The sequence below is a fragment of the Thermofilum sp. genome, assembly GCA_038741495.1.
In the GTDB taxonomy this organism is placed as follows: Archaea; Thermoproteota; Thermoprotei; order Thermofilales; family Thermofilaceae; genus Thermofilum.
Map to the genome: position 1 here is coordinate 1 of JAVYKX010000003.1, position 113784 is coordinate 113784.

Sequence of the window (113784 nt, forward strand, 5' to 3'; positions counted from 1 at the left end):
TCCGGGTGGTTGAGAGCGCTGCGCAGGGGCTGAGGGAACGCGGCAAGAGGTCTCCCGAGCTCAGCACAAGGGTCGAGAAGCTGGAGAAGGAGCTCAAGGAATTAGTGGAGGTGATAAAGGAGTGGAGGAGGTAGAGGTCCTAGTCGAAAATCCCGAGGAGGCGCGGAGAGCGGTCGAGGAAGCAGCCCGGAGTAGGGTTAAGCGACTTGTGCTTCGGGTGAAAGCGCTCGACGCTGCAAGCGCGGCGGAAATCGTGCGGGAAGCTCTGAGAGATACGCTTCCGTTCACGGTCATCGCGGAGGTGGCAGGATGAGCTTCGACGTCCTAATCACCTCTGACAGGACGATGATGACGAACCACCACGGGAAGGAGTTCATCGGTTTCTTCACCACCAGCCCGCCCGTAGGCCTCCCCGAGTGGGTGTGGATGTGGCTCAGCGCCCCCAAGCCCAAGGTGGATAAGCTGGGGCGCCCAGTGGAGGCTCCCTACGGCTTAAGGAAGGTTGAAGCGAAGCTGCTGGACGCCGGCATCAGCGCCGCCGTAGTGGATCCTGATCACCTCGGTAGGTACTTGAAGAGCGCGAAAGTGCTGATGGTAGGTCACCACGACTACTTCGCGATGAACTCTCCCAGCGTGGTTTGGTGGGCGGTGACAGGCAAGGAGCCTGTGAACAGGCGCAGCTTCCTGAGGATGATGCGCCGGCCGGAGATCAGGGAGGCTAAGCGCCGTGGGCTGAGGATTATCGCTGGAGGGCCGGCGGCGTGGCAGTGGCTCTGGAACACTGACCTGTGGAGAGAGCTCGGGGTGGATACCGTCGTGGACGGCGAAGCGGAGCGGGTGATCGTGGACCTGGTTTCGAAAGCTCTCAGGGGGGAGAGCCTCCCCGCCTACGTGTACATCGGCCCCGAGGACGCGCCGTCGGTCGAGGAGATACCCGCGATAAGGGGTGCGAGCGTGAACGGCTTCGTGGAGGTTATGAGGGGCTGCCCGAGGCGCTGCCGCTTCTGCCCTGTGACTCTCAGACCTGTTCGCTACTACCCGCTCGAGAAGATAGAGGCGGAGATGAGGGTCAACGCGGCGGCTGGTTTAAGGCACGGGGTCCTGCACTCCGAGGATATCTTGCTCTACGGCGCTAGAGGGCTGGAGCCGAACCCTGACGCGCTCCTCAAGCTCCACCAGCTCGCAAAAAGGTACTACAGGACTATCGCCTGGAGCCACGTGACTCTCGCGGGCGTCAAGTACGCTCAGGAGAAGTACAGGCTCATCACCCGGCTCACGGAGGTAGTTTACGACGACTACCAGGATTGGCTCGGTGTCCAGGTCGGCTTGGAGACAGGGTCGGTCAGGCTGGCTAGAGTGATGATGCCTGGGAAGGTCGCCCCCTACCCGATAACCATGTGGCATGAAGTTGTAGAAGACGCTCTAGCGGTTATGCACGAGCACAGGATCGTGCCGGCTCTCACTCTGATCCTAGGCTCTCCCGGCGAGAGGGAGGAGGACTTACAGCAGACGCTCGAGCTCCTCGACAGGATCAAAGACTACCGGAGCTTGATCGTCCCCATGTTCTTCGTGCCGCTAGGCTACTTGAAGAACAGGGAAGCCTTCCTCAGAGAGAGGCTCACCCCCGCTCACGCGGAAGTTATGAGAAGGTGCATGTGGCACTCCCTCCGGTGGGGAGAGGATATAGCGTTTAAGATGTACCTGCGAGGCCCCAAAGCCGCTCCAATGCGCCTGGTATTCAAAGCGTTCCTAGCTTACGCTAAGAGGAAAGCGGAGGAGATCGAGAGGGAGATCCAGAAGCACGGGATCGACTCGCTGCTCCACGGCTCCAGCGAGCAAGGTAGAGCCCCGAGCGAGATTTCGCCGGTAGCTCCGGCTTGCCGAGCCTAGACGCCGTTCCGCGCCGGTGCTCATCTCCCTTCATTGGCTTAGGCCTTGGGGCCCGCCCTGCGGCCTCCTCGCGGGAGACCGGGGCGGGTCATGGGCCCTCACCCTCAGCCACGTCCTCCGCTCCCTCCTACCCTGCTCGCGAGCCGCTCCACGCCACTCACCCCGTGGCGAAAGCCGTGTAGAGGGTGAGCCAGCCTCCCCTCAAACGCCGGCACCACTCTCCCGGGGGCAACGCCCCCGCGTCCCTTGCGGCCATAAATAGGGTTTGGGCAAGTGAAGCTGGGGAGCGGATGGGGGCCAGCACGGCGAGGGGAGCCCCCGAGAAGAGCGAGGCCCCTGGGGAGGGCTTCAGGGTCTTCAGGGTGGAGTTGAACAGGAGAGTGAGGGGAGAGCTCGCGAAGCTCCACCAGCGCCTCGTACAGAGGGATCCTTCGCTGCCGAAGAGCGCGTTCCGCTACCACAAGAGCTGGGAGGAGGAGAGAGCGGTGGTGCTGGAGATGCGGGAGCAGGCGGGGAAAAGGACCCCGCCGAAGCGCGATCCACCGTACCACCTGCTGGTCAAAATCACCAAGGACGGGAAGAGAATCCACGGCAGCGACAGCGTGCCCGTGGTCGTCGACCTGGACCGGGGCGAGCTGCGGATCCCCTGCGCGGGGATCCGGGTCCACCTGCAGCCATCACTGCTCAAAGCGCTGGAGGGGGAGCTCCGGCTCGACCCTAAGCCTGAGCTCGTTGTCCAGCTGACGTGCCGAGGACGGCTCCGCATCGTCGCTTTCAGGAGCCCGCCGAAGTGGTGGCTCTACAGGGAGGAGTGCGCGGACTTCGCCGCGGTCCGGCTCGAGCCGCCCGTCAGGGTGGTAGCGATGGACGTGAACAGCGTGTACGGCATTGCCGCCGTGGTCTTCGACCTCACCGACGGGAACCGCGTGAGAGTGCCGAAGTCGCCGATGCGGTGGCAGCCGCCCAACGACACCCTATTCCTAACGATGGCGGCGATCCTGCGGAAGATCGCTCAGGGCCTGCCGCCGACACCGCCAGAGGACGCCAGCGAGGAGGAGCTCCAGCTCTGGCAGTGGGCGCTCGAGAGGGTGAGGAGGCTGGAGGAGAGAACGGGTACCTTGACAACGGAGCGTGCCGACAGGCTCCGCTGCCAGCTGGAGCGGGCGGCGAGGCTGGCGAGGAGGCGGTGGGCCCGGAAGGTGGTGCACGAGCTCAGGCAGCTCGTCCGCGAGGCGGGCGGCAGGGCTGTAATCGCTATCGACGTCCCAGACCCGGAGAGCTTGAGGAACAGCAAGCTGCAGAAGACCTACCTGCACGTGACAAAACTCGTCAAGAACCTCTGCCGCTACGAGGGGGCGCTCTACCGGAGGGTGAGGGCTTCCGGCAGGGCGTGCCCCCTCTGCAGCAGGTGGTGCGAGGAGGTGGAGCACCGCTACTACCAGTGCCCGAAGTGCGAGCTAGTGTTCGACCGCGACTACGGCGCCAGCTTCACAGCAGCCCTCAGAGTCCTACCACCGACGCTCGCAGATGAGCTGAGGAAGTGGCTCAAAGCCCACCCCAAAGCACTCGCGCCGAACTACGGCAACAAGCCCAGCCGCAGCGAGGCAACCGCAGAGCTCAACCGCCGCGCCCTAGAGGGCCCCGCTTCCCGGGACACCTGCCGGGCGGGCTCAACGTCCGGGGGCGCTCCTGGGGGGCCGCGTGCGCGAAGAGGGGGAGAGCAGCCGGGAGGCGCTCCGGCGACGGGGCGCTGAAAGGCGCGAGCAGGCCGCCCTTTAAGCGGCCGCCCCCATGACCCGCCCCGGTCTCCCGCGAGGAGGCCGCAGGGCGGGCCCCAAGGCCTAAGCCAATGAAGGGAGATGAGCACCGGCGCGGAACGGCGTCTAGGCTCGGCAAGCCGGAGCTACCGGCGAAATCTCGCTCGGGGCTCTACCTTGCTCGCTAGACGCCGTAGCGCTCGAAAGCGAGCTTCACCTGCTCCTCCTTGAACTTCTCCACTTCTCTCCTCGTCAAGTTCTCTCCCTCGACTACACCCTCCTTTACGAGCACCCTCCCTTTGACGGCGACGAGCTTCGGCTCTGCGCGGCCGGCGATAACCTTCCCTAATGGCTCGTCGAAGCACACGAAGTCTCCCTTGCCTCCGATTCCGTAAACCTCGTAGCCGCCGGCAGTAGCCTTCTCGAGCAAGCTGGCTGAAGGCCCGTGCACCTTAACAGCGTCGAGGTAAGTTCTCCTCACGGTGCCCGTCACCAGGGGCCAGTCGCTCCCCAGAGCGTCGAGGAAGCTGAGCTCGCTTATCGTGTACCCGTAAAGGTACAGGTTCGAAGTGGGGCAGTGCACGATCTTGAAGCCGTAGCTCCTGCACTTCTCGGGGGAAGTTATGCAGTGCACAGCTACTATTCTCCACTCTACCCCCTCGAGGAGCTTTACGAGCTCGTCGGCTTCGTCCACCCCCTCCGAGAGGTGGAGGGCGAAAGGCAGCTTCAGCTTGGCGGCGATCTTGTAGGAAGCTCGCAGAGAAGAAGGCGATGTGAGGCGTATAGAGTGCGCGAAGAAACCCATGCTGTAGTAGCCGTCCCACATAGCGAGGTTCGAAGCGTAAGCAGCGTACACGCTCTCGGGGCGGGTCCACCCCTCAGCCTCCATCACAGTAGGCATGAGGATCACTCGGGGCGAAGCTCTGAGGCTCTGCAGCGCTCTAAGGTTGCCCACAAGGCTGCCGTTCAAGGCAGCGAGGGTCACGCCGTCGAGAAGGGATAAGAGCAACGTCGCTTTAGCTAGCGCTGCGGAGAGCTCGGAATCCCTCCTGATAGCTCCCTCGTCCACCTTGAGCTTTCTCCTGCTGATCCACTCGTAGGAGCTTGACCACTTTCCGCGGTCGCCGACATCCACCACTTGAGGGTGGGCGTGCGCGTCGCTGAAGCCAGGCATTACCGCGGTCTCGAAGTAGAAGTCCTCGCTGCCCTCGTACTCTATTCTCACGTTCCTTCTCACAACTCCCCAGTCCAGCAGCGTGCCGACCTCGATGACCCCCATCAGTACCTCACCTGGAAGAGGCCCCGAGGACCGCTCTCAGCCACGCCGGCGGGCGTAAGCCGCACAAAGACAGCCTTGCTCCTCAGCTCCTCCAGGTTCCTGGCACCCACGTAGCCCATCCCCTGCTTCAGCCCGTTAACCAGCCACTCGACCACTGCCGCGGCAGAACCCCTCAGCTCGACGAGCCCCTCGACACCTTCAGGAGTGCGCTTGAACTCACCGTACCTCGCTGAGCCGCTGGCGAGAGCCCCCCTACTCCCCATCCCCCTGTAAACTTTGAAGGTTTTCCCCTCCACCTCGACTAACGCTCCCGGAGCCTCCTCGGTTCCTGCCAGGAGGTAGCCCAGCATCACAGCGTCTGCGCCAGCAGCCAGCGCCTTCACGACGTCTGCAGGCTTCTCGACCCCGCCGTCCGCCACTACCGAGACCCCGTGTCTCCGGGCCGCGTCAGCCACTTTAGCGATCGCCGAGAGCTGAGGGTACCCGACCCCAGCCACCTCCCTGGTTGTGCAAGCGTGCCCGGGGCCAACCCCCACGCGGAGGGACACCGCTCCAGCTGAAACTAATGCCTCAGCTGCCTCGCCCGTGACGATGTTTCCAGCCATAACTCGCGCCCCGTAGCTCGAGTACCTCCTAGTCGCTTCTACCACGTTTCTACTGTGCCCGTGAGCGGTATCGATGACGATCATGGAGACTTCAGCGTCCAGCAGCCTTTTCACGCGCTCGTCGTCGAAAGGTCCCACGGCGGCCGCGGCGGGCAGCCCCTCGCTCGCAGCCTCCCTAACTGCTTTCACCGCCTCCTCCAGCGGGTAGTTCCGCGGCAGGACGCCCAGCCCGCCCAGCCTGCCCATACAGAGGAGCATCTCGCGCCCCGTGACGGTGTCCATAGGGCTGCTGATGAGAGGTATCCTGAGCTTCAGCCCCGGAGCTAGCTGGGTGGAGACATCAACTTCCTCTAGCCGGACGTCAGAGTACTGCGGGACAAGTAGGACATCGTCGAAGCTGAGCCCGACTTCAGAGTTTTTAATCTTCTCCTCGAAGTACCCCATGTTTAAGGAAAGCGCTGCTTAGCATATAAGGCTGATGTATATACAATACGAATATATTCGAGCGTGCACAAATATTCGCGTGGCTACTGCCCGAAGGCTCATCAAGCTGGGGAAGTCGAGCCTGGCTATAACCCTACCCAAGAAGTGGGTCGGCGAGCAGGGGCTCAGGGAGGGCGACCTCGTGATCGTCGACGAGCAGAACGGCTCTCTAGTAATCTCGGTAGCTAGGCAGGCGGAGCCCGAGCCCAGCAGGATTGCCCATGTCTCGGCTAAGCCCCAGGAGGAGGAGTCGCTGGAGAGGATAATCATCGCCCTGTACCAGGCCGGGTACGATGTGATCCGCGTCACCGTTTCCGGCGGTAGAACGACGCAAGCTCTGCGAGATGCTCTTCGCAGGACTCTCACCAGGCTGATAGGCTTGGAGGTCGTTGAAGAGGGGTCCGACTACGTGCTGCTGCAGATGGTTGCTGATGCTGCTGTGATGAGTCTCGACCGGGTGCTGGGGAGAATGGAGCTTCTCGTCTTGAACAGCTTGAGAGAGCTCGAGATATACGCGGCAGAGAAGGATCTTGAGATACTTCGCGGTATCGTGGAGCGCGACGAGGAGGTGGACAAGTTTTACTTCCTTCTCAGCAGGCAAGTTTCTCTCGCTTTGAGGAACCCTGCTTACCTCAAGCAGATTGGAGTCGAGGATAGGCCTCTCCTCCTTCCCATGTTCAACTACGGGAAAACTATCGAGAGGGTCGGCGACGTCGCGGTAGCTATAGCGAGGGTTGCCCCCCGCATCGAGGTGGCAGGCAGCGCCATCGAGGTGGCGAGAAGAGCTATCGAGGCCGGTGTAAGGGTTTTCCGAACTGGCGACGATGAAGGTAAAAGGTTCCTCGCAGGCCTCTACGCTGACTACTTCTCGCGGATAAAGCCTGACAGCCTGCTCGACCACCTTATCGGCAACATCATCTCGCTATCCCTGGACATGGTGGAGAGCAGAATAGAGTACGAAGTCTTAAGGGAGCGCCGCTGAGCACTCAAACAGGCTCGCCGAACCCGCTCCAGAATCGTGGGCGTGGTAGGCCGGCTACCGCTGCATGCCTTTAAGGTTCATCCGGAACTCGTAGCCGTAGAGCTCGAAGCCAAGCTTCTCGTACCACTTGTGCACTTCTTTCCGCTCAAACCTGCTGGTGGCGATAATCTTGTAGCACCCCAGCTCTCTCGCCAGCTCGACAGCTTTCTTCACGAGAATAGTCCCCACCCCCCTACCCCTGCTGGACTCCTCCACGTACACGTCCTCCAGGAGAGCGTAGGGCTCCGCGTGAAGGTCATTCCTAATCAGGTAGATATAGCAGTGCCCGATCTCCCTCCCATCCTCTACCGCGGAGATCTTGATCCCGCTGGAGCTCACAGTGGTAGTCCTAAGCTCCACGATCCTGGCTGGGAAGCACCGGGATAAATCCCTGACTGCCCCGAGCGGGAGCTTGTTCGCGGGAAGCACAACACTTAATTACAGCGCTGGCTGGCTGCGCCTCGAGGCTCTTGGTCCGGGTAGACCTCGAGGGCAGCCTCTACGAGAAGAGGAAGATAGGGAGGAGAGTGTACAGAGCTTTCTTCGTTCTCTTTGCTGATGGGGTTATGCTCAAGGATGTTAGGGAGAGCGGGGAGGAGATGCGCGTGGCAAGCGTGAGTTTCGAGCGCTCGCTGATAATCTTTGGGAAGTCTGGCCCCTCAGGCCTCGAAGGCTGTGTTCCGGAAGGCGGGTCCTGGCTCCTAGTGCGCTTGGCTCCATCCTCGGAGGAGAGGGCGGTCACCCTGAACCTGGTTCTCCCGGGTGAAAAAGTCTCCCTGACAGTGAAGGGAGGCATAGACATCTCGTTCGTCAAGTTCTGCCCCTCCTGCGACTACCGTTCTCTCCTAAAGCTCCAGACCCGAAAGCTAAAAACGTGATGGCTGTGAGAGGAGGCTGCCCCACCGCTTAAGAGCAGGGCTGCTGCGCGGCAGCTCTTCTGTGCGGAAGACTGCGTACTCGAAAAGCGCGCGGAGCTCTATGTTCACTTCGGGTATTGCTTCAGAGACGTGGATGAAGCCTGCCTTGGTCACGAGTAGGTGCCTCGTCGTTTTAGGAGGGAAAGGAACCCCTCGGGCAGCTCTCTCCAGGACGAGTTTCTTGTCTATGACTCCCCGCCCATCCCACCTCGCGGCAACTATTCTCTGATCCATGTAGTTGACCAGCGCGACCGGCACCACGGTGAGGCCTATCCTCTTGAAGGACTCGAGCCTGTGGTGCCCGTCGATGACGGTGAGGGTAATTGCATCCGCTAGGATCGCCCGGTGCAGTACTCTCTCCTCCAGAAGCGACCTCATCACCTCCTCTACTCTCGCTTCTTCAACGCGCTCGTGGGGCTTCAACGCACGCACGTCGATCAGCGATACCTTGTACTCTATCATGCTCAAAAAGGTGCAATGTCAGCGGAATATAAGTATTTCCGTTCTAATGTAGGCAGTGCGCAGAGGCGGGGTTTGCGGTGAAGGCTTCCGCCCCTAGTTCTCACAACCTCCCGAGTGCTCCCCCCATCAGTGCTCTCGCTGAACGTTCCGCGCCGGTGCTCATCTCCCTTCACTGGCTTAGGCCTTCGGGCCCGCCTTGCGGCCTCCGCGAGAGTAGGAAAGAGCTGAGGGCGAGGCTGGAGGAGTGGGTTGAGAGGCGTGGAGCCGAGCTATAGGAGCTCTTCGGCAAGCGCGGCTTGGAGGTTGGCGCTCGGGGGCTACTGCGCGCTGCGGTGAGGGACGCGGTGTTCTTCAGCTTGCGCCGCGGCCCGCCGAGCTGGTACGGCTCGCTAATCGCTGAGGTGCGCGACGGCTTGGAGGGAGCTGGGGGCGAGGTTTGGGAGGAGCTGATGCTCCACTACAGCACCGCTATCGTGGTGAGGGGCTCTACAGCTTGGGTGAAGGTGGGCTACCCTCCCTCGAAGCTCTACACCGCCAAGTTCGCGAGAAACGTGTAGCGCGGGTAGCCACTCTAGACTGCTTCAGCGTGGCCTGGGGGCGGCCTGAGAGAGTTGAGCTGCAGCGCCGTTCAAGCTCTCTCGGTTAGGTCGATTGTCGCCTCAAGTATGTCTGAGCTGTACTCGACAACTCTGCGGTAGCTACCCAGAATAACGCGAACGTTCGAGACCATTTCAGGATCCTGCGCTACTAGTACCCGCTTCGAAAGCTCCTTGTCTGCCTCGCGGAGCTCGATAGCTTCCTTGTCGAGAAGCCGGTGGGCAGAGTCCCTGTCTCTGGCCAGGAAGGCATCGACGCTGCGGCGGAAGAACTTGGCAACCTCCGAGGCTAGAGAAGCTATCTCATCCCTGTTAGGCAGCTCGGGAGTCTGGAGCAGAGTCGCAGCGATCGCTGCCGCGTGGTCGGAGACTCGCTCGATGTTCTTCATGACCATTGCGTGCGAGAGCACTTCCTCCAGCCTGCTGAGGCCCAGCTCCTTCAAGTTCGTGAAGCCTCTCATAGCGCTGTACAGCTGCCTCAACCCGTAGAGGTACAGCTTATCCACGATATCGTCTCTCGCAATCACCTCCTCGAGGTTGACTACCGCTTCACCACCGCGCAGCACGGTTATCGGATCCTCGAGCATGCTCTGAGCAGTGTCCCGCATTCTTCCCACGACTTCCGGCACGGGGATATCTTCTACGTTTACGAGCACCTGGATCACTACCTCCCGCGCACTTTCCTGCATCACTTCCGCACCTATCAGCTTAGAGACGAGGACATCCCTGATAGTCTTCTTCAGCGCTGGACTATCTTCATCGAACTTAGCCCGTATAACCTTGTAGCCGAGCAGGTACTTGGAAAACAGCTCTCGAATGATCGCCCCCTCCGTAGTCTTCTTCCCGACCCTAACCTCTGTTTCGAGAGCAGCTCTAGGCCTCTTCACGCTCGGGATAAGCCTGATCGTCCCATCCTGTTCGAGAACGAGGGAGACGATGCTCCCCTTCCCTATACCCACTGCGGAAGCCCACTCCTTCGGAATAGAAACAATATAGGTTGAACCTCCCGTTAGCTGAACTCTGCGGACTATCCCTGCCTCAGGCGCAACGCTCATATTTTTCGGAAAACCCTGGTGAAATAAATATTTTATGTAGAAGAAGGGCTGGGAGGCTATATATAAAAATCTTTATATATCAATCACTGATGGAGCATAAACCGGGGTGGGGTTTGAGGTGCTCTTTCCGAGGGGTTGCGCAGCCCCTCTGGACTTTAACTTTGTAAGCATCATAATTCGATATATTACGCTCAGCTAAAGAGCTGCCGGGAGTAAGAATATCTAGGGGATTTCATTGATACCGAGGTTAGGGTACCGCCGCAGGAGCATCTGGCTGTACCACTTTAACTCGGGGGGATGCAACGGTTGCGACATCGAGTTTGTCGCGGCGCTGACGCCACGCTATGATCCCGAGCGTTTAGGAGTGCAGCTCGTCCCCTCCCCCAGGCATGCCGACGTCCTCGTAGTCACGGGGCCTGTGACGAGCGTTGTGAAGGACGCGCTTGAAGAGATCTACGACCAAATTCCGGAGCCGAAGCTGGTGATAGCTTTCGGCACTTGTGCTTGCAGCGGCGGGATCTTCTCGGAGTGCTACAACACGATCGGGGGTGCCGACCACGTGATCCCTGTTGATGTCAAGATCCCCGGGTGCCCCGCGAGGCCGAGCTCGCTTCTAAGGGTTCTGGCTGAAGTTTACGGGGTGAAGGTTCGTGGGAAAGCTTAGCAAGAGGGTTACTACTCTTGAGGAGCTGGCGCGCGAGCTGGAGGCGGCTATTGAGAGCGGCTTTAACCACCTCATGGCGATCACCTGCGTGGACCTCGGCGGAGAGCTTGAGCTCATCTACAGCTTGTCGAGCCTGGACGGGCGCCCTCTCCACCTTTCTCTCAGGGTTCCTCAGGGCAGCGCTAAAGTGTCTTCTATCGCTGCGCTCATGCCTGCTGCTAGCTTCTACGAGAGAGAAGTTCACGATCTCTTCGGCGTGCACTTTGAAGGTAACGAAGGTATGGGGTCCAGATTCCTGCTTCCGCAGTGCTACCCCGAGGAAGCCCCTCCTCCTCTGCTCAAGAGCGTGGACTCCGCCCAAGTGAGAGAGCTTCTATCCACGCTCAGGTGCGCATCCCCGCTCCCGATCCACCTGGAGGCCCCGCTCTCACCGGAGAGCGTGGTGGTCCCCTTCGGCCCCTACCACCCAGCCCTCAAGGAGCCGGAGCACATCAGCCTGGTCGTGGAGGGTGAAAGAATAAGGAAGGCCTTCATCAAAATCGGGTACGTCCACAGAGGCATCGAGAAAGCTGCTGAGGCGAGGTCGTTCCTCCGGGACATCTACCTTTTCGAGAGGGTCTGCGGGATCTGCAGCACTCACCACGCCTGGACTTTCGTGGAGGCGGTGGAGAGCCTTCTCGGCCTTCAGCCCCCGCCCCGGGCGGTTTTCCTCAGAGCGATCGTAGCGGAGCTGGAGCGGATCCACTCTCACGCGCTCTGGCTAGGGCTCGTGGGGTACTGGATGGGCTTCGAGTCCATGTTCATGTGGGTGTGGGGCTTAAGGGAGCTCGTCATGGACATCCTCGAGGAGGCTACGGGCAATAGGGTCCACAAGTCCTTCGTCACGATAGGAGGGGTTAGGAGGGATATCCCCGACGAGAAGCTGCGAGGCTACGTCGAGAAGCTTTCCCAGCTGAGGAGCAGCATCGCTTCGCTGATGGAAGATATTCTCTCCAGCGAGCAGTTTGCCTCGAGAACCAAGGGGGTTGGCAGGTACACGCTCGAGCAGGCGCGCCGCTTCTCCACGGTGGGGCCCGTGAGGAGAGCTGCCGGAGACCCCTACGACATCAGGAAGATCGAGCCTTACGGTGCTTACGACCGCGTCGACTTCCACGTGCCGGTAGCGAGCGAGGGAGATGTCTACAACCTCGTGAAGATAAGGCTCGAGGAGCTCCTCTCCTCAGTCGATATCATCGCGCAGCTGGTGGAGAAGATCCCCTCCGGGAACCCTGTGCCTCCGCGGCACTTCATGGGCACGGTACCCGAAGGAGAGGCTTACGCCAGGACGGAGGCCCCGCGCGGCGAGCTGTTCTACTACGTGAAGGCTGACAACAAGCACAACCCCTACAGGGTGAAGATCCGGACTCCCACGCTCGCGAACATACAGCTTGCGGCTTCGCTGCTGGAGGAGGCGCTCGTGTCGGATCTCCCGCTCATCGTCACCAGCATAGATCCGTGCTTCAGCTGCATGGATAGGGTTACCGTCCTTAAGGACGGGGAGTTTTTCGTCCTCAAGCTCGAGGATCTGGTTAAGCTCGCTCGGGGTGATTCGAAGTGAGTGCGTACATTAAGGCGCTGGTTTTAGGGGTGAGGGAAGCCTTCAGGGGCAGGATAACGGAGCACCTCTCCTCCGCGGTGAGCAACGGCTTCGCCCGCGGCGTACCTATCCTCGAAAGCAGCAAGTGCCTCGGCTGCGGCTTATGCTCCCGCGTCTGCCCTCCGCGCGCTATAAAGATGCGGCCGGCGGGGAGGAAGGTGGTCGGCGGAAGGGAGGTTCCGAGGGAGGAGCCGAGCTTCGACTACTTCCGGTGTATCTACTGCGGGCAGTGCGCCGACGTGTGTCCGGCTAAAGCGATAACCATGGATAGGAGGAGCCCCGTAGACGTTGTCAACATCACGGCCCCCCAGGTCCTCATCCTGGGAGCGGCACCGCAGGTCACTTCGTTCCTGGTGATTGCGGCTGTAGTAGCGCTGGTTTACTGGCTGAGCGGTAAGCTCGCCCCGCGGGGAAGGCACGGCTCCTCGGCCAGGAAGCCTTTCAGCGGCGGAGTTCCCCTGTCCTCCTCCAGGTACAGGTACTACGCGGTCAGCCTGATGGCGTTCGTCCTCTTCCTCCTGCTAGCCGAGGCTCTCTGCTTCCTCTACCTCCTCGCGAGCCCTAACGCGCAGGCTTTCGCGGTCCTGCTGCTAGCGGCCCTCGTGATCTACCTTCAGGGTTTGTGGGTCTCCAGGAGGTGGGCCGGATGATGGAGATGCTCTACTCTCTGGTGTTTCCCGGAGTACTGTTCACCGCGGCGATGGCTTTCTGGTTCGAGTACATTGACCGCAAGGTAACAGCGCTCGTCCAGCGCCGCGTGGGGCCGCAGGCGACGGGCCCGGGCGGGCTGCTCCAGCCGCTCTACGACTTCCTCAAGCTGCTCGGGAAAGAAGAGCTCGTGAGCGAGAAAGCGGACAGGGTAGCTCTGAGAGTGGGCCCGGTCCTGGCTGTAACGCTCCCGATATACGGCATGCTCTACATCCCGATAGTCTCGACCGATCCCCCGCTGGGCTTCAGCGGGGACCTGCTCCTGATCTTCCTCCTCCTAGCGTTCTCGGCCCTTTCAGTCGCGCTCGTGGGCTACGCGGCCCTCAGCCCCTACACTGTGCTCGGCGTAGGCAGGTTCATCGCACAGTACGCGATGTACGAGGCCGTATTCATGCTCTGCTTAGTGTCAGCTGCCCTGCAAGCCTCCACGCTGAGCGTGAGCGGCCTCGTCACCTACCAGGCAGCTAGAGGTTGGCTCGCCCTCTACCAGCCTATCGGGTTCGTAGCCGCCCTCCTCTCCCTCCTCGCGAAGCTCGAGAAAAAGCCCTTCGACCTACCCCACGCGAAGCAGGAGATTGTCGCAGGCTGGGCTACCGAGCTCAGCGGTCGAAGCCTCGCGTTCATGCGGCTGTACGAGGACTTGAGCATGACGTGGGGTATAGCGCTTCTAGCTACTGTATACCTCGGCGGGCCCCTGGGCCCCGGCTTCCCGGAGCTTGGTCCGCTCGCGGGGTTCGCGTGGTTCGGGCTGAAGACTTTTACATTGAGCGTGCTCGTGGCCCTCATAAGCGCGTCGATGGCTAGGGTGCGGGTTTACGGGCTTGTGAAGACTTTTTGGGAGAGGACCCTCCTCCTTGTTCTTCTCCAGATAGGGTTAGCCTGGCTGTTGAGGTGAGCATCATGATTTGGATAGCTGTTGTCGTCGGCGTAGCGCTCGTGCTGGCCGCCCTCTTCGCGCAACGCGCGACGGCCTCGCTCCTGCTAATGTCCGCCGGAAGCGCCGTGCTCAGCTTAGTTATCGCCGCCTTTGCGGGGCCTCTCAGCGGAGTCCTGGTCGCGACCCTGTACGCTGGCGCCCTCATCGCGATGATGGCGATATGGCTGATCCTCGCGGAAGCCGAAGAAGCTAAGCGCGACGCGCTGTACTGGGTAGCGGTCGCGTTTCTCCTCCTCGCCCTCCCAGCTGGTCTGCTGGCCGCGTGGAGGCCGGTTCTGCAGCTGCAAGCACCCCCCGCGAGGGCTGTGAGCCTGGAGGATATCCTGATCCTTTCCCTGATCCTGGTTGTAGCTGCAGGCGGCGTACCCTACGTTTTAGGAGGTGAGAGAAGGTGATTGAGGAGAGCGTCTTCGTTCTGGGTGGTTCCGTGGTGCTCGTGCTCGCAGGGGTAGCGTCCATCGCGGCGACCCGGAACTTGCTGAAGGTAGTTATGGGCATCCAGGCGGTGCTGCTCGGGGCCCTGCTACCGTTATCGCTCGCGGCTCGAGGTCAGGCGAGCGCGGTGATCCTGATCCCCGCTGTAGCTGCAGCAGCGGCGGAAGCCGTGGGTATGGCTGTGCTCGCGCTAGTTTGGGAGAAGTACAGGACGACTGATCCTCACCAGGTTTCAGAGCTGAGGTGGTAGCTTATGTACATGGGCTTGGTGCCGCTCTGGCTTTTCGGGAGCAGCCTTCTCGTGCTAGTGCTCGGAAGGTTCTCGAGAAAGTTCTGCGAGCTGTTCTCGGTAGCTTCCACGGGAGTCGCCGCAGCCTTGTCCCTCTACCTGCTGGCGGGCGGCGAGCCCTCGAGCGCAGGGCTCCTGCCAGTCCTCTCAGACTCGCTGTCGAGGTTCATGCTTGCAGTCGTGAACGTGCTAGGCTTCCTCATAGTCTTCTACAGCGTGGGCTACATGGCGACGGAGGAGGGCTACGTCCGCTACTACTTCCTGATCCTCCTCTTCATCGGCGCGATGTCGAGCTTAGTGCTCGCCGCGAACGTGATCCACCTCTACCTATTCTGGGAGCTCGTGGGAGTCTGCAGCGCGATGCTCATCAGCTTCTGGTGGGAAAAGCCGGAAGCGCGCAGAGCGGGCCTCAAGGCCTTCGCGGTAACACGCGTCGGAGACATCGGCTTCTTGATCGCGATCGCACTCCTCTTCCACAACCTAGGGACGCTGAACGTCCAGGAAGTTCTGCAGGGCCTCCAGCGGGACTACGGGCTAGCTGCTACTGTCGGAACGCTGCTAGTTATCGCCGCGGCAGGTAAGTCGGCCCAGTTCCCGCTACTCGTATGGCTGCCAGACGCGATGGAGGGCCCCACTTCCGTCAGCGCGCTGATCCACGCTGCGACGATGGTGAAAGCCGGCGTCTACCTCATATCGAGGTTCTTCCCCTCGCTCACACCTGAAGTGCTGTCAACGCTCTTCTGGATCGCACTCGTAACAGCGCTCATCTCCGCCGTTTCCGCACTCGCTTCTCGAGACCTGAAGAGAGTTCTCGCCTTCAGCACGATCAACCACCTCTCTCTGATGTTCCTCGCGCTGGGCTCGGGAGCCTGGGCCGCGGCGCAGCTCCACCTGCTCTCCCACTCCCTGTTCAAAGCCCTCCTCTTCCTCTGCGCAGGGCTTATCGTTCACGAAGTGGGCACCCGCAACCTAGACGAGATCGGGGGCTTGTGGAAGGGAGGGATGCGCCTAACGGGAGCCGCTTTCCTCATAGGGGCGCTCGCCCTCGCGGGAGTTCCTCCAACGCCCGGCTTCTTCAGCAAGGAAGCTGTGCTGGCTTCGGTGGAGGAAGCCTTGGGCACCCCTGGGAAGATAGTGGCGTTCACTCTGAGCTTCCTGTCCGCTGCGTACATCTTCAGACTGTTCTTCAGGGTGTTCGCTGGAGCCCCCAGGGAGGAGTACGAAGAGCACGAGTGGTGGATGATGATCCCGATCCTCACGCTGGCAGCGCTGACGGCTCTAGGCTTCTTCCTCCTGCGGCTAGCTGAGGGATTCCTGGAGGTTGACCACCTAGAGCACCACGTGGATATCGCGGCAGTGCTAGGCTTAGCGGGCGGCCTAGCCCTGGCGGCCGCTGTCTGGTGGAAGGGTGGGCTGCAGAGCGCTAGGAGGGTGCTCGCAGGCTTCGCGAGAGTTGCGGATAGAGTGTTCCTCCTAGACGACCTCTACACCTGGGCCGCGGAGCAGGTAGCCCGCAACGTCTCCCGCCTAGCGGTCAAGATCCAGCAGGGCAACCCCGCGCTGTACTCTCTCTGGCTTTTCGGCTTCGTCCTGTTCCTCATCATCGTCTTTCTAGGGGTGGTTTAGGATGTGGAGTAACGTCGAGAACCTTTACCTCTTGGTCGCCTTCTCGGGGGTAGCGCTAACCATAGCCCTAAGGCTCGCGCCGGAGAAGCTCAACCGTCCTCTCTCCACAGCGGCATCCGCTCTCTTCATGCTAGCGCTCCTAGCTCTCTCCATCTCAGCTGGAGAGCTTCCCGGGTACGTCGGCTTCGTCTCCTTCGCTATAGGGCTAGCTGCTGTGCTGGCAGGCTACGACCTCGTCCACGAGGACAAGCCGCTGCACGACGCGCTAACTCTAGCGCTAGCTAGCTCTCTCCCGATCCTAGCCGGGACAGAGGACCTGATCAAAGCCTTCGCCGCGTGGGAGCTTATGAGCGTCAGCGTCCTTCTCCTAGTGGCGTTCCACCGGGAGAAGGAGAGCGCTGAAGCCGCGCTGAAGTACCTCATGCTGTGCGGCGCCGGCACCGCAGTCGCGCTAGCAGGCATAGCCCTAGTAGTTCTCGAAACGGGCTCCACGCGCGTCGACAGCGTCTTCCAGGCCAGCCTCCTCGCCCGCATGCTCCTAGCAGCGGGTTTCGCCACAGAAGCCGCGGTATTCCCGCTCCACTTCTGGCTTCCCGACGCCCACATGGTCGCGCCCAGCACGGCTAGCGCGATGCTCTCGGGAGTTGTCATCGAGGCTGCAGCCATCCTCGTGTACCGGCTGGCAGGCTGGGATCCCGTAGTCTCGCGCATCTTCCTCTACCTCTCAGTAGCTGGTGCTTTCGTCGGCAACCTCTCCGCGCTCGCGCAGGACGACATCAAGAGAATGCTCGCGTACAGCAGCGTAGCCAACGTGAGCTACATCGTGATGGGCCTCTGCTCGGGAGACGGCCTCGCTAGGACTTACGCCTTACTGCATGTCGCCGCTCACGGCTACCTGAAGGCTTCGCTCTTCATCGTCTCGGGAATCCTGCTGGCGCAGCACGGGACGAGAAGCCTATCCCGCCTCACCGGGGCTCTCTCTGGAGACAACCTCCTGAAGCTGACCGTCATCGCGTCAGCGCTAGGTTTAACGGGCGCTCCGCCGCTCCTACCGTTCTGGAGCGAGCTCTTCATAGCTGTCGGCGTGCTGTCGGTAAGCCCGGCGCTGCCAGTGCTCTTCGCGCTCGCGGTGATCCTCTCCTTCGGGTACTACTTCAGGCTGCTGCAGAGCCTCTCCCAAGGCAGCTCGCTCAGCGCGACCCACTCGAAGCGGTACCTGCTGGCAAGCACCTCAGCTCTCCTTCTCGTAGCTCTCAACGCTCTCCTATTCACTGCTCCATCTCTACTAGTGGACGCGTTTGCTCTCTCAGTGCCCTAAGAACCATCCGGGCACCGGATCACTCTTTATTAAGATATATTCAGATTAATCTTTTACAGAAAATACTCCGCTGCAGCTACACTCCTGCGTTGAGCTTGGTACTTTTACAGGGAGCATTCCTCCTCTTTGTGAAAGCCTCTCACCTTTCCCGGAGAGTAGAGCAGGAGGTTTCAACCTTTCCCGAATGCTTGTCGTAGTTATACTTTATTTGTACAAATATTGCGAGGCAAAGTATATCTACAGCTAGAGCGGTGAGGCTTAGGTGATCTTTCACGAGCCCCGCCTCCACGATCTTCATCACGCTGGTCCTCGGGCTCCTAGCGGGGAGCCTCGTTCTCTTGCTTGCACGCATCCTCGAGCGCGGCCCGGGGGGCAGGTTCAAGAGAGCGAGGTACGAGGCTGGAAACCCCCCCTCCGGCGAAGCGAAGGCACGGCTACCCTTCCAGTACTACGGGTACGTGCTACTATACTTGAGCGTAGAGCCCCTGATGGTTCTCTTCTTCCTCACCACCTACTACGACAAGCCGGCGCTCTCCGCCGCTCTGGCTGCCCTGGCCCTCCTTCCGGCTGTCGTGTGGGGAGCGCTGGCTGCTGACGAGCTTGAGAGGTGGAGGCTGTGAGCTGCTCTCTGGGCTTCGTCCTGATCGGGAACCTCGAGGAGGCTGCTCACCGCGCTACGAAGTGGCTCGTGGAGAGAACCCCGATCCGCTCACTTAGGGATTGGGCGATCACGTTCAGCCTGTGGCCAGTCCACTTCACAACATCCTGCTGCGGAGCTGAGTTCGCAGCGGCTAGCGCTCCACGCTTCGACGCGGAGCGCTTCGGCTTTCTCCCCTTCAACTCCCCCCGGCAGACGAACCTGATGGTTATCGAGGGGACGCTGACGAGGAAGATGGGGGAGGCCGCGAAGATCGTTTACGACCAGATGCCCTGGCCGAAGTTCGTCATCGCGATGGGGGCTTGCGCGATCGACGGCGGCCTCTTCTACAACAGCTACAACATCGTGAGGCCTAAGGACATCCTCCCGGTCACGCACTTCATCCCAGGGTGCCCGCCGAGGCCGGAGGCGGTGGCCCGCGCGATCATCATGCTTCAGAGGAGGGTGAGGAGCGGTGAGTGGGCCGAGTACGCGCGAAGAGGTTAAGCAAGCGCTCGAGAGGCTGGGCTTCGCGGTAGAGGAGGCTAGGGACGTGCTTAGGGTCAGGCTGGAGCCCGCCGACTTGAGGAAAGCTGCGGAGGAGCTGCTGCGGCTTGGCTTCGACCACCTGGCTTCTGTCGGGGGCGTGGACTGGCCGGCGGAGGGGAAGATAGAGGTTGTGTACCACGCCGAGAGCTACGAGCCGGGGAAGAGGAGCTTTCTCGTCGAGCTCCGGGTGAAGGTTCCCCGCGACGACCCTCACCTTCCCTCGCTGATCGACGTGTGGCCGAACGCGCTGCTCATGGAGCGGGAGGTGTGGGAGATGCTGGGAGTCACCTTCGAGGGTAACCCCGACCTCCGCAGGCTCCTGCTTCCTCCGGACTGGTCCGGCCCACCACCCTTGAGGAAGGATTTCAGGGTCGAGGAGGAGGGTATCTATGTTGAGTACGAGTGAGGTAGTTCGGTCCAGGCTGCTAGCTCGCGAGGGAGGGGAGGAGGTCTACGAGCTCTTCATCGGCCCGCAGCACCCCTCTTCAGGTCACATGCGCTTCATCGTGCGGCTGGACGGCGACGTTATAGTGAGCGTTGACCCAGACATCGGGTACGTGCACAGGACGATGGAGAAGCTCGCGGAGGGCAGGGAGGCGGTAAAGGCGATCCCGCTGCTCGAGCGGATGACAATCATCGATTCTCACAATGTGACGATCGGGCTGGTGAGAGCTATGGAGAAGCTCCTAGACGTGGAGCCGCCGCCTAGGGCGAGGTACCTCAGAACGCTCCTCTCGGAGATCAACAGGATCGCTAGCCACCTCTACGGGATCGGGATCGCGGGCATCATGCTGAACCACTCGACGATGTTCATGTGGGCGTTCGGCGACAGAGAAGTGTGGCTCCAGCTCGCCGAAGAGCTCTCGGGGGCCCGCCTCACGCACACGTACAGCATTCCGGGAGGCGTTAGGAGGGATTTGCCGCAGGGTTTCGCCGACAGGGCTGAGAAAGCGGTGAGGTACATGACGAGGAGGCTGGAGGAGTACGCGAAGATCTTCCTCGAGAACCCGCAGGTGAGGTCGAGGTACGAGGGGGTAGGGGTTCTGAAGAAGGGGGAGGCGTCGAGGCTCGGCATCGTCGGCCCGAACCTCAGAGCGAGCGGCGTCAAGTACGATGCGCGGCTAGCCGAGGACTACGCCGCGTACAGCGAGGTGAGCTTCGAGGTCCCCACGCTAGAGGAGGGTGATGCTTACGCGAGGATGAGGCTGAGGATCGAGGAGATTAAGCAGAGCATGTCCATCATCCTCCAGGTGCTCAGGAAGGTGCCGGAGGGGCCTATCTTCGCGGAAAAGTACCTGAAGCTGCTGCCCCCGAAGCTCCGCGAGCAAGTACTCAGCACGGGCAGGGTGAAGCTCCCTGCGCTCTTCGCCTCTATGAAGCTGCCCGCTGGTGAGGCGGTAGCTAGAGCTGAGATGGGTCACGGCGAGATCTTCTACCACCTCATCAGCGACGGCTCCGCGAAGCCCTACAGGCTCAGGGTCGTGACACCGTCCTTCAGGAACGTGATCCTCTTCCGGTACCTCATGCCGGGGCACCGGTTCATGGACTTCCCCGCGATTTACGGGAGCCTCGACTACTTCCCCCCTGAGGCGGATAGGTGATGGGTATGGGTCTGCTGGAGTGGGTTCTGGAGCTGCTGCTAAGCCCCCAGGTCTTCGCACCGGTAGTTTTCCCCGGTCTGGTCACAGCCCTCGTAGTCCTCCTGACGATCATCTGGGCCGAGCGGAAGATCGCTGCTAGAGTGCAGATGCGTGTCGGCCCCCTGTACGTTACCAGGCGCTTTGGAGGAGTGCTGCAGATGCTAGCGGACGGCACGAGGTACATGTTCCAGGAGTTCATCATCCCGGAGACTAGCGATAAGGGGTTCTTCGTGTTCGCCCCCGTACTGGCCCTGGCGGCGGCGATTCTACCCTTCGCGTTCATCCCTGCTGCGCCCGGCTTCGCCCCCGTGAAGCACCCATTGGCGGCGCTCGGCGTGCTAGCCTCTCTCTCAGCCGCTCCGCTCGCTGTGCTCCTGATGGGCTGGAGCTCTGGGAACAAGTTCGCGATACAAGGGGCGGTCCGCGAGGCGTTCATGACCCTAGCTTACGAGGCTGTAGTCTTCTTATCTGTGCTGGCGATGGGCATGCTCTACGGCACCTTAGACCTCGAGGAGGCCGTCTACAGGCAGGTTATCCCGGGCTTGCTGCTCAACCCGATCTCAGCGTTCACCTTCTTCGTCGGGATGGTGATGAGCGCTGGTAGGCTGCCCTTCGACATCGTGGAGGGTGAGCAGGAGATAGTTGCTGGCCCCTACGTCGAGTACAGTGGTATTGTGTTCGGTATCGGGATGGGTCTCGCTTACCTCAAGCTCTACGCCTTCTCCCTGCTCTTTTCCATTCTCTACCTCTCCGGGTGGGAGCCCCTCCTGCCAATTTACAGCGTCTACCCGCCGCTCGGGGGGCTCATGCTGTTTGTCAAAGCGTACGCGGTCATGCTCTTCGTCGCTTTCCTAAGGTCGGTTTATGGAAGGTACCGCTTAGACCAGGCGCTGAGGGCGGGGTGGAGGATTTTTCTCCCGCTGGCTCTAGCTTCCGTAATGTTCTCCGCTTTTGTCAAGGTGGTCGTGTATGGGTAACCTCGTTCGATCCTTTGTGGGGCACGTGAGGGCTGTGGCGACGGGTCTCCGCTACCTACTCCTCCCCAACAGGATGACGGTCTACTACCCGGAGAAGCTCATCGAGCTCCCAGAGGGCTACAGGGGTTTGATCCGTTACTACCCCGAGCTGTGCGTGCAGTGCGGGCTTTGTGCGATGGTCTGTCCCGCTGGAGCGATGAAGATGTACGTGAAGAAAGGCGAGAAGAGGGGGAGGCCCGGCGTGAACTACCAGAGGTGCATATTCTGTGGCTTCTGCGCCGACATATGCCCTCAAAACGCGCTCGAGATGACTAAGGTTCACGATGTCGCTTACGAGAAGCTGGAGGACATGATCCTCTCCCCGGAGGAGTTTGCCCGGGAGGTGAGGTCCCCAGCTCTCGAGGAGGGGGCGGTTAAAGTGAAGGTGATTTTTAGCGAGGAGAGGGGGTTGGTGCATGAGCCCGCTTAGCATGTTTGAAGTCTATGTATTGTTGGCAGCCCTGGTATCCCTAGTCTCCGCAGCCCTGGCCGTTAAAGTAAAGGAAGACTTCTACTCCGCCATCCTGCTGGGCCTCACGGGGCTGGGAGTCGCAGCGCTCATAGGGCTTCTCGGCTACACTTTCCTCGCTGTGTTCCACGTGATGGTCTACGTGGGAGCTACGGTGACGTTCGTTGTTTTCGGAGTACTCCTGGTGGGCAGGGGCGCGGGCTTCGAGAAGCGCATGGGCGTGCCGGCTCTCGCGGTGTCAGCTCTCCTGGCGGCAGCTCTCTTCTCGCTCCTGAGCACCTCGAAGCCCACGCGCGTGAATATCGACCTTTCGAGCGCCGCCAGCGCTATTCTCGGCGAGAACGCGGTAGCTCTGACCCTGCTCGCTCTCTCGCTCGCATCTCTTGTAATCGCAGGCATCGCGGTAGCTTCTGAGGAGAGGTGATAGATATGATGGCGGAGATCTACTTCTTAACTTCAGCGCTTCTCGCAGCCGTAGGGGCTTACGGAGCCCTGGTGAGCAGGAGCGCTATTAAGGCTTTAATCTCCCTGGAGATCTTGTTCAACGGCGTGGTGCTCGGCGCTCTCGCGCTCACCTCTTCTTCAGCTTCCCTCGGGGGCTTCATCCTGGTTGTTTTCTCGGTTGTTCTCGGAAGTGTGGAGGTGGGGGTTCTGGTGTCGATTCTCGTCCTCCTCTACAGGAGGTTCAGGAGTGTTGACGTTTACCAGGTTCCCGGTCTAGAGGTGGTGGAGTGATGGGTGAAGTACCGTACCTCTGGTTGAGCGTGCTGTTTCCTCTTGCAGCGGCGCTGCTGACTCTGCTGCTACGCCTCGGTAGGCGCGGGGCAGCGATCCTTAACTCTTCCGCTCTGGGAGCTTCAGCGCTGCTGATCGCCGTATCCTATGCCCTCCACGGAGTGAAGGGCGTCTGGCTCGACCCTCTCCGCTTCACGGTGGACGGGCTCGGCACCTTCGCGCTCGCTATGGACCCGATGGTGTTCCTCGTTGCCTTCTCCGTAGCCGCGACGACCGCGGTTGTGGCGCTCTACAGCGAGCCCTACATGCGCCACAGGTTTGAGGAGCTCAAGCATGAAGGTGTCGAGGCGCCGGGCTGGAGAAGCTACTACTTCCTCTACACGCTCTTCGCGCTAGCGATGCTCGGGACGGTGATGTCCACGAACATTATCGAGTTCTACATCTTCCTCGAGCTCACGCTGATCCCGAGCTTCCTCCTCATCGCGTTCTACGGCTACGGCGACAGGATACGCATAGCCATAATGTACCTGCTCTGGACCCACGTGGGGGCCTTACTCTTCCTTATCGGAGCGCTCGCCGTAGGCTTCCAGAAAGGGTTCGACTTCATCTCCGCGAGCGGGAGCTTCCTGAAAGGGCTCGGCGAAGGGGTGGGAGACTACGCTTTCGCGCTGATGCTGCTCGGTCTCTCGGTGAAGCTCGCCGCCCTAGGAGTCCACATGTGGCTTCCCTACGCTCACGCCGAGGCCCCCACACCCGTCTCGGCGCTGCTTAGCCCCAACCTCATCGGGCTTGGAGCGGCGATGATGTTCAGGATCGTCTACGTCCTCTTCCCCTCGACCTTCCAGGCCTACAGCCCGCTGCTGATGACGTGGGCGCTGGCGACGATAATCTACGGCGGCTTTATGGCGCTGAGCCAGACGGACTTCAAGAGGCTCCTAGCCTACAGCAGTATCTCCCAGATGGGCTACCTGCTCCTCGGCCTCGCTTCAACTTCCGCCTACGGTGTCGCGGGGACGTTCCTGCACTACCTCGTGCACGCGTTCGGGAAGGCTATCCTCTTCGGCGTCGCAGGCATCCTCATCGCGACCTACCACGGGCTCAGGGACATCGCGAAGATGGGCGGCCTCGCGCAGAAGATGCCTTACTCTGCCTCGCTCGCGCTGTTAGGCTTCATGCACATCACCGGCATACCGCCCACAGCGGGGCTCTGGAGCGAGTACCTCATCCTGAGGGGTGCTGTTGAGAAAGCTCTCTCGCTCGGCCAAACGTGGTACGTAGCCGTAGCCGCAGCCCTGGTGGTCGGCGTCGGACTATCCACGGCTTACGCTTTCCTCACCATGAGGAGGGTCTTCTACGGCCCGCTGCGCGTCGAGAACGCGCGCGAGGCTGCAAGGGGCCTCTGGGCGCCGCTAGCAGTGCTGGCCGCTCTGGGGATTCTCTCCTTCATCGCGGCTTCCCCGCTCGTTGACCCGACGGTGAGAGTCATCGCGGCAGTTCTGGGTGGTTAGCTTGGAGGAGCTGCTCATCCTGGCCTGGCTTGCGCCCTACGTGGGAGCGGCGCTGGTGCTGGCGCTCAGCCGGGCGAGCTGGGGTGCGAAGTCCCTGGTGGCCATACTCTCCATTCTCGTCTCCGCTCTAGCGTCCAGCGCCGGCGCTGCCATGGTGGCCTCCGGGCACGAGGTTCACGTGAGCGCTACCTGGATCGAGTCCCTCTCGGTGCGGTTCGGCGTGTTCTTCGACGGGCTCTCCAGCTTAATGGCGCTAGTAGTCTCGTGGTTGAGCTTCCTCATCGCGGTGTACAGCTACGAGTACATGCGCGGCGAGGGCGGCGAAACCAGGTATTGGTTCTTTTTCACCTTCTTCGTGGGCAGTATGATGCTGCTCGTCCTCTCCGACAACCTCCTCGCGATGCTCGTAGGATGGGAGGGGACTGGCTTAGCGAGCTACGCGCTCATCGGGCACTGGTTCTCCGACGAGGAGGAGAGGTGGGTCGGCGACCCGGAGCGCAGGGCCCTTAAGGTGCCCATGTGGTCTGAGCCGAGCCACTCCGGCCTACGAGCTCTTGTTTTCACGCGCGTCGGGGACGTGGGGATGATAGTCGGCATCGCCACTCTGCACACCGTGCTCGGGACCACTCTCCTGCAGCAGCTCGCGGACGGAGCGTGGGCTTCAAAGCTGCTCGCGGCGGGTGTGCTGCCGGCTTTCCTCTGGCTCCTGTTCCTCGGCGCGATGGCTAAGAGCGCTCAGTTCCCGTTCCACGAGTGGCTTGTCACCGCGATGACTGGCCCCACTTCCGTCAGCGCGCTGATCCACGCTGCGACGATGGTGAAAGCCGGTGTCTACTTCCTCCTCCGCTTCACCCCCTTCCTGGTCGCTGCGGCAGGCATCGCCGGAGCTGCGGGCGTGATCCACGGATTCCTGGAGGCGCTCGCCCTGCTAGGCTCCTTCACAGCGTTCATGATGGCCACCATGGCCCTCGTCAGCCGAGAGCTGAAGCTAGTACTCGCGTTCTCCACCGCTAGCCAGCTGGGCTACATGTTCCTCGGAGCCGCCGCGGGCGCGCTCGCCGCGGGCGCGGTCGGCGGCCTGGCAGCCGGCTTCTCTCACCTGCTCAGCCACGCTGTGTTCAAAGCATCACTGTTCCTCGCCGCGGGCGCGGTAATACATGCCGTTCACAGCCGCTTTATCGACGACATGGGGGGCTTAGCCGGCCCCATGCGCCTGACAGCCGCCTCATTCCTGCTTGCCGGGCTGAGCCTCGCTGGCATCCCGCCCTTCATGGGCTTCTGGACGAAGGACGAGGTTATCCACTACGCTAGCGAAGCAGGGCTCTTAGCGCCAACGCTCCTCGCTGTGGTGACTGCTGCCCTGACCGCCTGCTACACTGCTAGGGTATTCTCGAGGGTGTTCCTGGGCGCTGCTCACGCGCACGGGCACGAGCCCGGCCTCGCCATGCTCGCTCCCTACTTTTCTCTAGGCTTCGCCAGCGCTGCGCTCGGCTTAGCGTGGCCCCTCGTATCGCCCCGCCTCGAGGAGGTGCTCCACCACAGCGTCGGCGTCAAGCCAGCGAAGGAGGCGCACACGCTGGCGGCGATCCCGGGAGCTGTCGAGGCGGCTTTAGTACTAGCGCTCGCCGCCTTCTCCGTAACCCTGTACGCCTACGGCTGGGCCGGCATCCACCCCTACCAGCGGGTGAGCAGGAGCAGGATTCTCTCGGGCTTGCACTCCTTCCTCTACGACCGCTGGCTGGTGAACGGCATCTACTACCGGGTAATAGTCGGCGGCTTTAGGCAGCTATCAACAATCCTCTACCGCTTCTTCGACACAGCCTTCATCGATAGGCTCTACCACTCAGCGATCCCGCGCTTCTTCCAGGGAGCGGCCGGCTTCGCTTCGAGAGTCTTAGAGTCAGGCTACGACAGCCTCCTGCACAGGCACCTCGTCAACGCCTTCACAGGCCTCTGGAGAGCTTTCAGGAGCCTCCAGACAGGGAAGGCGCCGCACTACATCGCTCTCATGTGGATTGGAGCCTCCCTTCTCCTCTTAGCTCTAGTCCTGGGGTGGTTTAAGTGAGCTGGTTCCCCGCCCTCGCTATCTCCCTTGCCGCTCCCGCCCTGCTAGCACCTCTGCTCTCCGGCAAGCCCAGGCTCGTGAAAGCTCTCACGCTCCTCGGCGCAGCCTCCGCGCTCGCAATTCACGCTCTTTCACCAGCTTCCTCGTCGGGAGAGCTGAGCCTGGATAGCTTCTCCTACGCTGTCCTGCTGATCGCCCTCCTCGACGCTCTGGTAGCTCTCGCAGGCTTCACCGGTCCCGCATCGGAGTACGCGCAGGCAGCCCCCTTCTACAGCATCGCTCTGCTATCAGCGCTGGGCGTGGCGGGCTTAGCTTACGCTGGAACGCTGCCCGTGCTCCTGGCCTCGTGGGCGCTCTTCTCCGTAGCTTCTTTCGCGCTCTTCGCGTTGGCGAAGGATAAGTTCTCGGCAGCGGGCGCGGTTAAGTACGGGCTGATGAGTGTCGCTTCCTCATCGTTCCTGCTCCTCGCCCTGTCTGCCGCAACCGCGGCTACAGGTAGCCTCGCAATCGAGCCGTCCCGGGCTGGCGGGTATCTCCTCCTCGCCTCTCTAGGGCTGCTGCTAGCCGCTGTGGGCTTCAAGGTGGGAGTCTTCCCGTTCCACGCGTGGCTTCCCGACGCGTACGGGGTCTCGGACCCGCTCCCAGTATCGCTAGTCTCAGCCCTCTCAAAGAGCGCTGCAGTACTCGTGTTCTACAAGCTCTCGCTAGTGGCGGCGGACACGCTAGGGGACTCTTGGCTGCGCCTTGTGGGGCTCGCCGCGCTGCTCACAATGACTTACGGCAACATCGCAGCCCTGCTTCAGAGGAGCCTGCAGGGCCTTCTAGCGTACAGCAGCATCGCCCACGCTGGGTACATTCTCGTGGGGGTAGCCGCTCTCTCCCTCCACGGGCAGGCGAAGAGCCTCGCCGTCGCCGGCCTGCTGCTCCAGCTCCTAGCTTACTCTTTCGGGAAGACAGGGTTATTCCTCGCAGCAAGGCTGCTACGCAGGAGCGGTGCAGCTCCTGTGAGCCTCGAGGAGGTGAAGGGGCTGGGCGCGGCGGATCCCGGGGCCGCTGCTAGCTCCCTTATCCTGCTGCTGAGCCTCATGGGGATGCCGCCCCTGGCGGGCTTCTGGGGTAAGCTCTACCTTTTCCTCTCTGTCGTTGAGAGCGCTCCCTGGCTCACTGCAATCGCTTTAATAAACACAGGGATCGGGGCCGCCTACTACGCGCGCCTAGTTAAGAGCATGTATTTCGAGAGCGGGAAGCCGGCAACCTTGCCCTATAGGAGCACTCGCGCGGCTTTACTCGCGTGTAGTGCTGTTAGCGTCGCGGCAGGCTTCCTGCTGCCCTTCGTGCTGCTGTAAGCTCTCTAGAAAAGGTTTTTCTGCAGTCCCCAAGGGTGTTGGATTTCTTTCAAGCTACTGCGGGAAAAGCTCTTATCACCTCTCCCTCAAAATGAGTCATGCCGCCACGTGCTGAAGAAGAGGAGCCGGAATATCTTACAAGAACTCTCGGGAAGCTTCAAGTAAAGTTTATCGAAGTTGCTTTCCAGAGCCTAGACGGGGAGACGAGATCCAGGTTCTTCAAGGCTGACAGACTGCCAGACCTTCTGGAGGGTTTCCGCGTGGACGGCTACTCCGTAGGCTTCAAGCCTGTCGAGGACTCTGACCTGGTGGTGGTGCCCGATCCCCGCTCGCTGAAAGTTTACTGCCTTGACGGCAGGTGCTTCGGCTTCCTCTCAGGAGACCTCCTCTACGGGGACAAGCCCTTCGCTCACTGCCCCCGCACGCTGCTCCGAGACCTAGCCGCGAAGTTCCCGGGAGAGGTACTGGTGGGGCTCGAGCTTGAGCTCTACCTGCTAGAGGGAGGGAAGCCTGCTGACAGCCGCGGGTACTGGGCCCCAGACGGCCGAGGGATCAGCCTACTGCTCGAAGCCGCCGAGTCCGTGAAGAGCGGTGTTGAAATTCGCTCGCTTCACCACGAAGTAGGGCCCGGCCAGTACGAGGTGCTCACACCTCCCTCTGACCCGCTCACAGCAGCGGATAACGCTGTCTTCCTGAAGCGCCTCATCAAGACAGTTGCCCTCGCGAGAGGCTTCACAGCGACTTTCATGGCTAAACCCTTCAGCGACCTACCGGGAAGCGGCATGCACGTCCACTTGAGCGCCGCGCCTTGGGGCCGCTCTTTCTTCGAGGACGGCGAGCTGAGGGAAGAAGGCGTGCACTTCATCGGCGGCTTGCTTCTCCACGCGAGAACCCTCTCGGCGTTCACTAACCAGACCGTGAACTCGTTCAAGCGGCTTGTGCCGGGGATGGAGGCGCCCGTGTTCCTCACCTGGGGCTTCGGGAACAGGTCCACGCTCGTCAGAATCCCGAGATCGCGCGGGCGGGCTGCCGGCACGGTAGAGTACAGGCTACCGGACGCTTCGGGGAACATATACCTGGCCGTCGCCGCGACCTTGCTCGCCGGCCTGCGCGGCTTGGAGGAGCGCGCTGACCCTGGCCCGCCGCTACCGGTTAACGCGTACACTTCTGGAGAGCTGGCGCGCGTACCCTCGAGCTTGGGTGAGGCTCTGGAGGAGCTGGGCGCTGCCCGCTCTCTAGGCGTGCTGCCTGAGAGCTTTCTCGAAGCTTACACTGCGGTAAAGAGAAGAGAGTGGGGCGACTACTTGAAGCTCTGCGGGGGGTCGTGCAGCGGAGTGACACACTGGGAGCTAGAGAAATACGTGAGCCGCTGAGCCTGAGCCCCGCAGAGCTACAGGTACTTCACAGCGTCGAAGTACTTTTCCATGTAGCGCCGGTTTGTTTCGTCACCCCCAGGTACGTTAGAGCTCATCCAGACTTCCGGCTTCACCCCCCTGCTGAGAAGTATCTCGGCTGCTCTGGCAACCAGCGCTTGCAGGATAAACGCGTTGACGATCGTGGAGACGGGAGCTATCTTCTGCTCCAGCCCCTCGAGCTTCAAGACTGCATCACCAGCCGGAACCTTGTTATCTATGACGACGTCCGCCAGCTCGTAGAGCCGCTTCCCGAGCGGGTTAGCCGGCGGGACGCTGCGGCTATACTCCACCGACGTGACCGCGATAACTTTCATCCCCCTTTCTCTCGCTTCCTTAGCCATCTCCACAGGGACCGCGTTTTTCCCCGAGTTCGACACCACGATCAGAGCCGAGTTCGGGTAGATCCTTAGGGAGTCCAGCAGGACTTTCGCGTAGCCTGGCGTCCTCTCGAGAAGCGTGCTCTTGACTGCTCCGTTCATCCCGGAGACGCTGAGGTCGAGTATCGGGTAGACGCGGACAAGCCCCCCAGCCCGGTAGAACATCTCCATCGCCATCGTCATCGAGTGCCCTGTCCCGAAAACGTAGACGAAGCCGCCTTTCGCGAGGCACTCCGCTACGACCTCTGCAGCTTTCTCAATGTTCTTCTCCTCTGTGAAAGTTACTCGCTCAAGAAGCCTAGCCACCTCTATGTAGAACCGGCCGATAGCATTATCCTTCATACGCTCCTCTTAGCGGTTGAGAGTAATAAAGAGTTAGCGTTGCGCGGAAGACTGCGGGCTAAACCTTATTCTTGAGTGTTGTGCCACTACCTTTTTAGGAGAGAGAAGGGGGTGCTGGGTACGTGAAGTCTCTTCGACTAAAGGTTGCTAACCGCAGCGGCCTTCACGCGAGGCCTGCAGCGATGTTCGTCCAGACGGCGAGGAAGTTTTCCTCAAAGATCCTCGTGAAGAAAGGCGGGAAAGCCGCCGACTCGAAGAACATTCTCCAGGTTCTCTCTCTAGGGGTGGACATGGGTGACGAGATAGAGCTCGTCGTTGAGGGGTCTGACGAGGACCAGGCGCTCGAAGAGCTGAGAAAGCTTATCGAGGAGGTTCTCCCAAGCGTCGACAAGTAGCTATTCGAGAACTCTCGCGCCAACGCTCTCCAGGTACTTTCTGCTCCACGCTCTCACTTCACTTGAGGTAGCTGCGCGCTCCACAAGTTCTCGAACCTGCTCTGAGACTTCCGACATCTTTACGCGCCTGATAACGTACTTCACTCTGCCGACGAACGCTGGAGCAACGCTGAGCACTTCAACCCCCAAGCCTAGAAGTACAGGCACAGCTAAACCCCTGCTAGCCATTTCTCCGCAAACCTCCACCTCCGCTTTACCCTTCACCCGCTCCGCCGCGTAGCGGATGAGGCGGAGGACCGCGGGGTTCATCTCGTCGTAGATACTGCTGACTCGAGGGTTCCCCCTATCCGCCGCCAGAACGTACTGGGTCAAATCGTTGGTTCCGAAGCTGATGAAGCTCAGCCCCCCCTTCTCGACGATCTCCCTCGCCAGCAGAGCCGCAGAGGGGACCTCAACCATCACGCCGAGCTTCGGGAGCCTGTAGGCTGCTCCAAGGCTCTCCAGGCTCTCAGCCTCCTCGGCCACCGCGCTGGTGAGCTCCTCCACCTCCTCTACGGAAGTAATCATCGGAAACATCAAGCGAATGTCGCCGTGCACTGCCGCGCGCAGCACAGCGCGGATCAGCGGCTTCAGGAGCCTATCGCGGTGCGCGAGCAGGAGCCTAGCCCCGCGGACGCCGAGCTGAGGGTTAGGCTCGCCCGGAAGCTCGAGGAACCTAACCGGCTTATCACCCCCGATGTCCGGTGCTCTGACTGTGAGCGGCCCCCCACCTAGGAGCTCGAGGCCGCGCCGGAATAGCTCGTAGAGCTCGTCCTCGCTGGGCGCTTCCAGCTTAGCCATGTACGCGAACTCGACTCTAAAGAGGCCTACGCCGCCACAGCCGTACGAAGCTGCAGCGCGCAGGTCTTCCACGCTTCCAGCGTTGCACGCAACCCAGACTCTCACGCCGTCCGCGGTGACCGGCTCGAGTAGAGCTTCAGCCGAGTATGCTTTCGCGAGCTCGCGCAGCTCGGCAGCTACCGCCTCGTAGCGGCTCTTCTCCTCTAGCGGCGGCTCCACGATAAGGTACCCGTTGACCGCGTCCAGTACAGCATCGGCACCGTCTTTGAGGAGCGCGGGATCTACGCTGCTCGCGATCACGTAGGGTACTCCGCGGAGCCTGGCTAGGATCGAGACGTGCGACGTAGGCCCCCCTGACCGCGTGACTAGCCCGGCGATACCTGCTTCGCTCGCTTCAAGGAACTCGATAGGGTCCATCTCCTCGGCCACCAGTACGCGCCCGCGGAAGCTTAGCTGAATTGTAGAGCAGCCGCTCAGCACAGCGACGAGCCTGCGTGCGAGGTCCCTCAAGTCCTGCGCTCTGAGCGCGAAGAGCTCGCCCCCGCTGGCGAGGAGAGAGGAGTACTTTTCGTAAACCTGCTTTACTGCCCACTCCGCGCAGGTGAGCTCGGAGCGAACCTTCTCCTGAGCCTCCTGGACGAGCGAGTCTAGCATCAGGATCTGGGCTTCAACTATCTCTCGCTCTTCTCTCGGAAGCATCGAGGAGATCTCCTCCAGCTTTCTCCTGAGCTGAGAGCCAGCTTCAGACAGGCGGAGAACCTCCTGCTCAGCATCCTCTACGCTCCGCCTCTCCACGGCTTCTAAAGCGCTTTCCCGCCTAAGCACCAGCAGAGGGCCTGACGCGACACCCGGCGAGACCACTACGCCTTTGAATTTCAGCATGGGCAAGTGCCCCCAAGGGCTTAGCGCGCGCCGAATATCACTTTTTCCGAATACGTATTCGGAATGCGAAACCGATATCTCGAGCTTAGCAGAGGTAAGGACTGGGTGACCAGCTATTAGAGTAGTCTACAGAAACTGCAGGCTGCTGACACCCGCCGAGGACCTTGGGGTCAGGGACATCGCGGTCGAGAACGGCCTCGTGGTGGCCGTCGGGAAAGGTCTCCGCGGAGATAAGGTTGTGGACTGCGAGGGCTTAACCGCTTCGCCGGGCTTCATCGACACGCACATCCACGGCTACAAGGGAGTGGACTTCACCGAGGCGGACGCTGACGGTATCCTTAGAGTCGCCGGCGAGCTGGTGAAGCACGGTGTGACTTCCTTCCTGGCTTCCACGGTCGCCGCCCCCCGGGAAGCTCTCCTGCGAGCTTGCTCAGCCGTCAAGGAGGCTGCTTCTCGCTGGAGGCCGGAGCTGGGCGCGAGAATCCTCGGGATCCACCTAGAGGGGCCTTTCCTCAACCCTAAGTGGAGGGGGGCGATGAACGAGGCCTTCTTCCGGAAGCCTTCTCTCGAGGAGCTCAGCGAGTACGTTAGAGCGTCGGGCGGGCTGGTCCGCCAGGTGACAGTCGCGCCCGAGCTCGAGGGAGCGCTCGACTTCATCAGGGAGGTTGCAGGCTGGGGTATCGCGGTGAGCCTCGGGCACAGCGATGCAACTTACGAGCAGGCAGTGGCAGCCGTGGAGGCTGGAGCCAGGAAGGCGAACCACATCTTTAATGGGATGCGGGGCTTCCACCACCGGGAGCCCGGTCTGGCCTTCGCCCTGCTGGAGAGGCCGGAGGTGTTTGTCGAGGCGATAGTGGATTTCGTGCACTTGCACCCGGCCACCGTGAGGCTAGTTGTCGACCGTGCCGGTTCAGGAAGAGTAGTGCTCGTGACCGATGCCGTGCAGGCTGCGGGGCTCCCGGACGGCGAGTACACGCTGGGAGGGCTCAGGATCGTCGTTAAAGGAGGTGTGTCGAAGCTTGCCGATAGGGACACTATCGCTGGGAGCACTCTGACGATGGACACAGCAGTGCGTAACTTGGTTAAGCTCGGGTACGGCTTGAGGGATGTGCTGACCATGGCTAGTCTAACGCCCGCTAGGAGCGTGCTAGCGGTCGGGAGGGACAGGGTCGGCGCTCTCGAGCCCGGCTTCAGAGCGGATTTCGTGCTTCTCGACGAGGAGCTGAGAGTCGAAAAAACTATCGTGAACGGCGAGGTTGTGTACGGAGCGTAGGTGAGCCCGGTGGGCGGGATATTCGCGGCGGTTTCGAGAACTGGAGGCAACGCGTTCCCCCCCGTTATCCGCGGCCTCGCGAGGCTGAGGCACCGAGGCTACGACAGCGCGGGTTTCGCCGCGCTCAGAGGCGGCTTCCTCGAAGTGTACAAGGATGTGGGAAGCCTCGAAGAAGTTGCGGAGAAGTTCAACCTGGAGTCTATCACGAGCCCTGTAGTGCTCGGCCACACCAGGTACGCTACTCACGGCAGACCCACCAGGGAGAATGCGCACCCGCACCTGGACTGCAGGTCCTCGGTAGCGGTGGTCGGCGACGGCTCGATCGGGGGCTACGAGAAGCTGAAGGACAGCCTGCTCATGAGGGGGCACAGGCTAGTTTCCCGCTGCGACTTCGAGCTGCCTGCTCACCTGCTGGAGGAGGAGCTCGAGAAAGGGGTCGCTGCCGCCGAAGCGCTATCTCGAGTGGCGGAGCAGCTTGAGGGGTTCTACGCGGTAGCAGCTCTCTTCAGGGACGAGGGTTGCATTGCAGCTACGAGCACGCACACGCCTCTCTACCTGGGCTTGTCGCGAGACTACTACCTGCTATCCTCTACGGAGGCTGCCCTGCTAGATCTCGCAGAGGAGGTAGTTGAGGTTCTTCCAGGAGAGGTTGTGAGAGTAGCGGCTGAAGGCTTCTCCATCTACACCCGCCAGCGCAGCCCAGTGAACAGGGAGGCGAGAACCCTCTCGGTCGACCCGAGGCTCGCGGATAGGGAGGGGTTCCCGCACCACATGCTGCGAGAGATATACGAGGTGCCCTACGCGCTTCTCAGGACCCTTTACACCATCCAGGCGAAGTACCTCCAGCTGTCCTCTCGCCTCATCACGGGTGCAGATAGGATCTACATTATCGCGAACGGGACCAGCCTCCACGCGGGGCTCGTTGCGGGCTACTACCTCTCCGAGCTCGCAGGCATAAGCCCTGTAGTAGTCAGCGCAGCCGAGTTCCCGCTCTACTACGTCGAGAACGTGGGCCCAGGTAGCCTCGTGATCGCGATATCCCAGTCTGGGGAGACGGGCGACGTGCTCAGCTCACTTTACGAGGCGAAGCTACGGGGAGCTACCATCCTCGGAGTAACGAACTACGTTGGTTCGAGGCTAGCCCGCCTCTCCAACGTTTACCTGCCTATAGGCGCGGGCCCCGAAATCGCGGTGCCAGCGACGAAAACTTTCACCTCCACGCTCCTCCTCCTCTACCTATCCTCCCTGCAGGCTGGCAGAGACTTGGGTAAAGTTTCCCAGGACGAGCACTCCCGGGCTGTAGCGGCAGTGAAAACCCTCGCGCAGAGTCTTGCGGCGGGGCTCCCCCAGCTCGACCGCCAGGCGACGCGGGCGGCTGCCCAGGTGGCGGCTTGCAGAGGCGGGTATGTGGTTTCGCGAGGAATCACCTACCCGCTCGCCCTTGAAGGAGCTCTAAAGCTCAAGGAGGCGGCGTACTTCCACGCTGAAGGGGTTGAGGCGGGCGAGTTCAAGCACGGCCCCTTCGTACTCGTCGAGAAAGGTTTCTTCGCTGGCTTCATCGTCCCCGTGGAGAAAGTAGCCGCCGAGGCAACCTACCCGCTCATCACCGCAGCAGCAGAGTCAGGAGCCACAGTGGTCACAGCAGGCTTTGAGGGAGACGAGAAGCTCGCCGAAGCAGGTGAAGCGGGCGCGGCAGTGCTCACCACGGTGAGGACCGAGCGGCACCTTGCACCGATCTCGCTCGCAGTCCCCCTGCAGCTCTTCGCGTACAGGCTCGGAGAAAAGCTGGGAAGACCCATCGACGCGCCAAGGTACTTGACGAAAGCGGTACTGAGGTGACTCCGCGCTGGAAACTACCAGGGAAGCTGCTCCTAAGCCTGCCCAGCTACCTGAAGCTCTTCAACCTGCCTAGTTATCTTTTCAATCACACTTCTCTGGAGGTGGTACATCTCGGCGAATATGGCAGCTGGGCCACGCATCGGCGCGTAGCCAGTCAGCGGATCTATTAGCTGAGCATTGGAAAGATCCCGTAAATTCTCCAGAAAGCTTTCCTTAACTATCCTAGAGGAGAAGACGCTTCCCACGCCCCCGATAATCATTCTCCTCTCCCGCTGCCCTATTTTCCTGTGCACAGCCTTAGCCATGAGCGCAAGCTCTCGTCCTCCCTCTTCAAGAATCGTGCGGGCTACAGGATCTCCTTGTTCAGCAGCTTCGCTGACAAGCTTCGCTATTTTCCCCAGCTCTCCCACATCTCGGGCAGCTATCGCGTATATCGCGTCAATAAGCAGGCGCGGCTCTTCTACACTGAAAAACCTGAGCACTTTCTCAGCTATGAGGGTGCGCTCTCCCCTCCCGTCTAGAGATTTGTAGCAGACGCTTAAAGCTCGCATAGCAATCCAGACTGAGCTACCTTCATCTCCCCCGAACCAGCCCCACCCTCCTGCTCTTGCCTCCTCTCCTGTAGAGTTCCTGCCAAAAGCTATCGAGCCTGTTCCCGCGATCACAGCTATTCCAGGATCCCCCAGCGTGACAGCGTAATAGGCAGTAACGAAGTCGGGAACGAGCACTAAGCGGCTCCTGAAAAGCCTATCCTCTCTAAGCCTTCGGGCGAAGTACTCCTTATCTCTCTCAGTATCGAGGTCGGGTAAGCCGAGGATGGCCCCCTCAAGGTCTTCTAGGCTAATACGGCTATTTCTCACAGCTCGCTGTAGTGAGGCGACAAGGTTCTCGTAAGCTTTCTCAAACCCTACTGTCGACCACCCCGTCGAACCACCGACGTGGTATCCGTGAATGTTCCCCTGCTCGTCCACAACCACACTCAGAGTCTTGGTTTTACCCCCTTCAACTAACAGCACGTACACTTCTTCTCCACCAGCATGTATTTAGCTGTTAAAGAGCCTTTTAAGAATACCAGGGTGAGGACATGGTTAAAGTATATGTGAAAAATGTCTCAAAGCTTTACGGCAAGAATTACGCGCTTAGAAGCGTGAATCTCCACGCTGATGACGGTGCGCTAGTTTGCGTTTTAGGCCCCAGCGGCTCCGGGAAGTCTACATTGCTGAAAATAGTCGCGGGGCTCCTGTACCCGGATGAAGGGGAAGTATACTTTGACGATGATAATGTTACTAACGTGCCTGTTTGGAAGAGAAATGTAGGTCTTGTATTCCAGAACATCGCTCTGTTTCCACACCTCTCTGTTTATGAGAACATAGCGTTTGGAGCTAAGCTCAGGAAGATGCCGAAAGCCGAGATAGATGCTAAAGTGAAGGAGTTACTTAAGCTCGTAAAGCTTGAAGGGTACGAGAGGAGAAAGCCTAGTGAGCTGAGCGGGGGTGAGGCTCAGCGCGTGGCAATTGCTAGAACTTTGATGACAAACCCGCGCGTGCTCTTATTCGACGAGCCTCTCGGCCATCTGGATGCTAAGCTTAGAGAAGAACTCAAGTTTGAAATACGGAGAATCGTCAAGGAGACCGGTAAAACTTCGCTATATGTGACCCATGATCAAAGTGAAGCCTTCGCGATAGCTGACTACATATACGTGATCAACAGAGGCGTGATAGAGCAGGGTGGGACGCCGCTTGAGTTATACGAGAAACCGGTCTCCCCCTTCATAGCGGAGTTTATAGGCAGTATGAACTTCCTTCGAGGAGAAGTTTACGAAATCGATCCTGTAAGCCGTACGGCAAAAGTTTCCGCTGGCGGCTTAACTCTCTTCTCACCTGCTCGAGAAGATTTAAAGCCGGGTGACAGAGTGCTTCTCGGAGTTCGCCCGGACGATATAAAGATCGTTACGAGTGCTGAAGAGGATAAGCTTAAAGCGGAAGAACCTGCTGCAAATACTATCCCCGGCATGCTCTATAGGAAGATTTTCGTCGGTCAGTACCTCAGGCTCGAAGTTGACATTGGAGGTGAGCTAATGAAAGTGGATGCTTATGGAGATGCAAAGTATAATTACTCAAAGATAAACCCTGGAAGTAAAGTTTATCTAGTCTTCACGAAATCTATTCTTTTTAAGCTTTAGAAAATATGATTTCAAGGTCAAATGGGCTGAGGATAGCTTTTGGAACATCAATCTGGTAGCACCTATACCCTGGTGGAGCGTAGATACAGGTACTGAAAGCGAGTTCTTCACCGGCAGCTGAGGCTGAGACAACAGAGAGTTTCTCGGGTACAATCACGTAGATGTGCGGCTTATCGAGAAAACCAAGCGTTAGCTTCAGGATTTTTCTTCCTTCGAGAGTCTCCTTTATGCTAGCAGTCCCTGATATCGCGATGCTGCTCCCCTTAGCTGAGAGAGGGATTTCCGTCACATTAACGATGATGTAATCATCAGCTGGCTTCACAAGAATGACATCCTCAAGTTCTTTCTGGAAGTTCTGCGGGCCAAGCCCTCTGAGAGGCCACCAAACTCCTTGTCTGAGCGTTACGCTGCTCACGTAGAGTTGAAGATTAAGATAGTCCTGCAGAAGCATAAAACCCTCAAGCTTAGGAGCGAAGAAGGGTCTAGATGACAGCTTGTAGGGTATACCTACTTCCCAGATCCACACTCTGAGGCTGCCGTTCTCGCCCCTTACCTCTAGTATAGCACCGTTGCTGTATATGGTTGGTTGGCTTAATCCAATAACGGCGTAAAAAGGTACTTCGAGAAGCAACGTTTCTCCTCTGGAAACTAGCACCCTGCCGCTTGCCAGTCCTTGTACCTTTGTCTCTTTAACCGATACAATGAATTCCACTGCTTTCTCCGTGGAGCGCCTCTCTACAACTGTGAATAGCGAAGAGGGCTCTATGCGTACGCTGAACCCGCTTTCGCCCATTCCGATAATTTTCACAGTAAAGACGTCGCCGAGGTTAAGGTAGCTGGTGTTAGATAGGACCATAGCAGCTAGGATGCTTCCCGAAGAGTAACTCGAAGGAGGGTGGACTCTGTGGAGCGAGTAGAAGAGGATAGCCACTATTCCAAGTGCGAGAAACGCTGAAATCGCTATTGCAGTACGTATCTGCCTGTTCAAATAGCGAAACCCCCGCGGTACCTAGCCCCTATTGTCTTAAGATAGAGGAGCACGACGATGAAAGTAGTCAGCTGTAGTACGCTAGCTTCTGCGGCGACTCTTCCGAGTAAGCCCCACCACCGAATATCAGAGTAGAGCTTAACGGCTAGCAAGTCTATAGCACCTCCTGTGAGAAACAGAGGCAGGAGATAGTTGTTAATGCACCAGACAAAGGTGAGAACGAACCCGCTAAATATGCCCGGGCCTATAAGAGGGAGTGTCACTCTCAGTGTAGCCTGCAGTGGAGTGGCACCCAGGCTTTTAGCAACGTCTTCGTACACAGGATCAAGCGTTTTAAGTGAAGCAAAGAGCGGTAAGAGCATCATCGGGTAGCTTGTCGACGCGAGACCCAGAACCGTGCCTAGGTATGTGCCGAAAAGGCCATAATACTTAATGTAGACGCTAGAGAGACCTACACCAGCTACAACGTCCGGTGTAAACATTGGGGCAACTATCAGAGCTGCAACCAGCTTCTTGAACTTAAACTCGTACCTTGAGAGCACGTACGCTGCGGGAAATGCTATCAGGAAATCGAAGACCGATACTAGGAGCCCGACGGCGATGCTGTTTAACAGCGCTCTCCAGTAAGCTGGTGTTATCTCGTTGTAGAACTTTAACCCAACGAAGTATGTTCCCTCATATGTTCTGTAAGTAATTGACCTATAGAAGATGAAGATGAATGGCGCTAATATAGCAAAAAACACTATTATTACAAGATATATGTATTTGAGACTTGTAGTTAGCGCAGATGGCATATACATCACCCTGCCACTTTTGTGATTTCGAAAGTCGCGTATGTGCAAATGACCGTTATAATGGTGAGAATAACTGCCAACGTAGCGGCTACCCCATAGTTATGAACCTGAAGAGTAAGGTAAACAATGTTTACTGTGATAACGTTACTGGCCTCTACACCTCCAAGCAGAAGTGGAATTAGAAAGCCTCCCATGTTCCACCCAAAGCAAGCTAAAAAGCCAGCTATCGCACCGGGAGCTGACAAGGGAAGTACAACCTTCAGAAATGTCTTTAGAGGTGTAGCTCCTAGCGCGTATGCCGCCTCTTCTAACGCAGGGTCAACTTCGCTGAGCGCCGAAGAAACATAGAGAACCATGAAGGGCAGAGTGAATATCGAGAACCCAGCTATAACGGCGTAAGGAGTGTAGAGTATCTGCTTGTAGGAGATGCCGAAGAATGAGTAGAAGAAATCGAAGAGGCCGCCCGGGAGAAACATGTTCCACAACCCGTAAGAGACGTAGATGTCCCCAAAATAGGGAAATATCAAGGATGCTCTGAGAAGATTTTGAAACTTCACTTTACCGCGAACAAGGAAATATGCTAGGGGGTAACCTAGCGCGAGGTCAATAACAGCAGCTGCAAAAGGGTACAGCAAGGTATTCGTTACCGTGCTGGAGTAGCTTTCAAGAACCTTAACGTAGTTCTGTAGTCCTACGTAAACGGGTTTTCCAAGTATGAATGAATCCCCGCTGGTAAGGCTCATTATAGCTATGTTGATCAAGGGGATGAACCAGAAGAGAATTAGGTAAATCACGGTGGGTATCAGCAAAGCTGCGTAGATGGCTCCACGGCTTCTATCGCCGTTGTGCATGAGAAAAACCCTCCTTTTTACGTAATTAAAACTTGCGAGGTTTATCTAACCTCTTACGCCCGTGAGCTGCCGGTAGAGGCTAGACCACTCTTCAGTATGCTGTTCAATGTAGTCGTAGTCTGGAATAACGTACCACTGGAACATTTTGTCCAGAGGGTACGGGTACACGTTCGCATACATGGGTTTGATCCAGTCAGGCAGAAGATTGAAGTTGGTATCATTAAGTAGGTTTTGATGAAGCATTAGGAAGTCCTCCTTAGATTCCCTGTAGTGGGGGAAGTCTAAAGCGAACCAGAACTCAGGGCTCATCAGGAAGTTAATGAAGATTTGAGCGAGGACGGGGTGTTCGACTTTCCTTGGTATCCAGGCTATACCCGGCACAAAGACGCTCCCTTGCGGTTGTGCCACTCTAGCTACAGGATAGCCCTTAGCGGCTTCGACCGGCGCGAGGTACCACCACCAGGCTACTGCCCATGCTTCTCCTCTCTCTAAGAGCTCCATAATTTCAGCTTCAGAAACAGTGTATCTAAGGACGTTGGGGTGTATCTTCGCAGCCGCGAATTCGATTACTTCTTTCATTTCGCCTGGATTCTTGTAATCTTTACCTAAAGCTAGCGCAAGATTCACTAAAAAGTTGGCAAAGTGCACTGTACCGGGGGTTGGTAGAAGAACATGGCCCTTTAGCCTGGGATCGGCCAGATCTCTATAATCCTTTATCCATCCTGCTTTCTCAGTGTTAATAAGCATTCCAGCCGTATCTATTGCTTGGAAAATTACTCCATGAGGCTGGTACTGCATAAAGAATGGATTCACGTACCTGAGATTATTCATTAGCGGGTTACCGATGTATATTACCGGCTCAACAGCATTAGCTTTCAAAGCTCTAAAGAAGTACGGTGCCTCTATCGCTACTACATCGTATGGGGGAGCCTTGCCGGCCCCCAAAGCCATGAGGACAGAGGAAATTATCGCTTCAGGTTCCTGTGTTCCAACCCATGTAACTTCTATATCTACGCCGTATTGCTTCTTTACATACTGCTTAAAGGCAGGGACGTGGAAAGTCTCTACAAGACCGCCATACGTCCAATCGGCTATGACTACTTTTCCCTCTTTTCTTATCTCAGCGACTATTTCGCTGTGCGTCATCCACTTATCTAGGATAGGCACATAGTACACTCTCTCAGCAACAGGTGCTGTGGGCGCTGTCGGAGTAACTGGTGCAGGTGTTCTCAACCAGCCGTAAGTAGCTATAACGGCTAAAACTACCAGTAGGATAATCAATACAGTCTCTAGCCTTGTTATGGCTCTCATGCTATCCACAGGTTTAACAAAAACATATATTTTAACTTTGTTCCTGTTCTATTTATTTGACTATCGGATGAAGTTCTTATACCCAGTTCTGAGGGGCATGCTAATATACGCGAGGGTAAAAACAGGATTATGATGAGCTTCGCCATTACTAGAGATCCTGTGCTTAGCACTTCTCACTCGGGTGAGGTAGCCGAGAAGCGACCATGCCTCCTGGGGGTTTCACCTATATCTGTATATGTAGTCCACGCTGCTCTGAGGGCGGCAAAGGATAATAGCGCTCCCATCCTTTTTGTTGCTTCCCTGAATCAGGTCGATGTAGACGGCGGGTACACGGGCTGGACACCCGAATTATTTGTGAGCTACGTTTCTGAGGAGGCAGATAAGCTGGGTTTTCAAAAGGAGTGCGGCGTGGTTTTCGAGCTTGATCATGGTGGTCCTTGGCTGAAGGATGAGCATATTGTGAAGAACTACTCCTATATGGAAGCAGTAGATAGCTTTCTGAAATCATTAGAGGCTTTTATTCGTTCAGGCTTTACTCTCGTGCACATCGATGCAACGCTTGATCTCGAGAGACCTGGTGGTGTAGCTGAGCTGAGCACTGCAGCGGTGCGAACTGCTGAACTTATAGCTTACTCAGAGGAAATTGCTAGGGAGTGCGATGCTAAGCTAAGCTACGAGATAGGGAGTGATCGATGGGGGTACAAGTCGCCAGAGCAGCTTAGCGATTTCATTACTCGCGTATTTCTTGAATTGAAGAAAAGGGGTCTCAACCCAGGGAAGGTTGTTTTCGGAGTAGCCGATGTTGGGACGAAGGTCGAGCCCGGGAATAGGGTTGATCCATTTGTTGTAAAGGCTTTCTCGGAGGTTGTGCAGAGCCACGGTCTTCGTTTAAAAATTCACTCGGGTGATTTTCTCGAAAACCCTGAAGTGCTACCGCAGACTTCTGCGGGAGGTGTGAACATAGGCCCTATGTTTGCTCACACAATGTATTCTACAGTTAAGGAGGTGCTGCAGCGTCACCACGATGCAGTGGCTGCTGAGAGGCTGCTAAGGGAGCTTAACACTCTTATAGTTTCTGGAGATAAGTTAAAGAAGTATACAGCTGGAGAGGCTGAGGAGTATAAGCTTGGCATCGCCTCAAGGTATATCTGGTCTACAAGGAATGCTGAGACTCTTCTAAGTAGAGTATCTGATGAAACCGGAGTCGATGTGAGAAAACTTATCGTCGATAGGATATACGGGGAAATCTCTTCATATATTCAGAAGCTGGGTTTGCAGGGTCTGTTGACGCATATGGTAAATTTGAAGTGATAAAACTGTGGAGGGTGAAGAGGCTGGTAGAGGCATCTGTACTGCCTAGGCTAGACTCAAAGAGACCTTAAACAGTTTTCACGACTCTATCTATATGGCGAGGCTCGTCGGGGTTATAACCCAAGAGGAGCGCCCTTTCCACAGCGAAGTAGTACATCGCAATGGCATGCAGAAGGTATGCGAACTGGGAGTTCATCCATAGGGGTATCTCCAGGTCTGAGCCTTTTTCATCGGAGATGTAAAGAACATCAAAGCCGCGGTGACGTAGTTCGTCGACTAGCCTATGCAGGTAATCGACAGAAGGTGAGCTGGAAGCCGAAAGTACCACTAGCTGTAGGTCCTCGGCGTGCTCCCGCAATGCTAAGGGTCCGTGCCTGAACTCTAAGGCGTGGAGCGCTGTGGAGAAAGTGTAGGATACTTCGACCAGCTTAAGGCTTGCTTCAAGAGCTACAGCGTAGAGGCTCTCCGGAGCGAGAACCACGAAGTTTCTCTTACTGAGAGAGGTTTTAACTAGCTCTTGAATGTTCTCACGCTTGCTGGAGATCCTCTCAACCCCTTCTGAGAGCTTCATCAGCTCAGCTTTAACGTCCACAACGTGCGCTTTCTTCTCAGCGAGAAGAAGCGAGAAAATCAACCCTAGCAGCGAAAGCCCAATGAACGACTTTGTCATATAATGGCTTTTCTCAGCACAGACACTGAGCGCAACTGAGGCATCAGATTCTCTGTGTAGAGTGCTCCCCTCGGAGCACGTCAGCCCAATTGTGCTTAACCCCAAGCTGCGTGCCTGCCGCAGCGCTAGAACTACTTCTCTTGTCTCACCAGAGCGCGAGTAGAAAACTGCCGCTGGTGCTTGACCTAAGTCTTCACGAGTAGCTCTCGAGAGCAGGTAGATGAGCTCAGAGGCAGGTAGAGAGTAGCCTGAAACTCTGCTGAAGTGAAGAGGGTAGGCACCGAAGGATGCTGCGTAGTAGCTGCTCCCGCACCCTGTGTGCACTACTTTAGCTGGCTTAACGCTGTTTAGCGTACTCTGAAGTACTGCACTGATATCGCTGTACTTTTCCGCAAGAGTTCTAGCAACTAGGGCAGATTCCTGTATTTCAGCTAAGATTAGGAGCTTTTCCGGAGATTTACCTTTAAACATAAAAACACCTATTCAAACCAAAACTAGAGAGGTTTAATTATGTTTAAGTATTTCTCTACATGCTTTCTGTTTTTCTCGATACCTCCTGGAACATTTGCACTTATCCATATCTCCGGAGTCACTCCTCTATCGATGAGCTTCTCAATTGTTCTAATGTTAAGAAGCTGCAGGATGAACGAGTTAACGATTGTTGAAACCGGTGCAACCTTAATGTTGAGAGCGCTAACCTCGTAGATAGCATCACCCTCAGGAACCTTGTTATCAATGACCACGTCCGCTATCTCGTAGAGCTTCTTTCCGAGGGGGTTCTCGGGGGGTACTCGCCTCGAAAATTCGAGAGATGTGATCCCGATAACGTTTAAGCCTCTTTTCTTAGCACCTGCTGCCATCTCAACGGGCACTGCGTTCTTACCGGAGTTCGAGACTATAATTAGAGTGGAACCCGGCTTGGGAGCTACCGAGTTTAAGATCGTTTCAGCGTACCCAGAAACTCTCTCCAAAAACGTGCTTTTTATCGCTCCGTTAAGCGCCGATATGGAAATATCTAGGAGAGGATACACCCTGACTAATCCTCCTGCTCTGTAGAACATCTCTACAGCCATCATCATCGAGTGGCCTGTCCCAAAAATGTGGATAAAACAGTCTTTAGCAATACTATCAGCCATTAACTCTGCAGCTCTCTCGATATTTTCCTTTTCTTCAGCTGTAATCTTTTTAATAATTGTAATTACACTGTTTGCGTATCGCTCGTAGGCAGGTGGTAACGCTTCCATCACTATATGTGTTAGTTTAGGGAATATAAGCCTGCTGGGGGTCTTTGAGAAGGCCGGTACACTAGCAACTTCGACAGCCCAGTCGAATCATGTTGTCGTATATCCCATTTCTTTCAAGACCGGTAGTAGCTTAGATTTGAGCTCTTCCTTATCTATGAGGTTTCTCAAGAAGACTTTGCGGATAGGTTTATCTTTAAGAACTTTCTCAAAGTCCATGCTAGCAACTATTAAATCCGTGTCTGCACCGAGGCTCAAGCTGGAAATATTACTCGCGATAACTTCAGCCGGTATGCCCAGCTCCTTGAATATCTTCTCCAAGTTCATCTTTATAAGGAATACTGTACCCATACCCATTCCGCAGACAGCTACTACTTTAAGAGGCTTCATACCAGACCTTTCTCTGCTACAAGAACACTAAAACTTTACTCCTGCCGAGCACTCTAATACCGTGTTAAATAAAGCTCGACGAAAAGCATTTATAGTTAGAAAACGTAAGAAGAGCCGGCTATGATAGAAGCTTTAGCTAAAGCGTTACTGGATATTCTATCAACGCCCGCATTCACAATATCCCTTGTTGCACTAGTAGGTTTAATCGCCCTTCGAAAGAAGGCCTACGAAGTTATTACAGGCTTCCTTAGAACCTTCATTGCTTTGTTGATTGTAGTTGCCGGCGCGATTACGATTGTAAACGCTCTCTCCCCTCTCAACGGCCTCTTTGTAAGAGCTTTCGGCTTTCGAGGAGTTTACACTCTAGAGGAGGTAACCACAGCCTCCGCTATGGCTGCTGGCCTAGGCTTTGAGATCGGAGCGATTTTCGGCTTAGGCTTTATCCTGCACTTAATTCTGGTTCGCTTGCTAGCAGCCAGAACTCCCTTCAAGCACATCTACCTCACGGGGCACGTGATGTGGACCATGGCAGGTGCTATAGCGCTCGTTCTCTTCAACTACGGGTTAAGGGGGATGAGCGCGGCCACTCTCGGTGCAGTTCTCCTCGCAATATACCTGACCGTGGCACCAGCAATGGTTTGGCCCTTCGTCAGGAAGATTACTGACGGGCAGTGGAACATAGGTCACACCCAGGACTTCGGCCTTATGGTATTCGGCGGCTTGATCCCGCGCTTAATTAACAAGGTTACAGGAGGGAAGGCGGCGAAGATGGAGGCTGAAGGACTGAAGTTCCCCGAGGAGCTTGCCTTCCTGAAGCAGCCAGGCATAATTTCAGGCCTGATAATGCTATTCGTATTCCTTATTCCTACTCTCTACCTGGGTCCCGGAGTTATCGAGAAGGAGTTCAGCGGCGGTACAAACTACATTGTCTGGGCTATAATTCAGGCTTTAACCTTTGCCGCAGGTATCGAGGTGCTGCTCTTCGGTGTAAGGACGTTCCTGGGCGAGATAATCCCCGCATTCAAGGGAATAAGCGAGAGAGTGATTCCCGGAGCTATACCTGCGCTCGACGTGCCGACGGTGTACCCGCTCAGACCCATTGCGTTGATGCTAGGTGTAATTGTGCACGTAATTGTCGTGCCTTTCAGCACGATCCTACAGGCAGGCATGGGGCTGCCCATGGTGATTTTACCTAACGCGATCTACATGTTCTTCGTGGGAGCAACAACAGGAATTCTCGCTGACAAGGAAGGAGGAATTCCAGGAGTTATCGTAGGCAGTATCCTCTCCGCATTCTGGTATATGTTCCTTCCAATCTGGGCATACCCGTTCCTAGGTCTCGAGAAACTCGGCCTCACAGGCCTTAGCATGAGCGCGGACTGCGGAATCTGGGCTATAATCTACGGGCTAATACTCCGACCATTCTTCGGCAGGTAAAACCTTATTCTTTACCTATTCTTTTCCTATCCTTGCGCTATGCTAGAATTCTCTGCCTATAGACTTAATATTATCCTGTCTTCCTTACAAGGGTTATGGATAAAATAGGTTTTCCTAAAGCTTAGCTATTTTTGAGTGGTTATACTTCTAGCGAGCCTGCTGGCGTTCAGCTGTTTTCGGTCGATGTGACACGCGTAAGTATTAATGCCTAGCGACTAGAGTTCAGCATTGTTAGAGCCTGAAGCGCATAGGCCAGCTGAAGGTCCGGGGTATGCTAGCCGCTTGCCTTAGCGCTCAACGGCTTACTTCAGCAGGGCTCTCTTCAGCTCAGCGATGTCCCGCTGCACATCTACGAGAGTCTTACCCATCTCCACCATCATCTTCTGCACGTCTCCCAGCACCTGGTATACACCATCAATCCTCCTGTGCACGTCTCCCAGCACCTGGTATACACCATCAATTCTCTTGTTTAGTCTCTCATCCAGCTCGACAATCCTCATGTTCAACTTTTTATCCAATTCGTTGATTTGAGCATTTAGGGAGTCTGCAAGCATGTCGATCCGCTTGTTTGTGTCATCGATCCTCCTGTTTAGCCTCTCGTCCAGTTCTGCAATTCTCGCGTTCAGCCTTTCATCCAGCGCGGAGATTCTCGCGTTAAGAGAGTCCGTAAGTGTGTCAATTCTCTTATTTGTCTCATCAATTCTCTTGTTTGTTTCATCAATCCTTCTGCTGAGTTTCTCGTCAAGCTCAGCGATTCGAGCATTAAGGGAATCGGTGAGAATGTCGATTCTCTTGTTTACATCCCTGACGACGGCGATCGTGAGGATAGCCAGGTCTTCAGTCTTCAGCCTCTCTCCTCTCTCCACCTTCTCCAAAACAAGATCTAGAGCCTTATCAACCGCCACGGAAAGCAGCTCCTCAGCCACAAGCAGAAGACGAGCACGCATGTATAAAGCTTGCCGACTCCCGCGCCCCTCGTCCGGGAAAACGCTGCTCAAGCATCGTCTTCTCCAGTAAAACCTATCAGAGTTCTCCGCTCTGCGGAGGCTACAATCTAAGCTGATACCCGATTTTTTCGAGGACAATGCCTCGCACCCCTAGCAAGCGTTGGGATTCTGCTCTCGACCAGCCTGCGGGTCAATGTTTATCTCTTCTTTTTCGTGGAGGAGCGTGTGGACAGGGCGGAGGCCCTTAGGCTCGGTTACTCTCAAGTAGTCATCACTCCTAGCGAGCCTGCCGGGCACGTGCTCGCTGGCTACGTTCGGCGAAAAAGTAGATCGACAGGAGTTCACGACGATATAAAAGCAGGTGTTCTTACCCTTGAGGGCGGCGAAGCAGCAGCTCTAGTGACTCTAGACCTTCTGGGGGTTGACGAGAAGCTTTACAGCGAGCTTTACCGGCTCGCTGAGCGGATTCTCGGGAGAGCGCTCCTGATGGTTGCGGGATCACACACCCACTCTGCGCCGGCCTCAGCCTTCACCTCACCGCTCCTGACGTTCGGGGAGGAAGCTTTTAGAGAGGAATATTTCAGCGAGCTACTGGCGGCTGTGGAGCAGGGGCTGCTCCAGGCTACTGAGGCTAGCTCTCCCGCAAGCCTAGCAGTAGCTGAAGCGCCGGTGAAGGGGGTGGCTACGGACCGCGTCAATCCTAGCGGAAAGATCGACGATACCGCCACTTTGATCATCTTCAGGAAGCCTTCAGGAGAGCGCTGCGCCTTGCTGCACTTCGCTGTACACCCGACAGTGCTCGGCCCCGACAACCTCCTCATAAGCAGGGACCTGGTCGGGTATGCGGTGGACGAGATAGCCAGGCAGCTGGGTCTCGACACTTGCTTCTTTGCGAACGGGGCAGCCGCGAATGTTTCAACTCGCTTCACCAGGAGGGCTCAGAGCTTCGAGGAGGCGGAGAGGTTGGGGAAGCTGCTCGCAAGGCAGGTGGTTTCTGCCGCTGGGACTCTCTCCTGGGTGAGCTGCAGTAGCCTTCACGCCCGCTCTGCCGCGTGCGAGGTAAGGCTCGTCAACCCTCGGGAGAAGCTCGAAGAAGCTTTAAGCTCCAGAAGCATGGAGGGTGCTCACGGGAGGGTGTGGGAGTCCGTAGTTGAGGGGTTCGAGCTCCTCGAAAAACTGGCAGGTGCAGGCAATCTTCCTAGAGCTGGTGAAGCGAGGGTGGTTGGTCTCCGCCTGGGGGACAACCTGGATCTGGTGTTTCTGCCTTTCGAGATCCCCTCCGACTTCGCGCTGGAGCTGAAGCGCTCGCGAGGTCGCCGCAGGCTCGTCGTGTCGTACGCTAATGGATACTACGGCTACCTCGCCCCGAGAGGGGCCCAAGGCTATGAGTCGCTCTTCGAGCTTACCCGCCCGGAGGATAAGGAGAGGATTTTCGAGACTGTAAGAAAGCTTCTTGGATCAGACGCTGACCCAGGCGTCTGTAGCGCTTGACTTGTAAACAGCGTCGAGGAGCTGCTGGCTTCTCAGCCCTTCGCGGAGCGTTGGGTGGTAGTCCGGAGCGTGGCCGCTCAGGAACTCGAAGAATCTTTTCAGCAAGAGCATGTACGAGTAAACCCATCCCTCGAAGCTCTTCGGGAGGGGCCAGAGGAGGTCGGGGTACGCCTCCTCATACCCTCTCGATATTTTCTCCACCCTCCTCGTGCTCCGCTTGAACAGGTAAACTGCGTGCGGCTCAACCAAGGTGAACCTGACGCCGCCCGCATCCCCGTGAATCTCGACACGCATCTGCTCCTCGAAGCCAGGGGAGACTTTAGATGCTTCGATAAACCCTTTCGCCCTCCCAGCGTACTCGAAGACCGCGTAGCCTAAGTCCTCCACGTCAACCCTCCTGGTGGAGCCCGTCTGGGGGTCGAACCTTTCCTCGACCAGGGTGAAGACTTTCGCTAGCAGTCTGGCGATCTTCAAGCTTGTGAGGTGCTCCGCCAGGTCGAGCAGGTGGACTCCAAGGTCTGCGAAGACTCCACCTCCCGCGATCTCCCTGCTCATCCTCCACTCGAAAGGCGTGTCTCTGTACGCGTGCTTAGCGTGAGCTATCACGCCCCGGAACTCAAGCACCTCGCCAATCTCCCCGCTGCTTACCAGCTCCCGCACCGTAACCGCGGCAGGAGTGTAGCGAGAGACAAGGCATACAGTGCCGTGCCTGCCAGCCTTCTCCGCGGCGCGGAGTATACGCTCAGCACCTTCGAGGCTGACCGCGACAGGTTTCTCGAGGACGATGTCTGCGCCCTCCTCTAAAGCGCGCAGAGCGTAGTGCTCATGCGTGTTGTTAGGCGAAGCTATCAGCACGACATCGAGGTTTTTGAAGAATTCCTCCTCTCTGGTCGTCCACTCCTTGAAGCCGAACCTTCGGGCAAACTCCTCGGCTTTCGAGGGGGTTCTGCCCAGCACTTTGAGGAGCTCCAGCTCGGGGAGCGCTCTAGAGCTCGTCGAGAACTTCAGAGCGTTTACAGCCCATGCTTGCGCGGCAGCAGACCAGCCTGCGCCGACTAGTCCAACTTTCAAGCGCATTCCTTCCCGCCTAGAAGGTGAGCTTCCTCAGCTTTTCCTCCATGTCGACAGGCTTCGGAGGGAAGTCGGGGAGCTGCTGGTAGTACAGCTTGACTCCCATATCCAGAAGTTTGAGAAGGGCTTTATGCTCCTCCGCGTTTATGTCGAACGTTTTCTCGATCTTCACGCGCCCGGGCTTGAACCCCATCTGCCCCAGCAGCACAAAGCTCGGCTTAAGCCCCGAGCTCTCAACGAACTTCAGGACGTCGATGGGGTTCTCGAAGAGAGCTAGAATCCTATGCTGGTTTAAAGCATTCTTCACCTTGGCGGCTGCCTCCTCGATCTTAAGCACCTCGACGTGGATGCCGGGTGGGGCGAGCACAAGCTGCAGCTGCTTTAGAGCCGGGTTGCTGGCGATCTTATCGTTCACAACCCAGATGGAAGTAGCGTTGAACTTCTTCGTCCAAGCCGCAGTCACCTGACCGTGAATAAACCTGTCATCGATCCTTATGAAGAGGTTATCAGTAGCTCCCATGCATGCTACCCTCTCTAAACTGTTTTCTGTTCTACCCTCTATCTTCTTAAAAACCTTTGCAGGATGCCTTTCTCAGCCTTCTGAACACTCCTGTCGGGAAGCTCCGCGAGATCACTGCCCGCAAAAACCCTCACCCCCTCCCTCGCAGCTTGGCGCACTCTCTGGAGAAACTCTGGGAGGTTGTTTACTCCCTCATCGTTCATCAGCATCTCTAATAGCATAGGCATGTTAAGGCCCGTCACCACAGCTTTCACACGTGCTTCTTGAAGCAGCATGAGGGCTGCTCTCGAAGGCGTGCCGCCGAATAAGTCGGTAACGATTACCGTGTCGCCGTCAACAATCGAAGAAAGCTTGTCGTAGAAATTCTCGAGGCTCTCCCCCTCCTGGAGGTCGACGCAAGCTGCTTTCTGGTACACTGAAATGCCGAGTATCATCGCCGTAGCTTCCAGCATCGCGCACCCAAGCCTCCCGTGAGCTGCTAGCACGTACTTCAGGTGCCTCACCTCGCGTGCGAAGAAGCCATCCTCCTGTATGTATGTCTTACCCCTCTCACAGCTATCGAAAGCTCCAGAATGTTCTCCGGTAAAGCGACGCCCATCCGGTAACCGGAGTCGCCAATGTGGTGAACATCGCAGCCGCAAGCCTTAGAGGACAGGGCTATCTTCCTCACCGTGCTGGGCCTAGCCCCTTCCTGCGAGGTACCGATCGTACACATCACCACGCTATCGTACCTCTGAGCCAGCTTCACGACGCTTCTCACGGCTTCTGGAGTCGACCCGGGAACCGTGTAGGGAGCCGGGATCACCACGCCGTCAGCCCCCGAAGCAAGCACACGCTCAACGAGAGCCAGGTCGTACATCTCCTCACTCTTCAAACCACCCGAGTGCATCTTCCCACCGAAAACCAATGCCTTGTTCCCGACAACCCTTACCGCAAGCTCCACTCCAGCCGCTATCCGCTCCCACGTGACTCCCAGGCCAGGGTTTCCCGTAACTACGACAAGCCTTGAGCCCAGCTCGGTGACCGCTCGCAAAGCCTCGGGGGACAGCGTTCTACCCGGGGGGATGAGGCCCGGCTCCACGGGCTCCAAGTTGTTTCCGATAAACCTGCTCACGAACCTGGCGAGGTCTGAGATGCTCTTCACTTCTTCTGGCACCCCCTCGAACCTCGGGTTAAAAGCGTCGAGCATGTTGAGCAGCACTATGTCTGCGCCGAACGCCGCTGCAATCTCCACGTTAGATACCCCATCCACTAGTGGTGGCGCGGTCGCGACGACTTCAGCTGCGACGACTCTACCCTCTGAGCTCTGAATAGCTTTTTTGAAATCTGCCGCGGGGATGGTTGAAAGCTCTCTTCCCGTGAGGTCGAGCACTCTTTTCACCATGGCTTTCTGCAAAAATTTCACGAGGTTGCATTTTAACATGCTTAAGTAGTCTGAATGTATAAGCTATCACGAAAGGTTTTTATTTGAGTACCATGCGTAGAGGTTATGCCAGCAGCAATAGGACCCGTCGAAGTAGGGCTTCTGGGACTGCTGGCTTTCATCTTCGGCTTGGACTACATCTGGGTAACACCGCTGGGCATTTGGAGGCCTGTCGTCGCCGGAACCATCACGGGAATAATCTTAGGAGATCCCATCACCGGCCTAGTCGTCGGCTCCCTTCTCGAGTTCGTCTTCGCCGGGCTCTTTACGATCGGCGGCGGAACAGTGCCCGAAGCTGCTAGCGGAACTATAGCTGCGACAGTCCTAGCTATAACCATGGGCCTTAGGCCCGAAGCAGCCGTACCTCTAGCGATACCGATCGCAGTTCTCACTATGAACATAGAGATAATGGTCAGGTCTTTCGACGCTGTTTTCACCCACTGGGCTGACAGGGAGATCGAGAGAGGAAACTTCGGCGCAATACCCATGATCAACATACTGGGCGCTGTCCCCTGGGGTCTCAGCAGGGCCATACCGATATGGGGTTTCGTCGGTCTTCTGGCTGTCAACCCCGAGGCGGTTAAGGCTGCAATTGAAGCGATACAAGTGATTCACATCGGTCCCTTAGCGATAAGGTTCTGGGACGCTATGGCTGTAGCTGGAGCTGTCCTACCAGCGCTCGGTGCTGCGATCATGATGAAGATGATGCTATCTAGGAGAAACGTCATGTTCTTCGTCCTGGGCTTCGCGCTGGCAGCATACCTGAAGCTAAGCCTCGTGGCAATAGCCCTGATCGTCGGAGCCATCGTCGCTGCCATCTACTACTACGTGTTCAGGGATGTCCTCGAGGCTACGCCCGCGTCCTCTGGAGCTCCCCTCACCGGAAAAGCAACTACTAGGGACTTCCTGAGGTGGTTCGCTGTCTCGTGGTTCATCCAGTCCTCGTGGAACTACGAGAGGATGATGGGCACGGGCTTCGCTCACGGCATGCTCGAAATCGAGAAGAAGCTGAGGAAAGATCCCGAGGAGCTGAAGTCCTGGCTTAGGCTACACAACGAGTTCTACAACACGGAGCCTCACCTGCACAACGCGATTTACGGCATGGCGATCTCGCTAGAGGAGCAGGGCGCAGACCAGGACACTATAAGGGGCATTAAGACCGCTCTCATGGGACCGTTCGCGGGCCTCGGAGACTCGGTAATGTGGTTTACACTACTCCCGATTGCTTTCTTGCTCGGAGCCTCGCTAGGCGTGCAACGCAACCTCCTGGGCCCTGTCGTCGCGCTAGCGATATGGATTCCTGTCTCGTGGGCAGTAAAGTACTATACGCTCGTCTACGGGTACAAGTACGGGCTTTCCCTGGCTGAGATCCTCAGGGGTGAGTTCCTTAAGGTGGCTAGGGACGCCATCATGGCTTTCGCTATGGCGATTATAGGCGGCATAGCGGCTACTTACGTCCGCGCTACTACCCCAATTGTTCTCGCCGCCTACGCAGGCCAGCAGATCAAGCTTCAGCCCATCCTCGACCAGTTCATGCCCTCGCTGCTACCGCTGCTCTTCACCCTCTACGCTTACTGGCTCATCAAGAATAAGGGCTACAGCTACGGCAAGGCTGTCATCATACTATTCCTCACAGCCTTCATCCTGGCCCTGATAGGCGTGCTCGGATAGAGATTTTCCCTAAAGAGGCCTTTTTCTTTTAAATCTAGAGTTGGTCGGGCCTCTCCTCCCGAGAATCTGCTGCGTTTTTCTCTATCACGTAGCTTATAGCTTCGAGAACTCCTGCGGCCATGCTGCCGCTCGCCACGAAGTCGGCTATGCGCTTGAGGCTGGGGTGCGCGTTCCCGACAGCTACCCTCAAATCCGATACTTCGAAGAGGGGGATATCGGAGAGGCTATCCCCGATAGCGACCTTTAGAGAGGGCTCCCAGCCGCTCACCCTCAGTAGTCTCTCAACGCCTAGCTTCTTGCTGAGGCCGGGAGGTGCTGCGACGTACGTTCTTGAACCAACTTTCACGACATCTGCAGGGTAAGTCTTAGCGCTTTCAAGCAGCCGCCTCGCCTGTTCCAGCACAGTTTCGTCGAAGTAGTAGAGCACGCTGCCCACGTTGGCAGGAGGCAGCGCGCGCTTAAGCACCTCTACGAGGCTATCCCAGTAGTCTGGCTTGAACAGCACTAGCTCCCTAGAGAGCGGGAAGTAGATAGCCGATCCTAGCTCCAGAAGGAAAGCGTCGAAAACTCTCGGCCTGGGGATAAACTTCCTCATATCTCCGAGAGGCCTAGCTGTCGCTACAACCAGCCTAGCGCCACTACTCTCCTTAATGCTCCGCAGCTTCTCGAGAACCTCCGCATCGATACTCTCGTTCTCGGGCGCGAGAGTACCGTCATAGTCGATGAGAAACAAGACCCCAGGCACGCTCCCAGTGTTGCCAAAGAGCTATATATTTCTGGGCCTCGACCCCGCGTCAGCAGCCGTGACCCCCTCACGGGCCTGCTTCTCCTTCTCCACCAACCCCGATAGAGCCCTACCAGCCAGGCTTAAGCCGCACTTTCCGCTTCCCGCTGGGAGGGTCTTCAAGGAGCCCGCCGATCCCCGGAGCATCGCTGTGCGATGCTCTACTTGCATCTAGGGGAGGCTAGCGCTTCCCAAGGTACACGACTTCTACGCCGTAACGGGACAAGTGCTGCCTAGCTCCCTCGTGATCTCTATCGAACGTTAGGAGGAGCGTGTCCGGGCCAGCCGAGGTTGCGATCAGGAGATCAAGGTCGGGGATTTGCAAGCCCCTCAGCATGGCTTCAGCCTTCACGCGGGCGGCAACTTCAGCCGAAGAGCGAGACAAGGGGTAGACGCTAACCCAGCTTAAGAAACTCTCGAGCCACGCAAGCTCGGCAGTGCTCCCCGTCTTCAGGAAGTACAGGGAGGCTCCCAGGTACAGCTCGTAGACGGAGAGAACCGATACCCCGACGTCTGAAGCGCTGTCGGCAAGCTCTCTAAGCTTACTCTCCGCCGCCCCGCTCCCCCTCCTCAGCTCGAGGATGAATGACGTGTCAAGGAGCAGTTTCAACGAACCTCGCCTTGAAGCCTTCTCTAACCAGCTTAACTGCCTCCTCGAGCTCCGGGGGTGCGCTCCTGCGCGAGAGAGAAATAATCATCTCGACCCTGCTCTTGACGCTGGACCTTATTAGCTCGTCTATCACTTCAGTGAAGCTTCTATCTCCTTTCAGCGCGACAAGCTTGTAGTAGACCTCGTCGCTAATAGTGATCGTTTTCACGTACAGTGCATGATGCATGAGATTATTTAAAGCTTCGCGCCGCGCGATTCTCGGCAGAGTAACCGCGCGGAGCCTCTCCCGCAGAGGCTCGAGAGCCTGTTTTAAGCGAGGTGTTAATATTTGGCCAGGCGTAGGTACCCCGTGATTCTCGTAGCATTCGAGGGGATCGACGGCGCGGGGCTCACGACGCACGCCAGGCTGACCGAGAAGTTCCTTGAGAGCAGGGGCTTAAGGGTCGTCCTCACGAAGGAGCCGACCGACGGCCTCATCGGCGGCCTGATACGGGCCTGCCTGAGGGGCGAGTGGAAGGCAGACCCTATGACGCTCCAGCTGCTCTTTGCAGCTGACCGCTGCCACCACGTGAATACAGTGATCCTCCCGGCGCTGAGAGCCGGGAGGGCTGTGGTCACCGACCGCTACATTTTCTCCAGCCTTGCTTACGGCTCTCTCAACTTGGACTACGAGTGGTTGAAAACCGTGAACTCGAAGTTCCCGCTCCCCGACGTCACTTTCATTCTCGACATCGAGCCTGAGGTTGCAGTTGCGAGGATAAGGGAGGATAGATTCGCGGTCGAGCTGTTCGAGGAGATCGAGAAGCTAGAGCGCGTGCGCACAGCCTACTTCCGGATCTCGGAAGAGTTCCCCAACATTCACGTCATCAGGACTGACGACGAGCCGGAAGTGGTTCAGAGGAAGATTGAAGGTGTTCTCGAGAGCGTCCTCGAGGAGGCCACGAAGAGGGACCTCGAGGCTCGGAGCCTGTGAGGGAAAGGCGAGCAGCCGGCGCAGAGCCCTACCTCGAGGCTTCTACGCACCTCTTTTATCGCTGTTAACCTTGTAGAGAACGACGGTCTTGACTCCTTCGGGAACCGCCATCCTCCACCCCTCGCCGGCAGCCAGAATCGAGAGTACTCCGACCAGGTGAGCATTAGCGCTAGCCGCTATCTTCGCTAATGCTCTCAGAGTCCTGCCGCTGCGGAGGAGATCATCCACGATGAGAACCCTCTCCCCTCTTTTCAGCTGCTCGGCGGGAAGGTACAAGTGCGAAACGCTGGGAGGATCGCTGAGGATCACCTCAGCTTCAAAGTACTTTGCCGACGCGCTCTCCCTCTCCCTCCTCGCGACAGCGAGCTGAGCGGATAGCGCCCACGAGACAATAGTCGCGAGCGGGATCCCGTTCACCGCGGCTGTGAGCACGGTGTCCACCATGCCGGAGAACTCGAGGTACGCGGCCGAAGCTGCCAGCAAGAGGATATCCACGTCGTAGGCTAGCTGCCTCACGTTGACGACGCCCATCTCGTCCACCGAAACTCTCTGCTTCACAGCTTCGCTGGCCAGCCCCGACCTGTGAATAGCCTCCAGGATCTCCAATGCCCTGCCGGGGCTGGGTAGGTGCGACCCCGACGTGTAGCGGCTCAGGTCTACAGGGCTCACCGCGACGCCAGCCCTGGCTAAGCTCTCGGCAAGGGCCCCTCTCCTCAACCCCTTCCTGACGGCGCGGAGCGCCCCCTGGCAGAGCAGCTGCAAAACGAGGCTTTCCTGCCTTCTCAACGCCACATATCATGTAAAAGATACTATATTTTAAACTTTTCTTTTCAAAAAAGAGAAAGACTTATAAATTCTTGATACGGGAGCGGCACGTGACAAGGGCAATAAGTCCCAGGAAGAGAATCACCTGGGCGCACATAGTGACGTTCGTGCTGGCAACCGCTGTCTCCTACGTGCTAGCTGTTGTCTCCTCGATGATATTCCCCGTGCTAGGCGCGCCCGGCGTCTCCGCACTCTACGTTGCTGCAGCTATCTACGTCCCCCTGGGAGTCTGGATGGGCATGTGGGGTGCTCTAGCCGGCTACCTGAGCTGCTTCTTCCTTGGACTCTACCCCAGCGGCTACACTCTCATCCAGTCCTTCATCTGGTCCTGGGCAGACTTCATCGAAGCCCTAGTCCCAGCCGCCGCCTTCAGGCTCTTCAAAGTAGACCCTGACTTCACTGTGCGCAGGGGGTGGGCCGCCAAGCTGTTCCCGCCGCTTGTCGCGCTGGGGTCCGCGCTCCTGCTCCTCGGCGTAGTGGTGCAGGTTCTGTGGGGCGCGACCCTCGGCGAGCCCTTCGTCACGATCTACGTGTACTCGGTCTACCTAGGCCTCGCGCTCGCAGTGCTCGGCATCGTAATCGGCCTGCTGGTCGGCGACAGGAAGACTTGGGCGCTCCACATACTCTTCGGAGTGATCGGCGCTTCACTGTTCTCCGGCATATGGGGGGCTGGGACGCTCACGCTCTGGAACCTCCCGCCACCTCTTCCCGCGGAGCTCTTCTGGCCCGTCTTCACCGGGTGGGTGATCGGAGACCTCATCGTGCTCTCAGTGCTCTCGACAGCTCTTCTCGTAGCTTTGACTCCGGTCTTCAAGCGGACAGGCCTCTACGTTGAGCGGTGGTGGTCTTAGGAGAATGCCCACGCTGCTAGAGGAGCTGTCGGGGGTGAGGCTGGGGGCTAGCCCCTACATGAGCCTCCACAGCGTTACGAGGGTAACGGTTCCTTTTTTGCTCTCGTTATCGATCCTCTTCGTTAGGGATGTTCCCTCAGTCCTCCTCGTGCTGCTGGCATCTGCGCTCCTTCTCGCTGCTGCGCGGATCCCGCTAGGTGTCGTGCGTGTGTACCTGCTGCTCTTAACGAGCGTCACGATCTTCATCGCGATGGCTTTCATGCTCTTCACGAGGATCCCTGGGCAAGTCCTCTGGAAGGTCGAGATCCTCAAGGTGCAGGCGGAGAGAGGAGTGTGGGAGTGGGCCATCGTGGTTACTGACGCGTCGCTGGAGCGAACCGCGTTCTACGCTTTGAGGATAGTCTCCATGATCCTCACAGCAACGCTCTTCATCTCGACTGTGAGTGACGCTGACATACTCTGGGGCTTGAGGAGGCTGGGCTTGCCGGCCGGCTTCACAGTCGCCGCAGCGCTCTTCTTCCGGGGTGTAGGCTTCTTCTTCATGGACTTCGCGGTCGTGAAAGAAGCGATGGAGGCCAGGGGGGTCGACTTCAAGAGGACGAGCTTAGCCAAGAGGTTTATCCTCTACGTCAACGCGCTGATCCCGCTGCTCTCTCTCCTGATCACCAGAAGCTTCGAGATATCCAGCGCGCTCGAAACGAGAGGCATCACGCCCTCCACGAGGATGGTGCGGGGCTACCGGCTAGCCCCCATGAGGCGCAGAGACTACCTGGCCCTGGGCCTAGCGTTGGTGTTCGTCGCAGGGCTCGCGTGGTGGTCGGCATGCCGGCTGTAGAGGTTCGCGGTCTGAAGTGGAGGTACCGCGGGTCGAAGGACTACGTTCTCAGAGGCGTCGACTTCAAGGTCGAGAAGGGGAGCTTCACCGCGATCACCGGCCCGAGCGGCGCGGGAAAAACCACGCTTGTGCTTGCGTTGACAGGCGTCATCCCTCAGCGCTTACCCGGCAGCTTCGAGGGAGAGGTTAAGGTCCTCGGGATGTCCACCGCCGAGAGAGACGTGGCCGAGATAGCTAGAAAAGTTGGCGTCGTCTTCGAAGACCCTGAGATCCAGTTCGTGATGAGCAGCGTAGAGGACGAGCTCCTCCTCTCCCTCCAGACCCTCGACCTGGACCCCGAGGAGGCCAGGGAGAGAGTGCTCTGGGCCCTAGACCTCGTGGGGCTCGGAAAAGATTTCCTCAGCAGGCAGCCCCACCAGCTGTCTGGCGGCGAGAAGCAGAGAGTCGCTATCGCCGCGGCTGTAGCCAGGGAGCCGGAGCTCCTCATCCTCGACGAGCCCACCTCGGACCTGGACCCGGCGGGCAAGGAGGAGGTCGTGCAGGCTCTTGAGAGCGTGAGGGTGAGCCTGGACGCGACCGTGGTGATGGTGGAGCACGAGCCGGAGCTGATCGAGAAGTTCGCGGACTGGCTCCTCGTCCTCGATGAGGGGAGGGTCGCGATGGAGGGGACGCCGAGGGAAGTCTACTCTCGCTTAGAAGAGGCGAAGAAGCACGCAGCCTACCCTCCGGAGCACTACGAGCTCGCGGCTGCAGCAGGCCTCAAGCCACCCGCGAAGCGGGAGCTGTACGAGCTCGTCTCGCTCGGTTTCAGCCTTGACGGGGTCTGCGCGTTCCACGAGCCTAGGGGCGGCGGTGAAACCGTAGCGGAAGCGAGGAGCGTGCGCTTCTCGTACCCCGGCGGCACGGAAGCCCTGAAAGGGGTCAGCCTGAAGCTGAGGAGAGGCGAGCTAGTGGCCCTCATGGGGCCTAACGGCAGCGGGAAAACAACTCTCGCCAAGGTGTTCGCAGGCCTCCTTAAGCCCTCCTCGGGCGAGGTGATCGTCCAGGGTAAGCCCGTGAGTAGCTACTCCAGGCTTGAGCTCTCCTCGCTCGTCGGCTACGTGTACCAGAACCCCCAGCACCAGCTTTTCTGCCAGAGCGTGTTCGAGGAAGTCGCATTCGGGCTGAAGCTCAGGGGCGTGAAAGGCAGGGAGCTCGAGCGGAGAGTCTCCGAGGCGCTGAGCCTCTTCGGGCTCGAGGAGCTGCGGGACGAGCACCCCTTCTTCCTGAGCAAGGGCGAGAAGAGGAGGCTCGCGCTCGCGAGCGTCTACGTGCTCGAGCCCGTGCTCCTCATCGTCGACGAGCCGACGACCGGACAGGACCGCCGCTTCAGCGACCAGCTTCTGAATGCTCTCAGGGGCCTCGCAGAGTCGGGGAGAAGCGTCCTCGTCATCACCCACAGCGTGGAGCACGCGCTTAGGTTCGCGGACAGGCTCGTCGTGATGTCAGGGGGCAGGGTGGTTGCCGACGGCGCTCCAGCCGAGGTGCTAGCTGACGACGCGGTGGTCGGCGAGGCGAGGCTTCGGCGCCCGCTGAGAGTAGAGCTCTGCAAGAGGATTGCGAAGCGCGCGGCATGAATCTGATTCCTGAAACATCCTTTTAAATAGCTTCAAAGCACCTAACTTAGTTGTGAGCGTGGAGAGGCTCTCCACGGGTATCGAGGGGCTTGACAAGCTGCTAGCGGGGGGTGTGCCGCCGGGCTTCTTCGTAGCTCTAGTCGGCATGCCGGGGACCGGGAAGACTATCGCGTGCATCCACTTCGTGTGGGCTGGCTTGAAGAGAGGGGAGTCCGCGATATACGTGACAACGGAGGAGAGCAGGGAGAGTATCATCAGGCAAGCAGCCCAGTTTAAGATGGACTTCGAGAGAGCCATGGAGGAGAAGAAGCTCGTGATCATCGACGCCCTCATGCGCGGCGCGGGCGACGAGTGGAGCCTCAAGGACGTGACTGTGGAGGAGATGCTGAACAAGGTGATAGAGGCGAAGAAGCAGCTCGGCTACAGCTGCAGAAGGCTGGTAATCGACTCGATGAGCGCTTTCTGGCTGCGGGCTCCCGTGAGGGCGAGGGAGGAGAGCTACGTGGTGAAGAGGATTCTGAGCAAGTGGAACCTAACCATCTACGCTACTTCCCAGTACGCGATCACCACGGGAAGCGCGTTCGGCTGGGGAATCGAGCACGTTGCCGACGGCATCATCCACTTCATGAGAAGGCTCGTGAACGGCGTCCTCGTCAGGTACCTTATCGTGGAGAAGATGAGGCAGACCCCCCACGACTTGAGAGCCTGGGAGATACAGATAACCGACGGCGTGGGCCTGACTCTCGTTAGGCCGCTCGCGCGAAGAGCCGAGGACGAGGCGCTCCCAGAGCACGTGTCGAAGCGCATCAAAAGGTACGCAGAAGGGTAGGCTGCTGGCGCGGGGCCGAGGGCGCTTCGAATCCCGTGAGCACAAGCTTTTTCCCCTGGGCCCCGCGCAGAGGGCGGGTGCGGAGCACTTGCCCGCGATCCTCGTGAAGAACCTCTCGTTCACCTACGAGGGTAAGAGCGAGCCCGCGCTCCAGGAGGTGAACCTCTCCGTAGAGCCCGGCGAAGTGGTCCTGCTGGCGGGGAGGAGCGGCAGCGGTAAGTCGACGCTGCTCAAGTGCATTAACGGCTTAATTCCGCTCAGGTACGCAGGCAGGTACGCGGGGGAGGTTTGGGTCAACGGGATCCTAGTGCCTGAGAGCAGGCTCTCAGTTATCTCGAAGCACGTGGGTACGATAATGCAGGAGGTGAGCAAGCAGCTTGTGCTGCCGAACGTCCTGGACGATGTGGCTTTCGGCCTCTGCAACCAGTGCATTCCACCCGAGGAAGCCAAGGCGGGCGCGGAGAGAGCTCTCGCCAGGATGAGGGTGCTTCACCTCGCGGATAGAGACGTGAACGAGCTCAGCGGTGGCGAGAAGCAGAGGGTTGCTATCGCGGGTGTCCTGGCGATGAACCCGCCGATCATCCTCATGGACGAGCCGATGGCTAACCTGGACAGCGAAGGTGTTAACCTTGTTCAGCAGCTCATTAGGGAGTTCAAGAGCGAGGGCCGCACGGTGATCATAGCAGAGCACAGAGTGGAGGAAGCTTTGGAGGCTGGGGTAGACCGAATACTCGTGATGGAGCGCGGGAGGATAGTCAAGGAGGCGCGCGACCCTGCTGAGCTCGCAGATTTCGCCGGGAAACTCAAGCTGCCGGCATGGGTCGCGAAGACCGCGAGAGCGGGGCAGAGGCAGCGTAGCAGCACCAGCGAGCGAGTAGCTATCGAGTTCAGGGGTGTTCACTTCAGCTACGACGGCAAGCCGGTGCTGAAGGGTGTTGATGTGGCTCTGCGAGAGGGGGAGCGGGTGGCGCTGCTGGGGAACAACGGCGCGGGTAAGAGCACGATGGCTAAGCTAATGCTGGGGATTCTGAAGCCTACGAGAGGCGAGGTGCTCGTGTACGGGGTGGACACTAGGGATAGGGAAGTGTTCGATTTGGCCCCCATCGTAGGCTTAGTTTTCCAGGATCCTTTCAGCATGCTCTTCGCCAGGACTGTGAGGGAAGAGATCTCGTTCGGCCCTAAGAACGTTGGCGTGCCAGCGCAGCAGCTTCCCGGCAGGGTTCAGGAGGCAGCAGAGCACTGCAAAGTGAGCCACCTGCTCGACTACTCTCCTTTCGCGTCTAGCCACGGGGAGAAGAAGAGGATCTGCGTCGCATCGATTCTAGCGATGCACCCGAAGGTACTGATTCTGGACGAGCCGACCGCAGGCCAAGACTACGAGAGCTACACGTCGTTCATGGAGTTCGTCAACGAGCTGTACTTTAGCGGTATCGTCAGAACGCTAGTCATCATCACGCACGACACGGACTTGGCGATCGAGTACACTGACCGGACTATCGTGCTCTCGAACGGCAAGGTCATCGCGGACGGGCCCACCGCAGAGGTGCTAACAAACCGAGAAGTGCTCGAGCGGGGGAGGATACGGGAAACTAGCCTGGTGAGGTTTTGGAGGGAATCGCTGGAAGGTTCACGTCCTCGAGCACAGCGGAGCTAGCCGGCCTCGCGTAAAGCATATTAGCAGTTGCGAAGCTCGTACCGCGTGAGCGGCGGAGTCGCTGCTCGGAAACCGCTATTTTCAACAACATCTATCGTCGCAATGGGCATCGGCACAGCTCTCTACGCCGCTTTCAACGTGTTCTTCAACCTTCTGCAGCTGCCCGGGACGCAGCTAGTAGCGCTTCGGCCGAGCGTAGCGATACCGATGTTCTTCGGCTACGTCTTCGGCCCGGTAGTCGGCTTCGTCTCGGGCTTCCTGGGGAACGTGATCAGCGACGCGATCAGCTGGGGAGGATTCTGGTGGAACTGGGATGTTGGCAACGGGCTACTAGGCCTCATCCCCGGGCTTGCCGTGTACTTCGTGAAAGGTGAGAGCAAGTACTCCAAGCAAGGCCTCCTCATCTGCGCAGTGCTGGCTGTCGTCGCCTCGATCATCGGCATGGGCTTTGCAGCCTTCACTGACTACATTTTCGGCTACGGTATCTCCACGCTAGAGGAGGCTATCTACGCCCTGTTCCTGCCCGCAGCCGTAACCGATGCTGTCAACGGCGCTATCTTGACTCCTATGCTAGTCTCGGCCTACGCGTCCGCGGCTAGAGGCAGGGCTAGGAGAGCCTAGATGGCGTCCAGGGTCATCCGGTACGTCGAGGGCAGCAGCGTCGTTCACGCGCTGGATCCACGCGCTAAGCTAACCCTGGTTTTTTCCCTTATCTTGAGCGCGACGCTCGCTTACAGCGTCCCCCTAGTGTTGCCCTTGCTGCTCGCATCTCTAGCCTTCTACCTGGCGGCGAAGCTCCCCTGGAGCAAGGTGAAAGGCACCTGGAAAATCGTTGCAACGATAATCCTCTTTCTCTCGCTGCTCAACTACCTCTTCGTAGCCGTCCTATTCCACCCCCCCGAGGCTCCTAGCGCTGTAAGCTCCGAGATCTTTGTCCGGGTGTTCACCCCGATCCTGAAGCTCCTCACCGTAGCTTTAGCAGCGATCACGCTCGTCTACACTACTCCACCCAACCTATACGCTCCCGCCCTAGGTCAGATGGGCCTCAGCTATAAGGCAGCCTACGTGATCCAGCTCGGGTTGAGGTACTTCCCCGAGTACATTGAGGAGATGAGGAGGACTCTCGAAGCGCAGATGGCTCGGGGCTACAGGCCCCGGGGAGGTGGGAACTTTATCGCGAGGATACTGAACCTTGCCCCCCTCGTGGTTCCGGTCACGGTTTCCGCCTCTCTATCGATATACGATGTCGCCGACGCGATGGAGCTCCGAGGGTTCGGCGAGAGCGGCTGCCACACCTGGCTGAGGAAGCTGAAGATGAGCGCTCGCGATAAAGCCGTGGTCGCTGTTTCGCTCGCCCTGCTAGCAGCGTACGTCGCGCTCTACGTTGCCAGGCCCCTCTAGCTGCGGAGTGTTTTCCACACCGGTGCGAAGGGTACCCGCGGTCCTCTCACCAGCAGCCTTCCCGCAGCACCCGGGCCCCCTCCCTCTATCGTGAGGGTTTTAAGCCGGGCTTAGTTTGAGGGGGTATGCAGACTCGCTACATCTTCGTGACGGGGGGTGTTGTCAGCGGCCTCGGCAAGGGGGTTGTCGCAGCGTCCATAGGGAAGATCCTCCAGATGCGCGGCGTTAGAGTTGACATGATCAAGGCTGACCCCTACCTCAACGTGGATCCCGGGACTCTGAACCCTGTGGAGCACGGCGAGGTGTTTGTCTGCGAGGAAGTGTGGGAGTTCGAGCCCGCACCCGGCTACAAGTTCTCGATCGCGGAGATCGACCAGGACTTCGGGACCTACGAGCGCTTCCTCGACGTGAACATGCACCCCTCCAACAACATCACCTCGGGGCAAGTCTACCTCTCGGTGATCCTCAAGGAGAGGGTTGGCGGCTACCTGGGCAGAACGATCCAGGTGATCCCCCACATCACCGAGGAGATCAAGAGGAGGATCAGAGCCGTGGCTCAGAGGAGCAGGCCCGACGTTCTGATCGTGGAGATCGGGGGCACGGTGGGCGACATCGAGGCGATGCCTTTCCTCGAAGCGGTGAGGCAGTTCCGGCTGGAGGAGCCACCAGGGCACACGCTCCTGGTTCACGTGACGCTACTGCCCTACCTGCCTAGAGTGGGGCAGGTGAAGACGAAGCCGACTCAGCACAGCGTCAAGGAGCTGCAGAGCATGGGTCTCCAGCCGGACATCATCATAGGTAGAGCGGAGAGCCCGCTCCCGCGGGACGTGAGAGAGAAGATCGCGCTCTACTGCAGCGTCCCTCCCGAGGCGGTTTTCTCGGACCCCGACCTCGACACGGTCTACCAGCTACCCCTCGTGCTCGACGAGCAGGGGCTCGGCGACTACATAGCGAGAAAGCTGGGGCTCAGCGCCCAGCTGCAGCCAGAGAAGATGGAGGAGTGGAAGCGCATCGCGGACTCTTTCCTGAACGCTAGGGAGGAAGTTCTCGTGGCGATGCCAGGGAAGTACACGATGATCCAGGACAGCTACATCAGCATTAACGAGGCGCTTAACCACGCGGGCGCCTACCTGGGAGTTAGAGTCAAGAGGGTTTTCATCGAGGCGGAGGATCTGGAGAAGGAGTCTTCCAGCGTGCGCAGCCTCCTGGACTCCGCGGACGGTATACTTCTCACACCCGGCTTCGGCTCGAGGGGGGTGGAAGGCATGATCGAGGCGGCCAGGTACGCTCTAGAGTCCGGGAAGCCCTTCCTCGGGATCTGCTTCGGAGCCCAGCTCCTCTTCATCGCTTTCATGCGCTACGTAGTCGGCTTGGAGGAGGCTCACACGACCGAGGTGGATCCCGAGACGCCGCACCCCGTGGTGGACCTTCTACCCGAGCAGAAAGCAGTGGCGCTGAAGGGCGGCACCATGAGGCTCGGCGCCCACCCCGTTCTGCTAAAGCCCGGGACGAGGCTGCGCGAAGCGTACGGGGCCGAGCTCATCTACGAGAGGTTCCGGCACCGCTACCACATCAACCCGAGCTACATTCAGCTCGCCGAGAGCAAGGGGCTCGTAGTATCCTCGACGGACCCCACGGGGAGGATCGTGAACTCCATCGAGCTGAAAAACAGCGCCTGGATCGTCGGCGTCCAGTTCCACCCCGAGTACAAGAGCAGGCCGGGCAAGCCCTCACCCGTGTACCGCGAGTTCATCAGGCACGTACTGCTCTCGAAGAAGTCCCGCTCTTAAAAAGCCCTCCGGTAAGCAAGATATAGAGTTTTACACGCAGCGCTACCGATCCAGATGCGGTTTACTATTCCCGCCGCTCTAGCTAAAGTGAAACCCGGCGAGCTCCAGTACCCGCCCCCAGCAAGCGACCACGCCTCACTCGCTATTCTCGCCGCGCTGAAAGGCTACCCTGAGCTCGGTGCCGACAACCTCCTGAACCCTGCGGTTTCGCGCAGCTACTCCACTATCGTCGGGCAAGTCTGCAGGCAGGCGCACCTCGAGTTTCTGAAGGCCTCGGAGCTGGAGAGCGGCGAGCGGCTCGCCAGGAGAGTCTGGCTCTACAGCCTCCTCATCGAGGTCGCTATGAATACTGTAGGCCTCGAGGCGGACTGGGCGCGAGTGCCGGAGGCAGAAAGGGAGAAAGCCTTTGCAGCGCTGCTGGAAGAGCTCACAGCTCTCGAGCGCGAGGAGCTCTCCGAGGCGGGTAGGCTTGAGGCGGCTGAGGCCGCGGTGGCGCTGAAGCTGGAGGATATGCGGAAGGTGATGTCGAGCAACCCGAAGGTTAAGAGCATGCTCTCCTGGATTGCCGAGAGGGTGGAGCAGAGGCTGGACGAGCAGCACCCGGCTTCGAGCTTCGTGAGGGAGATGGCGAAGGAAATCTGGGCGAACGCGTACTACCGGATGTCCAAGCTGGGGCTCTGCAGGTTCGGCAACGACTACGCGCTGGGTCTCCGCTGGCTGCGGCACCTCGGCTTCGTCCAGGTCTCCACCAACCCCGTCCTGGCGGCCGAGGCCTACAAGGACGACCCCTCGCTCTGGGATAAGTTCCGCGACTACCTGCGCAGGAACCCTGCGCTCCTCGAGAAGGTGGACTCCGACCCGGATGCTCTCGCCATGGCAGCCACCCTGATAGCTCTGTGGCCCAACATGGAGGTTTTCCGGCCCGTCGCCTACCTCCTCGACTTCCAGGACGGGATGATCAGCTACCAGCTCAACCCCAACGTAGCTGACAGCGTCGAGGGGAGCCTGAGGGACGCGCTCCGCATCTACTCGCTGAGCGAGGAGTACTTCAGGAAGTACGACCAGTACATGCTCTGGGGCTGGCCGGCGCACATGGAGAGAGGCCGCCCCAACATTGTCTTCAAGGTGGCGGGCAGCAGCGAGGCATCGATCGAGATCACGAGGCGCCTCGAGAGCCTAGGCATAGGCACGAACAACACAGTCACCTTCTCCGTCTCCCAGGAGGTCCAGCTCATCCTCGCGAAGATCGAGGGGCGGGTCGAGGCAGTGAAGAGGGGTGTGAGGCTCACCAAGGTCTACGAGACTAACATGGGTGGCAGGCTTGAAGCCCACCTCCGCGAAGCGAAAGCAGCGGAGCTCATCAGGACAGCCCTCAAGCAGCTCGGAGGCAGCGCGGAGCCAGAGCTCGCGCAGCTCGCCGCGAAGCTAGGGGTTCCCGGCGCCGAGCCGGGGAAAGCCTGGAAAGCGCCCACCGGCTGGGGCTACGACATTGAGGCCAGGACTTTGGAGGAGAAAGTGGAGCTCGTCGCGAGCCAAGCTTACTTGAAGTCACTCTTGAACAACCACCTCGCCGAGTTCCTCGCGAAAGCGGGCGTCTGCGGCGCTAGCGTAGAGGAGGTTACGAAGTGCCTTGAGGCGCTCGAGAACGCTATAAGCCTCTCCGGGACGCTCGTGGCGCAGAGGGTTTGGTGGATTTTCTTCAGCCCGGAGAACTACAGCAAGTGGGTTTCGTACATTGTGAGGAAGTACGGGGTGACGCCGGAGCAAGCTGAGGAGGTTTTAAGCGGTATCGACGTGCTACCTGCTTCTAAGCGGAAGCCGGCGGACACCTACCTCACTCTAGCGAGAAGGAACATGACGAACACCGAGTTCCCCAACCACCAGCTCAACGTGCACAGAGAGTACGCTGAGGGCAGAGTTAGGCTCGAGGACTTCGCGGACGCTGTAAGCAGGGAGCACAGCCGCGACGCTGTGGACCTCCTCTCCACGATAGAGGACTTCAGGAAAGCTTACGAGCTCACTCCGGAGCTCGCCGCGATCCTAAAGGAGGCCGGTGTGAGCGGCGTCGAAGCGATGGGTACCGGTGGCCTGAGGCCGAGCGAGTGGGCGAGCTTCGGTCCGAGAGTCAAGACGATGCGCGGCTTCACCAACGCTTACAACGCATTCAGAGAGGCTTGCGTGAAAGTTGCTTTAGAGCTTAGAGCCGCACTGGCGAAGAGCTAGAGCCCGGCAAGCCCGGAGAGCGGCTGTCGAGAACCTTCAACTTCCCGGAAAGTTCCCCGGCGAGCCGCTGCAAAAAGACCGTTTTCCAGGCTGAGAGTGGTGTTAAGCGGCCTCGTCCTCGAAGTCGAAAGAGCCTTCACCGTAGCCTTTCACAGACATCTGGACTACGATCTTGTGCTTCCCTTTCTCGAAGCTGCCCGGAACGGTTATCGCGACCTCCGCCCCCAGGGGGACCTCCAGAGGCTTCTCGTCGGAGGGGAGCCAGTCGACCTCTACCCCGTTGACCACGACTTTCAGCCGGGACGGGTCTGCCTCGACACCGTCTACAGTGATCCTCACCGGCTTGTTTAGGGAAGCGGGGGCTAGGCTGTTCTTAAGCTTGAAGGTCAGCCCCTCGGGAGTCACAGCCATGCTGCCTTTCACGTAGAGCCTCCTCAAGAGGGCTTTCGGGATGTAGGCCATGCTTTACCGCTTTAAGCAAGCTGCAAAAGGAATATATCAGTTTCCCCGAGCGCCTGGGCAGCACTCGGCAAGGATATAAGGGCGGCTGAGCTTTCAACCAGGTGCCTCGAAACTTCCTGCTCACAGGGCACCGCGGAGCAGCCGCGCTAGAAGCTGAGAACACTCTGCCAAGCTTCTACAAAGCAGTCGAGTGCGGAGCGACAGCTGTCGAGCTCGACGTGTACCCTACCCGCGACGGGGTAGCAGTAGTCGTCCACGATGAGGATCTATCCAGGCTAACGGGGGTCAGCGCGCTGGTCACCCAGCTCACCTACGCGGAGGCTTCCAGGCTTAGAGTACTTGGGAGGGCTAGGATCCCCACGCTGAGAGAAGTCCTCGCGATGGCTAAGGGGAGGCTGAGCGTAGATATCGAGGTAAAGAAGCCGGGAGTGGAGCGCGAGGTTGTTGAAGCCGTGAGGGAGCTGGGTATGGCTCAAGACGTGCTCGTCACCTCGTTCATCCCCTCCACGCTGGAGGCCGTGAGGAAGCTGGACCCCAGCATCGAGGTCGGGGTCCTCCTCGAGGAGTGGGATGACGAGTACCTGGCGATAGCGGAGAGCGTAGGCGCTAGGGTCGTCCTCCCGCACTACTCGGCTATCACCGGCGAGCTGCTCCAGAAGCTGAGGGGTAGAGGGCTGAGCGCCATCACCTGGACTGTGAACGATGTAGAGCTCGCGAGAAAGCTCCTCGGGATGGGTGTGGAGGGCGTGATCACCGACAACCCTTGCGCTCTGCGGACAGCCGTAGGGCTCTAGCGCCCTCGCGGTCCGCGCCGGTGTCTACTCCCTTCAGCTGTTGCCGGCCTTGGAGCGCCCACTCCCCGGCTCCGAAAGCACTAGCGTTATTACCAGCTTCTGCCCTCTATCGTGCGAGACTGCTGTGAAGCTCAGCGTCTTCAGCTTCCCCGACCTCACCGTCTCCTACGGTATCCTTCAGTTCGACGCGGGCGAAGATCCCTCGAGTAAAGTCCACGAGCTGAGCGAAGAAGGGCTCAAACCGCTGATCGAGTCTTCCCTGAAAGCGAAAGTGACCGCGTTGAGCGTCGCCAAAGGGCTCCACGTCTACGGGGCCGTGAAGCTGAGCTTAACCTACCTTCGCGTCGAGCTAGAGGATGGCAGGGAGTACGCTTTCGAGATCTACGGGGACTCTGCGAGAAGCTACTCGAATACCGGTGCCGAGGACCACTACGAGGTTATCGTCACCCTGATGAGAGCGCTCGTCCCGGGGCTTAAGCTTCCCCGGCTCAGAGTCGTCGGAATATGATGAGAAGCTGGGAGAAGGCTCGAGCCGAATCTAGGAGCAAGCGCACCCGCTCTCCCCGCCGCTCGGCACCAGCAAGTTCTTCTCGAACAGCTTCTCCCAGCACTTCCTGCAAACCCATACGCCGCCCATCTCCTTATGAACTGCCCAGAGCAGGCTGTCGCACTCCCCACCGCAGATAGCGCACTTCATAGCCCTCGAGAAAATACGCGCGAAGCAGACTTAAACGTAGCGCTTCTCCAGCTTCTCGCAGGAGTACTGCGAGAGGGAAAAAAAGGACTTGTTTAAAGGGCGTGCTCAGGGAACATGAACGGCAGTAGCGTAGCCGTTGTTAAGCCATGTTCCGCGCCGGTGCTCATCTCCCTTCATCGGCTTAGGCCTTGGGGCCCGCCCCCGCGGCCTCCGCGAGGGACGACCGGGGCGGGCGTCATGGGGGTGGCCGCCTAAGGGCGGCCTGCTCGCGCCTTTCAGCGCCCCGTCGCCGGAGCGCCTCCCGGCTGCTCTCCCCCTCTTCGCGCGCGGCCCCCGGGAGCGCCCCCGGACGTTAAGCCCGCCCGGCAGGTGTCCCGGGAAGCGGGGCTCTGCGGCTCTGCTCTCGAGCACGGCGGTTGAGCTCTGCGGTTGCCCTCGCTGTGGCTGGGCTTGTTGCCGTATTTTCTCGCGAGTGCTTTGGGGTGGGCTTTGAGCCACTTTCTCGCCGTTCTCCGTCCACGGGCCGACCAAAGCCAGGGTCCAGTTAACTCCCCTGAGCACGCTTCCCACGTTAGGGTCCTTGAGCGCTATCGAGAGGGCTCTCCTGCTCAGTCAGCTAAAGCTGCGCACTCGAGCCGGAAGGCGGCTGGAGGGGCTTCGGCGGGAGAGGAGGGTTCAGAGCGATCACGAGCGCGGAGGCTGCGAAAAGCGCTAGGAGGAGTAGCGCAACCCTACCCTTACCCGCCACTATTCCAGAAATTAAGCTTCGCTCCGTACTTAAGTCTTGGCGCTCGCCTGCAGGCTAGGGTGTGCTCTCCAGGCTCGCTACGAAGGCGGCATAAGTGACTGCCAGCCAGCCGGGCGGCATGAGCCCTTCTGCTTTCAGCTTCTTCACAATCTTCCCGTTCTCCCTCCTGAGGAAGACGAGCGTAGGGGAGATGTGCACGTCGAACTCCTTGAAGAGCTCTTTCGCGTCCTCCGACGTGCACCTCTTCGCGAACCACTCGCACAGGACGATGACGAACCTCACCCGGCTCTCCGCCGCAGCTCTCTCGGTGAAGGGGAACCACGTTTCGTCGAACTTGCGGCAAGCACTGCAGCTGGTGTTATCGAAGTAGATCACGTAGGCGCCGTCGGCGAGGATGCTCTCCCTGCTGGCGCTGACCCACCTCCTAGCCTCGGGGGAGTACACGTAGATCCCGTGCGGCGAGCCACGCCCAACTCTGAGCTGCTCGCTCATCAGGCTGGGGGACTGCTGGGAGAAAAATAAACTGTTTTTAGACTCTGACCAGCTGGCTAAGCAGCGGCTGGTAAAACGCGTTCGCTACTGTCGCCTTCAGCGCGAAGTCAGCTGCAATCAGGGCTGCTGACCAAACCAGGAACCTAGCGGCCTCAGGCTCAACGACCACCCTCCTCCTCTCCCAGAGGAGCAGCGAGATCCTCGTCAAAGCGACGCCGAGCAAAACGTACCCCACCACCCTGAGGACAGCGTACACCTGCCAGGACAGCAACGCCACCTGGAGCAGCGCACCCGGCTTAGCCGCCAGGAGCAGGCAGCCCACGTAGTAGTTCATGTAGTTCAGGAGGATGCTTCCCATCAGCAGGCCGAGGAAGCCTGCGGAAGCGAAGGTCGCTGCGGAGAACAGCGCGATCTCGCGGAGCTTCGGAACCACGAAGAGCGCGGGATCCCCCTCGGGGCCCGCACCCGTGCGGATCCAAGCGAACATCTCCTCCCTGTACGCTTCGCCGTTGATCACGGCTTGCGCAGCGCGAAGCGTGCCCGAGTAGGTCGCGTTAACCATTAGGAGGGATTCCACCGCAGCCCAGAGGAGGACGAGGACAGCTGCGCGCCAGAGCACGCCCTTGCGCACGAGGTAGAGGTACGCGGGGTAGACTGCCGCTACCTGCAGGAGCGGCAAGGCGAGCGGGTGCGCGTGCTCAGCCAGCGGGAGGCCGAGGTAGAAGGCTACAGCGCCCGCGGCGAGAGTCGAGACCACGCATAAGAGAAACCCAGCGCAGTAGATACGCGGCGTCTCCACAGGACTCTACGGAATCGGAAGCTATTTTTCTTTTCGCGTAGAGCTTCGCGGGTGTTTTCGCTGTGTAGGCTGCTTGAGGTCTACCGCCATCCTGGATGCTCAGCGCGTGCTTGTAGAAGCGCGGAGCTTCGCGCGGCTTCCACCGGGAATGCGGGAGGTGGGCGCGCTCTAGGTAAGCTTTTTTACACTTAGCTTCTGCTCTACGCGAAATGCGCGCGGTTCAAGTTTCCAACCTCGTTAAGGACTTCGGCACTTTCAGAGCACTCAAAGGCGTTAGCTTCGAGGTTGAGGAAGGCGAGGTCTTCGGCTTAATAGGGCCGAACGGCGCTGGGAAGACCACCACGTTCCGCATCATTGTCGGCCTGCTCACCCCGACAGCAGGGGAGGTGAAGGTGCTGGGTAGGAAGCCGGGAGACCTGGAGCTGAAGAAAGTGGTGTCGTACCTTCCCGAGGACGCGGGGACGTACAAGAACATCACGGGGTACGAGCTCCTCAAGATAGTCGCGGAGCTCTACTTCGGGAAGAGCCGCGAGGCTGAAGAGGCTCTCGAGCTCGGCTTGAGGATCGCGGGGCTGGGCGGCAAGATTCACGAGAAAATGAAGAACTACAGCAAGGGGATGAAGAGGCGGGTTCAAATCGCCAGAGCGTTGATGGTGAAGCCTAAGGTGGCGGTTCTCGATGAGCCGACCGCGGGGCTGGACGTCATTCAGGCGAAAGAAGTGAGAGAAGTTGTCAAAAAGTACTCCGCTGAGCTCGGCACCACGGTGCTGGTATCCAGCCACAACATGCTTGAGGTAGAGGATCTCTGCGGGAGGGTTGCGATGATTCATGGGGGTGTGGTCGTGAAGGAAGGTTTCGTCAGCGACCTGCTCAAGGAGTACGGCGCGCGGAACCTCGAGGAGGTCTTCTTCCAGGTCGTGGGAGGTGGTGCTAGGTGATCAAGCCTCTCGTCGAGAAGGAGGTTAAAGACCTGCTGAGAGACCCGAGGATTATCGTGCCTTTCATCCTGGGTGCTCTACTCCTACCCCTGCTCGGCTTCGTCATCAGCATCTCTATGCGCGCAGCCGTTGAGCAGGCTGTTACAGGTACACAGGTTATAGGGCTTCTCGACCTTGACGGCACGCCCACCTCCGCAGAGCTCGCCGCCTGGCTGGAGCAGCGCGGCGTGAGCGTGGTGCGGCTTGCGGAAGGCTCGCTGGACAGCTTAGCGGAGGAAGCTGCGGGGAGGGGAGCGGAGGTCGTGGTCATCATACCTAGAGGTTTCGGGGAGGCGATTTCGCAGAGGAGGCCTGTTAACCTGACTTTCCTCAACGTGGTCGAAGAGCTCTCTCTCCTCGGAGTGTCTAAAGCTGTGGTTTCTGCGAGCCTAATCGAAGAGTACGTGTCCGCGGCTATGCTTCGCGGCACGGGAATCAGCCCTTCAGTCGTCAGGAACCCCGTAAGGGTGGCTCAGTACACGTTCCTTACGAGCAAGGGCGTGCAGCTCCCGGGAGATCCCGAGTCTCTCGTCGGTTTAAGCCTCTCGGTTATGCTCATACCTCTGATAGTCGTCATGCTCGCTCTCACGACGATGCAGATGTCTGCTACCTCGATGGCTGTCGAAAACGAGGAGAGAACCCTCGAGACGCTTCTCACCCTACCGGTACCCGCCACCCACATCTTACTAGCGAAGCTCCTCGCGATGTTTGTAGTAGCGCTGCTAGGCTCCGTGCTTCAGCTGGCGGGCATGGTAGCCTACTTCCTGCTCCTCATGTCTCAACTCGTCCAGATGTCGCCCGGGCAGCAGGCACCCGCAACCGGGGTCTCTGATCTCCTCGCTCCCGGCGCTTCAACATTCCTCGCGGCACCAGCTCAGCTCGTCAGCCCGCAGGGCCTCGGAGCCCTCGCGGTCAGCCTTCTTCTCTCGCTGTTCTTCTGCGCAGCCCTCGGCGTGGTAGTCGGAGCGCTCAGCAAGGATGTGCGTATCGCAAGTACGATGGTAAGTCCGCTCGCCACGCTCTTCATCGTCCCTATATTCCTGATAGTCTACATGAGCTCTAAAGCTATGAACCCGCTGCTGCGCGCAGCTCTCTACATCCTACCGTTCACTCAACCTGCAATACTCAGCAAGGAGATGATAGCCTACACGCTCCCGCCAGAGCTCCCAGTCTACCTGACCGCTTCCCTCGCACTCACGCTGCTTATGGTTTACCTAACTTCGCGCCTACTCTCCATAGAGACTCTCTCCAGGCTCCAGAGATCTATATCCACTATAGCACCCTCCCTTAAGCGTAAATAATCTATTTTTAATCGGCAGATGATATATAGATTTATATAATACAGAGGCTACCCTTACCTCTAGTTATTTTAAATTAACTTATAAAGTCAAGCAGTAAGCCTTATATGTGGTCATAGAGCTTGTAAAGCCCGACAGACTGTGTTCAGAAAAAGGCGTGGGCATATCGACAAGATGGTTGCACTGCTCCTCGCAGCCCTCTTCATAGTTGGCCTCGTGGCCGGGTACCTGGTTTCCTCGGTCACAGCGCCTCCAACAACTGGTGAGGTTGTCCCAAAGAGCGAGTACGACAAGCTTCTGAGAGAGCTGGAAGACCTTAGGAGGCAGATCGGAGCCGGAGCGGCGCCTGTCGAGATCGTTATCACCGCTTGGACTCAAGGGCCCGAGAGGGAGTCCATATACAGGCAGGCTAACCTGGAGGAGGCTGCGAGAAGGCTTACACAGATGTTCAAGGCTGTTGGGGTGCCTGCAACTGTTAGAGTGGAGGGTGAGTTCTCGACTGCGAGCTGGACTGACTACAGGAAGAAGCTGTACCTAGCTCTTGAGGGCGGCACTGGCCCCTGCATCTTCCTGACAGCTCACATAGACACGGCAACCCTGGCCGATAACGGCTGGATTATCCCCCTCGACGACTACATTAAGAAGTACTGGAACTGGACTTACTACGACGTTATCAGCGGATTGTGGAACTCTGTAACCTACAAGGGCAGGATCTGGGCTATCCCGCAGGACACCGAGGCCAGGCCAGTGTACTACAACAAGCTCCTCCTCAAAAAGCTCGGCTGGACCGACGAGATGATCAACGACCTGCCCAACAAGGTGCTCCGAGGCGAGTTCACTCTCTACGACATGCTGAGAGTCGCGAAAGAGGCTGTGGACAAGGGTGTCGTCGAGCCTGGCTACGGTATCTGGCACAGGCCTAACGCGGGCCCCGACTGGCCGATAGTCTACCTCGCTTTCGGCGGCGAGCTCTACGACCCAGGTACGGGCAAGCTCGTCGCGGACATGAAGGTCTGGAGAAAGTACTTCGAGTGGTTCTACGAGGCCTCGATGGCGAGAAGCAAGGTGATCAGCGACAAGCTGACCGCGCTGGACTGGAACAGGGACATCCACCCGACGATAGTCGCGGGCAAGGTCCTCTTCTGGATGGGAGGCACTTGGCACAAGGGCCAGTGGGTCTCCTCCTTCGGTCTCTCCGAGGAGAAATTCTGGGAGATGTTCGGCTTCATGCTCTACCCGCCGGGCGAGAAGGGAGGTAGGCCGGTCACTCTCTCCCAGCCTATGGCGTACTTTATCTCGAAGACTTGCAAGTACCCTGAGGTGGCTTTCCTCATACTCACGCTGGCGACTGACAGCTACCTGAACTCACTCCACGCGGTTCAGAGCGCTCACCTGGCGATCCTGTACAGCCAGCTCTCCGACCCGACGTACACGAAGGACAAGTTCCTCGCCGCGACCGGCTACATGGTCGAGTACGCGAAGTACCAGCCTCTCCACCCGAAGTGGGGTGAGTACCAGACTACGATCTTCGAAGTCGTTAAGGGTATAGAGACGGGAGCCTTCACACCAGATACAGCGCTCGCGACGTTCAGAGACCTGCTCAGGTCGAGGCTGGGAGATGCCGTCATAATAAGAGAGTGACATTCTCAAAAGGTATTTTCTTTACCTTGAGAGGTGGTAGCTGTGGGGTTGTCCCGTGAAGCTTCCAAGAAAATACTAATGCTCGCTATGCTTCTCCCAGCTGTAGCTGTGATTATTCTCTTCCTAGCGGTGCCGGCAGCTTTGACGCTTCTCATCTCGCTGACAGAGCTTGACTACAGGTTCCAGTGGATATGGTGCGGGCTGGAGAACTACGCGAGGCTCTTCAGCAGCCCGGTGCTGCAGCTCATCGTGAAGGCGACCGCGATATACGTCGCCGGTACTCTCGCCTTTAACACGCTCATGGGGCTCGCTATCGCGCTGATCTCGACCCACGTTCACGACGCTCTCGGCACGTTCGTGAGGGCGGTCTGGCTGCTCCCGAGGGTTCTCCCGAGCGTGATCTGGGCTCTCCTGATGATGTGGATATTCTCGCCCCTCGAGCACGGCTTCCTGAACTCCCTCATCGTCAGAGCGGGAGGGAGCCCTGTTCCTTGGACATTCCTCTACTACTGGCCTTTCCTTTTCATCGTGAACGGTTTCATAGGCTCTAGCCTTTCGGGAATCATCTTCAGCTCTGCGATCAAGTCGATCCCCCAGGACTACATAATCGCGGCGAAATTGGACGGTGCCTCCGGCTTCACCATAGTGCGGAGGATTATCCTCCCGATGATCAAGTGGCATATAGCGTTCTTCGTAGCCTACAACACTCTCTCCCTCCTCGCATCCTTCGAGTACATAATGCTCACGCTAAACGGCGGGCCGGGCTTCTACTCGACAGAGGTTATGATCCTCCACGCTTACCACCTGGCTTTCGGCCAGTACATGGTCGCTATGGACTTCGGCTACGCCGCAACCATCGTGACTATTCTCCTCGTGGTAGGCCTAGCGCTCTCCGTGATCTACTGGAGAGTTTTCCGGCTCAGGAGGCTGATGATCGAGCCGAAGCTGGAGTGAGGTGGTCGGGATGCTGAAGATCGGGAAAATCCTGCTGTACGCTGCGGCTGTGGTTCTCGCGCTGCTTCCGGTAGTTCCAGTAGCCTTGCTCTTCCTCCTCGCTTTCAGCGAGCACCCCGTCTTCATCGAGGGCTTCACTCTGAAGAACTTCGAGTTCCTCAAGACGGGCGTCCTGTTCCCCGAGCACCCTGTCTACAGTAAGCTCTACCCCAACGTGTACACCGTCATGGTCAACACGTTTCTCCTAGCGCTGGGCAACATGCTTCTCGTAGTCCTCGTCGCATCGATGGCAGCGTACGTGATCTCGAGGTACAGCTTCAAGGGGAGGAGCGCCCTGCTGGGAGCTTTCCTCGTAATTCACGGCGTGCCCGCCTCCGTCCTTCTCATCGCTCTCTACTACATGCTCAGGGCGATGGGCTTGCTCAACACTCTAGCGGGCGTGATCCTGGTTAAGATGTCCGTGGACCTGCCCCTCGGCGTCTGGGTCCTGAAGGGCTTCTACGACGGGATCCCGTGGGACACGGAGATCGCGGCCCTAGTCGACGGGACGAGCAGGTTCGGAGCCTTCTTCAGGGTTATGCTCCCGCTAGTCAGCCCGGGCCTCTTCGCAGTCGGCCTCTTCTCGTTCCTCAGCGGGTGGGGCGAGTACGTCTTCGTCTACACGTTCATCCAGTCCTCTACCAACTGGACTTTCTCGCTCTTGATCCAGAGCTTGTTCGGCGAAATGGGTGGCATTAACTTGGCTCTTGTCGCCGCGCTCAGCATCGTCTACCTGATCCCGGTGCTCGTGATATTCCTCGTCGGTGAAAAGTACTTAGTTAGGGTCACCATTGGTGGTGTGAAGGGGTGAGAGCATGGTTACTGTAAGGCTGGAGAACGTTTCGAAAATCTTTAGAGGCGGGGTCGAAGCCGTAAGGGACCTGAACCTCGAGGTAAAGGACGGCGAGTTCATGGTCTTGCTGGGACCCAGCGGCTGCGGCAAAACTACCACGCTGCTGATGATTGCCGGCGTCTACAAGCCCAGCAAGGGCTACATCTACTTCGACGATAAGATCGTGAACGACTTGGAGCCTAAAGACAGGAACATCGGAATGGTCTTCCAGAGCTACGCTCTCTACCCCCACATGACTGTGTACGAGAACATCGCGTTCCCCCTGAGGCTGAAGAAGCTCCCCAAGGAGGAGATCGACAGGAGGGTTAGGGAGGCAGCGTCGATGCTACACATCGAGAACCTCCTCGACCGCAGGCCGAGCCAGCTGAGCGGTGGGCAGCAGCAGAGAGTAGCGCTTGCTAGAGCGATCGTCAAGCGGCCCAGCCTCTTCCTGATGGATGAGCCACTCAGCAACCTCGACGCGAAGATCAGGGTGGAGGTCAGGGCTGAGCTGAAGAGGCTGCAGAGAGAGCTCGGCATCACCACGATCTACGTCACCCACGACCAGGCGGAAGCCATGAGCCTCGCTGACCGCATAGCGGTGATGAACGAAGGCAGGCTCCAGCAAGTCGGCACGCCAGACGAGCTCTACTACAAGCCCGCCAACACCTTCGTAGCAGGCTTCATCGGAGCCCCAGCCGCCAACCTGATCGACGCGGACGTGGTTGAGACGGGTAAGGGGCTCGAGCTGAGCATGCTCGGCGCGAGGTTCCCGCTTCCCGACGACATCGCTTCAGTAATCCGGGGTGCCACCAGGGTGATTTTCATGGCGAGACCCGAGGACATCAAGATCTCTCCAGGGAGAGGGTTCTTCGTGTATTCTGCTGAGTGGCTCGGGAGAGAGACTTTCGCGCACATACAGGCGCCCGACGGCACACTCCTCCGAGTCACCCTGCCGCCAGGCCAGCACGTCTCCGTGGGCGAAGAAGTCTCTATCAGCTTCGACTACAAGAGAGTGCACTTCTACAGGCCCAACGGGGAGCTAATACTCTGAAGATCTCGGGTTGGTTTTTTCCCTCCCTTGACTCGAGGTCCCGGGCTTCTTAGGGGAAGAAGGGTCTCGTGGCTCTGTGCCCCGATGAGGCGTAGAGCCACGACTTACCGCGCACGCTCTTCCAAAAGTGCAGCCGGTAGTGCTCGACCTTCTCAGAGATAAGCTCGCCCAGGGGTAGGCGGACTCCAGCCAGCCTCACTACGCTGTACAGCGCTGCTCGCTGCTTAGCGTCTAGCCGCGCGAAGACGAGGCTACCCCCTCTGTCTACCAGCGCGAACGCGAAGCCGGGGAGCCCCCTCAGAGCCCTCGCAGCAGCGTGAGCCCTCCAGCCCTCCAAGTAGAAGACTTGGAGCGGCTCCTCGGGATCCAGCGGGAAGGCCCTCACCCCGACCACGTGGGGGAGGATGTGGCGGCGCCAGTGGTACGCAGCAGCCTGGCGCGACACTTCCGGCAGCCCTCCCCCAGCGGCGAGAGCTCTCCGGTAAGCTTCGCTCAGCCTCAGGAAAGGCGTGTTCAGCTTGTAGCTAAGCAGAGCGAGGTCGATAGCGTCGGGCGCTCTAGCAGCAGGGGTAACCTCGGCTGGCAGAGCCAGCAGGTCTGGGGAAGCAGGGTTGAGGGGGCCGCCGCCCGCGAGAGAGCTGGGGGACCAGTAGAGGAGCTCGAGCCCCCTCAAGGCGATTCCTCCCCCCGCATCCTGCTTGAACTTCTCCACGTACCCCGCAGGGACCAGTCCCACGAAGATACTCATGCTCTCAACCCCGCCTGCAGCTACCTTGAGCGTGGTGAAGGGGGGAGGGCTCGCCTCCGCTCTCGCCAGCACAGCGAAGGGCAGCAAGCCCAGCTTCTCAAAGCGGAGCAGGAGCCGGAGAGAGAACATTCCCGAGAGCTCGCGCAGCTTCCGCAGAGCAGTAGCGTAGGGGAGCTCTGACTCTGTCGCCAGCCTCCTGATCGTCAAGCTCCTCTCCAGCGCGATGAGCACCCTTACGTGCTCGCCGCTAAGACCCAGCCAGTCCACCGACCGCGCGCTCATTCACACCCCTCATAGGCTTTTCGCCCGCAGCTCGAGCCTCGCGCCCGCGCCGCCTCTCCCTGCAGCTCCGGATCCGCGGCCCGCCTCCCCGGTGCCTGTCCCGAAGGCCTCTAGGAGGTTCCGAGGCGCGTCAAGTAGTCTTCAACACCGCTCCTAACCATCGAGACCGCGATGACGGCCAGCAGGAGGAGCAGCACTCTGGAGAGAACGAGCACCGTGTTCCTGCCGACCTTCTCCAGGAGTTTTCCGCTTCCCACGAGTATAGCGTAGGCTGCGAGAGTGTTCAGGAATATCGAGGCGAGAGTGGGGGTGAGGCCGTACGCGAGCCGCAGGTACATTACCACGTAGATGCTGCCGGGGCCTGCGAGCAGCGGCGTCGCCATGGGGACAATCGAGATGTCCTCGCTCCTCAGCTGCTCCGCCTCTATCCTCCCCAGGATCCCCTGAAGCGCGATCAGGAACAGGAGCAGCCCACCGGCGACCTTGAAGTCCGCGAACGTCACGCCGTAGTACTCTAGGAACTCGTAACCCGCTAGCACGAAGGCGACAAGCAGCGCTGAAGCGACCGCGACGGACTTGGCGAAAACCCTGCGCCTCTCAGCCTTGCTGAGGTGGCCTGTCAAGGAGTAGAATATCGGGATGTTTCCAACCGAGTCGAGCACGATGAACAGCATGAGGAACGACTCCCAGAGCTCCCTCACGCGCACCCCCCTGCTCCCCGCATATAAGACTTTTTCCGCGCCGCCGGCCGCTAGCGCCAAGCGAGGCTGCGGGAGGAGAGCCGCTATAAACTCTCAGCACTCTAGAAAAGATTTTAACTAGCTTTCCGGAAAAGAGGCTTGAAAAAGGAAGCATGATAGCGTCAAGATTCGATGTCGGTGAAGCTGCTTCTCGAAGCTTCGAGTTCATGTCCAAGCTTCTAAAGGATGCTGGAAACCTGATCCTACTCATAGTCCTCAACATCATCCCAATAGTGAACTTCATCGTGTTAGGCTACTTCGCCCGAGTCGTCAGGCTGGATCTCGACGAGCCCCCCAAGCTCACCAGCTACGCGGACCTGTTCGTCGAGGGGCTGAAGCTCTTCCTAGCCTTTCTCCTTTACGCTTTCATCCCGCTGATCCTCATCGCTGTAGGGTACGCGGTGAGCTGGCCGCTTGCTGTGATACACCCCTGGTTCTGGCTGTACAGCCCCCTTGTCCTGCTCGGCTTCTTGCTGCTGCTGGCTTTCCTGTTCGTCGGGCTCTCCGCTCTGGCGATCTACATGAGGACGGGAGACTTCTCGAAAGTCTTCGCCTTCCAGGAAGCGTGGAGCCTCATCCAGCACGTCGGAATCGAGAACTACCTCATCTTCTTCATCCTCCTAGCGGTCTTCAACCTCGCTGCAGGGTTCGTCGGGAGCATCATACCCCTTGTGGGAACTGCGATCGTCGGCGTCTTCGCGATGGCTTTCACCTTCAAAGCTCTCTCGCTTTTCGTGAACACAAAGTACCCTATTCCGCCACCGCCACCCTAGCCTGAGCAGCCGCTTTTAAAAGAAAAATCTCTTTTAAAGCGTGCTCAACCCTGCTTAGAGCTCTTCTGCTCCTCCTTCTTTCCCTTCTTCTTGCCGCCGGTTTTCCTAGCTTGGCAGGGCACGATCAGAACCGAGGAGTTCGAAGTTAAATACCTATCTTTCGGAAACCTCCGCGAAGAGGCTGGGAAACCTCCCGCGAGCTTTCCCGGAAAACTCTCCAGGCGGTTCAAGAGCAGAGGATGAGGAGCTTTCATTAGAAGATGAACACGATCCTGGAGCCGAGCACAGCCGCAGCAGCGACGAGGAAGAGGACGAAGAACCAGGGCGCCATGGCGATAGCGTACACTTTAAGCTCCGAGTGCCCCTTATAGGACGAGTAGAGCACTACCGTCAAGCTCGCGAGCAGCATGTAGAGGAAGAGGTGGAACGAGAGCTTCGCGGCGAACACCGGCGCGAAAGGGGCTAGGTAGGCCACCATGAACCCGTCGATGAAAGCTAGAGTTAGGGAAAGACCCAGCTCCACCAGCTCCTCCCGGCTCGGTCTACCGCGCCAAACCCTCAGCAGGGCAGCGGACATCGCGGCCAGCGAGCCAGCTAGCACAGGAATCAGCATACGTTAAAAGTTGAACGCTGAGCTTTTTAGTCTTTTAGTTCAGAAAACCGGAGCCCTGTGCTCTCTTCCTCGGCGAAGCTGTCAGCGCTGAATGATAGACTTTATAGGGGTGGCTGCTCTCTCTCTGACGTGCGCTACTGGCACGCTGCCGCTGTGGCTTCCTTTGCTCTGCTCCTTCTTCTCCTCCTCGCCCAGCGGGAGCCGGCGGTGTCGCAACCATACCTCGTGGTGGTGAGCCCGGCTGCCAAGCTCTTATCGGTGGAGGGGAACGGGTCAACCTACCTCTTCGAGGTCGAAGTCCCGCCTCTGTCGCTTCTCTCCCGAGAAAAGATCGCCTGCGTTTACGAGGCCGCTGTGGTGCGCGTCGAGAGCTCAGCCGGTGAGGCGCTCCTAGAGGGTAACTGCATCTTCCTCACCGTCCAGAACCCGGGCTTAGCCCCCCTCACCGTGAAGCTCGAAGTCGTCTCCCAGCAGGAGAGCTCGAGCGCCGAGCCGCCGGTAGCGGTGATCGCCGCGGCCGCGGCGGTCGCTGCAGCATCCTACTTGACACTGACGGAGAGTGGGCGCGAGAAGCTTTTCGCCGCTCTCTCCGTGCCCGCCGCCTACTACGTGACCAGGTACGAGGATGTGAAGCGCAGCGCGAAGCGTGTCAAGATCCTCGAGTACCTGCGCGCGAACCCAGGGGCCACTATGCGCCGCATCTCGAGAGAAGCGGGCATCAGCCTCGGCGAAGTCCAGTGGCACCTCAGCATTCTCGAGAGGCTCGGCCTGGTGCAGAGCGTGAAGATCGGGAAGTACAGCTGCTACTTCCTCACGGGCACACCTGTCGAGACCTGGCTCTCCAGCTTCGTCGAGAGGGAGCTAGGCGCCAAGATCGACGCTAGAGAGCTCGAGAAGCTGAAACCAGGGATCGAACCCCTCCTTTCGAGGAGGTCCATACCCCTCGGTGAGCTGCTGAACCTGCTGAAAGCCGGAGAGCCGAGCCGCTAGCAGCCGAGCATCCCGGCTCCACCCACCCTGCTTCCAGTTTGCCTGCCGAACGATTTGATCGAGTACTTCCAGCGCCCGGCACCGCCCGCAGCTCTCGGTGCTCAGCTGCAGTGACCAGGTGCCGCTGGCTCGAAGGCGCGAAGCCGGGAGGAGCCGTCCAAGGGCTGCGCGAGCCTGGAGTTCTTAGCGAGCGCCCGTGAAGCTCCACGGCTTCCCTCGAGCTCTCCACCCGGGCTCTAGGCTGCAGGCCCGGCTGCTCTCAGTTTTTTGAACTAAAACTTTAATAAGAGGGTTACCCCGGCTCCTTCTCAGTGAGAAAAATGAACAGAAATGGAAGGAAACTGAGCGGCGCCGTCCTCCTGCTGGCCATAGCCTTGGCGTCCTTCGCTGCCGCAGCCATCACGATCACCAACATCACCGAGTGGAAAGTCATGGCCAAGCACCCGCCGATCGTCAAGGTCGCTGGAGCAGACGCTCAGACCAACTACGTCGACGTCACCACCTACACGGCTGATGACGGGACGAACCGCACCGTGATCACGATCGTCGGCTTCACGGGCGACCCCACCTACTACTCTGATCCTTTGAGGATCTGCAACAAAGATAACGTGGCTTACACCGTTAAGCTAAGGTACATGGGTACTACTGACACTGGTAACTGGCAATACGTTAAGTACCTAAAATTCTGGCTCGGCAGCAATGGTCCATCTCTGGAAGTGAAACAGGGTACGCAAATCGAAACTGAGAGCGGTGAAATCTCGCTTGACGGCGACAGCTGCGTTGCCGTACCCGTGGAAGTGCTCGTCACACCGGACGCTCCCACCGACGAAGTCCTCATAACCGTGGAGATCGACGTAGTCTCCACTAGGTCGTAGACTGTTCTCTTCTAACCTCGACACGTTTTTCTCAAGGTTTTTCCCGCACCAGGTGAGGGTACTTGTTCCGCTTAAGAAGGCCGAGAAAGTGGCTGATCGGCGCCTTGGCTACCACCTTAGCAGCTTTTCTCGCGCTCCTCCTGCTCTACCCCCTCGGCCTGCAAGCGCTGATCCTTGGGGGGTTGAGGGACCTTGAGGTGTCTCCCCCGCAGCTCACCCTCTACTTGTCGAACCGCACGGTTTTCTGCTACGAGAAGGTGCTGGAGGTCAAGAACCTCGGCGGCTCCGGCTTAGCGTACGAGCTTGCTTTCAGCCTGGAGGGGTCTCCGGAGTTTTTCAGCTTAGCTCTCGGGGACGAGCTTCTCCTCACCTACCGGCAAGGTAACGTTACGCAGCGAGCGCTCAAGCTGGAGCCGGGCTCTTCAGCCAGCTTGACAGTCTGCGCGAAGGCTCCCTCGCCCGGCAGCTTCATGCTGAGGGTTTTCGACCCGAGGTTCAGGGAGGCGACGGAGACCCTTATCACGTTTAGAGCGGTTGAAACGGACTGGTGGAGGAAGGAGTTCTCGAGGAGGTTGAGCCTGCTCTACACAGCCTCGGAGGAGGGTATCGCGCTGTTCGAGGTGACAGGCTTGGGGGAGGTGTATGTGAACGGGAGGCTTGCCGGCAGGGTGCACGAGCTGAGGGGTGTGGACGCTGGCAGGCTCGCGGTCGTTTACGTGAGGGGTGGGGTGAGCTACCTGCTGCCCTTCCAGGTGGAAGCGTGGGAGCGGCGCGGAGACATGGTGGTCGAGCCGAGGGGGTTGAGGAGCGGCGCTATCGGCCCCTACGATCGACTCGTCTTCGCAGCCCACGTTTCGAACGAGACCAGGGTCGATATCTACGTTGGCGGCAGGCTTGAGGAAGCTTTCCCGCCCGCAGGGCAGTTAGAGGTGGAGCGGGGCTTTATCAGCGTTGAAGGGCTGCTAGTCAGGCTCGACAGCTGCGGGTTCGCGGCGCCGGGGCTCTACGTGAACCTCTCCGGTAGAATCGCGTTCCCGTACCAGGTCCGGCTGGAGTACTACAGCGACTGGGGTGACTGGAGGCCTGTAGCGGTGGGGCCCGTGCGCGCTATCGCGGCGTTCAACACGAGCGGTCTCTCAGGCTATGCGGTGGAGGCTTTCCTCATGGTTTGGGGGTTGAAGCTGAACGTGACGCAGCTCGAGGTCTGGCCGAGGACGATCAGGCGGGGCATCGTGCTGGACTGGGCTGCACCCCTCATCGAGGCGGAGAACGCGACCGTGGAGTTGGTCTGCGGTACTGCATGCAACTCTCTGCCTTTAAGACTGGAGCCTTGGGGTGTGAAGCTCTGCGAGGACTACTGGCAGCCTGGCGACCACCGGTTCGGCTACTTCACCCTCCTCTTCAAGTGGAGTGAGCTGGGCAGCGTTAAGAGCGTGAGGAGCAGGCTGTCCAGCTTCCCGGGTGGCTAGCGTGAGGAGGCTTCTGCTGGTCTTGGCTCTGGCCCTCGCGGCCTCTGCGTGGGCAGCGGTCACGATCATGAACGTTACCGAGTGGAGGATCGTGGCTATGGAGAGCCCCCTCGTTAAGCTGGGGAACTCCTCTATCTCTCCTGTCTCGGCTTCAGGCTGGTACGTGTACAACGGGTTGAACGTGACGCGCTACAGCTTCTGCTTCATCCCCGGCTGGGAGGAGAGGTACGATGTCGGCGCGCTAAGCCGGAGGATTCCCGTTTTGTCGGCGAGCTTGTGCCGCGAGGAGCAGGTGGGCGAGGCGAGCTATAGGATCTACCTCGGCGGCCAGCTCCAGGTATCCGAGACGCAGGTTTGCGGCCCGCCTGTCCAGCTGCCAGCCGCTCTCTCCTGGTGGACCACTGCTTCGAGCGGGTACTGGGTGCTCGCCACGGCCCGCTTCACAGTCGATAGCGTGAATGTGAAGCAGTACGTCAACTTCACCGCGAAGCCGATGACTCTGCTGAGCAGCGCGAGCTACAGCTGTACTCCATACACGAGGAGCGACGACTTCTCAGGGGCCTGCGTGCCCGTCCAGTACACGTTTGCCGAAAGCATACCCAACAACAGGACGTACGTGACTCCAGGCGGAAGCGTTGGTATCGATCCTTACTCGGGGAATCCGAGCCCGAGTTTATACACTGAGTCGAAAAACGGCTACGCTTCCTTCTTCATTGACTACTCCTCTCGGCCGTTCAGCGCCAGCACTGGATTCAGCTTCCAGTACTTCTTCCGAGCATCGCTTCAAGATACCGACTACTTGCAGGTGCACTTCTTCATCGACCTTAACGGTGACGGTAGACCTGACGTTGAAGTAATCTACTGGTGGTCGGGCGGCGGCACAAACCCGTACTCGATGGCCCCCGTTATCTACGGGCAGAGCCTACCCCGGGAGACCCGCCTCATCCCTGGTTTTCAGAATAAAGCTAACGTGTGGTGGACAATCACGATCAGCCAGGTGTACGCTACAGGCTACGTCGTAGGTTTAGCTTTCACTGCGTACTCCAGCCCTGGTGCCGCGAAAATTTGGTGGGATAACGTCAGCTTCACGAGGTGCGCACCCCCCTCCTACTTGGGTGCGTACGTTAGAGGGGGTGAGCACACGCTGGTCTACGTGGATCCGGTGCGCAGTCCCTCGTCACCGCCGAGCGTGGCGACGGAGGTTGACGCTTACGGCGGAACGGGCAACCCCGCCCAGGACTACGGAGTCGCGGCCGCAGTCTACGATGTGGCAAGCTGGGGTGCTGTTCCTGCGGCAGGCTTCTCCTTCACGGTGCAGGGCCTCTACCTTAGGAACGCGACGGATGCGAGGAACAACGCAGCTTACGTTTCGGTCGGCGTTGACTCCGACGGCGATGGGTTCGCGGACGTGGAGTACATCTTCTACCGGTACGATACGGCGGACGCCGCTGGCGTCATCGTCTCGGTGCACGTCAACCGGGGCGGGGTTGTCTGCACGGTGGGAAGCGATGGGTCGTGCACACCTGCAAGCCCCTCCTTCAAGGTGTACAACCTCGGCTCCATGACCTCGGGAGGGGTGTACACGTGGAGCGGGAGCATTCCCTCAAGCCAGCAGGGAGTGGTGCTGACCGTCGCTTTCGCCGCTGCCGATGCCAGCTACAGTGCCTCCTGCACGAGCAACGACTTCTGGGTGTGGTGGGATGATTTCTCCGCCACATACTACGTTTGCACGCCGTTCCCGGAGGGTTGGAGCGTGAGCGGCGACACGTACTACCGGAGCCTTGTGCCCGGCGCAACTGTGTACGCTGGCAACCTCTCGGGTGATGGGGGTTTCTACTTCTTCGATGGAGGCTTAAACCCTGTTTTCGGCGTGAGGAGGAGCGGGACTGCGTACTACGCTAGGTGCGGGGGGAGTGAGGTTCTGCTGGGCAGCTACCCGGGCGCCTACTGGGCTGACTTGAGGCTGCTGAGCGGAGCTTGGGAGGTGATCCTGCGCGACAGCTTCGGTGGTATGCTCGCGCGGTACTCGTGCGCACCCCTCACTGCTCCGAGCTACGTCGGCTTCAAGGGGGTCCGGAGCTTCGAGTTCAGAGCTTGGGGCTGCAGCGGGTAGCCCGCCTCAGCTTTACACGCTAACCGAGCTCGGCGATGCTAGGCTTCTCCGCCTCGAAGTCTCTGGAGAGGTCCTCCAGCGAGTACAGGTGCACGTTCTCCTCGGGCTGGAACGTGAAGCCGGCTCTGCTGTAGAGCACGTAGACCTCTCTTCTCTCCCCCTTCCTCCAGGCGAACTCCTCGGCCTTCTTCTCCAGCTTGTAGAGTTCGCGCTTATCGAGGGGTGTTTTCGACCACTTCGCTTCCCCGAAGTAGGCTGTCGAGCTTCTCTCGTCTAAGGCGACGAGGTCGATCTCCACGTCTCTCATCCACCACCTCCCGATCCGGGTGAAGCTCACCAGGCCCCTCCTCGCCAGCAGGGTGAAGTGCTGGTGCGCCACTTCTTCGAAGGCTTGCGCTGCCAGCTGGTCGAGGAGCTGGGGTAGCTGCTGGGAGACGCGGTCGTGGAGGCCTAGCTCCAGTAGGACCCTGCTGGGGTAGACTGCTTTGAACCAGAAGCGGGTGAAGTGGTCTCGGAGGTGGTAGCGGGCCCTGCCCCTCCTGCCCCCCTCGAGGAGCGGGTACCTCCTCTCGATGAGGTTTAGATCCTCCTCGAGCACTTTCAGGTACTTCGGGAGCTCCACCACCTTCAACCCCGCTCTGTCGGCGATCTCACCGAACTGGGTCGCCCCCTCTGCGACTGCCCGGAGGATCTCCGCGTACCTGGAGGGGTTGCGCAGCTCTAGCTTGAGCAGGATGAGCGGCTCCTCCCTTAAGGGTGCTCCCGGCTTGAGCACGAGCTCCTCAACGTTCTCCAGCAGAGCTCGGTTTGGGGAGAGGCGGGACAGGTAGCCCGGTACTCCGCCGAAGACGGCGTAGCTCCTCACTTTGTCCTCCTCGCTGTAGCTCGGGAGGAAGGCTCTCACGGCCGAGTAGCTCAGCTCACCCAGCTTCACCACTCTCGTCGCTCTGCCGAAGATGGGTGAGGAGGGCGAGGAAGCGACCCTCTCAGCGACCCCCACCGCTGAGCCCGAGAGCACGAGGAGCACGTTGCTCCTCGAGAGCTTCGCGTCCCAGGCGTGCTGCAGCTCCGTCAAGCCGCCGGCCTTCAGAAGCCGCTGGAACTCGTCGATGACGATGAGCCGGACGTTCAGGGAGGCTAGCACCTCGTAGAGACTCCTGAAGCTCTCCAGCTTCGGGGGGTAGGGTAGCACCGCTTGCGCCGATAGCTGCTCGGCGAGATCCCTCAACACCAGGTCTCTCTCCTCGTGGTTGACGCACAGGTAGACCCCGCCTTTCTGCTTGAGGAAGAGCGAGAGGAGGAATGTCTTCCCTATCCTCCGCCTCCCGTAGATCAACACCAGCTCGCTCCGGCCGCTCGAGTAGGCTTCTTCCAGCACTCGCAGCTCATCCTCCCTATCGATGAACAGCATACTATGAGGTATAATACTCCAGAGTATAAAACTCTAGCTCATAAGAGCTAGAACTGTTCGCCTCGGGCCTGCTTCGACCGCGGCTAAACCATCACTCGCGGGGACCACCCGCGAGGCTTCATCGCCTACGTGGATCGGCTTCCGAAGCCGGGGCAAGACAGTCTTCGAGGTGCAGCCGGGTGGGAGGAGGCTAGCTAAGCGTTGGCAGCAGCCCGGTTGGGGCTCAAAGCCGTGGGCTCTCGCTTGGGGCGACCACCGGGGGGAGCGGCGGAGCTGCTGGAGGTGGCGAAGAGGGGTGTGCTTCAGCTTCCCTGATCGACTCCGGCGAGCCTATCCTTCAGCTCTCTGAGCAGGCGAACCTGCTCTAGCTCAGCTCCCAGCGTCTCGCGCAGCCTTGATTCGATCACATCCCTTAAGGCCCTCGGCCTCCGGACGCCGTACAAGCACTTCCCGGGGTCTCTGCTGACCTCTTTCAGCGTCCTCGCGTAGGCTACACCAACAGGGATCCTACCGGCTCCGGCTCCTACGGCGCGCGTGTAGTACTCTGCTCCCCACTCCGCCGAGCTCACCACGATAATCGTCCCGTAGTCGAAGATCCTGCCCAGCAGGCTCTGCTCCAAGATGATCCGGCCGATCGAGGTGTAGGGGATTGTCTGCTCCTGCCTCCTCCACACGCCAGACTTTATCGACACACCCGCCTCCGAAACCTCGTAGCTGATCGACCTCCTCCTCACCTCAACCGCCGCGAGCGTGGCGAGGCTCGCCGTGAGAGCGCCGACCGGGTACTGCTCCAGGAACCTTTCAGCGAGCGCGCCCACCGCGCTACCCTCGGCGAGCACCAGCGCGAGTGGTATGAGGAGGGAGAGGAGGGAGGAGGCGGCCACCTCCGGGCTCCGCAGAACCCAGCCCGCAACGAAGGCCGCGGAAGCCAGGAGGGGGGCTAGGGCGGCCAGGAGCAGCTGTGAGGTAGCAGCGACCTGCGAGGCGATGAATGTGGCGAGCCAGCCCGATAGGAGGAGGGTGTAGAGGGGGGTTAGGGCGAGCGCGTACCTCCTCGCGAAGCCCGCCACCGATGGCTTAACCTTCAAGACTGTAACGACGCTCACTTGCACCGAGCTAAGAGTGCTTATGCTCGACATTTACGCCTTTCCGCAGCTCTGGCCCCCCTACCGGTTCCCGATAAACCTTCGAAAACTTTCACCTGCTGCTCATCTACCCTTCTTTCGGCCTCTAGGGGGCGCGCCGGAGCCCGCCGACAGGCTTTTAGCCTCGACGGCGAGCTCAAGGCTTGTGAGGCGTGCTGTTCTCAAAGTTTCGGGCATCGGATGCGGGAGCTGTGTCGTACCGAGCAAGGGACTGTTCCTCAGAGTGGAGGGTGTCCGCTCTGTCCGCGTGCTCGGCTCTCTAGTTGAGATCTCCTACGATGAGAGCAAGCTATCTCTCGAAGACCTGATAGAGCGGAGCGGGGTTGAGAAGTACTACTTCGTTTCCGTTGTGAGCGACGAACCCGGGGAGACTAGCTCGTAGCGTATCGCTAGCAGCGCTTTCAAAGCTTTGATTCTCTTCCAGTGCTGGCTAAGATTTCTCAGGGCCTTTCCCGGGCGCAGGCACAAGAAGTTTTGAGTAAGGTTAAAGGCGGAGCCCGAGGGGCTGTTAGCGTGTCAAGTGATCTTTTCTACGCAGCGTACTACGATGTTCTCTACTCCCACCGAGACGTTAAGAGCGAGGTTGATTTCCTCGAAAGGGTTTTCCGGGAGTACTCTCGCGTGCCGGTGGAAAGTGTTCTGGACGTGGGCTGCGGGACCGGTATCCACAGCGTAGAGCTCGCGAAGCGCGGGTACCGGGTTCTCGGCGTTGACTCCTCGGAAGCGATGATCGAGCGCGCTAAGGAGAAGTCGCGCGGCCTAGAGAGCATCTCCTTCCTAGTGACCGACGCGAGGCAGCTGAACCTAAGCGAGGTTTTCGATGCGGCGATCGCGATGTACGGTGTAGTCAGCTACTTCACTTCGGAGGACGACCTGCTGAGCTTCCTACGCAGCGTGAGGGGTACGCTCAGGGAGGGCGGCTGCTTCGTCTTCGACACCTGGAACATGCTGGGGGTCCTCGAGAAGAGAGTGTACTACGAGACGCCGAGCACGCACTTCAGAAAGCTGGGGTCTACGCTCGCAGTGAAAGAGGAGGTCTGGAGGGTTGACGTCCTCAGCCAGGTGGCTACCGCTGAGATCTCGTGGTCTGTGATCGACTTGAAGACAGGCTTCGTCGACGTGCGCAACTACACGCTCGAGCTCCGGCTGTTCACTCCGAGAGAGCTTAAGCACTTCCTTTCAGACGCTGGCTACGAAGTGGTAGCAATGTTCGAAGACTATGCCTGCAAGCCACTCGGCGAGGGGAGCTCCGAGCTGGTGGTCGTCGCGAGGGCAAAGTAGCCCGCAGCGGTGTGGGCGCTCGCCTGTCCGGCTACCTGCGCGGAGAGAAAAGGGGGAAGTTTTCGAGCGAACCGCTATCCTCCCGGCGCGCCGTGGAAGGGGCTATCCCTCCAAACAGCTTCCCAGAACTGCTCCTCAGTGAGCACGCGAGCCTTGGCGAGCTTATCCTTTATATCTGTGAGGAGCTTGTGGTGCCTCAGCTCATCCTCGTAGATCGCCGCGATTAGAAGCTGCATTCTAGGTTCCTCGATGCTGCCCAGAAGCTTCCTCGACTCTTCGATCATTCTGCGCTCCGTCTCGATGTGGCGGTTCACCGCTTCCTCCAAAGCTTTCAAGTCGCTCTCGAGAAGCTTCGGCTGCGGCGCTCCAGCGGCGATCGAATGCAGAGCTTCGTAGAGCTCAGCGTGCTTCTCGGAGTCGCGTGCCACCGCTTCGATGATCGCGGCTAGAGGCGTCAAGTAGCTGAGGGTCTCGGAGAGCTTTCGCAGCTCCGCGGCGTAGTTTCTCTCCGCTTCCGCCAGCTTCTTCAACCTCTCCGCTAGCGCCTCCACGCAGCTACACCTGCTTCATCAGCGCGACTCCACCGGGATGCCTGATCCTCACGGCGAGCGTCTCCCAGCCGCGGAACGCGTGCTGGCCGTCCTCAGGGCCCAAGTACTCTACCTCGGTGTCAGCACCCACCACGAGGTCTAGCACTCTCTGCGATGCTGAAACCAGCACCGCTATGCTGTCGGGGAGCACGGGTGTGGAGACAACCTCCGCTAAAGCGCGGACGCGCGTGAGATCCATTACTCCTGTTTTCTCGTGAACTGCGAGAAGCTTCGCGTACCGTGCAGGGCTCACGAACAGGACGAACGGCTGAGCCGCGTTGTTCCCGATGAGCTTAGCAACAGCTCTCGAAACCTCCTCGACCGCGGCGCCCGGAGTAGACCAGTCGGAAATCGAGTGCTCTACAACACCCCTAGCCTCGCTGAGAGCTTTCAGAACTGCTTTATCCTCAGCTAGCCCCAGCTCCACAGCAGCACGGAGCGCGTCGGAGATCTCGAGAGGCTGCTTGGAAGCGCGGGAGTAGTCGATCGCGCTCTGGCTAACCCGGAACTTCACCGCTAGCTCTACGAGCGGTAGCATAGCAACCCCCTCGCCAGGCTTCTCCAGCGGCACTGAGAGAACCCCTCGACCCACCCGAGTCACTGGGAGAAAGTTCCTGAAAACTCTGACAGAGTTAGCAGCTCTCGCGAACTCTCCCCTGAGGTACCTCCACTCCTCCTCCGAGAACGGCTCCCCGTTCGCGGGCGGCGGGTCGGGGGCGGCGATACCCGTCAGCTCTTGAACTTCAGCCGCACCAGCCTTGAGCTCCTCCACTTGCTCCGGGTCAAGGTTCTTCAGGAGCGCGAGGAACTCGCCCACGTGAGTCTTCTCCTCCCTCGCAATATCCTCGAACACTCTCCTAAACCTCTCATCTTCGATAGCGCGAGCAAGCTGCAAGTACAAGCTGATCGCATCCAGCTCGGCGATAATCGAGAGGCGGAGCGCGTCGGCGACCTCTTCCCTGCTCAGCTTCCTACCGGGAGGAAGCTCTAAAGGGTGTTTTGAAAGCATCGAGAATCATATTCGCGCCCCCGTTTATTTAACTCTGACTGCCTACCTCAAAAGTTCGAAATAGCCCGAGCGCTTTCGCAACCACCGCGGAGCAAAGGCGCTAGCACGCACGGCGCACTTGGAAAAGGAAAAAACAGTGCTTTTAAAACCCGCTGTACTTCTCCCTCCTAGCTCCGCAGACAGGGCACTTCTCAGGAGGCTCATCGCCGACATAGGTATGACCGCAAACCTGGCAAACCCACACTTTACCTTGAAGAGGCCAGTCCTGGCCCTTATCGACGTAGCTTTTCGCTTCCCGGTAGAGCTGAGCGTGTATCTTCTCAGCTTCAAGCGCCCAGTAGAAGCTCCTCTCCGCTCCCCTCTCCTCCTGCATCCTCGCCACAGCGAGGTAAGCCGGGTACATCTCCTCAACTTCGTACTCTTCACCCATTATCGCGAGCTCTAAGTTCTTCGACGTGTTCCCTGGACCTGCAGGAGCGCCGGAGAAAACCTTGAAGTCGGACTTGTACTCTCGCAAGTTGTTGTAGTGGTTCCGGGCGTGGACGAGCTCGGCGAACGCGATCGCTCTGAAGAGGCGGGCAACGTTAGGGAATTTCTCAGCCTCCGCGATATCCGCGAAGATCAAGTACCTCATGTGCGCCATCGATTCCCCTCCAAACGCGCTGAGAAGAAGGTCGGTGGTCGCAGGCCTCGGCACACTCTACCAGGCCTCTGCCAGCCTTATATCCCTTTCCTACCCTAGCTCAAAAGTTCGCTTTTCAAACGCAGCGCCGGCAAATACTCTCCGAAGCTCTCGAGGCCGAATGCAACTGCGCTCTCCTCGGGAGGGTGGGGACCGCAGGAAGGTATATATTACGGGGCCTCTGAAGGGTTGCGGCTTCGCATGGCAAAGGTTAGAGTTGATAAAAACCTGTGTATAAGCTGCGGATCTTGCTGGGTCATCGCGCCCCAAGTCTTCGAAGAGGATCCGGACACCTTTAAGAGCAGGGTCAAGGAGCCTTACCGGACGCTCGATTCTGAGTCGGAGTCTGTCGGCGAGATTCCTTCACAGCTCGTGAACGACGCCAAGTCTGCTGCCGACGCTTGCCCCGCGGGGGCCATCACCGTAGGGTAGAGCCTCCGCAAGGCTGCTACCCCCGGTAGCTCTTCTCCGTCTTTCTCTCGGGCTTCGGGCTCGGCTGTGCAGCTGGCTGCGTTTTCCGAGAACCGCTAGGTTTATGACGCAGGAATAGGCAACTATAGCCGTGGCTAAGGCTACTGACCCGGTCTGCGGGATGGAGGTCGACACAGGCAGGACCCCCCACAAGGCGGTCTACAAGGGGAAAGTTTACTACTTCTGCAGTGCCCGCTGCAGAAGGGAGTTTGAAGCAAACCCTGAAGTCTACATCCGGGAGGGGCCGAGGGGCATGCCGAGCCGGTGAATGCTGTGAAAGTCTCAGAGAGGATCAGAGTCGTCGGGGTGGACTGTCCTTCTTGCGTCGTCTCCATCCAGAGGGAGCTCGCGCGAGTAGGCGCCGAAGCCGACGTTGACGCTTCGACAGGGTACTCTGTAGTCAGGTACGACCCCTCCAGGGCCAGCCTCCAGGACGTCGTGAGAGCGATCAGGGACGCAGGGTACGATGTCGAGAAGCGCTCCCTGGTGTTCTCGGCGGAGCTAGGCGAGGAGGAAGCTGCGCGCTTTGAAAGCGAGGTTGCCTCCCTCCGCGGTGTGATCGAGTGCCGCTTCTCCCCCGTGACGGGCCTCGCCAGGGTTGTCTACAACCCCTTCTCCACATCCGAGGGCGAGCTTCTCGAAAGCGTCCGGAAGCTGGGGTGGCGCGTAGAGCCCGCTAGCGAGAGTGTAGTGGAGGAGGGTGAGAGGAAGCCGCTCTACGTGCCGCTCGTATCTTTCGCGCTGGGGCTGCTCGCCGTCGCGTACCACGCGCTCGAGTCCTTTGGGGCTGCTCCGCGCGTCAGTGTGGCTTTCTACGCCCTGCTCGCAACAGCAACTATCTTGCTGAACCACGACCTCCTAGCGAGAGGTTTCCGGTCGCTAGCCAGGCGCTCGCCAACCATGGAGTCGCTTATCGCTCTCTCGGCGACAGTATCCTACCTGTTCAGCCTCTACTCCTCAGCTTTCGCCGGCCACGGTAGCACGTTCTTTGAAGCTTCGGCAGGTGTCCTCGGGTTCGTCTCGGCGGGCAAGTACCTGGAGGAGAGGCTGCGCAGCAGAGCGGTGAAAGCTCTAGGCGAGCTAGCCGCTCTGCAGGGCGGCAAAGCCAGGGTGGTTAGAGGAGGCGAAGTTATCGAAGTCGACATCAGCTTGCTGAGAATCGGCGACGTCGTCGAGGTCCACGCGGGCGAGAGGATCCCGGTGGACGGCGTCGTCGTCGAGGGGTGGGGTTATGTCGACGAGTCAACGTTCACGGGCGAACCTCTCCCTAGCTTCAAGTCTTCGGAGCGCAGAGACGCCGTCCTCGCGGGAAGCCTCCTGGTCAGGGGGTTCCTGAGGGTCAATGCCACCAGAGTTGGGAGGGACACCAGCCTCGCCCACATAATCGAGGTAGTTAGGGAGTCGCAGTTCAGGAAGCCTGGCTTCCAGAGGGTAGCGGACAGGATCGTGGGCTTCCTCACCTGGATCGTAATCGCGCTCAGCTTAGCATCTTTCGCCTACTGGAGCCTGTCGGGAGCGGACTTCGCTACAGCTGCGATGTTCGCTGCCGCTGTGCTGGCGGTTACGTGCCCCTGCCCGCTGGGCATCGCCGTGCCGCTGGTAGCGGCGCTCGCGTCGATCAAGGCGGCGCGGATAGGAGTCCTCGTGAGGGGTGGCGACGTCTTCGAGAGGGCTCTGAAGGTAGACACGGTGGTCTTCGACAAAACGGGCACGCTGACGTCCGGGTCTCCCAGGCTCAGCGGAGCCTACTCGTTCAACGGGTTCAGCGAAGCTGATCTGCTGAAGCTCGCCGGGTCCGCTGAGGTCAGGAGCGAGCATCCCCTCGCGAGAGCCGTGCTGGATAAGTGTAGGGAGCTTGGGCTGCAGCTGCGAGAGCCTTCGAGCTACGACCACTTGCCAGGTATGGGTGTTATCGCCGAGGTTGACGGCACCACGGTCGCTGTGGGGTCCCAGAAGCTGGTCGAGCAGCTGGGGGTGGTTCTGCAGCCGGAGGCTGCTGAGCTTATCGAGAAGCTTAGAGCGAGTGGGGCTACAGTCCTACTAGTAGCGGTGAACGGGGTGCTGGCAGGCGCTCTCGAAGTGCGCGACGAGATCAAGCCGGAGGCAGGCGAGGTAGTCTCCTACTTGAAGCGCGAGAAGCTCAGGACAGTGCTCATGACCGGCGACACCGAGGCGGCTGGAAGGTGGGTTGCCGAGAAGCTGGGCCTCGACGAGGTGCATGCGGAGCTTAAGCCTGAGGATAAGGCTGAGCGCGTGGAGGAGATGCAGCGGAGCGGTAGGAGAGTCCTGTTCGTGGGGGATGGTGTCAACGACGCGCCAGCGATAGGGAAAGCTTTCCTGGGGGTGGCTGTCGGGAAGGGTGCGGAAATCGCTAAGGAGGCTGGCGACGCTGTTCTCGTCAGCGGCAGCCTGAGGGCGCTCGTGCTTCTCCGCGAGCTCGGGAAAGCCGTCAGGAGGAAGGCTTTAGAGAACCTGGCCTGGGCTTTTACCTACAACGCGGCTCTAGTCCCCGTAGCCATGGGCTTGTTCTACCGTTCTCACGGCCTTCTGCTGAAGCCTGAGATGGCCGCTGCGGCGATGATACTGAGCGATATCTCGGTAGTGGTCAACGCTTTAACTCTCTTAAGGTTTAACTCCCGGACTTTGGAAGCTTAAGTTCGCAGGAGTTGACGCGGGGTTCACGCGGGCTGCAGGGGTGAGAGCGGGGAAAAGCTTGTCAGCGGGGATCTAGTCTGATCACAGAAAATGTCTGAAACGTTGAAGAGTAAGATTGTGCGTATAGGTCGGAAAAACACTCTGGTAATTCCTAAAAGGATCGCCGAGAAGCTTGGCATCGGTGAAGGGGACCGCATGCTCCTGATAGTTTCGCGGGGATAGGGTGGAGCTCAAGCCTCTGCCCAACGCTATCACGCTCTCGCTAAAGGGAAGGAAGGTTGCGAGGATCACTTTAAGAGAACTCGAAGAGGAGAGTGTGCGTGCGCAGGAGGAGTACGTCGAGAAAGCCTAAGGTGCTGGCGGACAAGTCGTTCCTCCTGCCCCGCAATAGGAGTTGAGGTGGAGAAAGAAGCTATGGAGGCTATAAAGCTGTTCAGAAAGCTTGACGTGCATTACTTGGAGGTAGGCTTTCTCGAAGCGATGTGGAAAGTTTTGAAAATTGTGCCTGAAGAGCATCTAGATGTCGTCGCGCTGGGCTTGGATGCTATTAGGAGCACCTATACGAGGCTAGATATCCCAAGCGAAGCCTATGTAGAGGCTTACAGGATCTACCGCAGAGGGCACAGGGACTTCATTGACGCCCTCTACTACTCGACGGCGAGCATTCAAAAGATCCCGCTACTAACTATAGATGTGAGCTTCGTGGAGCTCCTGGAAAAGCACGAGTACGGAGTAGATGGGGTTGTCTACACCCTGAGAATCTTGAAGACCTCTTAAGAAGCGCGCCGCGGTAGCTTCATTTCTAGGAGCTTCTGCTCTGGAAGCTGCAATCACTCACCGAGCTTAACGTAGGATACTATCTACCTGAAAATTTTTTACTGCAAGCATGGGGAGTGTGCTCGATGAGCAAAAGCCGGTATGCGAAAGTCTTGCTGGGGCCGGCGGTGTTCCTTATCCTGCTCCTTGCCCCACCACTCCCCCTAGTCAGCGAAGCTGCAGCGCTCGCGAAAGCTCCTCACCCTAAAGCTCCCCAGATAGCGCTGGGCGGCCTCTTCTGGGTTGCATCCTGGTGGGTCCTCGAAGTTGCACCTTTGGGCCTCACCGGCGTGCTCGCCGCGGTGCTCTTCAGCTTCCTTGGCTACGTTTCCTGGGGCGACGCTCTCAGGAGCTTCACCGACCCGATCATCTGGATCTTCATGGGAGGCTTCGCTCTCGCGAAAGCCTTCCAGGTCTGGGGGCTGGACCGCCGAGCGGCTCTAGCCGTAGCTCGCCTCTACCGGGGCAGGAACCCGATGCTCGCAGCTTTCTTCGCGTCAAGCCTCCCCGTGTTCCTGCTGACAGTCTCCGGCTCCATCACGGCGTCAACCTCCGTCGTTTACCCCATCACCCTCTCCTACATCGAGCTGCTGAAGCTCTCACCCAGGCTCGCTGAAGCGATGATGCTCTGCCTCGGCGAGGCAGCGACTGCTGGAGCGATGTTCCTGCTCGTGAGCACGCCGCCGAACCTGATCGCGAAGCAGGTACTGGAGCAGCAGGTCCCCGGCTTCAAGCTCACCTTCTTCGACTGGCTCATCGTGGGTACACCGCAGGCGATCATCGGGCTGCTAGTCACATGGCTCGTAGTTTTCGCCGTGATCCGCCCAGCCGAGCGCGAGATCAAGGCAGCCGAGGTGGTCGAGAGAGAAGCCCGCACCTTGACCGGGATGAGCAAAGGCGAGAAGCTCGTGCTCCTAATCTTCCTGACGACGCTCCTGCTCTGGCTCACCCCGGGGCTGCTGATCATCGCGGCCTCCGTCGACCCGGGCTTATCCCCTGCGGCCGAGCTCGCTACCAAGCTCCTGCCTGAGGCGGCTCCAGCGGCTCTAGCGATCCTGCTCCTCGGCCTCTTGAGAGCGGAGGGCAGGCCCCTCCTGACTTTCGAGGAGATTTCGAGAGGTATAGACTGGAACGTGGTCTTCCTGTTCGGAGGAGGCCTGGCGATGGGGAAAGCTCTCGAGGGCGGAGGCTTCTCGAGGTGGCTAGCGCTGCTGATCACCAACTCGGGAGTCGAGCTCAACACCTACACGCTCTCAGCTATAGGAGCTATCCTCGGCTTCGCCATCACCTTCCCAGCTTCGAACACTGCTGCTGCAGTAGTCTCCACACCCCTGGTGGCGGCGATCGCTAAAGGAGCCGGCATCAACCCCATCGCGCCCGTGCTGGCTACAGCGCTCGCCTGCTCGATCTCGTCCGCGATACCCTCTACGACGCCGCCGATGGCGATCATCTACGGCTCCGGAAAGGTGAGCATGAAGAACATGTTCAAAGCCGGTATAGTCGCCGACCTGCTGAGGCTAGCGATTCTGATCCTCACGCTACCGTTCTTCGCCGGACTCCTCCTCCAGCTGAAAGCCGTCCCGTAGCCGCCGCACGCTTTTTACCTTCCTCAGTAACTTAAGGTAAAGAAGGTTCTCTCCTAGCTGCGCCGCCAGCTCCTACCGGCTGGACAAGATACTCTTACTGCTGCCGCGAGCCCGGCTTACCTGCTGCTAGAAGCGCTAAAGGAAGGATTATCAGCAGCACAGAGAAGTTCAGGAGCAGGTTGCCTGTGACGGCTTCGAGGAGCAGAGCTAGGCCGATGCCTGTCAGCAGCCCGCCCCAGACCCCGTAGTACTTCTCCCGCGCAGCTAGGCCGAAAGCCAGGGTCCACCCTCCCAGCGCGACCAGCGGGATGCTAACCAGCCTGAGAAGGTCGGAGTACCCGAGGCTAACCAGCAGGAGGACTACTCCCAGCGAGGATGCTGCGAGCGCTACCGCCACGGCGCCGTACTTCACGCTTCCACCTACTGCAGCCTAGTCCCGCAGTACGGGCAGAAGGCAGCGTCTCCGGGAACGTCCCTCCCGCAGCTCGGGCACTTCCTGGAGGGCGGCGGGAAGCGGTAGCCGCAGTACGGGCAGAACAAAGCGTCGATGGGTGCTTGCCTACCGCACTGCGGGCAAGCTTTCGTCGGTGGAGCTGCGGGCGCGGCGGCAGCTGGCGCGGCTGCCGGCGCAGCGGCTGCAGGGGGCTGGGCTGGGGGTGGTGCGAGCAGCGGAGGTATCATTACCACGCCGGCGCCGACGGCGGCTCCGGGCGACTTGCCTAGCTCTCTCGCTACTTCCTTCGCGGTGTCCATCTGCAGGACGTAAGCTGCCGCCCCCGTCTGCCTCAGCCAGAAGAGCCTGTCCCTGTACTCCGGCGTCGTGTCGATACCCTCGAACTTCAAGTCGATGAGCTCCAGCCCGATCCTCCTTAACTCCTCGAGGACGAACGCCTTCGCCTTAAAGGAGACTTCGTCCACTCTAGTGAAGACTGTGGCGAGGTCGTAGCCCGCGAGGAACTTGATAAGCCTCTCGTTGATGAACCCTCTAACGAACTCGCTCACCTCCTGGCTCGTGTAGAGACTCTGCCCTCCCACAACCTCCACGACGAAGACCTTCGGGTCCGCTACCTTGAACCAGTAGCTGCCTCTGAACATCAGCGGTGCGAGCTCCGAGGTCTGCGTCCTGCCGCCGAACATTCCCCGGAACTGCTTCGTCGAGACGAAGATCACGGTAGCCTTGAACGGTGTCGTAGGGTAGCCCGCGATCCTCGAAAGAACAGCTGTGAGCAGCGGCAGGTTCGCGGTGGTTAAAGTGTGCCTGCCGGGGCCGAGCACGTCGTAAGCTTTCCCGTCCCGGAAGAACACCGCTACCTCGTACTCGCGCACGATCAGCTGCGCGCCCCACTCAATGTTCTCGTTAGGGTAGCGCCACACGATATCCTCGGGGCCCGGGCTCACCCACTCAATAACCTGCGGCATCAGCTCTCACCCACCACCCCCTTAATAACCTCCTCGCGCTTGATGAGGGTCTCCTCCAGCTCCAGGAGCTTGCTCCTGAGGCTGGTGAGAGCAGCCGGCAGCTTCGAGGGCTCCGCAGCCGCCACAGACCTCGCCATGGACGCGATCTCCTCGACGCTCTGCACGAGCCCCCAGTCGTACTCGAGCATCCTGTCGAGCTCCGCTTCCCTGATTTTCACGGCGTCGAAAAACCCGCTGTAGCCGTAGCTCGCTGTGCGAAGCTTCGCGAGAACTCGGTCGAAGACGGCCTGGACCTGGCTGTAGAGGTTCATGAGGCCCGTGTCTCCCGCAGCTGCTACAGCTATCATCGAGCCCTTAAAGTCCCTGTACGCGGGCTCCAGCTTCCTCATCAGGTGCTCTCTGATCAGCCGGTCAGCCTCCCTCCTCAGCTCCTTCTCCTTGTAACCCCTGTAGCCTGGAATATACGAGGCAATCTTCTCGCTTAGAGACTGCTTCCCTTTAATCTTCTCGAGAACCCGGCTCATTAACACCACGCCGTTGAAGGTGCTAAAAAGCGTTGTGCTCGGGCCGATTCTCGCTCACATCACCCCGTTCGCGGAGGGGCTTAGTTCCGCTAACGCGCAGCCGCGCGCACGAGTAAACTTAAAAATCCTCACTCCCCTGAAGCGAGGAACGCCTATGACCGCTGCCGGGCGCAAGGCGTACATCCTCAGCTACCAGAGGGGCTGCAAAACCCAGAACGAGCGCTACGCGATAGTGGAGGTTGAGGGTGTTTCCAGCAGGAGCGAGGCTTGCGCTTTAATCGGGAGGAAAGTGGTCTGGAAGAACCCGATCAGCGGGGAGCTTTTCACAGGCAGGATCGTCGACGTCCACGGCTGCTCAGGCAGGCTGAGAGCACGCTTCGCGAAACCTCTACCAGGTCAAGCCATCGGCAGCGAAGCCAAAGTCTTCTGAACCCCTGGAGGCGAGGCTCCAGCGTTTTCAGCGCGAGGCAGGTGCTCTACGCGTTCAGCAGCCTTATTAGCTAGTGTCCGCTATGCTTGCTGATGAGCGTTCAGAGATCGGAGCTCATCGGGAAGCGTGTGTACGACCAGCAGGCGAAGCTCATCGGCGAGGTTGTGGATGTCGTTCTGAAGATAGGTGAGAAGGAGATAAGCCTCTCTGTGCGGACGCCGGGCGGCACTTCGCTCGAAGTACCGTGGGACAAGGTCGCAGCCGTGAAAGATATCATCCTCCTGAAGGAGGCTGTTGAGCTCCCGCCCGAAGCCATCCAGCCAGCTGCAGCTATCCCGGAGCCAGCCGTATCCGCGCCGAGACCTAAGATAGAGATCCCGTTCCTCAAGAGGAGGGAGGAGAGGATCTGCCTCTACTGCGGCAAGCCCGCCACCTGGATCCCCCAGTACCAGCGCTGGTACTGCTACAACTGTCAAAGGTACCTCTAGGAGCACCGGCTCGCAGCCCCCGACCACTTCAGCTAAGCTCGTTTCTTTTCTCCCACGGCTGCTCGGAGGCGGGCTTCCCCCCTCTTCCACTCGGAGAAAGCCTAAATGGCGCCCCCTCGAGTGAGGCTCGTGGCAGCTTCGCAGCTAGTGCGGACCGTGTGCCCGAGAGACTGCTACGACACATGCCATGTGGAAGCCTTGGTCTTGAACGGCAGGCTTGCCGCAACCCAGCCCTCCCCTACGAACCCCCTCACGCAGGGTTTCCTGTGCGCTAGGGGGCGGGCAGACCCCGCGCGAGTGTACTCGCGGGAGAGGGTCCTCCACCCTCACGTGCGCGAGGGCCCGAAGCCGGGGAGATTTTTCCGCAGGGTTAGCTGGCAGAAGGCTCTGGACCTCGTCGAGGAGAAGCTCAGGGAGGTTTTAGAGGAGCATGGCCCTCAGGCTGTCCTCCACGTCGAGTACGCCGGGAACATGGGGCTGCTCACCTGGTACTACCCCCAGCGCTTCTGGAACGCGGTCGGCGCGGCGAAGACTGACTACAGCATCTGCAGCAAGAGCGGCCACGAGGCAATATCCCTCCACTACGGCCTCTCCTACGGGAGGCTCCCCTGGGAGGTTCCCGAAGCGAGGCTCCTAGTCTTCTGGGGGTTCAACGCGCCGGTGAGCTCACCGCACTTGTGGCTTCTCGCCAAGAAGGCGCGCGCGTCGGGCGCGGTGGTCGCTGCTGTGGATGTAAGGAGGAGCGAGGTAGCTGCCCAGAGCGACTTGTGGCTGCGGCCAGCCCCCGGGACGGATGTCGCGCTAGCGTACGGGGTGGCGAGGGCGATGATCGTTAACGGCTGGGTTGACGGGGAGTTCATCCGGCAGTGGACCGTGGGGTACGAGCAGTTCAGGGAGGAGGCTCTCCGCTGGACCCCCGAGAGGGTTGAAAGCTTGACTGGAGTTCCCTGGCGCCTCGTCGAGGAGCTCGCGCGGCTGTACTGCGAGAGGAGGCCCAGCATCACCTTCATCGGATTCGGCGTCCAGAAGAGCGCGCACGGCGCGGAAGCTGCGCGCGCGGTCTCCCTGCTCCCGGCGCTCGCGGGGGTTCACAGGGGCTTCTACTACTCGAACAGCAGGGGGTGGCTTTTCGACGTGAGCGAGATAACCGGGGAGAAGCTGGCGAAGCCGTCGCGGGTAGTGAGCCAGGTGTCTCTCGCGGAGCTCGTGGAGAAAGGCGAGTTCAAGTTCATCTTCGTCTACAACTCGGATATTGTGCTCACTCTGCCGGGCAGCGGGAAGCTCCGTGAAGGCCTCTCGAGGCCCGACGTCTTCGTCGTGGTGCACGATACTCACTGGTGCGCTACCAGCGACTACGCGGACGTCGTCCTGCCGGCTCCGACCTACCTGGAGAAGGACGATGTCGTGATCCCCTACAGCCACGACCTCGTGATGCTCTCGAGGAGGGCTGTGGAGCCTCTGGGGGAGAGTAGGAGCGAGGTGTGGCTCGCCTGCGAGCTTGCGCGGAGGCTGAAGCTACCGGAGTGGGTCTGCGAAGACCCCTTCGACCTGCTGAGGCGCGCGCTCAGTGGGGCGCTCGAAGGGTCTTTCGACGCCTTGCTCCGCGGCGAGGTGCTCAGGCTCAGGAGGAGGCATTTGGAGGAGTACCAAACCCCTTCGGGCAAGATCGAGCTCTACTCCTCTAAAGCGCTCCAGCTGGGCTTGAACCCTCTCCCGGAGCAGCCTGAGCCGCCTGGTAGGGAGGGCTTCTTCGTGCTCATCAACACCGCGACCCCCCTCTACACGCACACACAGTTCCGCGACGTGTACGGCCCGATACCGGCAATCGTCCACGTTAACCCGGAGGATGCTAGGAGCCTGGGAGTAGCTGACGGGGAGGCTGTGGAGCTCTGCAGCGAGGAAGGGTGCGTCGCCGTGAAAACCGTTCTAACAGACAGCGTGCCGAGAGGCGTGCTCTGGGCTCCGAGGCAGCACGTAGGGCTCAACGGCGCCCCGCTGAACACGCTGGTGAGCACAGCTACCCAGAGGATAGGTGGCGGACCTGTGTTTAACTCGACGCTCGTGCGCTTAAGGAGATCGCCCCAGCCCGCTAGCGCGCTCAGCAGCAAACCCGGGCTGCTGGCAACCTAGCCGGCTGGCGAGAACCTTCTGGTCCCCGCTCTCCGAACTAAACTCTTTATATCTCTCTTAAGCGCGCTCCCAGCTGTATGGGGGAAGCTAGCCCAGCCAAAGGCGTGAGGAGGGAGCTTCTGGGCCTCGTCACCTGGATCGCCCTGTACATAGTAGTCTCTGCCCTTATCCTGACGGCGCTGCCGTCCTACTTCCCGCAGCTAGCCGAACCGATCAAGGACTACTCCTCCTACATCACCATAGGGCTATCGCTGTTCTTCGGCTACATGATCGTGAGCAGTGTTGCCGGAATCCTCTACTGGTCCCTGCGCCTCCGCTACCCCCACTCCACTGCAGCAGCTGTGCGCAGCATGGTAAAGATCCTCGGTATCGGAGCCCTAGCGGCTGCTATAGCCGGCGGGGCAGCCGGCGGGGCGGCGGGAGTCGCGCTGGGCGGCTTCATAGGCATGGTGGTAGGCTTCGCTTCGCAGCAGGTGCTCGGCCAGGCGATAGCGGGCCTCTTCGTCCTCATAGCGAGGCCGATCAGAATAGGCGATAAAGTCACTGTCGCCGGGGAGACAGGAACGGTTCAAGACATCAGCACCCTCTTCACGACGATCGAGAAGGAGGACGGCACGATCGCGCTGATACCCAACAACATGCTGGTGGGCTCTAAGATCTACATTATCAGAAGGGCTTAAGCCCCCTGCAGCCGTCAGCCCGGCTGAAGCTGCGCTGCCGGTAAGCGGCTCCCCGCTTCGCTGGAGAAAAGGAGGCGGCGAACCTGCAGCTGATCTCGAGCGCTGGTACCAGCACTGCTTTTTCCCCGCTTCCTCCAGCCAGCGGCCTTCACCGCTCCCGAGCGTTTCCCTGACCGTTCTTCCCAGCTTTCAGCCCACGGGTGCTCTATGACAGCAGGTTTGGGAAACCTCTACGCGGCTTCTCGAGGGGCCTACTCTCGGAGATAGGTCTCCCGGAGAGCAGGTTCGGCGTTTCCCTCCAATGCTTTAGGTAAGTGCAGTTTGCGGTTTGCCCATCGGAAAGTATTTGTTAGGGTACCTGCACTAAACCCTGTGCGGAAAGTGAAAGTTACTGTTGACCGCGCAAAGTGCATATCCTGCGGAGCAGCTCCGTCGGTCTGCCCGGATGTGTTCGTCCTGGGAGATGATAACTCGAAGAACAGGGTTGTCGAGAAGTACACTGTCGAGTTTTCAAGCGAAGTATCCGTTGGAGTGATCCCCGAGGAGCTTTTAGAGTGCGCGAAGTTGGGCGCCAGCGCCTGCCCCGTTGAAGCGATCAAAGTCGAGGTGGTTGAGTAGTGGGCTGCGAGAAGTGCCGGTACCTCCACCCCTCCCCGGTTCACGAGCACCTGGCTTACTGCGCCAGGTGCTCCACTTTCGTTTCTTGGCCTTCGGAGAGGTGCGCTAGCATCGAACCCTGGACTCCCAGCGACCTCGCATCCGCGCTCGAGAAGGGAGCTCTCGCCTACTGCCTGGCTTGCCGGGCAACTCTCACGTCTGGAGAAGTAGAGGAGCACGCGGCGAGAGGGCACCCCATCTCGCTAGCCGTGCTGGGCGAAGAGCTTCTCGAGGAGGTTTACGCAGGCGATTAGAGTGAGGGAGGTTAGGTTCCTCCTCGGTGGGCCGCAGGGGGGCGGCGTAGAGACCGCGATGATGGTTCTCTTGAGGGCTCTTGCAGAGGCAGGCTACGGCGTGCTCGCGAGCAGAGAGTACTTCTCGAACATCGTTGGTAGGCACAGCTACGTGCTTGCCCGCGCTTGCTCGAGCGGCGCACCCCTCTCGCTGAGCTACCCAGTGCACGTGGTTGCGGCAATGGACGCTGAGACTGTGTTTACTCACGCTTTCGACTTAGCGCGGAGAGGAGTTCTGGTACTCGACAGGGATGCTTACGGGAGGAGGTTGAGCGAAATCGCGAGCATGGAGGACTACACGCGCGAGAGAATCAGGAGGAGGCTGACCGCTCTCGGGCTCGGCGAGGACCTCCCCTCCCTCCTAAGCCACCTGGTGTCGAACGCCGGCGTGAGAGTCGTCTCCTTCAGCTTCAGGGAAGTCCTCTCGAGAGCGGGCGAGAAAGCTGGGCTGAGCCCCGCGCTTCTCAGCCGCTACCTGAGCTCGGTCATCGCTGGGGCTGTAGCTAGCTTGCTCGGCCTGAGCCGGGCACATGTCGAGCGCGCGTTCAGGCAGCAGTTCAGGGGGAGGGAGGACCTCGTGAAGAGCAACCTGGCTGTGCTCGATGAGGTTTCCCGAGAGGTGGAGTCCAGCGGGGTGAAGATCGAGGTGGATAAGCCGGAGGTGAAGCCGGGAAAGTACCTGCTAGTCTCGGGTAACGACGCGGTCGCCATGGGGAAAGTGGTCGGCGGACTCAGGTTCCAGAGCTACTACCCGATCACCCCGGCAGCGGATGAGAGTGTTTTCCTGGAGAGGGTGAGCTACGCCGAGCACGCGGGACCCCTCCTCGGGCCCATTCTCGTACTGCAGACAGAGGACGAGATAGCGGCGATAGCTTCTGCGATCGGCGCAGCCCTGGCGGGCGTGAGGAGTGCTACCTCGACGAGCGGGCCTGGGTTCGACCTCATGGTGGAGGGCCTCTCGTACGCGGGCATGAACGAGGTGCCTGTTGTGATCACCTACTACCAGAGGGGTGGCCCCAGCACTGGCCAGCCGACGAGGGGTGCTCAGAGCGACTTGCTCAGCGCGGTGTTCGCGGGCCACGGCGAGTTCGCTAGAGTGGTGATTAGCTCGGGGGACCACGAGGAAGCGTTCTACGACGCGGTCGAGGCGTTCAACATCGCCGAGAAGTTCCAGGTTCCTGTAATCCACCTGCTAGACAAGTTTCTCGCGAACAGCGTCGCTCTCATCCCCCTCCCCGACGTCGAGCTGGTGAGGATCGATAGAGGTAGCTTGGTGGCCAGCCCGGGACCTGGCTACAAGAGGTTTAGCGCCGAGTCTCCCGTGTCGCCGCGGGCACCTCTGGGCAGCGCGGTGATGTGGTACACGGGTGATGAGCACGACGAGTACGGGCACATCGTCGAGGACCCTGAGAACCGTGAGAGAATGTACCGGAAGAGGATTGAGAAGATGGAGCTCGTTAGGCGGGAGCTTCCTAGAGAGCGGAAGCTCACCTACCACGGGGCTGGAAACCCAGACTTCCTGGTGGTCGGTTGGGGGAGCGTTAAGGGAGCAGCGGTGGAAGCGCTCAGGGAGCTTGATGCGAGGGGCTTTAGAGGTGGCTACCTGAACCTCAAGCTCCTCTGGCCCCTCCCCTCGGAGGAGGTGAGGGAGGTTCTCGCGAAAGCTAAGGAGGTGATCGCTGTCGAGCACAGCTACGGGGCTCTCGTGTCGAAGCTCTTGATGATGGAGGCTGGCGTGAAAGTCAGCAAAGCTGTGGTGAAGTACACGGGGAGGCCGATCACTCTCGGCGAGCTCGTCAGCGCTCTGGAGAGGATACTGGTAGGCGGGGAGGAGAGGGTGGTGCTCACCTATGGCGCGTAGCCCGCAGGAGTACAGGTCGAAGATCTGGGCTGACTGGTGCCCTGGCTGCGGCAACTACGGCATCCTCTCAGCCCTAACGCAGGCTCTAGCCGAGCTCGAGCTCGACCCGAGGACGACTGTCGTGGTCTCGGGCATCGGGTGCTCCGGCAAGATTCCTCACTTCGTTAACGTTGCGGGAGTTCACACTTTGCACGGCCGCGCGATCCCCTTCGCCACGGGAATCAAGCTCGCCAACCCTAACCTCACGGTCATCGTGCACGGAGGGGACGGGGACCTGCTCGGCATCGGTGCAGGGCACTTCGTCGCGCTAGGCAGGAGGAACCTGGACTTGACGGTGGTACTCCACGATAACAGGGTGTACGGGCTAACGAAGGGTCAAGCCTCTCCGACTCTGCCCTATGGTGTGAGGACGAAGGCTCTCGCCAGGCCTAACATCCACTTCGCCGTCAACCCTGTCGCCCTGGCTATCGCTTCCGGCTACACGTTCGTGGCGAGGAGCTACGCTCTCGACGTGAAGCACTTGAAAGAGATTTTGAAGCGCGCGGTCCGCTTCAGGGGGGCAGCCTTCGTCGACGTGCTGCAGCCCTGCCCCACCTTCAACGATGTCCACACTCCAGAGTACTACAGGCGGATCACCTACTACCTGGACGAGCGGGGCTGGGACCCGCTCGTCAGAGACCCCGAGGAGGCGGAAGAGAAGGTTCAGCGCGCGTTCAGGCTTGCTCTCGAGGAGGAGAAGCTAGCTCTCGGAGTCTTCTACGAGAACCCCCACGTGCCCACCTTCGAGGAAAGAGTATCCTCAGCGGTCCCGGCGTACCGGCATGCTACGCCGGCAAGCTCCCCCGTGGAGCGCGAGGGGAGAACTGTAGTCTCCCGCGAGGCTTTTCTCCAGCTTTTCAAGGACTACGTCGTGGAAGTCGAGTAGCGTTGGAGCGGCGACCGCGCCCCGGGCTGGTTAAGGTTTTTTAACTGCGAGGCGCCTTGAGCTCACCGTGACCAAGGTTAAGATCAGCGTTATAGGCGCCGGCTCCGTCGCCTGGAGCTCGAAGCTCATCCACGACCTTCTCCACACGCCCGAGCTCTACGGGAGCAAAGTGTACCTGATGGACATCAACGAGGAGAGGTTGAGGCTGACTAAAGCCCTAGCGGACAGCTACATGGCGGAGGTGGGCGGCCGCTACGACTTCATCGCCACGATGGATAGGAGGGAGGCGATCAGAGATGCCGACTTCGTGATTAACACGGCGATGTACGGTGGCCACCTGTACTACGAGAAGATGAGGAGAATCTCGGAGAAGCACGGCTACTACCGCGGCGTGAACAGCACCGAGTGGAACATGGTCTCGGACTACCACACGATCTGGGGCTACTACCAGTGGCGGCTCGCCATGGATATCGCGAGGGATGTTGAAGAGCTCGCGCCCGACGCCTGGCTTATCCAGATGGCCAACCCCGTCTTCGAGCTCACCACCCTCCTCTCCAGGGAGACGAAGCTGAAGGTTATCGGGCTGTGCCACGGCCACCTCGGCTACAAGGAGATTGCGAGCGCGCTCGGCCTCAACCCTGCGGAGGTCGAGTTCGAGGCGATCGGTTTCAACCACGTGATCTGGCTCACGAAGTTCAAGTACCAGGGGGAAGACGCGTACCCTCTAATCGACCGCTGGATCGAGGAAGAGTCCGCGAAGTACTGGGAGAGGTGGAGGCGGGAGCAGTCCAACCCCTTCGACATTCAGATGTCGCCCGCCGCGGTGGACATGTACAGGAGCTACGGGCTCTTCCCAGTCGGCGACACGGTGCGGGGAGGAACTTGGAAGTATCACTGGAACCTTGAGACGAAGCAGCGCTGGTACGGCCCGACCGGGGGGCCTGACAGCGAGATCGGCTGGGAGATCTACCTGACCCACGGGGAAGCGTGGCTGGAGGAGATCGCGGAGATCGTAAGGGCTGGAAAGCCGCTCGCACCTCTCTTCCCCAAGGGCAGGACGGACGAGAGCGTTGTCCCGCTCATGCGCTCGATAGCGGCTGACGAGCCCGCAGTGTACCAGGTGAACGTGCTGAACAAGGGAGCGGTCGAGGGGTTGCCGCACGACATAGCGGTGGAGATCCCGGCGGAGGTGGGGAAGGATGTCAGAAGGCCCGCGGGCCTCAAGCTCCCGGGCAGGATCCTCAAGCTGGTGCTCTGGCCTAGGATGCTTAGGGCCGAGATGGCGCTCGAGGCTTTCCTCGAGGGAGGCAGGCAGGTGCTCATCGACTGGCTCATGCTCGACCCGCGGACGAAGAGCGAGAAGCAGGCGGAAGAAGCCTGGGAGGAGATCTTGAAAATGCCCGAGAACAGGGAGATGGCTGACCACTACAGAGGGTGAGATCCACCCTCCGGGTCTCGGCGCATTTTCCCGTGGCTCCCGGCCGGCGAAGACGGGCGCAGCTCGAGCGAGCGCCGACTCTAGTAGTCCTGCGCTGGGAGAGCTCCGGAGAAGAGCTGCCCGCTCGGCGCCTCGATAAATCTCTGAGGTGGTGATGTTTAGAAATAAAAATTAAAGCGTGCTAGTGCTATTTTTATCAGTAATGGGATGATTAGAGGGGTAGCGCCGCTCGCCGCCTCACTCCTAGTTCTGGCGATCACAGTGGCTGCTGTTCTCATCACGTACCTGTGGGTGAGCAGCTACGCGAGCTCCCAGCGGCAGCCGGAGCCTCCCCAGATCAGGGAGCTCGCAAAGATAGAGAGTGTTGAGTACGATGGGTCGAAGCTGAAAGTTACGCTGCGCAACATAGGCTCTGCGAAGCTCACCATTGATGCTCTCTACGTCATCAAGCCTGGGGGAGTAGCTGTCTTCGCGGAGAGAGGTTTAGCTCTCGAGGTTGAGCCCGGCGCCTCCACAGCTCTCGAGGTAGAGGTCCAGCTGGCCGCTGAAACCTACGTAGTGAAGCTCGTGACCACTACGGGTGTTGAAGTGACCGCTCTACTCTCCAGAGTTCTAGCGCGGCAGCCCAGCCAGCCTCAGGAGCCTGGCCAGGAGCCCGCAAACCCCGTTTTCTCTATTACCGATTGGAGTAGAGAGATCGTGGGCGCTGTAGCCTCGACCCGCTTATTCAACGTGTCTATCGCGAACGGGGGCAGGGGTGCCGGCACAGCAGCTGTGAAAATCTACGATCATAGAGGCTCGCCTGCCGCTGAGGTGAAAGTGAATCTTCAACCTGGTGAGATGCGCAACCTGTCTCTCGAGATCAGCTTGCCAAGCGCAAGGGGCGTATACTCGTGGACTGTGAAAGCCGAGAACATCGCGACAGGCAGGGTTGACGATGAGGAAAGTTTCCGCGTCGAAGCCAGGGACCTGTACCTTAAAAGCCGCAGCGCTCTCTACTTCACCGCTTTCGAGAAAATCACGAAGGACTGGCACCAGGAGGGTGGCAGCTGGAGTATAGATAACGGTAGCGGCCGCAGCGCGCTCCTAGGGAAGGATAATGATAAAGGGCCAGGTGGGGCCTCCTTCTTGTACCGCGAGCTGCCACCTGTAAGCTTTTTAGAGGCAGGCGTCCAGATACTGAGGGACTCGCCTCCCCCCACTCGGTACGGGCTAGCTCTTATGAGTGCCACTCCTTCATCTTCCTCGTATACATTCTACGCAGTCTGCGTCGACTATAAGGGGGGAGATAAAGGGTTCAGAATCGACTACTACGATGGGTCAATCTGGAAAACTGTCAACAGCACATCTTTTAACCCTGCTAAAGAGTGGTACACTCTGCTCGTGAAGTGGGGGCCAGCGGGCATAGAGGCCTACATATACGCTTCCGACGGCAGCCTGAAGGCTTCCCTGAAGCACAGTCCTAGCGGCTTCAACCCGAACCACGTTGCGCTAATCGTGGATGATGGTGAAGCCTACTTCGACAACTTCGTTCTGGCGACAGGAGGCGCGGGAAGCGTGAAGGTAGATGGCCTGCAGCAGGGCTGGCGCGTAGAGCTCTACTCCGGTGACAGGCTGGTGGCTAGCGGTACCGCTGAGGGCAGCCGGGCTATGCTCGACGTGGTTACCGACCTGGTGGTGCTGAACGCTAAGATAGTTGTGAAGGATTCTGCTGGAAGAGAAGTTATCAGCAGAAACCTGGACACTGTCGTCGGGGGAGACGAGTACTCCTACAGCGTGTAGCTCGCTTTTCTTCACGCTCCCACCGCCTCCCAGGCGCCGGCAGTTTCCCCACCTACGGGTTGCCGAGCAGCGAGAAAGCATTTCCGAGGAGTTTACCGCCTGCTCAACGCGAGACATGTTTAAAGCTGTTTTTCAGCTTCCTTTAAAGCGCTCGAAAGCTCGCCGTAGACTTCTTTCGCGAAGACTTGGATCAGCCTCTCGTAGAGCTTCTCGTCAACGCCGATCGCTCTCTTCCGCACGACTTCTCTCACGATGCTGTACGAGTAGAGCATGATGCTCAGGTTCCAGTAAAGGGCTTTAACTACTGCAACAGCTTCAGCTGTATTCGAGGAGAGGCCGGCGAGCTCTCTAGCGAAAGCTCCCATCGTCTCTACCATAAGCTGTTCCTTCACACCGCTTTTCACGTGAGCGAGGCCGATCTTCGCAACTAAGATCGCGTGCCTATCGCCGTAGTCACCGCCGAAAACTGCAGCGAGCCAGTACTTAAACAGCTCTGCAGCTCTCTCCAAGGTTAAGCCGGACCTCTGAACGCACTCCCGGCCCTCAGGATCAGCTAGCAGCGAGCTCGCAGCAGCGCTAACGATAGCGTCTGCAGAGGCCGCGACGCGGCCAGCCATCGCCCGGAGCGCTTGCACATCGTCTGGAGTTATGTTGAGGAAGCTTCTGCACCGCTTACCCATCTCCACTATACGCGCAGCAAACTCGCTGTTCTCGCTCACGGAGCAGGTATTCAGCGCTCTACCTATAACGTTAATCAATGCTGCTGTCCAAGCAGCGAATCTGTTTCGCCCTCGACAGCACCGTCAAGCTGGCGAGCCCCGCCGGACGGCATTTCTTAAACCGCTTCGCCACGCAGTGCACCCTCATCGACAACGCTTAGAGCAGCTCACTGAGCCTAGACCCGCAAGCCTGAGGCAACGCTCTTCCTTGAGTAGCTCGCCTGCAGCTTCCCACCGCTTAGGCTCCTGGGGTTCGGGCTCTACCGAGCTCCATGGCTGCTCGCGGCGGTTCCGGGCATGGGCCGCGAAAGCAGTTGTAAGCCGTTTGGGTTAAGGTATTTAAGCACCATCGTGCGCGTCTAAGACGGTGGTGGTGTGGCTCGGGTCGAGGTGAAGAATCTTCTAAAGCGGTTTGGAAAAGTGGTTGCTGTAGACAGGGTTTCGTTCGAGGTGAAGGACGGCGAGTTCATGGTCTTGCTGGGACCCAGCGGCTGCGGTAAGACCACTACGCTCCGCTTGATCGCCGGCCTGGAGACGCCTGACGACGGTGAGATCTACATCGGCGACCGTCTGGTGAACGACTTGCCCCCCAAGGACAGGGACATCGCGATGGTCTTCCAGAACTACGCTCTCTACCCCCACATGAAGGTTTACGACAACATCGCGTTCCCGCTGAAGATCCGGAAGCTCCCAAAGGAGGAGATCGACAAGAGGGTTAGGGAGGTCGCGAAACTCCTGAGAATCGAGGAGCTCCTCGACAGGTACCCGAGGCAGCTGAGCGGTGGGCAGCAGCAGAGAGTAGCGCTTGGAAGAGCTCTCGTGAGGAAGCCCCAAGTCTTCCTGATGGATGAGCCGCTCAGCAACCTCGACGCGAAGCTGAGAGTCTACATGAGGGCTGAGCTGAAGAGGCTGCAGAGAGAGCTCGGCATCACCACGATCTACGTCACCCACGACCAGGCGGAAGCCATGACGATGGCGGACCGCGTCGCGGTGATGAACGAGGGTAAGGTGATGCAGCTCGCCTCCCCCCACGAGCTTTACTACAAGCCCGCCAACACCTTCGTAGCAGGCTTCATCGGAGCCCCAGCGATGAACTTCATTGACGCGAGCGTGGATGTCAGGGATGGTGAAGCTTTCCTGGATACAGGAGTCTTCAGGATAAAGCTGCCTAGAAGCATGTCCGAGGTTCTGCTCAAAGCCGGCCCGCCGAGCGAGGTAATCTTCGGCATCAGACCTGAGCACATTACCGTCTCGAAGGAGCCGATCCCCGGGGGCTTCAAGGTAGAGGTGTTCGTCACAGAGCCGCTCGGCTCGGAGACAATAATCGACTTCCGGCACATGGACCAGCTCGTCAAGGCGAAGTACCCCGGCCCCTTCGAGGCAATGCCAGGCGATACGATCTACGTAGCGTTCCAGCTCGAAATGGCGCACATCTTCGACAAGAAGACCGGGAAAGTTATCGCTTAACCGCAATCCAATTCTCAAAGTTTTTCTTCAGAAGCGAAGCAGGTCCAGCTTTTAGCAGAGTCCATCACCTTCTGTCCTGGAAACGTATTTAAATGACCTTTATAAGGTTTTCCAAATTGGTTAATATATAGTGTTATGTAGTTCATCTACGGACATAACATGTCCACCACGAGGAGAGATTTCCTCAAGCTGGCTGCAGTAGGGGCAGGAGCGCTTGTCTTAGGGCTTGCTGGAGGTTAC

At 59.1% G+C, this 113784-nt stretch carries 120 protein-coding genes (1 of these 120 only partly in view); 78 read left to right on the plus strand and 42 right to left on the minus strand.

Features of this window, described 5'->3' with window-relative positions; translation table 11 throughout:
• Positions 1–121 precede the first annotated feature (121 nt).
• The 3 genes from QXU72_07705 to QXU72_07715 all read left to right on the plus strand — a co-directional run bounded on the left by QXU72_07705 (position 122) and on the right by QXU72_07715 (position 3644).
• A complete protein-coding gene (locus QXU72_07705) occupies positions 122–313 on the plus strand; it encodes a hypothetical protein (protein ID MEM0495125.1) in 192 nt (63 codons plus the stop codon).
• Positions 310–1890 (plus strand): radical SAM protein, encoded by a 1581-nt coding sequence (locus tag QXU72_07710; GenBank protein MEM0495126.1) that lies wholly within the window; start codon positions 310–312, stop codon positions 1888–1890. Before QXU72_07705 ends, QXU72_07710 begins: the two co-directional genes overlap by 4 nt.
• Before the next feature lie 290 nt (positions 1891–2180).
• Entirely contained in the window at positions 2181–3644 is a 1464-nt protein-coding gene (locus QXU72_07715) for a hypothetical protein (protein ID MEM0495127.1), read from the plus strand.
• Between the two features lie 187 nt (positions 3645–3831).
• Here QXU72_07715 and QXU72_07720 read toward each other — a convergent pair whose 3' ends face one another.
• Both QXU72_07720 and QXU72_07725 read right to left on the minus strand, forming a co-directional pair.
• Positions 3832–4926 carry an amidohydrolase family protein gene (locus QXU72_07720; protein ID MEM0495128.1) on the minus strand — a complete coding sequence of 365 codons (1095 nt, stop codon included), beginning with the start codon at positions 4924–4926 and terminating at the stop codon, positions 3832–3834.
• A complete protein-coding gene (locus QXU72_07725; protein MEM0495129.1) occupies positions 4926–5975 on the minus strand; it encodes an IMP dehydrogenase in 1050 nt (349 codons plus the stop codon). The genes QXU72_07720 and QXU72_07725 overlap by 1 nt, the downstream gene beginning before the upstream one ends.
• A gap of 79 nt (positions 5976–6054) precedes the next feature.
• On the opposite strand from QXU72_07725, the gene QXU72_07730 reads away from it, so the two are divergent.
• Positions 6055–6996 carry a phosphate uptake regulator PhoU gene (locus QXU72_07730; GenBank protein MEM0495130.1) on the plus strand — a complete coding sequence of 314 codons (942 nt, stop codon included), beginning with the start codon at positions 6055–6057 and terminating at the stop codon, positions 6994–6996.
• A 54-nt stretch (positions 6997–7050) separates the two neighbouring features.
• Here QXU72_07730 and QXU72_07735 read toward each other — a convergent pair whose 3' ends face one another.
• Complete coding sequence (locus QXU72_07735) at positions 7051–7395, minus strand: GNAT family N-acetyltransferase (protein MEM0495131.1); 345 nt, start codon at positions 7393–7395, stop codon at positions 7051–7053.
• Positions 7396–7505: 110 nt separating this feature from the next.
• Between QXU72_07735 and QXU72_07740 the strand changes: the two genes are divergently transcribed.
• The gene (locus QXU72_07740) at positions 7506–7913 is read left to right on the plus strand and encodes a hypothetical protein (GenBank protein ID MEM0495132.1); all 408 of its coding nucleotides are present in this window, start codon (positions 7506–7508) and stop codon (positions 7911–7913) included.
• Here QXU72_07740 and QXU72_07745 read toward each other — a convergent pair.
• A complete protein-coding gene (locus tag QXU72_07745; GenBank protein MEM0495133.1) occupies positions 7902–8414 on the minus strand; it encodes a ParB N-terminal domain-containing protein in 513 nt (170 codons plus the stop codon). The two genes, QXU72_07740 and QXU72_07745, sit on opposite strands and share 12 nt — an antisense overlap.
• Before the next feature lie 296 nt (positions 8415–8710).
• On the opposite strand from QXU72_07745, the gene QXU72_07750 reads away from it, so the two are divergent.
• On the plus strand, positions 8711–8971 hold the full coding sequence (locus QXU72_07750; GenBank protein ID MEM0495134.1) for a hypothetical protein: 261 nt from the start codon (positions 8711–8713) through the stop codon (positions 8969–8971).
• A 71-nt stretch (positions 8972–9042) separates the two neighbouring features.
• Here the strand turns inward: QXU72_07750 and QXU72_07755 are convergent, their stop codons facing one another.
• A complete protein-coding gene (locus tag QXU72_07755) occupies positions 9043–10065 on the minus strand; it encodes a phosphate uptake regulator PhoU (GenBank protein ID MEM0495135.1) in 1023 nt (340 codons plus the stop codon).
• Positions 10066–10300: 235 nt separating this feature from the next.
• Here QXU72_07755 and QXU72_07760 point away from each other — a divergent pair, with 235 nt between their 5' ends.
• From QXU72_07760 to QXU72_07795, 8 genes are read left to right on the plus strand one after another with little or no spacing between them, the layout of a single operon-like run.
• Positions 10301–10729, plus strand: coding sequence for an NADH-quinone oxidoreductase subunit B family protein (locus tag QXU72_07760; GenBank protein MEM0495136.1), 429 nt, complete (start codon positions 10301–10303; stop codon positions 10727–10729).
• Positions 10716–12326 (plus strand): NADH-quinone oxidoreductase subunit C, encoded by a 1611-nt coding sequence (locus QXU72_07765; GenBank protein MEM0495137.1) that lies wholly within the window; start codon positions 10716–10718, stop codon positions 12324–12326. Before QXU72_07760 ends, QXU72_07765 begins: the two co-directional genes overlap by 14 nt.
• Positions 12323–13015: a 4Fe-4S binding protein gene (locus tag QXU72_07770; GenBank protein ID MEM0495138.1), complete on the plus strand. Its 693-nt coding sequence runs from the start codon at positions 12323–12325 to the stop codon at positions 13013–13015. Before QXU72_07765 ends, QXU72_07770 begins: the two co-directional genes overlap by 4 nt.
• Positions 13012–13968 carry a complex I subunit 1 family protein gene (locus tag QXU72_07775; protein MEM0495139.1) on the plus strand — a complete coding sequence of 319 codons (957 nt, stop codon included), beginning with the start codon at positions 13012–13014 and terminating at the stop codon, positions 13966–13968. The genes QXU72_07770 and QXU72_07775 overlap by 4 nt, the downstream gene beginning before the upstream one ends.
• Before the next feature lie 5 nt (positions 13969–13973).
• Positions 13974–14405 (plus strand): hypothetical protein, encoded by a 432-nt coding sequence (locus QXU72_07780; protein MEM0495140.1) that lies wholly within the window; start codon positions 13974–13976, stop codon positions 14403–14405.
• Positions 14402–14695 (plus strand): NADH-quinone oxidoreductase subunit K, encoded by a 294-nt coding sequence (locus tag QXU72_07785; protein MEM0495141.1) that lies wholly within the window; start codon positions 14402–14404, stop codon positions 14693–14695. Before QXU72_07780 ends, QXU72_07785 begins: the two co-directional genes overlap by 4 nt.
• Positions 14696–14698: 3 nt before the next feature.
• Positions 14699–16360 (plus strand): proton-conducting transporter membrane subunit, encoded by a 1662-nt coding sequence (locus QXU72_07790; protein MEM0495142.1) that lies wholly within the window; start codon positions 14699–14701, stop codon positions 16358–16360.
• Position 16361: 1 nt separating this feature from the next.
• Positions 16362–17678, plus strand: coding sequence for a proton-conducting transporter membrane subunit (locus QXU72_07795; GenBank protein MEM0495143.1), 1317 nt, complete (start codon positions 16362–16364; stop codon positions 17676–17678).
• 139 nt (positions 17679–17817) lie between these two features.
• Here QXU72_07795 and QXU72_07800 read toward each other — a convergent pair whose 3' ends face one another.
• The gene (locus QXU72_07800; GenBank protein ID MEM0495144.1) at positions 17818–18030 is read right to left on the minus strand and encodes a hypothetical protein; all 213 of its coding nucleotides are present in this window, start codon (positions 18028–18030) and stop codon (positions 17818–17820) included.
• On the opposite strand from QXU72_07800, the gene ndhC reads away from it, so the two are divergent.
• The 12 genes from ndhC to QXU72_07860 all read left to right on the plus strand — a co-directional run bounded on the left by ndhC (position 18017) and on the right by QXU72_07860 (position 29016).
• Positions 18017–18298 (plus strand): NADH-quinone oxidoreductase subunit A, encoded by a 282-nt coding sequence (gene ndhC, locus QXU72_07805; protein ID MEM0495145.1) that lies wholly within the window; start codon positions 18017–18019, stop codon positions 18296–18298. The genes QXU72_07800 and ndhC overlap by 14 nt on opposite strands.
• Entirely contained in the window at positions 18295–18822 is a 528-nt protein-coding gene (nuoB, locus tag QXU72_07810) for an NADH-quinone oxidoreductase subunit NuoB (GenBank protein MEM0495146.1), read from the plus strand. Before ndhC ends, nuoB begins: the two co-directional genes overlap by 4 nt.
• Positions 18791–19270, plus strand: coding sequence for an NADH-quinone oxidoreductase subunit C (locus QXU72_07815; GenBank protein ID MEM0495147.1), 480 nt, complete (start codon positions 18791–18793; stop codon positions 19268–19270). The genes nuoB and QXU72_07815 overlap by 32 nt, the downstream gene beginning before the upstream one ends.
• Positions 19254–20465: an NADH-quinone oxidoreductase subunit D gene (locus tag QXU72_07820; GenBank protein ID MEM0495148.1), complete on the plus strand. Its 1212-nt coding sequence runs from the start codon at positions 19254–19256 to the stop codon at positions 20463–20465. Before QXU72_07815 ends, QXU72_07820 begins: the two co-directional genes overlap by 17 nt.
• A gap of 5 nt (positions 20466–20470) precedes the next feature.
• Complete coding sequence (gene nuoH / locus QXU72_07825) at positions 20471–21481, plus strand: NADH-quinone oxidoreductase subunit NuoH (protein MEM0495149.1); 1011 nt, start codon at positions 20471–20473, stop codon at positions 21479–21481.
• Positions 21474–21950 carry an NADH-quinone oxidoreductase subunit I gene (locus QXU72_07830; protein ID MEM0495150.1) on the plus strand — a complete coding sequence of 159 codons (477 nt, stop codon included), beginning with the start codon at positions 21474–21476 and terminating at the stop codon, positions 21948–21950. The genes nuoH and QXU72_07830 overlap by 8 nt, the downstream gene beginning before the upstream one ends.
• A complete protein-coding gene (locus tag QXU72_07835; protein MEM0495151.1) occupies positions 21937–22413 on the plus strand; it encodes an NADH-quinone oxidoreductase subunit J in 477 nt (158 codons plus the stop codon). The genes QXU72_07830 and QXU72_07835 overlap by 14 nt, the downstream gene beginning before the upstream one ends.
• A gap of 5 nt (positions 22414–22418) precedes the next feature.
• Positions 22419–22724, plus strand: coding sequence for an NADH-quinone oxidoreductase subunit NuoK (gene nuoK / locus QXU72_07840; GenBank protein MEM0495152.1), 306 nt, complete (start codon positions 22419–22421; stop codon positions 22722–22724).
• Positions 22724–24232 (plus strand): complex I subunit 5 family protein, encoded by a 1509-nt coding sequence (locus QXU72_07845; GenBank protein ID MEM0495153.1) that lies wholly within the window; start codon positions 22724–22726, stop codon positions 24230–24232. Before nuoK ends, QXU72_07845 begins: the two co-directional genes overlap by 1 nt.
• 1 nt (position 24233) lies before the next feature.
• Entirely contained in the window at positions 24234–26297 is a 2064-nt protein-coding gene (locus QXU72_07850) for an NADH-quinone oxidoreductase subunit L (protein ID MEM0495154.1), read from the plus strand.
• Entirely contained in the window at positions 26294–27643 is a 1350-nt protein-coding gene (locus QXU72_07855) for a proton-conducting transporter membrane subunit (protein ID MEM0495155.1), read from the plus strand. Before QXU72_07850 ends, QXU72_07855 begins: the two co-directional genes overlap by 4 nt.
• A 98-nt stretch (positions 27644–27741) precedes the next feature.
• Positions 27742–29016: a glutamine synthetase family protein gene (locus QXU72_07860; GenBank protein ID MEM0495156.1), complete on the plus strand. Its 1275-nt coding sequence runs from the start codon at positions 27742–27744 to the stop codon at positions 29014–29016.
• 17 nt (positions 29017–29033) lie between these two features.
• Here QXU72_07860 and QXU72_07865 read toward each other — a convergent pair whose 3' ends face one another.
• The gene (locus QXU72_07865) at positions 29034–29777 is read right to left on the minus strand and encodes an SIS domain-containing protein (GenBank protein MEM0495157.1); all 744 of its coding nucleotides are present in this window, start codon (positions 29775–29777) and stop codon (positions 29034–29036) included.
• A gap of 122 nt (positions 29778–29899) precedes the next feature.
• On the opposite strand from QXU72_07865, the gene QXU72_07870 reads away from it, so the two are divergent.
• Positions 29900–30172: an HPr family phosphocarrier protein gene (locus tag QXU72_07870; GenBank protein ID MEM0495158.1), complete on the plus strand. Its 273-nt coding sequence runs from the start codon at positions 29900–29902 to the stop codon at positions 30170–30172.
• Here QXU72_07870 and ptsP read toward each other — a convergent pair whose 3' ends face one another.
• Positions 30173–31894: a phosphoenolpyruvate--protein phosphotransferase gene (gene ptsP / locus QXU72_07875; GenBank protein ID MEM0495159.1), complete on the minus strand. Its 1722-nt coding sequence runs from the start codon at positions 31892–31894 to the stop codon at positions 30173–30175.
• A 142-nt stretch (positions 31895–32036) separates the two neighbouring features.
• On the opposite strand from ptsP, the gene nagA reads away from it, so the two are divergent.
• Positions 32037–33167: an N-acetylglucosamine-6-phosphate deacetylase gene (gene nagA, locus QXU72_07880; GenBank protein MEM0495160.1), complete on the plus strand. Its 1131-nt coding sequence runs from the start codon at positions 32037–32039 to the stop codon at positions 33165–33167.
• A 9-nt stretch (positions 33168–33176) separates the two neighbouring features.
• Positions 33177–35006 carry a glutamine--fructose-6-phosphate transaminase (isomerizing) gene (gene glmS / locus QXU72_07885; protein ID MEM0495161.1) on the plus strand — a complete coding sequence of 610 codons (1830 nt, stop codon included), beginning with the start codon at positions 33177–33179 and terminating at the stop codon, positions 35004–35006.
• 32 nt (positions 35007–35038) lie between these two features.
• Here the strand turns inward: glmS and QXU72_07890 are convergent, their stop codons facing one another.
• Complete coding sequence (locus tag QXU72_07890; protein ID MEM0495162.1) at positions 35039–36028, minus strand: BadF/BadG/BcrA/BcrD ATPase family protein; 990 nt, start codon at positions 36026–36028, stop codon at positions 35039–35041.
• 62 nt (positions 36029–36090) lie between these two features.
• On the opposite strand from QXU72_07890, the gene QXU72_07895 reads away from it, so the two are divergent.
• The gene (locus QXU72_07895) at positions 36091–37188 is read left to right on the plus strand and encodes an ABC transporter ATP-binding protein (protein ID MEM0495163.1); all 1098 of its coding nucleotides are present in this window, start codon (positions 36091–36093) and stop codon (positions 37186–37188) included.
• On the opposite strand, the gene QXU72_07900 is transcribed toward QXU72_07895, so the two are convergent.
• Genes QXU72_07900 through QXU72_07915 form a run of 4 tightly spaced genes read right to left on the minus strand, consistent with a single transcriptional unit; the run spans position 37178 to position 41132 of the window.
• Complete coding sequence (locus QXU72_07900) at positions 37178–38176, minus strand: hypothetical protein (protein ID MEM0495164.1); 999 nt, start codon at positions 38174–38176, stop codon at positions 37178–37180. The two genes, QXU72_07895 and QXU72_07900, sit on opposite strands and share 11 nt — an antisense overlap.
• On the minus strand, positions 38173–38919 hold the full coding sequence (locus tag QXU72_07905; GenBank protein ID MEM0495165.1) for an ABC transporter permease subunit: 747 nt from the start codon (positions 38917–38919) through the stop codon (positions 38173–38175). The genes QXU72_07900 and QXU72_07905 overlap by 4 nt, the downstream gene beginning before the upstream one ends.
• 56 nt (positions 38920–38975) lie before the next feature.
• The gene (locus QXU72_07910) at positions 38976–39821 is read right to left on the minus strand and encodes an ABC transporter permease subunit (protein ID MEM0495166.1); all 846 of its coding nucleotides are present in this window, start codon (positions 39819–39821) and stop codon (positions 38976–38978) included.
• Between the two features lie 45 nt (positions 39822–39866).
• Positions 39867–41132: an extracellular solute-binding protein gene (locus QXU72_07915; protein ID MEM0495167.1), complete on the minus strand. Its 1266-nt coding sequence runs from the start codon at positions 41130–41132 to the stop codon at positions 39867–39869.
• Between the two features lie 129 nt (positions 41133–41261).
• Here QXU72_07915 and QXU72_07920 point away from each other — a divergent pair, with 129 nt between their 5' ends.
• On the plus strand, positions 41262–42443 hold the full coding sequence (locus tag QXU72_07920) for a class II D-tagatose-bisphosphate aldolase, non-catalytic subunit (protein MEM0495168.1): 1182 nt from the start codon (positions 41262–41264) through the stop codon (positions 42441–42443).
• Between the two features lie 67 nt (positions 42444–42510).
• On the opposite strand, the gene QXU72_07925 is transcribed toward QXU72_07920, so the two are convergent.
• The 3 genes from QXU72_07925 to QXU72_07935 all read right to left on the minus strand — a co-directional run bounded on the left by QXU72_07925 (position 42511) and on the right by QXU72_07935 (position 44744).
• The gene (locus tag QXU72_07925; protein ID MEM0495169.1) at positions 42511–43584 is read right to left on the minus strand and encodes an SIS domain-containing protein; all 1074 of its coding nucleotides are present in this window, start codon (positions 43582–43584) and stop codon (positions 42511–42513) included.
• A gap of 23 nt (positions 43585–43607) precedes the next feature.
• Positions 43608–44357 (minus strand): SIS domain-containing protein, encoded by a 750-nt coding sequence (locus QXU72_07930; protein MEM0495170.1) that lies wholly within the window; start codon positions 44355–44357, stop codon positions 43608–43610.
• 87 nt (positions 44358–44444) lie between these two features.
• On the minus strand, positions 44445–44744 hold the full coding sequence (locus tag QXU72_07935; GenBank protein ID MEM0495171.1) for a PTS sugar transporter subunit IIB: 300 nt from the start codon (positions 44742–44744) through the stop codon (positions 44445–44447).
• 120 nt (positions 44745–44864) lie between these two features.
• Here QXU72_07935 and QXU72_07940 point away from each other — a divergent pair, with 120 nt between their 5' ends.
• Positions 44865–46181 carry a PTS transporter subunit IIC gene (locus QXU72_07940; protein MEM0495172.1) on the plus strand — a complete coding sequence of 439 codons (1317 nt, stop codon included), beginning with the start codon at positions 44865–44867 and terminating at the stop codon, positions 46179–46181.
• A 302-nt stretch (positions 46182–46483) separates the two neighbouring features.
• Here QXU72_07940 and QXU72_07945 read toward each other — a convergent pair whose 3' ends face one another.
• The gene (locus QXU72_07945; protein ID MEM0495173.1) at positions 46484–47086 is read right to left on the minus strand and encodes a hypothetical protein; all 603 of its coding nucleotides are present in this window, start codon (positions 47084–47086) and stop codon (positions 46484–46486) included.
• A 267-nt stretch (positions 47087–47353) separates the two neighbouring features.
• Between QXU72_07945 and QXU72_07950 the strand changes: the two genes are divergently transcribed.
• The gene (locus tag QXU72_07950; GenBank protein ID MEM0495174.1) at positions 47354–48619 is read left to right on the plus strand and encodes a neutral/alkaline non-lysosomal ceramidase N-terminal domain-containing protein; all 1266 of its coding nucleotides are present in this window, start codon (positions 47354–47356) and stop codon (positions 48617–48619) included.
• Here the strand turns inward: QXU72_07950 and QXU72_07955 are convergent.
• The 4 genes from QXU72_07955 to QXU72_07970 are packed head-to-tail and all read right to left on the minus strand — an operon-like array spanning position 48587 to position 51594.
• Complete coding sequence (locus QXU72_07955; GenBank protein MEM0495175.1) at positions 48587–49696, minus strand: Gfo/Idh/MocA family oxidoreductase; 1110 nt, start codon at positions 49694–49696, stop codon at positions 48587–48589. The two genes, QXU72_07950 and QXU72_07955, sit on opposite strands and share 33 nt — an antisense overlap.
• A 10-nt stretch (positions 49697–49706) precedes the next feature.
• Positions 49707–50210 carry a PTS sugar transporter subunit IIB gene (locus QXU72_07960; protein MEM0495176.1) on the minus strand — a complete coding sequence of 168 codons (504 nt, stop codon included), beginning with the start codon at positions 50208–50210 and terminating at the stop codon, positions 49707–49709.
• 38 nt (positions 50211–50248) lie between these two features.
• Positions 50249–50713, minus strand: coding sequence for a hypothetical protein (locus QXU72_07965; protein ID MEM0495177.1), 465 nt, complete (start codon positions 50711–50713; stop codon positions 50249–50251).
• Positions 50710–51594 carry a hypothetical protein gene (locus tag QXU72_07970; protein MEM0495178.1) on the minus strand — a complete coding sequence of 295 codons (885 nt, stop codon included), beginning with the start codon at positions 51592–51594 and terminating at the stop codon, positions 50710–50712. Before QXU72_07970 ends, QXU72_07965 begins: the two co-directional genes overlap by 4 nt.
• Before the next feature lie 105 nt (positions 51595–51699).
• On the opposite strand from QXU72_07970, the gene QXU72_07975 reads away from it, so the two are divergent.
• A complete protein-coding gene (locus QXU72_07975; protein ID MEM0495179.1) occupies positions 51700–53304 on the plus strand; it encodes a PTS system mannose/fructose/sorbose family transporter subunit IID in 1605 nt (534 codons plus the stop codon).
• A gap of 34 nt (positions 53305–53338) precedes the next feature.
• Here the strand turns inward: QXU72_07975 and QXU72_07980 are convergent, their stop codons facing one another.
• The 3 genes from QXU72_07980 to QXU72_07990 form a co-directional block, all read right to left on the minus strand.
• Complete coding sequence (locus tag QXU72_07980; GenBank protein MEM0495180.1) at positions 53339–54049, minus strand: HAD family hydrolase; 711 nt, start codon at positions 54047–54049, stop codon at positions 53339–53341.
• Between the two features lie 220 nt (positions 54050–54269).
• Positions 54270–54698, minus strand: coding sequence for a type II toxin-antitoxin system VapC family toxin (locus tag QXU72_07985; GenBank protein MEM0495181.1), 429 nt, complete (start codon positions 54696–54698; stop codon positions 54270–54272).
• Positions 54682–54906 carry an antitoxin VapB family protein gene (locus QXU72_07990; GenBank protein MEM0495182.1) on the minus strand — a complete coding sequence of 75 codons (225 nt, stop codon included), beginning with the start codon at positions 54904–54906 and terminating at the stop codon, positions 54682–54684. The genes QXU72_07985 and QXU72_07990 overlap by 17 nt, the downstream gene beginning before the upstream one ends.
• 120 nt (positions 54907–55026) lie before the next feature.
• Between QXU72_07990 and tmk the strand changes: the two genes are divergently transcribed.
• Positions 55027–55671 carry a dTMP kinase gene (gene tmk, locus QXU72_07995; GenBank protein MEM0495183.1) on the plus strand — a complete coding sequence of 215 codons (645 nt, stop codon included), beginning with the start codon at positions 55027–55029 and terminating at the stop codon, positions 55669–55671.
• Between the two features lie 42 nt (positions 55672–55713).
• Here tmk and QXU72_08000 read toward each other — a convergent pair whose 3' ends face one another.
• Entirely contained in the window at positions 55714–56463 is a 750-nt protein-coding gene (locus tag QXU72_08000; protein ID MEM0495184.1) for a phosphoribosyltransferase family protein, read from the minus strand.
• Positions 56464–56546: 83 nt separating this feature from the next.
• Between QXU72_08000 and QXU72_08005 the strand changes: the two genes are divergently transcribed.
• The 9 genes from QXU72_08005 to QXU72_08045 all read left to right on the plus strand — a co-directional run bounded on the left by QXU72_08005 (position 56547) and on the right by QXU72_08045 (position 67695).
• Positions 56547–57347, plus strand: a complete 801-nt coding sequence (locus QXU72_08005; GenBank protein ID MEM0495185.1) for a hypothetical protein — start codon at positions 56547–56549, stop codon at positions 57345–57347.
• Positions 57328–58182, plus strand: coding sequence for an energy-coupling factor transporter transmembrane component T (locus QXU72_08010; GenBank protein MEM0495186.1), 855 nt, complete (start codon positions 57328–57330; stop codon positions 58180–58182). The genes QXU72_08005 and QXU72_08010 overlap by 20 nt, the downstream gene beginning before the upstream one ends.
• Positions 58170–59798, plus strand: coding sequence for an energy-coupling factor transporter ATPase (locus QXU72_08015; protein MEM0495187.1), 1629 nt, complete (start codon positions 58170–58172; stop codon positions 59796–59798). The genes QXU72_08010 and QXU72_08015 overlap by 13 nt, the downstream gene beginning before the upstream one ends.
• 52 nt (positions 59799–59850) lie before the next feature.
• On the plus strand, positions 59851–60627 hold the full coding sequence (locus tag QXU72_08020) for a KaiC domain-containing protein (GenBank protein MEM0495188.1): 777 nt from the start codon (positions 59851–59853) through the stop codon (positions 60625–60627).
• 88 nt (positions 60628–60715) lie between these two features.
• On the plus strand, positions 60716–62281 hold the full coding sequence (locus QXU72_08025) for an ABC transporter ATP-binding protein (GenBank protein MEM0495189.1): 1566 nt from the start codon (positions 60716–60718) through the stop codon (positions 62279–62281).
• A 45-nt stretch (positions 62282–62326) separates the two neighbouring features.
• Entirely contained in the window at positions 62327–62902 is a 576-nt protein-coding gene (locus tag QXU72_08030) for an ECF transporter S component (protein ID MEM0495190.1), read from the plus strand.
• Positions 62903–63682, plus strand: coding sequence for an energy-coupling factor transporter transmembrane component T (locus QXU72_08035; GenBank protein MEM0495191.1), 780 nt, complete (start codon positions 62903–62905; stop codon positions 63680–63682).
• Positions 63683–63807: 125 nt separating this feature from the next.
• A complete protein-coding gene (locus tag QXU72_08040; protein ID MEM0495192.1) occupies positions 63808–65472 on the plus strand; it encodes a CTP synthase in 1665 nt (554 codons plus the stop codon).
• Positions 65473–65526: 54 nt separating this feature from the next.
• The gene (locus tag QXU72_08045) at positions 65527–67695 is read left to right on the plus strand and encodes a transaldolase family protein (GenBank protein ID MEM0495193.1); all 2169 of its coding nucleotides are present in this window, start codon (positions 65527–65529) and stop codon (positions 67693–67695) included.
• 102 nt (positions 67696–67797) lie between these two features.
• Here the strand turns inward: QXU72_08045 and QXU72_08050 are convergent, their stop codons facing one another.
• Positions 67798–68157: a hypothetical protein gene (locus tag QXU72_08050; protein MEM0495194.1), complete on the minus strand. Its 360-nt coding sequence runs from the start codon at positions 68155–68157 to the stop codon at positions 67798–67800.
• Between the two features lie 101 nt (positions 68158–68258).
• Between QXU72_08050 and QXU72_08055 the strand changes: the two genes are divergently transcribed.
• On the plus strand, positions 68259–68951 hold the full coding sequence (locus QXU72_08055) for a glycerophosphodiester phosphodiesterase (GenBank protein MEM0495195.1): 693 nt from the start codon (positions 68259–68261) through the stop codon (positions 68949–68951).
• A gap of 124 nt (positions 68952–69075) precedes the next feature.
• Positions 69076–69459, plus strand: coding sequence for a hypothetical protein (locus QXU72_08060; protein MEM0495196.1), 384 nt, complete (start codon positions 69076–69078; stop codon positions 69457–69459).
• A 30-nt stretch (positions 69460–69489) separates the two neighbouring features.
• Here the strand turns inward: QXU72_08060 and QXU72_08065 are convergent, their stop codons facing one another.
• From QXU72_08065 to QXU72_08080, 4 genes are all read right to left on the minus strand, one after another.
• The gene (locus tag QXU72_08065) at positions 69490–69648 is read right to left on the minus strand and encodes a hypothetical protein (protein MEM0495197.1); all 159 of its coding nucleotides are present in this window, start codon (positions 69646–69648) and stop codon (positions 69490–69492) included.
• A 616-nt stretch (positions 69649–70264) separates the two neighbouring features.
• Positions 70265–70396, minus strand: coding sequence for a hypothetical protein (locus QXU72_08070; GenBank protein MEM0495198.1), 132 nt, complete (start codon positions 70394–70396; stop codon positions 70265–70267).
• Positions 70397–70450: 54 nt separating this feature from the next.
• A complete protein-coding gene (locus tag QXU72_08075) occupies positions 70451–70888 on the minus strand; it encodes a thioredoxin family protein (protein ID MEM0495199.1) in 438 nt (145 codons plus the stop codon).
• A gap of 37 nt (positions 70889–70925) precedes the next feature.
• A complete protein-coding gene (locus tag QXU72_08080) occupies positions 70926–71687 on the minus strand; it encodes a hypothetical protein (GenBank protein ID MEM0495200.1) in 762 nt (253 codons plus the stop codon).
• A gap of 209 nt (positions 71688–71896) precedes the next feature.
• On the opposite strand from QXU72_08080, the gene QXU72_08085 reads away from it, so the two are divergent.
• The 6 genes from QXU72_08085 (at position 71897) to QXU72_08110 (ending at position 78482) form a co-directional block, all read left to right on the plus strand.
• On the plus strand, positions 71897–72625 hold the full coding sequence (locus QXU72_08085) for an ABC transporter ATP-binding protein (GenBank protein ID MEM0495201.1): 729 nt from the start codon (positions 71897–71899) through the stop codon (positions 72623–72625).
• Positions 72622–73965 (plus strand): ABC transporter permease, encoded by a 1344-nt coding sequence (locus tag QXU72_08090; protein MEM0495202.1) that lies wholly within the window; start codon positions 72622–72624, stop codon positions 73963–73965. The genes QXU72_08085 and QXU72_08090 overlap by 4 nt, the downstream gene beginning before the upstream one ends.
• Positions 73966–74103: 138 nt before the next feature.
• Positions 74104–75603, plus strand: a complete 1500-nt coding sequence (locus tag QXU72_08095) for an extracellular solute-binding protein (protein MEM0495203.1) — start codon at positions 74104–74106, stop codon at positions 75601–75603.
• A gap of 42 nt (positions 75604–75645) precedes the next feature.
• Entirely contained in the window at positions 75646–76557 is a 912-nt protein-coding gene (locus tag QXU72_08100; GenBank protein MEM0495204.1) for a sugar ABC transporter permease, read from the plus strand.
• A 10-nt stretch (positions 76558–76567) separates the two neighbouring features.
• Complete coding sequence (locus QXU72_08105; GenBank protein ID MEM0495205.1) at positions 76568–77407, plus strand: carbohydrate ABC transporter permease; 840 nt, start codon at positions 76568–76570, stop codon at positions 77405–77407.
• 4 nt (positions 77408–77411) lie between these two features.
• Positions 77412–78482 carry an ABC transporter ATP-binding protein gene (locus tag QXU72_08110; protein ID MEM0495206.1) on the plus strand — a complete coding sequence of 357 codons (1071 nt, stop codon included), beginning with the start codon at positions 77412–77414 and terminating at the stop codon, positions 78480–78482.
• Between the two features lie 49 nt (positions 78483–78531).
• On the opposite strand, the gene QXU72_08115 is transcribed toward QXU72_08110, so the two are convergent.
• Positions 78532–79512 carry a hypothetical protein gene (locus QXU72_08115; protein MEM0495207.1) on the minus strand — a complete coding sequence of 327 codons (981 nt, stop codon included), beginning with the start codon at positions 79510–79512 and terminating at the stop codon, positions 78532–78534.
• A 110-nt stretch (positions 79513–79622) separates the two neighbouring features.
• Positions 79623–80213 (minus strand): MarC family protein, encoded by a 591-nt coding sequence (locus QXU72_08120; protein MEM0495208.1) that lies wholly within the window; start codon positions 80211–80213, stop codon positions 79623–79625.
• Between the two features lie 152 nt (positions 80214–80365).
• Here QXU72_08120 and QXU72_08125 point away from each other — a divergent pair, with 152 nt between their 5' ends.
• A complete protein-coding gene (locus QXU72_08125) occupies positions 80366–81025 on the plus strand; it encodes a DUF4013 domain-containing protein (protein MEM0495209.1) in 660 nt (219 codons plus the stop codon).
• A gap of 253 nt (positions 81026–81278) precedes the next feature.
• Here QXU72_08125 and QXU72_08130 read toward each other — a convergent pair whose 3' ends face one another.
• The gene (locus tag QXU72_08130) at positions 81279–81638 is read right to left on the minus strand and encodes a hypothetical protein (protein ID MEM0495210.1); all 360 of its coding nucleotides are present in this window, start codon (positions 81636–81638) and stop codon (positions 81279–81281) included.
• Between the two features lie 129 nt (positions 81639–81767).
• Between QXU72_08130 and QXU72_08135 the strand changes: the two genes are divergently transcribed.
• The 4 genes from QXU72_08135 (at position 81768) to QXU72_08150 (ending at position 87085) form a co-directional block, all read left to right on the plus strand.
• A complete protein-coding gene (locus QXU72_08135) occupies positions 81768–82628 on the plus strand; it encodes a helix-turn-helix domain-containing protein (GenBank protein MEM0495211.1) in 861 nt (286 codons plus the stop codon).
• Between the two features lie 320 nt (positions 82629–82948).
• Positions 82949–83503 (plus strand): hypothetical protein, encoded by a 555-nt coding sequence (locus QXU72_08140; GenBank protein MEM0495212.1) that lies wholly within the window; start codon positions 82949–82951, stop codon positions 83501–83503.
• A gap of 62 nt (positions 83504–83565) precedes the next feature.
• Positions 83566–84972 carry a hypothetical protein gene (locus tag QXU72_08145; protein MEM0495213.1) on the plus strand — a complete coding sequence of 469 codons (1407 nt, stop codon included), beginning with the start codon at positions 83566–83568 and terminating at the stop codon, positions 84970–84972.
• On the plus strand, positions 84965–87085 hold the full coding sequence (locus QXU72_08150) for a hypothetical protein (protein MEM0495214.1): 2121 nt from the start codon (positions 84965–84967) through the stop codon (positions 87083–87085). The genes QXU72_08145 and QXU72_08150 overlap by 8 nt, the downstream gene beginning before the upstream one ends.
• A 19-nt stretch (positions 87086–87104) precedes the next feature.
• Here QXU72_08150 and QXU72_08155 read toward each other — a convergent pair whose 3' ends face one another.
• On the minus strand, positions 87105–88496 hold the full coding sequence (locus tag QXU72_08155) for an ATP-binding protein (GenBank protein ID MEM0495215.1): 1392 nt from the start codon (positions 88494–88496) through the stop codon (positions 87105–87107).
• Positions 88497–88798: 302 nt separating this feature from the next.
• Positions 88799–89608: a PH domain-containing protein gene (locus tag QXU72_08160; protein ID MEM0495216.1), complete on the minus strand. Its 810-nt coding sequence runs from the start codon at positions 89606–89608 to the stop codon at positions 88799–88801.
• 178 nt (positions 89609–89786) lie between these two features.
• Here QXU72_08160 and QXU72_08165 point away from each other — a divergent pair, with 178 nt between their 5' ends.
• Positions 89787–90023, plus strand: coding sequence for a heavy-metal-associated domain-containing protein (locus QXU72_08165; GenBank protein MEM0495217.1), 237 nt, complete (start codon positions 89787–89789; stop codon positions 90021–90023).
• A 131-nt stretch (positions 90024–90154) separates the two neighbouring features.
• A complete protein-coding gene (locus QXU72_08170; GenBank protein MEM0495218.1) occupies positions 90155–90922 on the plus strand; it encodes a class I SAM-dependent methyltransferase in 768 nt (255 codons plus the stop codon).
• A gap of 74 nt (positions 90923–90996) precedes the next feature.
• Here QXU72_08170 and QXU72_08175 read toward each other — a convergent pair whose 3' ends face one another.
• The 3 genes from QXU72_08175 to QXU72_08185 all read right to left on the minus strand — a co-directional run bounded on the left by QXU72_08175 (position 90997) and on the right by QXU72_08185 (position 93218).
• Entirely contained in the window at positions 90997–91473 is a 477-nt protein-coding gene (locus tag QXU72_08175; protein ID MEM0495219.1) for a hypothetical protein, read from the minus strand.
• Between the two features lie 4 nt (positions 91474–91477).
• Entirely contained in the window at positions 91478–92521 is a 1044-nt protein-coding gene (locus QXU72_08180; GenBank protein MEM0495220.1) for a family 1 encapsulin nanocompartment shell protein, read from the minus strand.
• A 142-nt stretch (positions 92522–92663) separates the two neighbouring features.
• Positions 92664–93218 (minus strand): rubrerythrin family protein, encoded by a 555-nt coding sequence (locus tag QXU72_08185; protein ID MEM0495221.1) that lies wholly within the window; start codon positions 93216–93218, stop codon positions 92664–92666.
• A 186-nt stretch (positions 93219–93404) separates the two neighbouring features.
• Here QXU72_08185 and QXU72_08190 point away from each other — a divergent pair, with 186 nt between their 5' ends.
• From QXU72_08190 to QXU72_08220, 7 genes are all read left to right on the plus strand, one after another.
• Positions 93405–93635, plus strand: a complete 231-nt coding sequence (locus tag QXU72_08190; protein ID MEM0495222.1) for a ferredoxin — start codon at positions 93405–93407, stop codon at positions 93633–93635.
• Positions 93636–93765: 130 nt separating this feature from the next.
• A complete protein-coding gene (locus QXU72_08195; protein ID MEM0495223.1) occupies positions 93766–93942 on the plus strand; it encodes a YHS domain-containing protein in 177 nt (58 codons plus the stop codon).
• A 5-nt stretch (positions 93943–93947) separates the two neighbouring features.
• Positions 93948–96329: a heavy metal translocating P-type ATPase gene (locus QXU72_08200; GenBank protein ID MEM0495224.1), complete on the plus strand. Its 2382-nt coding sequence runs from the start codon at positions 93948–93950 to the stop codon at positions 96327–96329.
• A 90-nt stretch (positions 96330–96419) separates the two neighbouring features.
• On the plus strand, positions 96420–96551 hold the full coding sequence (locus QXU72_08205) for an AbrB/MazE/SpoVT family DNA-binding domain-containing protein (GenBank protein MEM0495225.1): 132 nt from the start codon (positions 96420–96422) through the stop codon (positions 96549–96551).
• A gap of 1 nt (position 96552) precedes the next feature.
• Positions 96553–96681, plus strand: coding sequence for a hypothetical protein (locus QXU72_08210; GenBank protein ID MEM0495226.1), 129 nt, complete (start codon positions 96553–96555; stop codon positions 96679–96681).
• Positions 96682–96728: 47 nt separating this feature from the next.
• A complete protein-coding gene (locus tag QXU72_08215; protein MEM0495227.1) occupies positions 96729–97106 on the plus strand; it encodes a PIN domain-containing protein in 378 nt (125 codons plus the stop codon).
• Positions 97107–97231: 125 nt separating this feature from the next.
• On the plus strand, positions 97232–98731 hold the full coding sequence (locus tag QXU72_08220; protein ID MEM0495228.1) for an SLC13 family permease: 1500 nt from the start codon (positions 97232–97234) through the stop codon (positions 98729–98731).
• 94 nt (positions 98732–98825) lie between these two features.
• Here QXU72_08220 and QXU72_08225 read toward each other — a convergent pair whose 3' ends face one another.
• The 3 genes from QXU72_08225 to QXU72_08235 are packed head-to-tail and all read right to left on the minus strand — an operon-like array spanning position 98826 to position 100674.
• Positions 98826–99143 carry a hypothetical protein gene (locus QXU72_08225; protein ID MEM0495229.1) on the minus strand — a complete coding sequence of 106 codons (318 nt, stop codon included), beginning with the start codon at positions 99141–99143 and terminating at the stop codon, positions 98826–98828.
• Between the two features lie 8 nt (positions 99144–99151).
• Complete coding sequence (locus tag QXU72_08230; protein ID MEM0495230.1) at positions 99152–100150, minus strand: SPFH domain-containing protein; 999 nt, start codon at positions 100148–100150, stop codon at positions 99152–99154.
• Positions 100150–100674, minus strand: coding sequence for a hypothetical protein (locus QXU72_08235; GenBank protein MEM0495231.1), 525 nt, complete (start codon positions 100672–100674; stop codon positions 100150–100152). Before QXU72_08235 ends, QXU72_08230 begins: the two co-directional genes overlap by 1 nt.
• A gap of 154 nt (positions 100675–100828) precedes the next feature.
• On the opposite strand from QXU72_08235, the gene QXU72_08240 reads away from it, so the two are divergent.
• From QXU72_08240 to QXU72_08285, 10 genes are all read left to right on the plus strand, one after another.
• A complete protein-coding gene (locus QXU72_08240; GenBank protein MEM0495232.1) occupies positions 100829–101104 on the plus strand; it encodes a 50S ribosomal protein L35ae in 276 nt (91 codons plus the stop codon).
• Between the two features lie 92 nt (positions 101105–101196).
• Positions 101197–101592: a PRC-barrel domain-containing protein gene (locus QXU72_08245; protein MEM0495233.1), complete on the plus strand. Its 396-nt coding sequence runs from the start codon at positions 101197–101199 to the stop codon at positions 101590–101592.
• Between the two features lie 129 nt (positions 101593–101721).
• Positions 101722–103722 carry a molybdopterin-dependent oxidoreductase gene (locus QXU72_08250; protein ID MEM0495234.1) on the plus strand — a complete coding sequence of 667 codons (2001 nt, stop codon included), beginning with the start codon at positions 101722–101724 and terminating at the stop codon, positions 103720–103722.
• A gap of 77 nt (positions 103723–103799) precedes the next feature.
• The gene (locus tag QXU72_08255; GenBank protein ID MEM0495235.1) at positions 103800–104402 is read left to right on the plus strand and encodes a mechanosensitive ion channel; all 603 of its coding nucleotides are present in this window, start codon (positions 103800–103802) and stop codon (positions 104400–104402) included.
• 372 nt (positions 104403–104774) lie between these two features.
• Positions 104775–105020 (plus strand): ferredoxin, encoded by a 246-nt coding sequence (locus QXU72_08260; protein MEM0495236.1) that lies wholly within the window; start codon positions 104775–104777, stop codon positions 105018–105020.
• A complete protein-coding gene (locus QXU72_08265) occupies positions 105020–105313 on the plus strand; it encodes a hypothetical protein (GenBank protein ID MEM0495237.1) in 294 nt (97 codons plus the stop codon). The genes QXU72_08260 and QXU72_08265 overlap by 1 nt, the downstream gene beginning before the upstream one ends.
• A 1-nt stretch (position 105314) precedes the next feature.
• Positions 105315–107213 carry a 2-oxoacid:ferredoxin oxidoreductase subunit alpha gene (locus tag QXU72_08270; GenBank protein MEM0495238.1) on the plus strand — a complete coding sequence of 633 codons (1899 nt, stop codon included), beginning with the start codon at positions 105315–105317 and terminating at the stop codon, positions 107211–107213.
• Positions 107203–108138 (plus strand): 2-oxoacid:ferredoxin oxidoreductase subunit beta, encoded by a 936-nt coding sequence (locus QXU72_08275; GenBank protein MEM0495239.1) that lies wholly within the window; start codon positions 107203–107205, stop codon positions 108136–108138. Before QXU72_08270 ends, QXU72_08275 begins: the two co-directional genes overlap by 11 nt.
• Before the next feature lie 67 nt (positions 108139–108205).
• Positions 108206–109576, plus strand: a complete 1371-nt coding sequence (locus QXU72_08280; protein MEM0495240.1) for an alpha-glucosidase/alpha-galactosidase — start codon at positions 108206–108208, stop codon at positions 109574–109576.
• 207 nt (positions 109577–109783) lie between these two features.
• Positions 109784–111358, plus strand: a complete 1575-nt coding sequence (locus QXU72_08285; GenBank protein MEM0495241.1) for a hypothetical protein — start codon at positions 109784–109786, stop codon at positions 111356–111358.
• A 119-nt stretch (positions 111359–111477) separates the two neighbouring features.
• On the opposite strand, the gene QXU72_08290 is transcribed toward QXU72_08285, so the two are convergent.
• Positions 111478–112077, minus strand: a complete 600-nt coding sequence (locus QXU72_08290) for a protoglobin domain-containing protein (protein ID MEM0495242.1) — start codon at positions 112075–112077, stop codon at positions 111478–111480.
• Positions 112078–112452: 375 nt separating this feature from the next.
• Here QXU72_08290 and QXU72_08295 point away from each other — a divergent pair, with 375 nt between their 5' ends.
• Both QXU72_08295 and QXU72_08300 read left to right on the plus strand, forming a co-directional pair.
• Positions 112453–113544: an ABC transporter ATP-binding protein gene (locus QXU72_08295; protein ID MEM0495243.1), complete on the plus strand. Its 1092-nt coding sequence runs from the start codon at positions 112453–112455 to the stop codon at positions 113542–113544.
• A gap of 159 nt (positions 113545–113703) precedes the next feature.
• Positions 113704–113784, plus strand: the 5' end (the start) of a protein-coding gene (locus QXU72_08300; GenBank protein ID MEM0495244.1) for an extracellular solute-binding protein. It continues 1236 nt past the right edge of the window; only the first 81 of its 1317 coding nucleotides appear in the window; the start codon lies at positions 113704–113706; its stop codon lies off the right edge, out of view.

Coding starts and splice junctions, on each gene's coding strand:
- QXU72_07710 (MEM0495126.1), top strand. CDS start 310: ATGAGCTTCGACGTCCTAATCACCTCTGACAGGACGATGATGACGAAC.
- QXU72_07715 (MEM0495127.1), top strand. CDS start 2,181: ATGGGGGCCAGCACGGCGAGGGGAGCCCCCGAGAAGAGCGAGGCCCCT.
- QXU72_07720 (MEM0495128.1), bottom strand. CDS start 4,926: ATGGGGGTCATCGAGGTCGGCACGCTGCTGGACTGGGGAGTTGTGAGA.
- QXU72_07725 (MEM0495129.1), bottom strand. CDS start 5,975: ATGGGGTACTTCGAGGAGAAGATTAAAAACTCTGAAGTCGGGCTCAGC.
- QXU72_07745 (MEM0495133.1), bottom strand. CDS start 8,414: ATGATAGAGTACAAGGTATCGCTGATCGACGTGCGTGCGTTGAAGCCC.
- QXU72_07755 (MEM0495135.1), bottom strand. CDS start 10,065: ATGAGCGTTGCGCCTGAGGCAGGGATAGTCCGCAGAGTTCAGCTAACG.
- QXU72_07775 (MEM0495139.1), top strand. CDS start 13,012: ATGATGGAGATGCTCTACTCTCTGGTGTTTCCCGGAGTACTGTTCACC.
- QXU72_07780 (MEM0495140.1), top strand. CDS start 13,974: ATGATTTGGATAGCTGTTGTCGTCGGCGTAGCGCTCGTGCTGGCCGCC.
- QXU72_07790 (MEM0495142.1), top strand. CDS start 14,699: ATGTACATGGGCTTGGTGCCGCTCTGGCTTTTCGGGAGCAGCCTTCTC.
- QXU72_07795 (MEM0495143.1), top strand. CDS start 16,362: ATGTGGAGTAACGTCGAGAACCTTTACCTCTTGGTCGCCTTCTCGGGG.
- QXU72_07800 (MEM0495144.1), bottom strand. CDS start 18,030: ATGCGTGCAAGCAAGAGAACGAGGCTCCCCGCTAGGAGCCCGAGGACC.
- QXU72_07820 (MEM0495148.1), top strand. CDS start 19,254: ATGTTGAGTACGAGTGAGGTAGTTCGGTCCAGGCTGCTAGCTCGCGAG.
- nuoH (MEM0495149.1), top strand. CDS start 20,471: ATGGGTCTGCTGGAGTGGGTTCTGGAGCTGCTGCTAAGCCCCCAGGTC.
- QXU72_07830 (MEM0495150.1), top strand. CDS start 21,474: ATGGGTAACCTCGTTCGATCCTTTGTGGGGCACGTGAGGGCTGTGGCG.
- QXU72_07835 (MEM0495151.1), top strand. CDS start 21,937: ATGAGCCCGCTTAGCATGTTTGAAGTCTATGTATTGTTGGCAGCCCTG.
- nuoK (MEM0495152.1), top strand. CDS start 22,419: ATGATGGCGGAGATCTACTTCTTAACTTCAGCGCTTCTCGCAGCCGTA.
- QXU72_07845 (MEM0495153.1), top strand. CDS start 22,724: ATGGGTGAAGTACCGTACCTCTGGTTGAGCGTGCTGTTTCCTCTTGCA.
- QXU72_07860 (MEM0495156.1), top strand. CDS start 27,742: ATGCCGCCACGTGCTGAAGAAGAGGAGCCGGAATATCTTACAAGAACT.
- QXU72_07865 (MEM0495157.1), bottom strand. CDS start 29,777: ATGAAGGATAATGCTATCGGCCGGTTCTACATAGAGGTGGCTAGGCTT.
- ptsP (MEM0495159.1), bottom strand. CDS start 31,894: ATGCTGAAATTCAAAGGCGTAGTGGTCTCGCCGGGTGTCGCGTCAGGC.
- QXU72_07895 (MEM0495163.1), top strand. CDS start 36,091: ATGGTTAAAGTATATGTGAAAAATGTCTCAAAGCTTTACGGCAAGAAT.
- QXU72_07910 (MEM0495166.1), bottom strand. CDS start 39,821: ATGCACAACGGCGATAGAAGCCGTGGAGCCATCTACGCAGCTTTGCTG.
- QXU72_07915 (MEM0495167.1), bottom strand. CDS start 41,132: ATGAGAGCCATAACAAGGCTAGAGACTGTATTGATTATCCTACTGGTA.
- QXU72_07920 (MEM0495168.1), top strand. CDS start 41,262: ATGATGAGCTTCGCCATTACTAGAGATCCTGTGCTTAGCACTTCTCAC.
- QXU72_07925 (MEM0495169.1), bottom strand. CDS start 43,584: ATGTTTAAAGGTAAATCTCCGGAAAAGCTCCTAATCTTAGCTGAAATA.
- QXU72_07930 (MEM0495170.1), bottom strand. CDS start 44,357: ATGGAAGCGTTACCACCTGCCTACGAGCGATACGCAAACAGTGTAATT.
- QXU72_07935 (MEM0495171.1), bottom strand. CDS start 44,744: ATGAAGCCTCTTAAAGTAGTAGCTGTCTGCGGAATGGGTATGGGTACA.
- QXU72_07940 (MEM0495172.1), top strand. CDS start 44,865: ATGATAGAAGCTTTAGCTAAAGCGTTACTGGATATTCTATCAACGCCC.
- QXU72_07955 (MEM0495175.1), bottom strand. CDS start 49,696: ATGCGCTTGAAAGTTGGACTAGTCGGCGCAGGCTGGTCTGCTGCCGCG.
- QXU72_07960 (MEM0495176.1), bottom strand. CDS start 50,210: ATGGGAGCTACTGATAACCTCTTCATAAGGATCGATGACAGGTTTATT.
- QXU72_07970 (MEM0495178.1), bottom strand. CDS start 51,594: ATGGTGAAAAGAGTGCTCGACCTCACGGGAAGAGAGCTTTCAACCATC.
- QXU72_07975 (MEM0495179.1), top strand. CDS start 51,700: ATGCCAGCAGCAATAGGACCCGTCGAAGTAGGGCTTCTGGGACTGCTG.
- QXU72_08015 (MEM0495187.1), top strand. CDS start 58,170: ATGCCGGCTGTAGAGGTTCGCGGTCTGAAGTGGAGGTACCGCGGGTCG.
- QXU72_08035 (MEM0495191.1), top strand. CDS start 62,903: ATGGCGTCCAGGGTCATCCGGTACGTCGAGGGCAGCAGCGTCGTTCAC.
- QXU72_08040 (MEM0495192.1), top strand. CDS start 63,808: ATGCAGACTCGCTACATCTTCGTGACGGGGGGTGTTGTCAGCGGCCTC.
- QXU72_08045 (MEM0495193.1), top strand. CDS start 65,527: ATGCGGTTTACTATTCCCGCCGCTCTAGCTAAAGTGAAACCCGGCGAG.
- QXU72_08050 (MEM0495194.1), bottom strand. CDS start 68,157: ATGGCCTACATCCCGAAAGCCCTCTTGAGGAGGCTCTACGTGAAAGGC.
- QXU72_08065 (MEM0495197.1), bottom strand. CDS start 69,648: ATGAAGTGCGCTATCTGCGGTGGGGAGTGCGACAGCCTGCTCTGGGCA.
- QXU72_08075 (MEM0495199.1), bottom strand. CDS start 70,888: ATGAGCGAGCAGCTCAGAGTTGGGCGTGGCTCGCCGCACGGGATCTAC.
- QXU72_08085 (MEM0495201.1), top strand. CDS start 71,897: ATGCGCGCGGTTCAAGTTTCCAACCTCGTTAAGGACTTCGGCACTTTC.
- QXU72_08105 (MEM0495205.1), top strand. CDS start 76,568: ATGCTGAAGATCGGGAAAATCCTGCTGTACGCTGCGGCTGTGGTTCTC.
- QXU72_08110 (MEM0495206.1), top strand. CDS start 77,412: ATGGTTACTGTAAGGCTGGAGAACGTTTCGAAAATCTTTAGAGGCGGG.
- QXU72_08115 (MEM0495207.1), bottom strand. CDS start 79,512: ATGAGCGCGCGGTCGGTGGACTGGCTGGGTCTTAGCGGCGAGCACGTA.
- QXU72_08125 (MEM0495209.1), top strand. CDS start 80,366: ATGATAGCGTCAAGATTCGATGTCGGTGAAGCTGCTTCTCGAAGCTTC.
- QXU72_08130 (MEM0495210.1), bottom strand. CDS start 81,638: ATGCTGATTCCTGTGCTAGCTGGCTCGCTGGCCGCGATGTCCGCTGCC.
- QXU72_08140 (MEM0495212.1), top strand. CDS start 82,949: ATGAACAGAAATGGAAGGAAACTGAGCGGCGCCGTCCTCCTGCTGGCC.
- QXU72_08155 (MEM0495215.1), bottom strand. CDS start 88,496: ATGCTGTTCATCGATAGGGAGGATGAGCTGCGAGTGCTGGAAGAAGCC.
- QXU72_08180 (MEM0495220.1), bottom strand. CDS start 92,521: ATGCTTTCAAAACACCCTTTAGAGCTTCCTCCCGGTAGGAAGCTGAGC.
- QXU72_08190 (MEM0495222.1), top strand. CDS start 93,405: ATGGCAAAGGTTAGAGTTGATAAAAACCTGTGTATAAGCTGCGGATCT.
- QXU72_08205 (MEM0495225.1), top strand. CDS start 96,420: ATGTCTGAAACGTTGAAGAGTAAGATTGTGCGTATAGGTCGGAAAAAC.
- QXU72_08220 (MEM0495228.1), top strand. CDS start 97,232: ATGAGCAAAAGCCGGTATGCGAAAGTCTTGCTGGGGCCGGCGGTGTTC.
- QXU72_08230 (MEM0495230.1), bottom strand. CDS start 100,150: ATGCCGCAGGTTATTGAGTGGGTGAGCCCGGGCCCCGAGGATATCGTG.
- QXU72_08235 (MEM0495231.1), bottom strand. CDS start 100,674: ATGAGCCGGGTTCTCGAGAAGATTAAAGGGAAGCAGTCTCTAAGCGAG.
- QXU72_08240 (MEM0495232.1), top strand. CDS start 100,829: ATGACCGCTGCCGGGCGCAAGGCGTACATCCTCAGCTACCAGAGGGGC.
- QXU72_08245 (MEM0495233.1), top strand. CDS start 101,197: ATGAGCGTTCAGAGATCGGAGCTCATCGGGAAGCGTGTGTACGACCAG.
- QXU72_08255 (MEM0495235.1), top strand. CDS start 103,800: ATGGGGGAAGCTAGCCCAGCCAAAGGCGTGAGGAGGGAGCTTCTGGGC.
- QXU72_08275 (MEM0495239.1), top strand. CDS start 107,203: ATGGCGCGTAGCCCGCAGGAGTACAGGTCGAAGATCTGGGCTGACTGG.
- QXU72_08285 (MEM0495241.1), top strand. CDS start 109,784: ATGATTAGAGGGGTAGCGCCGCTCGCCGCCTCACTCCTAGTTCTGGCG.